The sequence below is a fragment of the Paenibacillus sp. FSL R10-2748 genome, from assembly GCF_038005565.1.
GTDB classification, from domain to species: domain Bacteria; phylum Bacillota; class Bacilli; order Paenibacillales; family Paenibacillaceae; genus Paenibacillus; species Paenibacillus polymyxa_B.
Genome location: NZ_JBBOTK010000002.1, coordinates 634,387 through 749,729, shown reverse-complemented (window position 1 = coordinate 749,729; position 115,343 = coordinate 634,387). Strand labels below are relative to the sequence as shown.

Annotated in this window: 69 protein-coding genes, 1 tRNA gene, 2 pseudogenes and 1 other annotated feature (2 of these 73 only partly in view); of the genes and pseudogenes, 50 read left to right on the top strand and 22 right to left on the bottom strand. The window is 46.4% G+C overall.

Annotation, left to right across the window (positions count from 1 at the left end; all coding sequences use genetic code 11):
• The 7 genes from NSS66_RS09870 to aspS form a co-directional block, all read left to right on the top strand.
• On the top strand, positions 1-7,733 hold part of the coding region annotated (locus NSS66_RS09870; RefSeq protein ID WP_340958857.1) for an SDR family NAD(P)-dependent oxidoreductase (this coding region is incomplete at its 5' end). Its footprint begins 5,123 nt before the window's first position; 7,733 of 12,856 annotated nt are visible.
• A 50-nt stretch (positions 7,734-7,783) separates the two neighbouring features.
• Positions 7,784-21,184, top strand: a complete 13,401-nt coding sequence (locus NSS66_RS09865; RefSeq protein WP_340958855.1) for an SDR family NAD(P)-dependent oxidoreductase — start codon at positions 7,784-7,786, stop codon at positions 21,182-21,184.
• Positions 21,185-21,215: 31 nt separating this feature from the next.
• Entirely contained in the window at positions 21,216-30,425 is a 9,210-nt protein-coding gene (locus NSS66_RS09860) for a type I polyketide synthase (protein ID WP_340958853.1), read from the top strand.
• A gap of 60 nt (positions 30,426-30,485) precedes the next feature.
• A complete protein-coding gene (locus tag NSS66_RS09855) occupies positions 30,486-31,361 on the top strand; it encodes an SDR family NAD(P)-dependent oxidoreductase (protein ID WP_025718361.1) in 876 nt (291 codons plus the stop codon).
• A gap of 60 nt (positions 31,362-31,421) precedes the next feature.
• Positions 31,422-32,375, top strand: a complete 954-nt coding sequence (locus tag NSS66_RS09850; RefSeq protein WP_340958851.1) for an acyltransferase domain-containing protein — start codon at positions 31,422-31,424, stop codon at positions 32,373-32,375.
• Positions 32,376-32,406: 31 nt separating this feature from the next.
• Positions 32,407-34,680: an ACP S-malonyltransferase gene (gene fabD, locus NSS66_RS09845; RefSeq protein WP_340958850.1), complete on the top strand. Its 2,274-nt coding sequence runs from the start codon at positions 32,407-32,409 to the stop codon at positions 34,678-34,680.
• A 64-nt stretch (positions 34,681-34,744) separates the two neighbouring features.
• Positions 34,745-36,514 (top strand): aspartate--tRNA ligase, encoded by a 1,770-nt coding sequence (gene aspS / locus NSS66_RS09840; RefSeq protein ID WP_340958849.1) that lies wholly within the window; start codon positions 34,745-34,747, stop codon positions 36,512-36,514.
• A gap of 184 nt (positions 36,515-36,698) precedes the next feature.
• On the opposite strand, the gene NSS66_RS09835 is transcribed toward aspS, so the two are convergent.
• On the bottom strand, positions 36,699-38,642 hold the full coding sequence (locus NSS66_RS09835; protein ID WP_053325745.1) for a serine hydrolase domain-containing protein: 1,944 nt from the start codon (positions 38,640-38,642) through the stop codon (positions 36,699-36,701).
• A gap of 257 nt (positions 38,643-38,899) precedes the next feature.
• Here NSS66_RS09835 and NSS66_RS09830 point away from each other — a divergent pair, with 257 nt between their 5' ends.
• The 3 genes and pseudogenes from NSS66_RS09830 to NSS66_RS09820 form a co-directional block, all read left to right on the top strand.
• A complete protein-coding gene (locus NSS66_RS09830) occupies positions 38,900-40,960 on the top strand; it encodes a glycosyl hydrolase 115 family protein (RefSeq protein ID WP_081326415.1) in 2,061 nt (686 codons plus the stop codon).
• A 149-nt stretch (positions 40,961-41,109) separates the two neighbouring features.
• Positions 41,110-42,254 (top strand): annotated as a pseudogene (locus NSS66_RS09825) (IS3 family transposase).
• Between the two features lie 49 nt (positions 42,255-42,303).
• Positions 42,304-42,591 (top strand): annotated as a pseudogene (locus NSS66_RS09820) (LysR substrate-binding domain-containing protein); the annotation flags it as partial.
• 86 nt (positions 42,592-42,677) lie between these two features.
• Here the strand turns inward: NSS66_RS09820 and glpK are convergent.
• From glpK to NSS66_RS09800, 4 genes are read right to left on the bottom strand one after another with little or no spacing between them, the layout of a single operon-like run.
• Positions 42,678-44,195 carry a glycerol kinase GlpK gene (gene glpK / locus NSS66_RS09815; protein WP_076295266.1) on the bottom strand — a complete coding sequence of 506 codons (1,518 nt, stop codon included), beginning with the start codon at positions 44,193-44,195 and terminating at the stop codon, positions 42,678-42,680.
• Between the two features lie 12 nt (positions 44,196-44,207).
• The gene (locus tag NSS66_RS09810; protein WP_023989377.1) at positions 44,208-45,143 is read right to left on the bottom strand and encodes a transketolase family protein; all 936 of its coding nucleotides are present in this window, start codon (positions 45,141-45,143) and stop codon (positions 44,208-44,210) included.
• 2 nt (positions 45,144-45,145) lie between these two features.
• Entirely contained in the window at positions 45,146-45,991 is an 846-nt protein-coding gene (locus tag NSS66_RS09805) for a transketolase (RefSeq protein WP_076295344.1), read from the bottom strand.
• Between the two features lie 54 nt (positions 45,992-46,045).
• On the bottom strand, positions 46,046-47,509 hold the full coding sequence (locus NSS66_RS09800) for an L-fucose/L-arabinose isomerase family protein (RefSeq protein ID WP_023989375.1): 1,464 nt from the start codon (positions 47,507-47,509) through the stop codon (positions 46,046-46,048).
• A 311-nt stretch (positions 47,510-47,820) separates the two neighbouring features.
• On the opposite strand from NSS66_RS09800, the gene NSS66_RS09795 reads away from it, so the two are divergent.
• From NSS66_RS09795 to NSS66_RS09745, 11 genes are all read left to right on the top strand, one after another.
• On the top strand, positions 47,821-48,891 hold the full coding sequence (locus NSS66_RS09795; RefSeq protein ID WP_076295267.1) for a LacI family DNA-binding transcriptional regulator: 1,071 nt from the start codon (positions 47,821-47,823) through the stop codon (positions 48,889-48,891).
• Between the two features lie 42 nt (positions 48,892-48,933).
• Positions 48,934-50,883, top strand: a complete 1,950-nt coding sequence (locus NSS66_RS09790; RefSeq protein ID WP_076295268.1) for a BglG family transcription antiterminator — start codon at positions 48,934-48,936, stop codon at positions 50,881-50,883.
• 178 nt (positions 50,884-51,061) lie between these two features.
• Complete coding sequence (locus NSS66_RS09785) at positions 51,062-51,421, top strand: PTS lactose/cellobiose transporter subunit IIA (RefSeq protein WP_023989372.1); 360 nt, start codon at positions 51,062-51,064, stop codon at positions 51,419-51,421.
• Positions 51,418-51,717 carry a PTS sugar transporter subunit IIB gene (locus NSS66_RS09780; protein ID WP_023989371.1) on the top strand — a complete coding sequence of 100 codons (300 nt, stop codon included), beginning with the start codon at positions 51,418-51,420 and terminating at the stop codon, positions 51,715-51,717. The genes NSS66_RS09785 and NSS66_RS09780 overlap by 4 nt, the downstream gene beginning before the upstream one ends.
• A gap of 44 nt (positions 51,718-51,761) precedes the next feature.
• On the top strand, positions 51,762-53,171 hold the full coding sequence (locus NSS66_RS09775; RefSeq protein ID WP_076159405.1) for a glycoside hydrolase family 1 protein: 1,410 nt from the start codon (positions 51,762-51,764) through the stop codon (positions 53,169-53,171).
• A gap of 45 nt (positions 53,172-53,216) precedes the next feature.
• Positions 53,217-54,521: a PTS sugar transporter subunit IIC gene (locus NSS66_RS09770; protein WP_053325740.1), complete on the top strand. Its 1,305-nt coding sequence runs from the start codon at positions 53,217-53,219 to the stop codon at positions 54,519-54,521.
• 71 nt (positions 54,522-54,592) lie between these two features.
• Positions 54,593-55,879: an apiosidase-like domain-containing protein gene (locus NSS66_RS09765; protein ID WP_071558502.1), complete on the top strand. Its 1,287-nt coding sequence runs from the start codon at positions 54,593-54,595 to the stop codon at positions 55,877-55,879.
• Positions 55,880-56,002: 123 nt separating this feature from the next.
• A complete protein-coding gene (locus tag NSS66_RS09760; RefSeq protein WP_340958843.1) occupies positions 56,003-56,665 on the top strand; it encodes an S-layer homology domain-containing protein in 663 nt (220 codons plus the stop codon).
• A 259-nt stretch (positions 56,666-56,924) separates the two neighbouring features.
• Entirely contained in the window at positions 56,925-57,593 is a 669-nt protein-coding gene (locus NSS66_RS09755) for a uracil-DNA glycosylase (protein ID WP_279832453.1), read from the top strand.
• Positions 57,594-57,609: 16 nt separating this feature from the next.
• Positions 57,610-58,032, top strand: a complete 423-nt coding sequence (locus NSS66_RS09750) for a hypothetical protein (protein ID WP_023989366.1) — start codon at positions 57,610-57,612, stop codon at positions 58,030-58,032.
• Between the two features lie 120 nt (positions 58,033-58,152).
• Positions 58,153-60,039 (top strand): Ig-like domain-containing protein, encoded by a 1,887-nt coding sequence (locus NSS66_RS09745; RefSeq protein ID WP_340958841.1) that lies wholly within the window; start codon positions 58,153-58,155, stop codon positions 60,037-60,039.
• 69 nt (positions 60,040-60,108) lie between these two features.
• Here NSS66_RS09745 and NSS66_RS09740 read toward each other — a convergent pair whose 3' ends face one another.
• Both NSS66_RS09740 and NSS66_RS09735 read right to left on the bottom strand, forming a co-directional pair.
• Positions 60,109-60,411 (bottom strand): hypothetical protein, encoded by a 303-nt coding sequence (locus tag NSS66_RS09740; RefSeq protein ID WP_013310964.1) that lies wholly within the window; start codon positions 60,409-60,411, stop codon positions 60,109-60,111.
• Between the two features lie 387 nt (positions 60,412-60,798).
• On the bottom strand, positions 60,799-60,993 hold the full coding sequence (locus NSS66_RS09735) for a hypothetical protein (RefSeq protein ID WP_013310963.1): 195 nt from the start codon (positions 60,991-60,993) through the stop codon (positions 60,799-60,801).
• 140 nt (positions 60,994-61,133) lie between these two features.
• On the opposite strand from NSS66_RS09735, the gene NSS66_RS09730 reads away from it, so the two are divergent.
• The gene (locus NSS66_RS09730) at positions 61,134-61,571 is read left to right on the top strand and encodes a NucA/NucB deoxyribonuclease domain-containing protein (protein WP_023989364.1); all 438 of its coding nucleotides are present in this window, start codon (positions 61,134-61,136) and stop codon (positions 61,569-61,571) included.
• A gap of 5 nt (positions 61,572-61,576) precedes the next feature.
• On the opposite strand, the gene NSS66_RS09725 is transcribed toward NSS66_RS09730, so the two are convergent.
• A complete protein-coding gene (locus NSS66_RS09725) occupies positions 61,577-61,729 on the bottom strand; it encodes a hypothetical protein (protein WP_023989363.1) in 153 nt (50 codons plus the stop codon).
• Positions 61,730-61,843: 114 nt separating this feature from the next.
• Here NSS66_RS09725 and NSS66_RS09720 point away from each other — a divergent pair, with 114 nt between their 5' ends.
• The 7 genes from NSS66_RS09720 to NSS66_RS09690 all read left to right on the top strand — a co-directional run bounded on the left by NSS66_RS09720 (position 61,844) and on the right by NSS66_RS09690 (position 72,379).
• Entirely contained in the window at positions 61,844-63,664 is a 1,821-nt protein-coding gene (locus NSS66_RS09720) for a sensor histidine kinase (protein ID WP_068941464.1), read from the top strand.
• Positions 63,639-65,264 (top strand): response regulator transcription factor, encoded by a 1,626-nt coding sequence (locus tag NSS66_RS09715; RefSeq protein WP_258296858.1) that lies wholly within the window; start codon positions 63,639-63,641, stop codon positions 65,262-65,264. Before NSS66_RS09720 ends, NSS66_RS09715 begins: the two co-directional genes overlap by 26 nt.
• Before the next feature lie 120 nt (positions 65,265-65,384).
• Positions 65,385-67,067 (top strand): extracellular solute-binding protein, encoded by a 1,683-nt coding sequence (locus NSS66_RS09710; protein WP_069080025.1) that lies wholly within the window; start codon positions 65,385-65,387, stop codon positions 67,065-67,067.
• Between the two features lie 244 nt (positions 67,068-67,311).
• Complete coding sequence (locus tag NSS66_RS09705) at positions 67,312-68,202, top strand: ABC transporter permease (RefSeq protein ID WP_025718416.1); 891 nt, start codon at positions 67,312-67,314, stop codon at positions 68,200-68,202.
• Positions 68,203-68,229: 27 nt separating this feature from the next.
• A complete protein-coding gene (locus tag NSS66_RS09700; protein WP_023989359.1) occupies positions 68,230-69,108 on the top strand; it encodes a carbohydrate ABC transporter permease in 879 nt (292 codons plus the stop codon).
• Positions 69,109-69,136: 28 nt separating this feature from the next.
• Positions 69,137-71,224 carry a beta-galactosidase gene (locus tag NSS66_RS09695; protein WP_340958836.1) on the top strand — a complete coding sequence of 696 codons (2,088 nt, stop codon included), beginning with the start codon at positions 69,137-69,139 and terminating at the stop codon, positions 71,222-71,224.
• A 102-nt stretch (positions 71,225-71,326) separates the two neighbouring features.
• Complete coding sequence (locus tag NSS66_RS09690) at positions 71,327-72,379, top strand: glycoside hydrolase family 53 protein (protein ID WP_053325732.1); 1,053 nt, start codon at positions 71,327-71,329, stop codon at positions 72,377-72,379.
• Positions 72,380-72,475: 96 nt separating this feature from the next.
• Here NSS66_RS09690 and NSS66_RS09685 read toward each other — a convergent pair whose 3' ends face one another.
• The 4 genes from NSS66_RS09685 to NSS66_RS09670 all read right to left on the bottom strand — a co-directional run bounded on the left by NSS66_RS09685 (position 72,476) and on the right by NSS66_RS09670 (position 78,962).
• The gene (locus NSS66_RS09685; RefSeq protein WP_023989356.1) at positions 72,476-74,239 is read right to left on the bottom strand and encodes a methyl-accepting chemotaxis protein; all 1,764 of its coding nucleotides are present in this window, start codon (positions 74,237-74,239) and stop codon (positions 72,476-72,478) included.
• A 325-nt stretch (positions 74,240-74,564) separates the two neighbouring features.
• Entirely contained in the window at positions 74,565-75,524 is a 960-nt protein-coding gene (locus NSS66_RS09680; protein ID WP_025718424.1) for an AEC family transporter, read from the bottom strand.
• Between the two features lie 98 nt (positions 75,525-75,622).
• Positions 75,623-77,341 (bottom strand): NAD-dependent malic enzyme, encoded by a 1,719-nt coding sequence (locus NSS66_RS09675; RefSeq protein ID WP_023989354.1) that lies wholly within the window; start codon positions 77,339-77,341, stop codon positions 75,623-75,625.
• Positions 77,342-77,720: 379 nt separating this feature from the next.
• Positions 77,721-78,962, bottom strand: a complete 1,242-nt coding sequence (locus NSS66_RS09670; RefSeq protein WP_053325731.1) for a nitrate/nitrite transporter — start codon at positions 78,960-78,962, stop codon at positions 77,721-77,723.
• A 419-nt stretch (positions 78,963-79,381) separates the two neighbouring features.
• On the opposite strand from NSS66_RS09670, the gene nirB (NSS66_RS09665) reads away from it, so the two are divergent.
• Positions 79,382-81,556, top strand: a complete 2,175-nt coding sequence (nirB, locus tag NSS66_RS09665) for a nitrite reductase large subunit NirB (protein WP_340958835.1) — start codon at positions 79,382-79,384, stop codon at positions 81,554-81,556.
• Positions 81,557-81,642: 86 nt separating this feature from the next.
• Positions 81,643-83,823, top strand: coding sequence for an assimilatory nitrate reductase catalytic subunit NasC (nasC, locus tag NSS66_RS09660; protein WP_340958833.1), 2,181 nt, complete (start codon positions 81,643-81,645; stop codon positions 83,821-83,823).
• 127 nt (positions 83,824-83,950) lie between these two features.
• Here nasC and NSS66_RS09655 read toward each other — a convergent pair whose 3' ends face one another.
• A complete protein-coding gene (locus NSS66_RS09655) occupies positions 83,951-85,024 on the bottom strand; it encodes an anthranilate phosphoribosyltransferase (RefSeq protein ID WP_340958831.1) in 1,074 nt (357 codons plus the stop codon).
• A gap of 19 nt (positions 85,025-85,043) precedes the next feature.
• Positions 85,044-85,646, bottom strand: a complete 603-nt coding sequence (locus tag NSS66_RS09650) for an ANTAR domain-containing response regulator (protein ID WP_023989349.1) — start codon at positions 85,644-85,646, stop codon at positions 85,044-85,046.
• A gap of 445 nt (positions 85,647-86,091) precedes the next feature.
• Here NSS66_RS09650 and nirB (NSS66_RS09645) point away from each other — a divergent pair, with 445 nt between their 5' ends.
• Together nirB (NSS66_RS09645) and nirD are read left to right on the top strand one after the other, a co-directional pair.
• Complete coding sequence (gene nirB / locus NSS66_RS09645; RefSeq protein ID WP_028540536.1) at positions 86,092-88,524, top strand: nitrite reductase large subunit NirB; 2,433 nt, start codon at positions 86,092-86,094, stop codon at positions 88,522-88,524.
• Between the two features lie 12 nt (positions 88,525-88,536).
• Positions 88,537-88,866: a nitrite reductase small subunit NirD gene (gene nirD / locus NSS66_RS09640; RefSeq protein WP_025724005.1), complete on the top strand. Its 330-nt coding sequence runs from the start codon at positions 88,537-88,539 to the stop codon at positions 88,864-88,866.
• Between the two features lie 290 nt (positions 88,867-89,156).
• On the opposite strand, the gene NSS66_RS09635 is transcribed toward nirD, so the two are convergent.
• A tRNA-Val gene (locus NSS66_RS09635) sits at positions 89,157-89,228 on the bottom strand.
• 141 nt (positions 89,229-89,369) lie between these two features.
• On the opposite strand from NSS66_RS09635, the gene NSS66_RS09630 reads away from it, so the two are divergent.
• On the top strand, positions 89,370-89,813 hold the full coding sequence (locus tag NSS66_RS09630) for a GNAT family N-acetyltransferase (RefSeq protein WP_023989346.1): 444 nt from the start codon (positions 89,370-89,372) through the stop codon (positions 89,811-89,813).
• Between the two features lie 90 nt (positions 89,814-89,903).
• A complete protein-coding gene (locus NSS66_RS09625; RefSeq protein ID WP_023989345.1) occupies positions 89,904-90,140 on the top strand; it encodes a DUF3892 domain-containing protein in 237 nt (78 codons plus the stop codon).
• Between the two features lie 122 nt (positions 90,141-90,262).
• Here the strand turns inward: NSS66_RS09625 and NSS66_RS09620 are convergent, their stop codons facing one another.
• Entirely contained in the window at positions 90,263-91,021 is a 759-nt protein-coding gene (locus NSS66_RS09620; protein ID WP_023989344.1) for an MBL fold metallo-hydrolase, read from the bottom strand.
• Positions 91,022-91,222: 201 nt separating this feature from the next.
• Here NSS66_RS09620 and NSS66_RS09615 point away from each other — a divergent pair, with 201 nt between their 5' ends.
• Together NSS66_RS09615 and NSS66_RS09610 are read left to right on the top strand one after the other, a co-directional pair.
• Positions 91,223-91,780 (top strand): hypothetical protein, encoded by a 558-nt coding sequence (locus tag NSS66_RS09615; RefSeq protein ID WP_023989343.1) that lies wholly within the window; start codon positions 91,223-91,225, stop codon positions 91,778-91,780.
• Positions 91,781-91,859: 79 nt separating this feature from the next.
• Positions 91,860-92,165, top strand: a complete 306-nt coding sequence (locus NSS66_RS09610; protein WP_007431055.1) for a DUF1292 domain-containing protein — start codon at positions 91,860-91,862, stop codon at positions 92,163-92,165.
• A 105-nt stretch (positions 92,166-92,270) separates the two neighbouring features.
• On the opposite strand, the gene NSS66_RS09605 is transcribed toward NSS66_RS09610, so the two are convergent.
• Positions 92,271-93,746, bottom strand: coding sequence for an aminotransferase class I/II-fold pyridoxal phosphate-dependent enzyme (locus tag NSS66_RS09605; protein WP_013310938.1), 1,476 nt, complete (start codon positions 93,744-93,746; stop codon positions 92,271-92,273).
• A gap of 187 nt (positions 93,747-93,933) precedes the next feature.
• Here NSS66_RS09605 and NSS66_RS09600 point away from each other — a divergent pair, with 187 nt between their 5' ends.
• Positions 93,934-95,217: an MFS transporter gene (locus tag NSS66_RS09600; RefSeq protein WP_340958830.1), complete on the top strand. Its 1,284-nt coding sequence runs from the start codon at positions 93,934-93,936 to the stop codon at positions 95,215-95,217.
• Positions 95,218-95,242: 25 nt separating this feature from the next.
• Here NSS66_RS09600 and NSS66_RS09595 read toward each other — a convergent pair whose 3' ends face one another.
• Positions 95,243-95,875, bottom strand: a complete 633-nt coding sequence (locus NSS66_RS09595) for a YktB family protein (RefSeq protein ID WP_025724011.1) — start codon at positions 95,873-95,875, stop codon at positions 95,243-95,245.
• A 279-nt stretch (positions 95,876-96,154) separates the two neighbouring features.
• Here NSS66_RS09595 and NSS66_RS09590 point away from each other — a divergent pair, with 279 nt between their 5' ends.
• Together NSS66_RS09590 and gndA are read left to right on the top strand one after the other, a co-directional pair.
• Positions 96,155-96,754, top strand: a complete 600-nt coding sequence (locus tag NSS66_RS09590; protein WP_165177417.1) for a hypothetical protein — start codon at positions 96,155-96,157, stop codon at positions 96,752-96,754.
• Positions 96,755-96,927: 173 nt separating this feature from the next.
• Complete coding sequence (gene gndA, locus NSS66_RS09585; RefSeq protein WP_013310934.1) at positions 96,928-98,334, top strand: NADP-dependent phosphogluconate dehydrogenase; 1,407 nt, start codon at positions 96,928-96,930, stop codon at positions 98,332-98,334.
• A gap of 245 nt (positions 98,335-98,579) precedes the next feature.
• Here the strand turns inward: gndA and NSS66_RS09580 are convergent, their stop codons facing one another.
• Entirely contained in the window at positions 98,580-98,885 is a 306-nt protein-coding gene (locus tag NSS66_RS09580; protein WP_010345522.1) for a rhodanese-like domain-containing protein, read from the bottom strand.
• 269 nt (positions 98,886-99,154) lie between these two features.
• Between NSS66_RS09580 and aroA the strand changes: the two genes are divergently transcribed.
• The 4 genes from aroA (at position 99,155) to ptsP (ending at position 104,841) form a co-directional block, all read left to right on the top strand.
• Positions 99,155-100,447: a 3-phosphoshikimate 1-carboxyvinyltransferase gene (gene aroA, locus NSS66_RS09575; RefSeq protein WP_340958828.1), complete on the top strand. Its 1,293-nt coding sequence runs from the start codon at positions 99,155-99,157 to the stop codon at positions 100,445-100,447.
• Between the two features lie 33 nt (positions 100,448-100,480).
• Positions 100,481-100,915: a CoA-binding protein gene (locus NSS66_RS09570; protein ID WP_013310932.1), complete on the top strand. Its 435-nt coding sequence runs from the start codon at positions 100,481-100,483 to the stop codon at positions 100,913-100,915.
• Positions 100,916-101,215: 300 nt separating this feature from the next.
• Positions 101,216-103,099: a glucose PTS transporter subunit IIA gene (locus tag NSS66_RS09565; protein ID WP_340958827.1), complete on the top strand. Its 1,884-nt coding sequence runs from the start codon at positions 101,216-101,218 to the stop codon at positions 103,097-103,099.
• Positions 103,096-104,841 (top strand): phosphoenolpyruvate--protein phosphotransferase, encoded by a 1,746-nt coding sequence (gene ptsP / locus NSS66_RS09560; RefSeq protein ID WP_023989336.1) that lies wholly within the window; start codon positions 103,096-103,098, stop codon positions 104,839-104,841. The genes NSS66_RS09565 and ptsP overlap by 4 nt, the downstream gene beginning before the upstream one ends.
• Positions 104,842-105,027: 186 nt before the next feature.
• On the opposite strand, the gene NSS66_RS09555 is transcribed toward ptsP, so the two are convergent.
• Positions 105,028-105,564 (bottom strand): type 1 glutamine amidotransferase domain-containing protein, encoded by a 537-nt coding sequence (locus NSS66_RS09555; protein ID WP_023989335.1) that lies wholly within the window; start codon positions 105,562-105,564, stop codon positions 105,028-105,030.
• A 338-nt stretch (positions 105,565-105,902) separates the two neighbouring features.
• Between NSS66_RS09555 and NSS66_RS09550 the strand changes: the two genes are divergently transcribed.
• The 4 genes from NSS66_RS09550 (at position 105,903) to NSS66_RS09535 (ending at position 108,720) form a co-directional block, all read left to right on the top strand.
• Positions 105,903-106,349 carry a hypothetical protein gene (locus NSS66_RS09550; RefSeq protein WP_023989334.1) on the top strand — a complete coding sequence of 149 codons (447 nt, stop codon included), beginning with the start codon at positions 105,903-105,905 and terminating at the stop codon, positions 106,347-106,349.
• Positions 106,350-106,450: 101 nt separating this feature from the next.
• Positions 106,451-106,792, top strand: a complete 342-nt coding sequence (gene ytxJ / locus NSS66_RS09545; protein WP_013310927.1) for a bacillithiol system redox-active protein YtxJ — start codon at positions 106,451-106,453, stop codon at positions 106,790-106,792.
• A 107-nt stretch (positions 106,793-106,899) separates the two neighbouring features.
• Positions 106,900-107,907: a catabolite control protein A gene (ccpA, locus tag NSS66_RS09540; protein WP_023989333.1), complete on the top strand. Its 1,008-nt coding sequence runs from the start codon at positions 106,900-106,902 to the stop codon at positions 107,905-107,907.
• A gap of 114 nt (positions 107,908-108,021) precedes the next feature.
• Positions 108,022-108,720: a 5'-methylthioadenosine/adenosylhomocysteine nucleosidase gene (locus NSS66_RS09535; protein ID WP_068941485.1), complete on the top strand. Its 699-nt coding sequence runs from the start codon at positions 108,022-108,024 to the stop codon at positions 108,718-108,720.
• Positions 108,721-108,732: 12 nt separating this feature from the next.
• Here the strand turns inward: NSS66_RS09535 and NSS66_RS09530 are convergent, their stop codons facing one another.
• Positions 108,733-109,365, bottom strand: coding sequence for a GNAT family N-acetyltransferase (locus NSS66_RS09530; RefSeq protein ID WP_023989332.1), 633 nt, complete (start codon positions 109,363-109,365; stop codon positions 108,733-108,735).
• Between the two features lie 246 nt (positions 109,366-109,611).
• Between NSS66_RS09530 and acsA the strand changes: the two genes are divergently transcribed.
• Complete coding sequence (gene acsA / locus NSS66_RS09525; protein ID WP_340958825.1) at positions 109,612-111,327, top strand: acetate--CoA ligase; 1,716 nt, start codon at positions 109,612-109,614, stop codon at positions 111,325-111,327.
• A gap of 118 nt (positions 111,328-111,445) precedes the next feature.
• Here acsA and NSS66_RS09520 read toward each other — a convergent pair whose 3' ends face one another.
• On the bottom strand, positions 111,446-114,469 hold the full coding sequence (locus NSS66_RS09520) for a penicillin-binding protein 1A (protein WP_069080013.1): 3,024 nt from the start codon (positions 114,467-114,469) through the stop codon (positions 111,446-111,448).
• Positions 114,470-114,604: 135 nt separating this feature from the next.
• Positions 114,605-114,871: a binding site (T-box leader), on the top strand.
• Positions 114,872-114,937: 66 nt separating this feature from the next.
• Here NSS66_RS09520 and tyrS point away from each other — a divergent pair.
• On the top strand, positions 114,938-115,343 hold the start of the coding sequence (tyrS, locus tag NSS66_RS09515) for a tyrosine--tRNA ligase (RefSeq protein ID WP_013310921.1). 848 nt of this gene lie beyond the right edge of the window; 406 of the gene's 1,254 nt are visible here — the first part of the coding sequence; it begins with the start codon at positions 114,938-114,940; its stop codon lies off the right edge, out of view.

Genomic DNA, 115,343 nt, shown 5'->3' with positions numbered 1-115,343 from the left:
AAGAGGGTGGGATGCGTATTGATGAGGAAACGGAGAAGCTGGTAAGGCAGCGTACAGGCATGAGCGGCATGTCAACCTCTTCCGGCGTTCAGGCCTTGTATCGTGGCATGATCGCGGGCGGTGATCAGGTTATGGTGATGGAAGGCAATCTCGCAAAAATGAAGAAAAGCATGGGTTTAATCACGACTCCAGAGATTAGGCAGCCTGAAAAGGTGACAGGAATTTCAGAAGCTTCCCCTAAAAGCAATGCCGTACCGGATCTGCTGGACAAGGTACAGGCCGCTATGATACAGGCCGTGTCAAAATTGCTGAAAGTCAAACTTGAAGATATTGATGAACATGTAGAACTGAGTGAGTATGGCTTCGATTCCATCCTGCTCACACAATTTACCAACAACATCAATCACTTATACCGACTTGAGCTGACGCCGGACATATTTTTTGAATACACAACGATTCATGACTTCACCAGGTATTTGGTGGACGAATATGATGCCGTGCTTGGCGAGCAGTTTGCCGTGCATGCCCGGATTGAGCCTGCTGTCCAGGCCGTGGAGGATGATAGGGAAGACAGTACCCACGTTAGACGGCAGCGTTTCCGGTTTGCAGGCGGGAATGTGTTGTCCATGCCGCAACAGACTCAGGCTGTTCCTGAACCTATTGCCATCGTGGGAATGAGCGGTGTATTTCCCATGGCTCGGGATGTGGATGAGTTTTGGAAAAATCTTGAGGAAGGCAGGGACTGTATCACTGAAATCCCTGAAGATCGGTGGGATTGGAAGACGTATTACGGTGACCCTGAGCAGGAGGCCAATAAAACAAACATCAAGTGGGGCGGGTTTATTGACGGGATCTATGAGTTTGACCCGCTATTCTTTGGAATTTCACCACGGGAAGCCGCACTCATGGACCCGCAGCAACGGCTGTTGATGACCTATATCTGGAAGGCGATTGAAGATGCAGGCATTCAGGCAGGGAGTCTGTCGGGAACCCGCACAGGAATCTTTGTAGGTACCGCGAACAGCGGCTACAGCGGTATGATCTATCAGGGAAATGTGGGTGTCGAGGCGTATTCCTCCAGCGGTATGGCACCGTCTGTTGGGCCCAATAGAATGAGCTATTTCCTTAATATTCATGGTCCGAGTGAGCCTATCGAAACGGCTTGCTCCAGTTCGCTGGTGGCCATTCACCGAGCCGTTAGAGCCATAGAGGATGGAAGCTGCGAGATGGCGATTGCAGGCGGTGTCAATGTGATTATCACGCCTGAACTCCATATCAGCTTCAACAAAGCAGGAATGCTGTGTGAGGACGGTCGGTGCAAAACCTTCTCCGATAAGGCCAATGGCTACGTGCGTGGTGAAGGGGCCGGCATGCTTTTCCTGAAAAAGCTGAAGGATGCAGAGAAGGACGGAGACCATATTTATGGTGTAATTCGGGGTACTGCCGTCAATCACGGAGGCCGGGCCAATTCCCTGACAGCTCCTAATCCGAGGGCTCAGGCGGATGTGTTGGTAAATGCATATACAAAGGCCGGAATCGATCCAAGGACTGTCTCTTACATTGAGGCCCACGGGACAGGCACCGAGCTGGGCGATCCGATTGAAATTAACGGACTGAAAGCAGCTTTCAAAGAGCTTTATGAGAATACAGAGGGACCCGGGATCACAGAATCCCATTGCGGATTGGGCTCGGTGAAGACCAATATCGGACATCTGGAACTGGCTTCTGGAATCGCGGGTGTCATAAAAGTACTGCTTCAGTTAAAGCATAAAAAGCTGGTCAAAAGCCTTCATTGCGAGGCAATTAATCCCTATATAAAACTTGAAGGTAGTCCGTTCTATATCGTTCAGGAGGCGCGGGAGTGGAAGCCACAGCGGGATACTCAAGGGAAAAATATTCCTCGAAGAGCGGGTGTTAGCTCCTTTGGATTCGGGGGTGCCAATGCCCATTTGATAATCGAAGAATACATTCTTGGAAAGCAGGAGCAGAATTCTATTACCCTTACCACCCCCAAATCGGCTATTGTGGTGCTGTCAGCCAAGAGTGAAGGACAACTGCTAGAGCAGGCGCAGCTATTACTAGCTGCAATCGGGGAGCATCCGTTCACAGACAGCAGTCTGGTAGATATAGCGTATACCCTTCAGGTGGGGCGCGAAGCAATGGAAGAACGTTTGGCTTTCGTTGTAGGCTCTCTCCGGGAGCTTGAAGAGAAATTGAAAGGATTTGTGGAAGGCCGGGATGGTATCCACGGCTTACACGTGGGACACGCCAAACGCCATAAAGAAGAAAATAGAGCTCGTGAAGACGGAGAGGGTGCAGGCACGACGATTGATGTTTTGGTTAGCGAAGGCAGCTATGGAAAAATCGCAGACCTTTGGGTAAAAGGAGTCGCAATTGACTGGGCCCTGTTGTACGGAGAGGCTAAACCAAACCGTATCAGTCTGCCAACCTATCCCTTTGCCAAAGAACGATATTGTATAACCGATATCAATAAACGGACGGGAGCAAGCGGTGTTGTGTTGGAACGGGAGACAGCAGTCGGCATTCATCCCTTACTTCAGCGTAATACGTCCGATATTTATGGACTGCAGTTCAGCTCCATTTTTACGGGGAAGGAATTTTTCCTGTCTGACCATGTGATAAGGGGGCAGAAGCTCTTGCCTGGAGTGGCCTACCTTGAAATGGCGCGGGCGGCAGTAGAGCAGGTCGCAGGATCTCCAGAAGACAAGTGGACGTCCATCCGGTTAAAAGATGTGGATTGGATCCGTCCAGTTGTGGTTGGGGAGGAGTCGGTTGATGTCAGTATCGGGCTCTATCCGCAAGATGGCGGGGAGATCGCCTATGAAATTTACAGCAAGTCTGGAGCAACGGAGCCCGAGCTGGTGGTGCATAGTGAAGGCAGGGCAGTAATTGTTCTGGTGGCAGAGGTCCCTGCTATAGATATTAAAACCTTGCTGGAGCAGTGCAGTCTGGGCTCCGTTTCATCCCGTCAGTGCTATGAGGCGTTTGCGGCGATGCAGATTTCCTATGGGCCGGGACATCAGGGAATTGAGAAAATATATGTCGGAGTGGGTCAAGCGCTTGCCAAGTTGTCCTTGCCTTCTTCCGTTTACCATACGATGGAGCATTATGTGATGCACCCCAGTTTGATGGACTCCGCTCTTCAGGCGACGATAGGCTTGATTATGAGTGCAGGTGATCGAAAAGCTTCCATTAAGCCAGCTTTACCATTTGCATTGGAAGAGTTAGAGGTATTTAACAGATGCACATCAGAGATGTGGGCCTGGATTCGTAATAGTGAAGACAACAGGCAGGATGGCCCGCTGCAAAAGTTAGATATCGATTTGTGTGACGAGCAGGGGAATGTTTGTGTGAGGATGAAGGGATTTTTATCACGAGTTGCTGAAGGAGGAACAGGGGCACCAGAGGAATGGACTGCACCTGAGACTTTGATGCTTGAGCCTGTGTGGGAAGAACAAGCGATTGCTCTGGAAGGAACAGCACCTGACTATCAACAGCATCTGGTAATTCTATGTGAACCGGGATATATTTCCGGGGAAATTATTGAATCGCAAATGAACGGGGTGCAGTGCCTCATTCTCCAATCCGAAGAGAAGAGCATTGATGCACGGTTTAGGACTTATGCGACACAGGTGTTTGAGGCAATTCAACATATTCTTAAAACGGAATCCAAAGGCAAAACATTGGTTCAGCTTGTCGTTCCGGTGCAGGATCACCAACAGGTATTCTCGGGGCTTTCCGGACTCTTAAAAACAGCATGGCTGGAGAATCCAGTACTGGTTGGCCAGCTGATAGAAATGGATGTGGAGCAGGATCCAGCAGGTCTGATAAATATCCTGCAAGAAAACAGTCGCAGCTATATAGAACCACATATCCGCTATCAATCGGGTAGACGACATGTTGCTGTATGGACGGAAATTAAAGATTCTCTGGAAGCGATCAGCATTCCGTGGAAGGACAGGGGAGTATATTTGATTACTGGCGGAACCGGAAGTCTTGGTTTAATTTTTGCCGAAGAAATTACACGACAGGCCAGAGATACTACTCTAATTCTTGTTGGACGCTCCCCGCTTCGTGGTGACACCAAAGCAAGGATTGAGGAGATAGAGGCTTTAGGTGCAAGAGTAGTATTCCGACAAGCCGATGTAGCCGATAAAAGGGCCGTTGAAGTTTTGATTCGGGATATTCAGGAAGAGTTTGGGAAGCTGGACGGAATTGTGCACAGCGCAGGAATGGTTAGCGATAATTTCATTATTAAAAAAACACGGGAGGAATTGCAAAACGTTTTGGCACCAAAGGTTACGGGATTGGTGAATCTGGATCAGGCTTGCAAGGAAATCGCGCTGGACTTCTTCATCCTTTTTTCATCCGTTGCAGGGAGCCTCGGGAATATAGGGCAGGCTGACTATGCTGCTGCCAATGCCTTTATGGACGCCTATGCCAAGTACCGTAATACGCTGGTAGAGCGAGAACAACGCCAGGGACGGACGATTTCAGTCAATTGGCCACTCTGGAAAGAAGGCGGAATGCGTATTGATGGGGAAACAGAAAAGATCATGGAAGGGATGGGGATATTTGCAATGGAGACTGGTGCAGGAATTCGGGCTTTGTATCAGAGCCTGGCTTCCGAAAAGAATCAAGTCATGGTGTTGGAAGGGCATGCCAGTCAGCTAAGAGAAATGCTCCTGCAGCAACCGTCCCTGAATCAGGCTGGAGATGCCTCCTCTATGATAAGGGAAAGCGAGATGGGTTCGGTCATCGGACAAGACCTGCTTGCCGAAAAAGCGGCAAATTATTTAAAGCAATTACTCGCTACATCCATCAGGCTGCCGGCAAGGCAGATTGAAACCGATGCCCCTATGGAGAAGTATGGCATTGATTCCATTATGATTAAACAGCTAACCCGTGAGTTGGAGAAAACGTTTGGAACACTGCCCAAAACTTTATTTTTTGAATACCAGAATATCCGGGAATTGACCCAATATTTCCTTAAAGTCCACCAGAAGCAGCTGATTAAATTGCTTGGAATCGAGACAGAGGTCAACCCTGCGAAAGAATTCAAGCCTTCTACGATGGAAAACGACCCGGGAAGGTCACTTTCTGATAGTCGGAAGCAATCGCGTTTCATGCCAGTTCAGGCAAGTTTCCAACCGCAACCGAAAAGAGCAGGCGAATCAGAGGAAATTGCCATTATCGGTTTGTCGGGCATGTATCCCGATGCAGAAAACATACGGGAATTCTGGAACAATCTGCGCGATGGGAAGGATTGCATTACGGAAATTCCCAAAGATCGCTGGGATCACAGCATGCACTTTGACGAGGACCAGAACCAGTCCGGAAAAGCTTACAGCAAGTGGGGAGGCTTTATCAAGGGTGTGGATCAGTTTGACCCCATGTTTTTCAATATCTCTCCTAGAGAAGCACAGATAATCGATCCTCAGGAGCGTCTATTCCTGAAATGCGTCTACGAAACGATAGAGGATGCAGGCTATACCCGGGAAGCGCTTGGACTGGAGCGGGGCCTTGGGCAGGATAGGAATGTGGGTGTTTTTGTCGGGGTCATGTATGAAGAATACCAGCTTTATGGGGCACAGGAACAAGCTAGGGGCAGAATGATTTCCGTTCCTGGCAATCCAGCTTCCATCGCAAACCGGGTATCTTATTTCTGTAACTTCCACGGTCCGAGCATGGCTGTGGACACCATGTGCTCTTCTTCATTGACGACCATTCATCTGGCCTGCCAAAGCTTGCAACAAGGCGAGTGTGAGCTTGCCATTGCTGGCGGCGTGAATGTATCCATTCATCCGAACAAATACCTGATGCTTGGGCAAGGCAGGTTTGTATCGAGTAAAGGACGGTGCGAAAGCTTTGGACAAGGCGGAGATGGATATGTGCCGGGAGAAGGCGTAGGAGCCGTACTGCTCAAACCACTGTCCAAAGCTATTGCAGATGGCGACCATATATATGGGGTCGTAAAGGGGACCTCGGTGAATCATGGAGGGAAGACAAACGGATTCTCAGTTCCTAATCCCAATGCGCAGGCCAGTGTAATTGGAAGGGCCTTTAAAAAAGCAGGAATTAACCCCAGAACCATTAGTTACATCGAAGCGCATGGCACCGGGACATCCTTAGGTGACCCCATTGAAATCGCCGGATTGCAAAAAGTTTTCCAGGAATATACGGAGGATAAGCAATTTTGCGCAATCGGATCGGCAAAATCAAATATTGGGCATTGTGAGAGCGCGGCAGGGATCGTCGGAGTTACAAAGGTGCTCCTTCAGCTCAAATACGGACAAATCGTGCCTTCATTGCATTCAAAAACACTAAACCCGAATATCGATTTTAGCGATAGTCCTTTTATAGTTCAGCAGGAGCTGGGAGAGTGGAAAAGACCCGTCGTCACAATGAATGGGAAGACAGTTGAATACCCAAGAATCGCAGGTATTTCCTCATTTGGCGCCGGAGGCTCCAACGCACATGTGCTCATTGAGGAATATATCCCTGAGGAGCAGGAGACTAGACAAGTTACCATTCCACTGCAAAATCCGGCAATGATCGTGCTGTCGGCGAGGAATAAAGATCGACTGGATGAACAGGTGCAAAGACTGCTTGCTGAACTCAAAGAGCCGGAATACTCGCAAACCAGCCTGGAGGATATAGCATTTACTCTGCAGGTGGGACGGGAAGCCATGGAAGAACGGTTAGCAGTCATAGTTAAGTCTACCCGTGAGCTTACAGAAAAGCTGGAGAGTTTTTTAGCGGGGAATGAGGATATTGACGGGCTGTATTTGGGTCAGGCAAAGAAGAATAAAGACATCCTAGCTGTTCTTGAGGCAGACGAAGACATGGCAAAAATGGTGGATAGTTGGATAAGCAAGGGGAAGTATACAAAGCTGGCGGAGCTTTGGGTGAAGGGGCTACTCTTCGATTGGACTAGACTTTATGAGAATACCAGCCCTCGTCGGATTAGTCTGCCAACTTATCCATTTGCCAAGGAGAGCTATTGGATCTTCGCGCGTGGGGGCGAATCCCGGGACGTCGAGGCGGAAACTCCTGTAGTCGATGTGTCGGTACAAGAGTTCGTTTCCAGCCCTCCTGCAGTTAACCATAGCAACGATAATGTGCAGAGACAGACTTTGGCGAAAGTACCTGAAAAACCGCAGGGCATTTTGCTAAGCTCCGTTTCCAACATCCAGATGGTAGCAGATAAGCCAGAAAAGTCAGCTGTGCTGGCAGAATCCAAGCCTGCCCCGCCGCAACCTGAGGCCAAGCCTTCTTCGCCGCCGCCCATTGTTGCCAGGGATGAGGCAAAGCGGTCGACATATGCGCCAACGGCTGTACGGATAGAAACATTGGAGAAGGAACTGGTAGAAAGTCTTGCGAAATCCTTGAGTATGAATGAAATGGATATTGGCCGGGATGATCAATTTATTGATATGGGACTGGACTCCATTATAGGTGTAGAGTGGGTGCAGGCTGTGAATAAACGCTTTGGAACAGCTATTCCGGCAACCAGAGTGTACGACTATCCTAACATTAAAGAATTCTCCAAATTTTTGGCAAAGGAATTGAACAAGTCGGCGGGAGATACAAATCAGGCTCCTACAGAGCCGAAGCCTAAGCAGCCCATGCAAGTCTTGTTACAGAAAGTACTGCAGGGTGAGTTAGATTTTGAACAGGCCGACCAGTTATTCAACCAATTACACTCGTAGACAGCCAACACGATATTTGTCCTATTTCATACAGCTAGGAGGACATGTTTATGGATTCAAAAGATATTTTTCGTGCGGTGCAAGCAGGGGAAATCAATTATGAAGATGCTGAAAAACAATTGCTTCAATTTATTGGCGAGCTCCCGGATGAATCATTGGAAGCCAGTCCACAGGAATTATCAGAAGGATGGGCTTTCACGTTGCAACCATTGGACAGCTTCCACACGTCGGAGGATGGGCAGGAGATAAGCGCCTCCCAAATGAAGGTACAGTCTGTGGTTGAATTGCAGGAATTTGAGCACGGGATTGTCTTGTTGAAAATGAAGGACACGGTGCACAAAAATACATTTTCCGATGAACTGATTATTGGCCTGAATCAGGCGTTTGAGACAGTGCAGGCTAACGAGAATTATAAAGTTGTGATTCTGACGGGATATGACACCTACTTTGCCACAGGAGGCACCCAAGAGGGGTTGCTGGCTATCCATGAGGGAAAGGCGAAATATAGCGATACCAATGTTTACAAGATTGCTTTGGATTGCAAGCTGCCCGTCATCGCTGCTATGCAGGGACATGGGATTGGTGCTGGCTGGTGCATGGGGATGTTTTGCGATTTTATCGTGATGAGTCGGGAAAGCATCTATACTACTAACTTTATGAAGTACGGCTTTACTCCCGGAGCGGGTTCGACCCTGATTTTCCCTGAGAAATTCGGGGTTAGTATGGCACAGGAAATTCTATTTACAGGTACTAGATATAGTGGTTCGGAACTGGAAACCAAAGGGGTTCCTTTTCCGGTTGTACCGAGGAATGAAGTGGTGCCGCACGCCATGCAGCTGGCAAGAAAACTGTCTGAGTCTCCCAGGGAGTCATTAATTGAGCTGAAAAACCATATGGCCCAATCGATAAGAGAAAAGCTGGCGGCTACTATTGAAAAAGAAATAAAAATGCAGGATAAAACGTTTGTGAATCAGCAAGAAGTTAAAGAACGGATTCAATTCGCCTATGGACAGCTGCCGAATAGCAATGATTCCCACAAAACGGTCAAGCATGCTGATTCTAAAAAAGCTATGCTAGATATGCCGCGCGGTCAGGAACATAAGGAGTCTATCGCAATTATTGGTATGGCAGGGCAATTCCCGGAATCAGGGACTTTGGCTGAATTTTGGGACAATCTGGCTCAGGGCAGGGATTGTATATCGGAAATCCCTTCAACGCGATGGTCAATCGATGAATATTACGATACCGATCCCAAGGCTCAGGGAAAAACCTATAGCAAATGGATGGGTGTTTTAGAGGATGTAGATAAATTTGACCCGTTGTTCTTTAATATATCCCCTGCAGAAGCAGAGATGATGGATCCTCAACAGCGCCTATTTCTTGAAAGCAGCTGGAAATGCATTGAAGATGCTGGATTAAATCCAGCCTCACTGTCGGAGAGCCGTTGCGGTGTTTTTGTAGGTTGTGCAGCCAGTGATTATGGGAGGTCCATGAGTGGGCAGGGGCTAAATGCGCAGGTTCTTATGGGAGGGTCGCCTTCAATTCTATCCGCTCGGATTTCGTATCTGCTAAATTTGAAAGGTCCTTCTTTGGCTATTGATACCGCATGCTCTTCCTCTCTGGTGGCTATTGCTGAAGCCTGCAACAGTCTCCTTTTAGAAACAAGTGACCTTGCTTTGGCAGGCGGAGTCATGATTATGGCTGGTCCGGGGATGCATGTTATGACTAGCAAGGCAGGAATGCTGTCCAAGGATGGACGGTGCTTTACCTTTGATGCCCGTGCAAACGGGTTTGTCCCCGGAGAAGGAGTTGGGGTCATTTTATTAAAACGGCTCTCTGATGCAGTCAGAGACAAGGACTCCATATATGGAGTTATTCGGGGATGGGGAATGAACCAGGATGGAAAAACCAACGGAATAACTGCCCCAAGTGTAAATTCACAAATCTCGCTGGAAAAAGACGTATATCGACGGTTTAACATTCATCCCGAAACCATCTCCATGATAGAGGCCCACGGAACAGGAACAAAGCTGGGTGATCCTATCGAGGTGGAGGGACTTACGGAATCATTCCGATCCTATACAAGCAAGAAGGGCTATTGCGCATTGGGGTCACTGAAAAGCAATATGGGTCATATGATGACTGCGGCCGGAGTGGCCAGTGTGATGAAAGTGCTGCTGGCCATGAAGCACCACCAATTGCCGCCTACCATTCATTTCGAATCCTTAAATGAGCATATTTCTCTGGAGGATAGTCCGTTCTATATTAACACCAGCCTGCAAAGCTGGGAGCCCGAACCGGGAGTACCCCGGCGTGCGGGCGTAAGTTCTTTCGGATTTAGCGGCACTAACGCTCATATGGTTATTGAAGAATATGTTCCTGTAGTCTCTGCGGTGAATCTACCCCCAGTGGGTAAAGACAACCCGGGACTATTTGTGCTGTCCGCTAAAAGTGAACAATCCTTGAAAACCTATGCAGCAGATATGATGAATTTTGTTAAGTTGCACGAAAGCGTTAATCTCACGGACCTGGCCTATACCTTGCAAGTGGGAAGAGAGGCCATGGACTGGCGTCTCGCGTTTTTGACGGATTCAAGAGAAAATCTGATAGATGAACTTGAACATTTTATTAACGGAAACTCGTCGGAAAAAGTGCTGATCGGCCGTGTGAACTATCCAGGTGGCGGAATCGAACTCTTGGATTCGGACGAAGACACCGGAACCCTGGTTCGGGCCTGGACTGAGAAGAAAAGACTTGATAAGGTAGCCAAATTGTGGGCCAATGGCGCAAGCATTGAATGGAACGCACTTTATGGAGATATCAAGCCCAGACGAATCAGTCTGCCGACCTATCCTTTTGAAAGGGCACGCTATTGGTTATCCGAAACAGACACTGGACAAGGCAGTGTAAATCTGGCTATGACTGCCCAAATTCATCCTTTATTGCATCAGAATATTTCCGATCTCTCCGGACAACGTTATAGCTCTACTTTTACAGGCCGGGAATTTTTCCTGTCAGACCACAGAATCAAGGGTCAACAAACATTACCCGGGGTGGCTTACCTCGAAATGGTGCGAGCAGCTGTAGAAGAGGCAGTGGGGGCCGTAGTAGAAGGCGGGACCCATATTCAGCTGAAAAATATCGTATGGGCTCGGCCTGTGGTTGTAGCAGACGGACCGGTCAGGGTACTCATCAGTCTATATCCCCAGGACAATGGAGAGATTGCGTTTGAAGTATGCAGCGGGATGGAAGGAACCGACGCTGAGGGCATTATACACAGTCAGGGAATGGCTGTGCTGGAGAGGGCTGGCGAGCTACAGTATCTGGACCTGAATGTCTTACGGGCAGACTGTACCCGCACACCACTTTCTTCAAGCCAATGCTATGAAGCTTTCAAAGCCATGGGGATAGACTATGGACCCGCACACCGTGGCATTGAGGCAATCTTTCGAGAAAAGGATTACGTGCTGGCCAAGCTGTCCCTACCATCCTCTGTACTCCATACTCAAACTGAATTTGTACTGCATCCAGCTTTGATGGATTCAACTTTGCAGGCCACAATCGGCTTGGTAATGGGTTCGGAAGAAAATTTGCCTGTAGGCAAGCCAGCGTTACCCTTTGCTTTGGAGGAACTGAAGATTTCCGAAAAATGCACTCCAGTGATGTGGGCCCGGATCTCTCACGATGGGAGTGAAGAGACGTCGAATGGATTAAGCAAGGTGGATATTGATCTGTGCGATGAGACCGGAAAGATTTGCGTGCAGCTCAAAGGACTTTTATCCAGAGCTTTGGAAGGAGATGTGGGGCAAGCCAGCATCACTGAGGATATGGGTACACTGATGCTTGAGCCTGTCTGGCAGGAGACACCTGTCACCACAGGGGTGAACGCTAACGAAGATATCCAGCATGTTGTGATCCTGTGTGAAGTGGATGGTATCTCCGGGGAGGATATTGAAGCCCACATGGATGGTACTCGCTGCCTTGTTTTACAGTCCTCCAGCATGGATATGGACAGTCGGTTTGAAGATTATACCATTCAGATATTTGAAGAATTGCAAAGCATCCTGCTAGACATCCCCAAACAGAAAGTTTTGATACAGCTTGCAAACCGCGCTCGGAAGGACCAACAGGTTTATTCAGGGCTCTTTGCAATGCTGAAAACCGCTCAAAAAGAAAATCCGAATGTCATGGGTCAGTTGCTTGAGCTTGATGTAGAGGATAATGTCGAAGGAATCATTGAGAAACTACAAGGGAACCGGAGTGGCCGGCATAACGAACGGATACGGTACCAAGGGGACAAACGACAGGCTTTAATGTGGCAAGAAATTGAAGCCTTACGTGAAGATGCAGACCTGCCGTGGAGAGATGGTGGGATCTATCTCATTACTGGTGGATTAGGCGGCCTGGGGCTTATTTTTGCCAGAGACATTGTGCGCAATGTGAAAAACTCCACCGTCGTATTGGTGGGTCGGTCATCACTTTCTGCGGACCAAAAGGCTCTGTTAAGCGAACTGAGAGCGCTGGGCGGTCATATAGAGTATCAACAGGCAGATGTGGGCCACAACGAATCGGTTACCGGGCTAATTCATGGCATCGTCGAGCAATTTGGCGGCCTTAACGGTATTTTGCACACAGCCGGAGTGATTCGGGACAACTTCATCATCAAGAAGACTAAAGAAGAGGTTAGAGAAGTGCTGATTCCGAAGGTCTCAGGGGTGATGAATCTGGACCAGGCCAGCAGAGACCTGCCTCTGGACTTCTTTATCTTATTTTCTTCTGGCGCAGGAAGCCTTGGCAATGTAGGGCAGGTTGACTACTCCGCTGCTAATGGCTTTATGGATGCGTATGCCTCCTATCGAAATGCTTTGGTGACAGTAAAGCAGCGCCAGGGGCAAACGCTGTCGATAAACTGGCCTCTGTGGAAGGATGGAGGCATGCATGTCGACCTGGAAACGGAAAGGGCGATGCAAGGCCTGGGCATGATTGCCATGCAAACGGAGAATGGAATCAAAGCTTTGTATCAAAGCCTGTCTTCCGGCAGAAGTCAGGTTATGGTGATCGAAGGGTATCCCCAAAGGATTAAAGCGGCAATTCTAGGCCAGCTCTCGGAAACTGATGTCTCAGGCCGATCTGTAATGGAAAGCGGGGGAGCATCGCTTATCGGAGAAGAATGGCTAAGGGAAAAAGCGGAGGGTTATTTGAAAACGGTACTTTCAACCGTGATCAAGCTGCCCGCTGAAAGTATAGATGTCAATGCACCAATGGACAGGTATGGGATTGACTCGATACTGGTTATGCAGCTTACCAATGAATTGGAAAAGACTTTCGGCTCACTACCGAAAACATTATTTTTTGAACACCAGAATCTCCGGTCATTGACGGGTTATTTCCTTGAATCGTATCGCGGTCGGCTGATTGATGCTGTAGAAGCGACAGAGAAGAATACGGCTCCTGATGCAGGCCCGAAAGTACCTATAAAAGCAACTATAGAGCCTTTAGCCTCGATATCGGCTAATCGTAGGCGTCCATGGCTTTTCCCGACAGGTATACAACCACATCAGGAGAAGAAGGCATTAGACATTGCAATTATCGGCGTGTCGGGGAGATATCCGGGAGCATTGGGTATCCGAGAGTTCTGGGACAACCTAAGGGATGGAAAGGATTGCATTACAGAGATTCCTAAAGAACGCTGGGATCACAGTCTGTACTTTAATGAAAACAGAGGCAAGCCCGGAAAAACCTACAGCAAGTGGGGAGGGTTCATCGATGGAGTGGACTGGTTTGACCCGTTGTTTTTCAATATTTCGCCAAGGGAAGCGGAAACGATGGACCCGCAGGAGCGCTTATTCCTGGAATGCGTTTATGAAACGATAGAGGATGCAGGTTATACGAGAGAAACCCTTTGTGCAGAGCGGGAGCTTGGCGGCATAGAAGGCAATGTCGGGGTTTACGTCGGAGTGATGTACCATGAGTATCAACTCTATGGAGCCCAGGAACAAGCCAAGGGAAGGATGATTGGACTTCTCGGTAATGCCTCGGCGGTTGCCAACCGGGTATCGTATTTTTGTAATTTTCAAGGGCCAAGTATCGCTGTAGATACCATGTGCTCCTCGTCACTGACATCAATTCATATGGCCTGTCATGGACTACAGCATGGAGAATGCGAACTGGCAGTAGCAGGAGGGGTCAACGTCTCCATCCATCCTAACAAATACCTATTGTTGGGACAGGGAAGTTTTGCATCAAGCAATGGGAGATGTGAAAGCTTCGGACAGGGAGACGGATATGTACCGGGAGAAGGAGTCGGGGCTTTGCTGCTCAAGCCATTAGCCAAGGCCATAGCAGACGGAGACCGGATATATGGAGTTATCAAAGGAACTGCAGTGAACCACGGGGGGAAAACCAACGGCTATACCGTACCTAACCCCAATGCACAGGCCCGTGTGATTGGTCAGGCAATTAAGGAGGCAGGAATCAACCCCAGAACCATCAGCTATATAGAAGCCCATGGAACAGGAACTCCACTGGGAGACCCGATTGAAATTGCAGGCTTACAGAAGGCCTTCCGGAAATATACCGGCGATAAGCAGTTCTGTTCAATCGGGTCGGCGAAGTCTAATATCGGGCATTGTGAGAGTGCTGCTGGTATCGCCGCGGTGACAAAGGTGCTTATGCAGTTGAAATATAAACAAATCGTGCCTTCGCTACATGCAAGTACCTTAAATCCCAATATCGACTTCAGCGATAGTCCCTTTAAAGTTCAGCAAGAATTAGAAGAGTGGAAAAGGCCTGTAGTTGCCATCAACGGTGAAACCAGAGAATACCCAAGGGCAGCAGGAGTATCGGCCTTTGGTGCTGGGGGCTCTAACGCTCATGTGGTTATCGAAGAATATATTCCAGAAGAAGCTAGTCAGCAGCAAGCTGCGCCTGTATCCCTGAATCCTGTCATAGTCGTGTTGTCGGCCAAAAATAAGGAAAGACTGGACGAGCAGGTGCAAAGATTGCTGTCTGCACTCAGAGAGCTGAATGACCCGCATACAAGTCTCTCAGATATCGCCTACACGCTGCAAATCGGGCGAGAAGCGATGGACGAACGTCTGGCGATCATTGCAAAATCCATCCAAGAGCTTGACTGGAAATTGGAAGGCTTCCTACAAAAAAAGGAAGGCGTAGAAGAACTGTATAGAGGACAGGTAAAGCGTAATAGAGGAGGGCTTGTCACTCAGGAAGTCGATGAAGATATGGCTAAAATGATTGATGCATGGGTGGACAAAGGGAAGTATGGAAAGCTCGCTGAACTTTGGGTTACGGGACTGATTTTGGATTGGAACAAGCTTTATGAGGATGTGAAGCCTCGCAGGATGAGTCTGCCAACCTATCCTTTTGCCAGAGAAAGCTATTGGATACCCGTACATGAGGAAAAGAGCGCCGCAATAACAGAAGCCGCTTCGTCCCAATCATCCTTTTTGACACCTTTACTGCATCAGAACACTTCAGACTTTCTGGAACAGCGGTTCAGTTCAACGTTTACAGGCGAGGAATTTTTCCTCAAGGATCATGTTGTGAAAGGTCAAAAGGTTCTGCCTGGCGTAGCCTATCTTGAGATGGTACGGGCGGCTGTAGAACGTTCCACAGGAGATATGGACAACAGCACAACAGGAATCCGTTTGAAAAATGTAAACTGGATTCGGCCCATTGTGGTGGACAACCAGCCAGTTCCTGTACACACCAGGCTCTCTCTGGAAGACACCGGAAAAATCAGCTTTGAAGTGTATAGCGGGCAAGTAGGAAGCGAAAGAGGGCATACCGTGCATAGCCAAGGTGATGCGGTGCAGGTTTGCGTAGAGCAAAAACCGACACTAAACCTTAAGGCGTTACAGGCAGATTTTGGTCAACACAGGTTTAACGGATCGCAATGTTATGAAATCTTCGAGGAAATGGGAATGGATTATGGCCCGGCATACAGATGTGTGGAGAAGGTATATACACATCCGGGCAGGGTACTAGCCAAGCTGGCATTGCCTTCCTTCATTTCTAATATGGCGGACAGCTTGGTTCTTCACCCCAGCTTGCTGGATTCGGCCTTGCATGCATCCATCGGGCTAATTATGGGCCAAGAAAACGGAGGGTTGCCGGGTAGCGCTGTACCAGCTACGCCTCATATGCCGTTTGCCCTCCAAGAGATTGAGATTTATGGGGCATGCACCCCGAACATGTGGTCGTTGATTCAATACAGCGAGGGCAGCAAGAAAGAAGACAAGGTACAGAAGCTTAATATTGACTTGTGTGATGAGGAAGGAACTATTTGCGTCAGAATAACAGGATTATCCACCCGGGCGCTGGAAGGAGAAGTCGGCATTGAAAATGCACAAGGCGCAGCGGCAGGAGAAAGTGCCGCCGACCCGCTTGTAGGATCCGTAATGCTCATCCCGAAATGGGACCCTGCTGCTGTAAAAAAAGATGTCGTTTCCCCGTCACCGACAGACCGATTGGTCATTGCAGGTGGTACTGACAAAGACAGACAGGCCATCCGGGAGTATTATCCTAGGGCGCATTTCTTGGAGCTTCAAGCGCACGATTCCATTGAAACAGTTGCCTCAAAGGTAGAAGAATATGGAGCCGTTGACCATATCCTGTGGATTGCACCCTGTGTTTCCGTCGAATCGGTGACTGCCGAGTCCTTGATCAAGGAACAGGAGCAGGGAGTCCTTCTCTTCTTTAGAATGGTCAAAGCGATGCTTTTATTGGGATACGGGACGAAAAAGCTAGGCTGGACAACGATAACCAATCAAGCTCAGCCGATGGATCAGAACGATACAGTCAACCCGACTCACGCAAGTCTTCATGGGCTGGTAGGCACCATGGCCAAAGAATATCCGAACTGGAAAATCCGTATCCTTGACCTGCAATCCGATGATGACTGGCCGCTATCCGATATGTTTACGCTGCCTTCGGACCGACAAGGAAGGATGTGGGTTTACAGAAATGGGCAGTGGTACCGGCAGCACTTGGTCCCATTCAAACAGACTTCAGGTTTAAAAGGACAGACGCTATACAAAACCGGAGGCGTCTATGTGGTCATCGGGGGTGCCGGCACTATCGGAGAGGCTTGGAGCAAGTATATGGCCTGTACCTACCAGGCCCAGATGGTGTGGCTAGGCAGAAGGCAAAAGGATGCCTCTATCCAGGCCAAACTGGACGGATTTGAAGGCCTGGGACCTGTTCCATGCTATATCACGGCGGATGTAGCAGACGAAAGGGAGCTGCAGCGGGCATATGAGGAAATAAAACAGCGGTACTCCAACATAAACGGAGTGGTCCACTCAGCCATTTCATTTTTGGAGAAGGGCTTGGAAGATTTGACGGAGGAAGAGCTCCGGTCAGGGCTTTCAGCAAAGGTTGATGTAAGTGTACGCATGGCTCAGGTCTTCCAAAATGAGCCGTTGGATTTCGTATTGTTCTTCTCTTCCATGATTACCTATGTAAAGAATCCGGGACAAAGTAGCTATGCTGCCGGAAGTACCTTTAAAGACGCGTTTGCGCATCGTCTTTCGCAGGAATGGCGTTGTCCAGTGAAGGTCATGAACTGGGGATACTGGGGGAGCGGCGAAAACAATGCCTCTCAAAATGGAGGGCAGGAGGTAGAAAATTACTCCAGACTGGCGCAAATAGGTGTTGGGCTCATTGACCCGCAGGAGGGGATGGAGGCGCTTGAGACGCTTCTTGCCTCACCGATAGACCAAATGGGGCTTATGAAAACAACAAGACATCTGGAGATGGAAGGGACTAATCCGACGGAAGAGATTGATCTCTACCCGCCTAATTCGGATCCGAATCTCAGGGATATTCAGGAAAATATTGCTACAGCAATACAATCAAGAAGCCATTTTATCGAAAACTATGCTGCAGACGATATGGGCGACCTCCAGGAAAGGGAGATGGAACATCTCCTAAGCAGGTTGTTGCGGGAGCAGCTCTTGTCCATGGGGTTATCAGGGACAGATCGTCAGTCTGTCGACGAGTTCAAAAATAAACTCGGACTACCTGAGCTATATGGCAAATGGCTGAAAGAGAGCATGGAGATTTTGGCACAGATGGATAACGACCTATCAGGTAGAAACTCCAGCTTGACGGATCGAGATGATGTCTGGCAGGAATGGGAAGAGCGCAAGCGTACATGGCTACAATATCCGCAGATGAGAGCAAGGGTTAATTTGGTTGAGACAACGCTACGGGCTTTACCGGAAGTGCTTACCGGAAAATCGCCTGCGACTGAAGTCATCTTTCCCAATTCCTCAATGGAACTAGTGGAAGGAATTTATAAGAACAATCTGGTGGTGGACTACTTTAATGAAGTACTTGCCGATACTACTGCCGCTTATATCCAGGAGAGGATTATGGCCGACGCCGCTGCGGAAATCAGAATTCTGGAAATCGGCGCGGGCACCGGAGGGACCAGTGCCACGCTATTCCTGAAATTGCGCCCATACCGCAAACACATTCAGGAATATTGCTATACCGATATTTCCAAAGCCTTTTTGATGCACGCGGAAAAAGAGTATGGGCCGCATAATCCGTATCTCAGCTACCAGATTTTTAATGTTGAAGAACCTATTGCTGGGCAAGGTGTTGAGACGGGTAAATATGATATTGTCATTGCCGCTAATGTACTTCATACCGCAAAAGACATCCGCCAGGCGTTACGTAATGCTAAAGCGGTTTTGAAAAGCAACGGCTTGCTCCTGCTCAATGAAATCACAGGTAGTAGCGTGTTTACCCACCTTACCTTCGGATTGCTAGATGGTTGGTGGGCGTATGAGGATCCGGAATGGCGTATTCCTGGATGTCCAGGGCTTCACCCTCAAATATGGGAAACCGTACTGGACAAAGAAGGTTTCCATGCAGCGTTCTTCCCGGCGCAAGAGGCGCATGATTGGGGCCAGCAGATTGTTGCAGCCCAAAGCGATGGCTTGGTTCGGCAAAAGCGACAGCACAAACGAAGATCAATATTGATAGAGAAAAGAACCGTAGAAACGGTATCAATGAAACAACGAACTCAACCCAAAATAGAGGTAGCACAAGCAGAGGTAGAACATGTGCTGCGTGAAAAAAGTACGGCGTATTTTAAACATTTGCTTGGTGAGACGCTAAAAATGGAACCGGGAAGTATCGACTCAACGGTTGCCCTGGAAGAGTATGGAATCGACTCGATATTGGTTGTGCAAATCACAAATGTTTTGCGTGAAGTCATTGAGGATTTTGCCAGCACGCTGTTTTTTGAGTACAACACCATAGATGATCTAGTAGCATACCTTCTTCAAACGCAAAAGGACTCGTTGAAGAAGCTGGTAGGGATAAAGGAACAGGAGTTGACCGAAGAGACTTCCAGAGTTGAAGAGGTCCCTGCTTTGCAATTACTCGCTACTGTCCCAATGAAGTTTGACCGGGGAGGGCGTTTCCTTAAGCCTTCTGACAGCACAAAGGAAAAGCCAACGACACGATCCTCCAATATCAGGGATGTTGCGATTGTTGGGATGTCAGGACGCTATCCGGGAGCTAGTAATATAGAGGAATATTGGAACAATCTAAGAGAAGGTAAAAATTGCATAACTGAAATTCCGAAAGACCGTTGGGATTGGAAGACCTACTTTGACCAAGAAAAAGGGAAAAGGGGCACAATCTATACGAAATCGGGCGGTTTTATCGAAGGCATTGATTTATTCGATCCGCTATTCTTTAAGATTTCTCCCGCAGAAGCCGAAACAATGGATCCGCAGGAAAGACTGTTCCTGGAAGCAGCATATGCAAGCATAGAGGATGCTGGGTATACCCCTGCCAATCTTTGTGAGAGTAGAAGAGTCGGTGTATTTGCAGGCGTTATGAACGGAAATTACGGTTTGGGACCTCAATATAATTCCATCTCAAACCGGGTTTCCTATCATTTGGATTTCCAAGGTCCGAGTATGTCCTTAGATACCGCTTGCTCTTCCTCATTGACGGCGATCCATTTGGCTTTGGAAAGCCTGTATAGCGGTACAAGCGAGTGTGCCATTGCCGGGGGAGTCAACTTGATTGTAGACCCTATCCACTATATCAAGCTGTCGGCTATGACGATGCTTTCTAAAACGGGTGAATGTAAGCCATTCGGAGATCAGGCAGATGGATTCGTCGACGGAGAAGGTGTCGGCGCGATCGTGTTGAAGCCGTTGGAGAAGGCCATTGCAGATGGCGACCATATTTATGGAGTAATCAAAGGGAGCATGCTTAATGCTTCAGGTAAAACCAGCGGTTATACAGTACCTAGCCCTCAAGCTCAATCCTGGTTGATTGAAGAAGCGCTCCAGCGTGCGGATGTCGATGCAAGGACAGTTAGTTATATTGAAGCCCACGGAACCGGTACAGCTCTGGGAGATCCTATTGAAATTGCAGGACTGTCAAGGGCTTTCGAAAAATTCACAAAGGATAAGCAGTTCTGCGCCATAGGGGCGGTCAAATCCAATATAGGCCATTGTGAGAGTGCAGCAGGCATTGCAGGAGTGACTAAAATATTGTTGCAGCTAAAGCACAGCCAGCTAGTACCATCCTTACATTCAAGGAAGTTGAACCCTGAAATTAATTTCAACAATACTCCATTTATCGTTCAGCAAAGCCTGGAGGAATGGAAGAGACCGGTAATTACAACCGATGGAATCACAAAAGAATATCCAAGACGGGCTGGAATATCGTCTTTTGGTGCAGGCGGGGCAAACGCCCATATCGTGATTGAAGAGTATATTCCCGAGTATCAGGAACAGTCTGGAGCAGAATCCGCTTCTCAGGGACCTGTCATGATCGTGTTGTCAGCCAAGAGCGAGGAGCAGCTTAAGGAAAAGGGACGGCAGCTGCTGAATGCTCTTCAGGAGCAGCTATTCTCCGCAAGCCTATCGGATATTGCTTACACGCTTCAGGTGGGGCGCGAAGCGATGGAGGAGCGTTTAGCCATACTTGTGGAATCTACCGCAGAGCTTGAGGAAAAATTAAAGAGTTTTGTGGATGGACGCCATAACATGCTCAACCTGTATAGAGGACAGGCTAAACGTAACAGAGAATCGTTGTCTATTTTTTCGGGGGACGAAGACTTGCAACAAATGATCGATCTTTGGATTTCCAAAAAGAAATATACCAAGCTTTTGGAGCTGTGGGCCAAAGGGATAAATTTGAATTGGAAAAAACTTTACACAGGGAAGATGCCTCACCGTATCAGCCTGCCTACCTACCCTTTTGCTAAAGAGCATTACTGGACTTCTGAAAGCAAGGATCAAGTAAAAGCCTATGTATTATTTTCGCAAGGTGAGAGCGATGTAGACTTTGATGATATATTGTGCGGCAGACTCTTGGATGAAATGATGAACGATACCCTGTCTGTTGATGAGGCTGCCAGTGAAATCCTCAATATATGTATACGTAAATGAGAAGTTTCTACGTGCTGGGAGGCAATAGAAGATGAAGGATTTTTTTCAATATATTCTAGGCGAGGTAAAAAGCGGACGGATACAGAAAGAGGATGCCATTGTAAAAATACGCCAATTTCAAGCTCAAATGGTTTCACATGAGGCCCCGCAAAGCGGAACAAGGACTGCGGGGTCCTTGGCGGATACGGGAGTCCTTATGCTTGAGCCTTTCTGGAAAGAGCAAGTTGCTCTCCAGAAAGTGGCACGCCCTGAATTTAGCCAGCATCTGGTGGTGCTTTGCGAACTGGATCATTTCGCGGAGCGAAGCATTGAATCGCTCATGAAAGGAACCCGTTGCATCAGGCTGCATGCCAGCCAAAGCAGCATGGATGAACGCTTTCAGGCGTATGCCCTCCAGCTGCTCACGGAAGTGCAAATGGTTCTCACAGAGGAATCCAAGGGTAGCGTACTGATACAGATTGCAGTTTCCGCACAAAGCGCACAGCAACCTTTCGCAGGACTATTGGGATTACTGCAGACAGCTGAGAAAGAAAACCCGAAAATCGTAGGACAATTCGTAGAATTGGAATCAGCAGGTCTGGAAGAAATGATTGAGAATTTAAAAGAGAACAGTCAATATCCAAAGGATAAAAGAATACGGTATGAGGATGGTAAACGTTTGGTTCTCGGTTGGAACGAGATGAAACCCACTGAGACAACGGGAAGAGTGCCCTGGAAGGATCGGGGGACTTATTTGATTACAGGTGGTGCAGGAGGTTTAGGACTTATTTTTGCGGAGGATATCGCCCAGCGAGTCAGGGAAGCCACGCTAGTTCTTGTAGGCCGTTCAAATCTAGACGAAGGCAAACAGGCCATATTGGAGAAGTTGAAGGCGCTGGGGACCCGCGTTGAGTACAGACAGGTAGATGTAGCACGGAAGGAAGAGGTCTCCAAATTGATCCTTGAGATCAGGGAAGAGTATGGAGGCCTTGATGGTATCCTTCATAGTGCTGGAGTAATACAGGATCGTTTTATTATGAATAAATCACAGGAAGAGTTCGCGGAAGTAATGGCACCAAAGGTTGCCGGACTGGTGAACTTAGATCAGGGGACCAAGGAGCTACATCTGGATTTCTTTATTCTCTTCTCCTCAATAGCTGGGATTATGGGCAACCCCGGTCAAGCCGACTATTCTGCCGCTAATGCCTTTATGGATGCCTATGCCGCGTATCGAAACAGCCTTGTATCCTCAAAGGGGCGCAAAGGGCAGACGCTATCTGTCAATTGGCCTCTTTGGAAGGATGGAGGGATGCATGTGGACGATGACACGGAGAGGGCTTGGCAAAGTATTGGCATGGTAGCCATGCAAGCTTCAAACGGTATCCAGGCTTTATATAACGGTCTGGCCGCTGGCCTGAATCAGTTATTAGTAATAGAAGGTGAGCAATCCAAATTGCAAAAGTATTTCCTGGCGTCCCAACCACAGGAGAAAGAATATGTTGAAGAGTCAGCTTCTTCAGAGGTGAATCTTGAACTGCTTCTAGAAAAAACCTTATATCAGCTAAAACTATTGTTTGGAGAAGTTACCAAGCTGAGCATTGACAAGATTGATGTCAGCGAGCCTTTAGAGAGCTATGGCATTGACTCCATCATGATTACAAGGCTTAATCAAAAGCTGCAGGGCATTTTTGGAGAAATATCAATGACCTTGTTTTATGAATATCAGACGTTGGAGGCAGTGGCCGAATATTTTATTGCTGATTATCACAAGGAATGCGTACGGTGGACAGGACTCGGAAGCCCGATAAAGACGGAAGAGAAATCCGTCTCCATTTCCGCAACCTTGCATGCTGCCAGCGAGTTTTCTTTGTCAACCCTGCCAAAGGAAGAAAACAATCGTATCCGCAACACGGATACTAACAGAGACCGTGTGAAACACGAGCAAATAGCGATTATTGGTATAAGCGGACGATATCCGCAGGCCAAAAATATGGAAGAGTACTGGAGTAATTTGGAACAGGGCAAAGACTGTATAACAGAAATTCCTGCGGAACGCTGGAAGAGGGAAGGTTTCTACTATTCTGACATCAAAGAAGCGGTTGAGAAGGGCAAAAGCTATAGTAAATATGGAGGATTCGTGGAGGATTTTGCAGATTTTGATCCTCTCTTCTTTAATATATCTCCCCGGGAAGCAATGAGTATGGATCCTCAGGAGCGAATATTCCTGGAAGAATGCTGGAAGGTTTTCGAGGATGCAGGATATAGCAGGGAACAGCTCGCCGAACAGTATAATGGCCGGATTGGCGTCTTTGCAGGAATTACGGGAACGGGGTTCAATCTATATGGACCAAAGCTGTGGGAACAAGGACAACCCGTATTTCCGCGAACCTCCTTCAGCTCGGTAGCCAACAGAATATCCTATTTCTTGAACTTAAAGGGGCCCAGTATCCCGGTTGATACCATGTGCTCTTCCTCATTAACTGCAATTCACGAGGCCTGTGAGCATATCTATAACGGTGAATGCGAGATGGCTGTTGCTGGAGGAGTCAACTTATATCTTCATCCTTCAAGCTATATCTTTCTCAGTACGATGAGAATGCTATCGCCTGAGGGGCGGTGTAAAAGCTTTGGGGAAGGCGGGAATGGATTTGTCCCTGGCGAAGGTGCAGGGGTTGTGCTGCTCAAACCTTTGTCACGAGCCATTGCAGACAAGGACCATATCTATGCGGTTATTCGGGGAACCCGTATCAACCATGGAGGAAAAACAAACGGGTATACCGTGCCTAACCCGGTAGCACAGGGTGAACTGATTAGAGAGGCTTTTGATAAAGCAGGCGTAAATGCCCGGGCAGTCAGTTATATTGAGGCCCACGGTACTGGAACGGAGCTCGGTGATCCTATTGAAGTCACCGGGCTTACCCAGGCATTTAAGAAAGATACGCAGGACACGGGGTTTTGTGCTATCGGCTCGGTAAAATCAAACATAGGCCATTTAGAGGCGGCCGCAGGGATTGCAGGCATCGCTAAAATCATCTTGCAAATGAAAAACCGGAAAATTGCCCCTAGCCTGCATTCCCAAAAACTGAACCCTAATATAAACTTTTCCAAAACGCCATTTGTAGTCCAACAGGGACTTTCTGAATGGGAGCGTCCGATAGTGGAGGAGGATGGCGAACAACGGGAATACCCGAGGATCGCCGGGATATCTTCCTTTGGAGCCGGTGGGGCTAATGCCCATATTGTCCTTGAGGAATACCTCCCTGCGGAACAGGATGACTTTCAAAATCCCTTTACTCCTCCAAGACCGGTCGTCATAGTTCTGTCGGCAAAAAGTGACGGAGCATTGAAGGAGCAGGTAAGCCAATTGGCTGCTGCAATGGATCGGAATGAGTTTTCCGATCACGATCTGGTGAATGTGGCTTATACCTTGCAAACAGGACGTGAGGCGATGGAAGAGCGCCTCGCTGTGGTCGTTGAGTCAGTGGAGGAACTTAAAAACAAGTTGCGGGACTTTATTGGAGGAAAACAGAGTATTGCACACCTTTACCGGGGACAGGCCAAGCGGGACAAGGAGAGCTTGAACATGGCCTCAGAGGAGAAAACGCTCGATGAAACGGTTGATTTACAGATTCTAGCGGAAAAGTACGGCAGAATCTCAGACTTGTGGGTCAAGGGTGTCCATATGGACTGGAGCAGACTTTACGATAATGTCCAGCCCCGCCGTATCCCTTTACCCACATATCCTTTTGCCAGAGAACGATATTGGATACATGTAGATGAAGAAAAGCCGTTCGCCAATGTGGCTGCACATCTACATCCATTACTGCATCAAAACACCTCCGTACTTTCTGAGCAAAGATTTAGTTCAACCTTTAGCGGCCAGGAGTTTTATCTGAAGGACTCCGTAGTTGACGGAAAGCTTGTCCTGTCAGAAGCGGCATGCCTTGAAATGGTGCGGGCAGCGGTGGAGCAGTCGTTAACAGTACAGGAGAAGGGTCAGGCAAACATCATTATTAAAGATATTGTATGGACACATGCTCCCGCTATAGGAGATCAGCCGTTAGAAATACATATAGGGCTCTTTCCGGGAGATCAAGGAGCGATTGGCTTCAAAATCTATAGCAGATTAACAGAAGCCGGGGACCCTGTCTTACACAGCCAGGGTAGTGCCGAACTGAAGATGTTAAATGAAGCGGAAACGTGGGATATACAGGCTTTGCAGATGGAGTGCTTTCAGCATGTTTCGCCTGGGATAGACGATGAAGCAGTGTGGGGCATGGGAGCCGACTACAGTCCGGAACATCAGGCCAATGAACAAGTGCATATAGGACAGGGGTTAGTGCTGACCAAGCTATCGTTGCCTTCCGGTATTAGGAATACTGAGGGCTTATTTGTTTTGCATCCCTTTATAATAAATGCTGCTTTGCAAATGCCGCTGGCATACTTGTTTTCGAATGATGAAAATATCATGCGGCCTTCAGGCATTGACCCTCTACAGAAAATACGGCCGACTGCCATTGAGAGACTCGAAATTTTTCGGGAATGTCCCTGTGAAATGTGGGCGTTGATCCGGTATAGCAGAGGAAGCGGGGCTGGTCATAATACGCAGAAGTATGACATTGATTTGTGTGATGAGGCAGGCCAAGTCTGCGTGCGTATAAAAGGATGCTCCTACAAGGTAGTGGGCGCATGTGAGAAAACACCTGGTGTAATGATGCTCCAACCCTTCTGGAAAGAACAGGCGGTTGCGGAGGACACGATGGTTCCCACTTACGAACGACATGTGGTAATGCTTTGCGAAACAGATACCATTGCTGCAGGAGATATCGAGTTCTCCTTGGCAGGAATGGAATGTATCGCTCTGCAATCCGGTATGGAAGAGGTTGATCGGCGCTTCGAAAAGTATGCCGTCCAGGTTTTTGAAAAAATAAAAAGTATCCTGAATGACAAACCCAAAGGCAAGGTGCTGGTGCAGATTGTAACGATGCCTCAGCATGAAAAGCTGCTCTTCGCTGGGCTGTGCGGCATACTCAAAACTGCGCAAAAGGAAAATCCAAAGATCTATGGTCAGTTAATTGAAGTTGAGGATACAGAAAAAATGGAAGGGCTCATCGAAATACTAAAGACGAACAGCCGACACCCTGCGGATAGCCGCATCCGGTTTGCAGAAGGCAAACGTTGGATTCCTGTCTGGAGTAAAGCAGAAATGCCGTCAGAGACACCGGATATTCCATGGAAAGACCGCGGGGTTTATTTGATTACTGGAGGAGCAAAGGGTTTAGGTCTTATTTTTGCTAAAGAGATTGCGCGTCAGGCCAAGGAAGTGACTTTGATTCTTACTGGACGTTCCCTACTGGATCAGGACAAGCAGACTTCATTGGAGGAATTGAAGGCATTGGGCGCCCGGGTAGAATACAAGCAGGCGGATGTCACGCGGAAGGAAGCTGTGGTTGGCTTAATTGAAGATATCAAACAGACATACGGCGGAATCAACGGCATCCTGCACAGTGCTGGAATAATCCAGGATAACTATATTATTAAAAAGACTAGCCTGGAATTCAGGGCAGTGCTGGCGCCCAAGGTTGCGGGACTGGTAAATCTGGACCAAGCCAGTAAGGACATTGCTCTTGACTTCTTTATCCTTTTTTCGTCAGGTTCGGGAGTGGGTGGTAATGCAGGTCAGTCTGACTATGCTGCCGCGAATGCTTTTATGGACGCATATGCCTGGTACCGCAATACCTTGGTAACCTCCATGGAGCGTACAGGCAAAACGCTGTCCATCAATTGGCCGTTATGGAAAGATGGCGGAATGCGGCCTGACCAGGAGACGGAGAAGGCCATGCAGAAGGTGGGTATGTATGCGATGAGGACAGAGACAGGAATGAGCGCCCTGTACCAAAGCATAGCCTGTATTTCGGATCAGGTCATGGTGATCGAAGGAGACGTAGATCTAATCAGCACAATGATGGTCATGGAGGGACAGCTTGAAGAAAGCGGTAAAGCATCTCGGGATCAGGCGCTCGGGTCAGAAGCTAACATCGTTCCCTTCACAGCAAACAAGACAGAGTCCGGCCAGGAAGAAGACCTGTTGCGTGAAAAGACGGTCCATTACTTGAAGACTCTGCTTTCATCGTCCATCGGCCTGCCCGTATATCGAATCGAAGAGGATACACCTTTTGAAAATTATGGGGTTGATTCTATAAAGTCTATGGAGTTGACCGATCAGCTGGAGAAAACGTTCGATCAGGTGTCGAGGACTCTATTTTTTGAATATCCGGATATCCGGAGTTTAACGGATTATTTTGTGGAAGCCTATCGAGACCAATTGATTGCTTTGTTTGGTATAGATCAGGTAGCGGTGGCAGGCGCGAAAGCTGACACAACTGTGGCAGCAAACAAGGAAGTGTCCGGCAGAGAAGCGGACCTGCTGCGTGAAAAGACGGTCCATTACTTGAAGACTCTGCTTTCATCGTCCATTGGCCTGCCAGTTTATCGAATCGAAGAGAATACACCTTTTGAGAATTATGGGGTTGACTCTATAAAGTCTATGGAGTTGACCGACCAGCTGGAGAAAACGTTCTATCAGGTGTCGAGGACTCTATTTTTTGAATATCCGGATATCCGGAGTTTAACGGAATATTTTGTGGAAGCCTATCGAGACCAATTGATTGCTTTGTTTGGCATAGATCAGGTAGCGGTGACAGGCGCGAAAGCTGACACAACTTTTGCAGCAAGCAAGGAAGTGTCCGGCAGAGAAGCGGACCTGCTGCGTGAAAAGACGGTCCATTACTTGAAGACCCTGCTTTCAACGTCCATCGAACTGCCCGTATATCGAATCGAAGAGAATACACCTTTTGAAAATTATGGGGTTGATTCTATAAAGTCTATGGAGTTGACCGACCAGCTTGAGAAAACGTTCTATCAGGTGTCGAGGACTCTATTTTTTGAATATCCAGATATTCGGAGTTTGACGGAATATTTTGTGGAAGCCTATCGAGACGAGTTGATCGCTTTGTTTGGCATAGGTCAGGCAGCAGCAGCGGGTGCAAAAGCCGACACAACTTCTATAACAAATAAGGTAGTGTCCAGCCAGGAAGAAGAGCTGCTGCGTGAAAAAATGACAAGTTACCTAAAGAGCCTGCTCTCTTCGTCCACTGGACTGCCGGAACATCGCATTGAAGAGGACAAAAATCTAGAAAACTATGGTGTTGACTCCATAAAGTCAATGGAATTAACCGATGAGCTGGAAAAAAACTTCGGCCCGCTATCGAGGACCTTACTTTTTGAATATCCGAATATCCAGAGTTTAATAGAATATTTTCTGGAATCGCATCGAGGCGAATTAATTGAATGGTTTGGTATGGAGCAGGTAAAAGCCCCTTCTCCGATATTCCGTCGTCCCCAATTTTCGGCAACCGAGGTAGAGCCTCAGGAGGAGAAGAAACAAGAAACAGGAGCGATGGACATTGCTGTCATCGGGGTGTCCGGGAAATATCCAGGGGCGGAAAATCTTCAGGAGTTCTGGAGCAATCTCCAAGATAGCAAGGACTGCATTACCGAAGTTCCAAAAGACCGTTGGGAGCACGATCTTTATTTTGACAAGGAGAGAAACAAGCCGGGAAAAACCTACTGCAAGTGGGGCGGTTTCATGGAACGAATAAGCTTGTCAGAGCCAGCATTCTTTCATCTCACCCCTTATGAGATCAGTTTAATGGACCCGATGGAGCAACTCTTCCTGGGGATAATATGGAATTTGCTTGAAAGTGCAGGATATACGCGAGAGGCAATACAGAAGAAACACCAGAATAAAGTTGGCGTCTATGTGGGCGCTACGTATCATAAATACTGCTCCTGTGATATCGAACCGGACTCTGCCCAACGGGTAACATCATTTGGGTCTGTTGCAGTCGCAAACCCCATGTCGCATTATTTCAATTTCCAGGGACCGAGCATATCCATTGATACGATGAGCTCTTCCTCAGCTGTAGCTGTCCATATGGCATGTGAAAGCCTGATCAGGGGAGAGTGTCAAATAGCGGTAGCTGGCGGGGGGAATCTATTGACCAGTCCCAAAAAGTATATTGAATCCAGTCAAAATCAGTTGATTGGAAGTCATGAAGATAGCAGAAGCTTTGCAGATGGGGATGGGTACCTTCCAGCGGAAGGAGTTGGAGCGGTACTCTTAAAACCGCTTCATAAGGCTGTACAGGATGGAGATTGCATTTTAGCGGTTATTAAATCCACGGCAACCAATCATGGGGGACATAGCAATGGATATACAATCCCTAACCCAAATGCGCAGGCGCAACTAGTCGAAGAAAACTTTTTGAAAGCCGGTATAGACCCCCGGACGATCAGTTATGTAGAGGCAGCCGCAAATGGTTCTACATTGGGAGACCCTATTGAACTTGCTGCTTTGAATAAAGCATTCCAGAAATTTACGACTGAGCAGCAATTTTGTGCCATTGGCTCAGTCAAATCCAATATAGGGCATGCAGAAGCGGCTTCGGGAATATCACAGCTAACCAAGGTCATATTGCAATTGTGGCATCGAAAACTGGTTCCTACCATTAAGGCCGAGAAGCTTAACCCTAATATTAATTTCAGTAATACTCCATTTTATTTGCAACGGGAGGTTCAGGAATGGGAGCGGCCTGTAATTGAGATTCAGGGAGAAGAACGGGAATTCCCGTTGCGGGCAACCGTAAGCTCCTTTGGTGCGGGAGGCTCTAATGTGCATTTCATTCTGGAAGAATATATCCCTTCAGAAAAAGACAACATTCATTTACGAGTGGCAGATCAGCCCCAAGTGGTGATTCTCTCGGACATAAATCGTGAGAGACTGATGGCGCTTGCCAATCAATTACTGGGATATCTGGAGCAGCAGAGCGATGATGCCTTACAAGATATTGCCTTTACACTTCAGACAGGCCGCGAAGCGATGACATGCCGGGCGGCAATCGTAGCGAATACGCGGCAGGATCTACTCACGGGTCTTAGGGAACTTCTCGAAATAGCCGATAGCGGCAACGGGCCCGAAGGGGCATCTATTCCTTTATTTATAGGAGAAAGTGCAGAAGACTCAAATACGAGTGCGCTTCTCTCAGGGAAAATAGGAGAGACCGTTTCTCAATTGCTGCTAGAGGAGAAAAATATGGAAAATATAGCGATGTATTGGAGCCAGGGGGGCAGGATTTCATGGGAGGCACTCCATGAGGATAAAGATGTTCGCAGAATCCCCCTACCGATAACCCTGTTTTAAACATAAACAGGGAACCGATCACTATCAGATGGAAAATACAAAATATTCTGGAGGTAAATCATGAGGGAATTTAAAGATAAGATAGCCGTAGTTACGGGAGCCGCCAGTGGGATTGGCCGTGCTATTGCGGATCGATGTGTAAATGAGGGCATGAAGGTCGTCCTCGCGGATATTGAGGAGGAGGCCCTTCTAAGGGCCGAAAAACAATTGAAAGACATGGGTGCAGAAACGTTATCCGTGGTGACGGATATTTCCAAAGAAGCTGATATACGTGCATTAGCGCAAAAAACGGTTCAGACATTTGGGGCTGTGCATCTTTTGTTCAACAATGCAGGGGTGGACGCCGGCACGGGCTGCTTATTATGGGAAAATACGGTGGCGGATTGGCAGTGGGTAATAAACGTAAACATATGGGGGATTCTCTTTGCAACTGAAATTTTTGTTCCTATTATGCTGAAACAGAAAACCGCATGTCATATTGTGAATACAGCTTCCATCGCCGGGCTATTGTCCGGCCCTGGTAATGGCATATATAGCGCGTCAAAACATGCCGTTTTAAGCTTGTCTGAAACGCTACACCAAGAACTCAGATTGATAGGTTCCAATGTAGGAGTTTCGGTTGTCTGCCCCGGGTTCGTACGCACCCAAATTATGGATGCGGAACGGAACCGACCGACGGAGCTGAGTAAGCAGACCGGACTAGGAAATCTTCCCCCGGAAAGACAAGTCATTAATCAATTGGCCCGCAAGGCTGTCCAGAATGGAATACTTCCAGAGGATGTAGCAAATCAGATGTTTGAGGGAATCAAAAAAGGGCAGCTATATATCATAACAGAGCCGAAATTCAAACCTGCAATAAGACAACATATGGAGAATGTCCTTAACGAAAGCAATCCCACACCTTCCCAAATGCAATTAGTTCGCAATTTACTGTGAAATATTTGTTTTAAATCGTTTTAATGGGATTTTATCAATGAGTGTGTTGTGGAGGTTAGAATGGACAGATCTGTGATTTTTATGTTTTCAGGCCAAGGCTCACAATACTACGGCATGGGAAGAGAATTATTTAAGTTAAATCCAGTTTTCCGAAAATGGATGACTAAGCTGGATGAGATTCATACGGATATTACAGGCAGGTCCGTATTAAAAATGCTGTACGACGACAACCGTGGGAGAGGAGACGTGTTTGATAACCTGTTATATACTCACCCTGCAATTTTCATGGTGGAGTATGCCCTCACACAGGTATTACTGGAACAGGGGATTTATCCTGATTACGTTTTGGGTTCCAGCCTCGGTGAGTTTGCATCTGTTGCTGTGGCTGGTTGTATGAGTTATGAAAATACTCTTCAATGCCTTGTCAAGCAAGCACAAATGGTAGAAACCTACTGTCCAAAGGGTGGCATGCTGGCCGTAATTGGCGACCTCAGTCTGTATGACCAAATATCCGTATTGAATGCCAACTCAGAGTTAGCATCAATCAACTATGACTCGCATTTTGTCATTTCTGGAAGCTATGAGGAACTGGAAGAAATTGAACGCTACTTGATAGCAAATGAGATTATATGTAAAAGATTACCGGTCCAGTTTGCTTTTCACTCTTCCTTAATGGACCCTATAGCCTTGGAATATACAGCGTATTTAAAGCTTAAGCCCCTAAGGAATCCGACTATAAATATGGTTTCATCTATGTACGGAGGAAAGGCGACATCCCTTGACAACCGTTTTCTTTGGGATGTCACTAGAAAACCTATCCGTTTTCGGAACGCTTTAAAATGTCTGGGAGACGGGGACGGGGTCATCTATATTGACCTTGGCCCCTCGGGCACTCTTGCTAATTTTGTGAAGTACAATTTTGGTAACAAGAAAATGGCAAGTATTTGTTCTATTCTTTCACCTTTTCAAAACGATATGAAAAATTTGGATCGTCTATTTGAAATATTCGACTAATATGCATTCACTAGCAAAAAGGAGGACACAAATGATCGCATATCTGTTCCCTGGACAAGGGGCTCAAGCCAAAGGCATGGGAGTAGGACTATTTGACGAATTTCAGGAATTGGTTGCAAAAGCGGATGCTATTCTTGGTTATTCTATTAAGAAACTGTGTCTTGAAGATCCTGCCAATCAACTAGGACAAACGGATTTTACCCAACCGGCGCTATTTGTCGTAAACGCTTTGAGTTATCTTAATAAATTAAAAGAGACTGGAAGAAAACCCGATTATGTTGCAGGACATAGCCTAGGTGAATACAATGCCTTATTTGCCGCAGAGGCATTTGACTTTGAAACGGGCTTGAAGCTGGTTAAAAAAAGAGGAGAACTGATGGTCAAGGCTGCCGGTGGTGGTATGGCAGCGGTCATAGGCTTGAACGAGGAAGTATTTAGAGAAGTTATCGAGAAAAATAATTTAAGGGAGATTGATGTTGCTAATTTTAATTCGCCAAGCCAGATTGTCATCTCAGGACCGAAGGACATGATTGAGCAGGCGCAGCCAATTTTTGAGGATGCAGGAGCCACAAACTATGTGATTTTAAATGTAAGTGGAGCATTTCACTCCAGGTATTTGGAAGATGCCAGACAGAGATTTGAGGCCTATGCGTCACAGTTCGAATTCTCAAAATTGAAAATACCAGTCATTTCAAATATCTATGCCAGACCCTACAGGCAGCAAGATGTAAGGAGTACGCTGATCAACCAGATCGTAAGTCCAGTCAAATGGTCGGAAAGTATAAGATATCTAATGGGTAAAAATGTAACCCAGTTCATACAGGTTGGGCCTGGAAAAGTCATAACAGGGTTGGTTAACGCAATACAACGAGACGCAGAACCGCTGATTGTGAGGGAGGATGAGGAACGTAGCGAGCAGGTACAGGAAGTAAAGTCGAAGAATAGTATATCCGGCCAACGATTTACGGCGGAGTCTCTTGGTCATAGCGAATTCAAACAATATTATGGACTTAAATACGCGTATCTTATGGGTTCGATGTATAAGGGAATATCTTCAAAAGAGATGGTCGTAAAAGCAGGTAAGGCAGGAATGATGGGATTCTTTGGGGCAGGGGGAGTCAAGATTGGGGCCCTTGAGGAAGCTATAAAGTATATTCAGCAAGAATTGAACCAAGGCGAAGCCTATGGAATGAATCTTATTCATGTTCCCGATCACCTGGAAATAGAAAATAACATCGTTGATTTGTACATAAAATACGGTGTTAGAACTATTGAAGCCTCTGCGTTCATGAGTATAACGCCTTCTTTGGTAAGGTACAGATTGAAGGGTTTGAAACGAAATGAAAAGGGGATCGTAACACCGCAGAACAGGATTATAGCGAAAGTATCAAGACCCGAGGTTGTGGAGGCATTCTTAAGTCCTGCGCCTCAGAATATCGTAAATAAACTGCTCGAGGAAAATAGGATAAGCCGGGATGAGGCCCGGATGGCGATGGAAATTCCTATGGTAGACGATCTGTGTGTCGAGGCTGATTCAGGCGGGCATACTGATCATGCTGTTGCATATGTACTGGTTCCGTTAATGCTTAAAATGAGGGATGAAGCGTTACTTAAGTATAAATACAATAAAAGTATAAGGGTAGGGGCAGCCGGGGGGATAGGGACTCCACAAGCTGCTGCGGCAGCGTTTATACTGGGTGCGGATTTTATCATGACAGGCTCAATCAACCAATGTACGGTTGAAGCAGGGACAAGTGATGATGTAAAGGATTTGCTCCAGCAGTTAAATATACAGGATACAGACTACGCTCCCGCAGGAGATATGTTTGAAATGGGAGCGAAGATTCAGGTTATGAAAAAAGGAGTTTTTTTCCCGGCCAGGGCGAATAAATTATATGATCTTTACCGTAATTATAACTCCATAGATGAAATTGATAGCGGAACCAAAAAATATATTGAAGAAAAGTATTTTAAGAAGAGTATTGAACAAGTATATGAAGATATTAAAGCTTATTACCCGGCTGAGATCATTGAAAAAGCTGAAAGAATTCCTAAACGTAAGATGGCGTTGATATTTAGATGGTACTTTACTTATTCTACACGACTTGCAATGAATGGAGACAAACACAGTAAGGTTGATTATCAAGTACACTGCGGACCAGCCCTCGGCGCTTTTAACCAATGGGTTAAGGGAACAGTCTTTGAGAATTGGAAGAACAGGCATGTTGACGAAATAGGACAAAAAATAATGGTTGAAACTGCGGAATATCTGAATGAAAGGTATAAAGCTTTAACGATAATGTGAGTATATGTGTGAAGAAAAATAGAAATCATTAAGATGATAGGGATAAAAGAAAGTGGGGTTTTTCATGCATAGTTATAGGACTCATAACTGTGGAGAATTGGATCAAAAACATGTCGGCGAAGTAGTGAGAATTGCAGGATGGATAAAAAATATACGTGACCATGGCGGGGTTGTTTTTATTGACCTTAGGGATCATTATGGAGTAACGCAGATTGTTGTTTCTGATAATAACGAATTGAAAGATTTTGTATCAAAGATCAGCAGAGAGTCAACTATTTCTGTTACAGGCACTGTATGTAACAGATCTGAAAATACGATTAGTCCCACTATGAAAACCGGACATATTGAGTTAGCTGCTAATGAGATAAAAGTTTTAGGGAAGGTAGTGAATCCATTACCTTTTGAAGTATCTTTAGCAAATGAAGCTCGGGAAGATTTAAGATTAAAGTATCGTTTCTTGGATCTACGGAATGAAAAAATACACAATAATATTATACTTCGTTCTAAAGTAATTCAAAGTATCAGAAGAAAGATGATCGATTTGAATTTTTTAGAGATCCAGACACCTATCCTGACAAGTTCATCTCCAGAGGGCGCCAGAGACTATTTAGTTCCTAGTAGAGTGCATCCAGGCCAATTTTATGCCTTGCCTCAAGCACCACAACAATTTAAACAATTATTAATGGTTTCGGGCTTTGATAAATATTTTCAAATTGCTCCGTGCTTTAGAGATGAGGATGCAAGGGCAGACAGATCACCCGGCGAGTTTTATCAGCTGGATTTGGAAATGGCTTTTGCAACACAGGAAGATGTCTTTAATGTAGTTGAAAATATGCTATATGAAGTTTTCTCTGAATTTACAAATTTTAAAATCTCAAAGCCTTTTACCAGGATTCCATATCAAGAAGCCATGCTCAAATACGGGAGCGATAAACCTGATTTAAGAAATCCATTAATTATCCATGATGTTACAGAGCTGTTTACAGAGACTGATTTTAAAGTATTTAAAAATAAAACGATAAGAGTTATTGCTGTTCCTGGTTGTGGAGCACAGCCAAGAAGCTTTTATGACGATATAGTAAACTTTGCTATTGAGTCTGGAGCGAAAGGCCTCTCATGGATTAAGTTCAACGATGATATGTCTCTTAGTGGCTCTATTGCAAAATTCATCTCTGAAGAGGTGAAAAACGAATTAATACATGTTACGCAAGCTAGTTCAGGATATGCACTGTTTTTTGCTGCTGATCAACTTGAAAATGTCGAAAAAATAGCCGGTGCTGTCAGAAATCAATTAGGAAAAAGACTAGATTTGCTGGAAAAGGATATATATAAATTTTGCTGGATAGTTGATTTTCCTATGTTTGAATTGGATCCTGATACTCATAAAATTGGGTTTAGCCATAATCCTTTTTCGATGCCACAAGGTGGTATGGATGCGCTGCTGAATATGAATCCTCTTGATATCCTAGCGTACCAATATGATATTGTATGTAATGGGATTGAACTGTCCTCGGGTGCTGTCCGTAACCATGATACGGAGATTATGGTAAAAGCCTTTGAGATTGCAGGTTATACATATGGAGATATCAAGAGTAAATTTCCTGCACTCTTTAATGCTTTTCAATTTGGGCCGCCGCCTCATGCAGGTATAGCACCTGGAATTGATAGGATTGTTATGATCATTGCAAATGAATCGAATATCCGAGAGGTTATTGCTTTTCCAATGAATAGCAAAGCGCAGGATCTATTAATGGGAGCACCTTCGGAGGTTACTGAGAAACAATTGAGAGATGTTCATATAAAATTGGTAAATACTCAGCCAGAAACAGAATAAACAGTTTCAACAACATACTGAAAGCAAAGGCTGAATTCGGCACGTATTTGAATCTCATTGAGTGTGTTAAAAACTCTCCCTGCTAGATGCAGAGGAGAGTTTTTTTATTTAGCTCAGATTGGGGTTGTTCATTTTGCAATCTTCATCGGTACACTGGAAGGTATGGCAGGCTTATCGAGTGGAGCTATGCCAAAAAGTAGAAATTATAGGAATACAGGAAAATCGAAATAGCTAGAAACGAAAGAATCAGCGTCGCGGTGTATACCTTTCTTAACAATGTTGTTTTGGTAACATTGCATCTTCTTACAGCAAGATAAGCGGCCGGTACAAAGGCAAGCCCAAGTACCCAGAAAAAGATAATATTCAAATTGAAATTGGACATAGGCTGAAAGGGGTCGCCTATCAATTGGATGCTGGAAGCAATGAGATTGACGATCACAAGCAGACCCAGCAATGGTATTACGGTTACACTGTCAGGGAAGGGAAGCCGCGAAGTACTCTTCTGCTTTCTTGCGTCCTTGAGCTTCCGCAGCCACCCTGTAATACCAAAAACAAACCCAAGCGCAAACCAAATGCCGCATGCCCCCACTAGAATATAACTGAAAATGGATGTTTGCAGGAAGGAGATCGGCAATTGGTCATCGATCACTCCATATGACAACTGCGTCACTTTACCATCGGCATTGGTTAAGAAAAAAAGACGACTGATGTTTAAGCCCGCGTAATCATAAGAAGTGCTCCCAGGAGTCACACGTTCAAAAAAATAGGGTTTGGTTTCTACATAATCAACATGAATATTCATGGATGGAATACTCAGAGTGATTCCGCCATTGCCGTTGGCTGTGACCACTTCTTCCGCATTAGATAATACGGGTATAAGCTTCAATATATCAGATGATACTGCACGAGCAGAGCGGTATTTTCCCGCCACATCCGCGCTATGCTTCAACGTGCTGTCCGCTTGCGGAGTAGCGTGGGAATCCCCGACAAACAGGTCAATGAGTTCGCTTCTCGCACCGGACATTTCATTTTCCACATTGGTCAGGATGCTGATCCCAAAGTTTTGATCCGGTACGATAGAGACCAGAGAGGAGAATGAATCTGTATTTCCACCGTGCTCGATAACACGATAATCTCCCGCAAACCGTTCCCAAAAGCCATGGGCATTCCCCGGAAGCTCGGGATAGTGGGTATATGAAGCCTCATGCATTTCTCGCAGGGTTTCATTCTTGTTGAATAGCGAATATTTTAAGGAATGCTCCATGTTCAGATGAGCAAGCATAAAATGAGCCATGTCCTCCGAAGTAATGTTTAACGCACCCGCCGGCACATCATTAAAGAAAACATTCGGCTTTGCCACCCAGTTTCCATCCTTCTTGGAGTAGCCTGTTGCTTTATGTTCGATAACCTCTGGGATAAGATCATATCGTTGTGTAAAGTAAGAATGTTTCATGTCTAGAGGCTCAAATATATGTTTCTGAATATAGGTTTCAAAAGGCATTCCGGATACACGTTCTATAATATAACCGGCCAGGTTGGTCCCATAGTTGGAATAAGCAATCACTGTTCCAGGCTCATAAATCTGTTCAGGCTGATTTCTGGGTGCGATATGCTCCTTGAGAGGCCTAAGATCAGCAGGATCATGAACCAAAAGTTTTTCCAGGTGCTCCTCAAAACCTGCCGTGTGGCTCATCAGTGATTTCAGGGTAATAGGCTTATCAAAAGAAGGCTTGAGAAAGCCGTCAGGCAAGTATGTGCGGATGTCCGTATTCAAATCCAGCTTTTCCTGCTCAACCAGTTGCATTACTGCCGTCCAGGTGAACAATTTCGATACTGAACCGGCCTCCATATAGGTTGTTTCCGTACTCATGGGTGTTTGTTTCTCGATGTTTGAGTATCCGTAACCTTTTGAAAAAACAATTTTCCCGTCCTTTACTATGGAAACCGCAGCACCAGGAATCGCTGTTCCTATATATTTTTTCATAATTTGATCTGTTCTGTTTTCGATTTCGGAAATCGGAATTCCAGAGGGCGTGGTTGGAACGGACCCAGAAGCATATGCCTGGACCGGGATAAATGCCATCAATGCCAACAGGAACAAAGAGGCAAATCGTTTTTTCAATTTCATATCAAGTCTCCTTTTTGCTGCACTTGAATCTTTAAGGGCAGTCTGTTTTTTGGAACATTTTTAGTGTAGCAATCAAGTCTTTCTTATTTCTCTCCTGTTCCTTACTTTTTTCTTTCTCGAATTAAGCTTCAACTCTCAAGTGATTTACCGAAAAAAAGCTATATTTACGTTGGAACAGCTTTATATGTATGTTGCCAACCTATAAAATAAAGACAAGAAGAATCCTCATAGTTGAAAAAAATAGGAGATGACAATAAATGAAAGCTTGTGAACCTCTAACTATTTCATCTGAAAGCGGATACAATCTTCAAACCGATGAAAGTGTGCCAATTGCTCACGCTTGGAACATGATTGCGCGAGATCATAAGCAAGTGTTTGGCCGCAAGCCATTGCAAACAGAAGTAGAGCCCTCGATCATTATCCGTTATGCGCAGGAAGGAGATAGCTGCCCGCATTGGCCAGAGGGCTATTGTCTGCGTTTTGTTGCTGGTAGCAAGGGAACGGTACTCCATATTATTGGCCGTGATGAATTAGGAATTATTTATGGACTGCTTCATTACAGCCGTTTCGCTCTGGGTGTGGAGCCGTTCTGGTTCTGGGCGGAGCTTCTCCCGCCTAAGCGGGATACCATCGTTTTGCCAAGTCAGAATGTTGACAGTATACCGTCCAAGGTCCGATATCGGGGATGGTTTGTCAATGATGAGGTATGCTTGATTGGCTGGAAGGAAGATTATCCACCAACGGAGCAGGTGTGGCAGCCCGTTTTTGAAGCGTTACTGCGGTGCGGTGGAAATATGGTGATTCCCGGAACCGATTTACCACGCACAGGTATCCATCATAAGCTTGCAGCAGACATGGGCTTATGGATCACACATCATCATGCCGAGCCGTTGGGGGCGGAAATGTTTTTGCGCGCCTTTCCGGGTAAACAAGCTAGCTACAGAGAGCATCCCGAGTTGTTTGAACAGCTGTGGCAGGAAGCGATTGAACGGCAGAAGGAAGAGAAAATTGTATGGGTATTGTCTTTTCGCGGGCAGGGTGACAAGCCTTTTTGGGAAGATGATCCTTCCTTTAATACGCCGGACAAACGCGGACAATTAATATCGTATGTGGTTCGCAAGCAGTACAATATGATCTGTGAATTTGTGGAGCAGCCCGTGTGCTGTATGGCGATGTATGGTGAGATTGCCGAGTTATACAAGCAGGGGCATATTGAAGTACCCGAAGGGGTGATCAAAATATGGGCAGACAATGGTTACGGTAAAATGGTATCTCGGCGCCATGGGAATCTCAATTATCGTGTACCAGCATTGCCCGAGGCGCTGGATGGGGGTAAGAATGGAGTATATTACCATGTGACCTTCCACGACTTGCAAGCGTCGAACCATCTTACCCAATTTCCTTCCTCAGCCAGCTTGATTGTAGAGGAATTGACAGCAGCGTTTACTACAGGGGCGGACGAGTACCTGCTGGTCAATTCAGGAAATATTTTGCCACATGTATATACGCTGGATTTAGTAGCAAATTTATGGACGAAGGGTAACGTGGATACCGAAGAGCAGCTTACTGATTTTATCGGGCGGCTGTACAGTAGTCAGCTTCAAGAGATTTCCCAATTATACCGGGATTATTCCCGTTGCACTATCGTTTATGGCCCGCATAAGGATGATCGAGCAGGGGAGGAATTCTATCACCATCCGGCTCGGCAAATTATGGGGTATTGGCTACAAGGCAAAGAAAGCAGTGATGAACGGCTGTACTGGGCTACTGGAGAAAGGCCTTTTCCTGAACAGGTACGCTGGTTCAAGGAAAAAGCCGAGTCGGCAATCCCGGATTGGGTTGAACTACGAGAGCGGTGTCTACGAATAATGAAGCAGTTGTCTGAAGATGAATGTCGCAGGCTGTATAATCAACTGCTTGTGCAGATTGAACTGCATCTGAGTGGTTCACGTGGACTGGCAAGCTTATGTAGCGCTTATGGGCTGTTCCTTGAAAAAGATTACCCAAGAGCATTTATACAAGCTTCTCATGCCGTTTGGAGCTACCGGATGGGTAAAGAAGCGTTATCGCTCGCAGGAACTGGAAGATGGGAGCATTTCTACCGGGCAGATTGGTTAACCAATCTAGATAACACTATTTCTCATGCGGACACTGTGCGGAGATTTCTTCGTCTTCAGGGAGACAGTCCGGATATGTTCCTGTGGTCCAAACAATATTTAATGCCAGAAACAGAGAAATATATCTACCTGGAGAATACGCATCGCAAGCCCCTTCCCGATGATGAGTTGGCACGCTGTCTGGAGAAGGTATTATATTAAAAGGATCTTAGAACTTGTATGACTTCTGATAAAAGAACCTTCCAATCCATGAAGGGGACTGACCCCATAACGGGAGACAAATCAAAACACCTTCAAGAGAATCGAACCATGTCGTAAGATATGGAGATAACCTTGTAGGTGTTTTTACGTTGGCAACGAGAGTGAGTTACCCCTTAGAAATAAAGATGAAAGCTATTGAAATGAGATTGGCAAGAGTCCCGGTAAGAGAGGTTATGGAGCAGTTGAGAATACGGAATAAAACACAGCTAAAAACATGGATGAGGTGGTATCGAAAAGGTGAAGTGCATCGTCTGGAACAGCCTGTGGGTAAACAATACAGCTACGGAAAAGGTCCGGAACACTCTTCGGAGCTCGAAAAAGTAAAAGCGGAGAACCGGTTCCTGAAGCAGCAATTGGACCTGCTAAAAAAGTACAAGGAACTGGAAAGGAGGTGGAACCAGAGGTCGCCGTTGCCTGGATCGAATCCATTCGAGACGAAGTGACGGTGTCTGAGGCTTGTACATGGCTCGGAATCGCAAGAGCGACCTACTACCGTTGGAAAGCAGCTGTGGGGACAGAGCATACAGATGCGACGGTGGAGAAAATCCCGGGGCTTTGCATCTGTCATAAATTTCGGTATGGTTACCGGAAAATCACCGCACTCCTTCGGGCAGAGCAAAGAATCAATCACAAACGAGTTCAGCGGATGATGCAACATGAGGGGTTACAGTGCCGCGTGAGGATGAAGAAACGAAAGGCCACTGGGCAGATCGCTCATCCAGCAGAAAATCTGCTGAAGCGGCAATTCCATGCAGAGGCGCCCCTGCAAAAGCTCGTCACGGACATCACCTATTTACCGTTTGGCGGAAAGATGTTGTACTTCTCCAGCATTCTAGACCTGTACAACGGGGAGATTGTGGCTTACAGTATAGCGGACAAGCAAGATACGTCCTTGGTTTTGGATACACTGAATCAACTTCCAAAACGGACAAGCATGCTGCTCCATAGCGACCAGGGAAGCGTATATACGTCACAGGCTTATCAAGCTGCAGTAAAGGGAAAAGGCATGACCATGAGCATGTCCAGTAAAGGAACGCCCGCTGATAATGCCCCCATCGAATCGTTTTATTCCACACTAAAGTCTGAAACGTTCTACCTCGAAGATCTCATCTGTACAACGACTGCAATCGTTGTACAGACCGTTTGAGACTACATCACCTACTATAACTCAATTCGGATTCAAGCGAAACTAAATAACCAGTCGCCGGTAAATTTCCGACGACTGGCTGCTTAAACTTGAAAGGTGTTTTGATCCCTGTCTCACAAACGGGGGTCAGTCCCGACATGAATCTGCTGTATTAAACACCTTGCATGAGCAGCAAATTCCTTTCCAGGAGAGTCTCACGGTCCAAACGGCTGAAACCTTAGTCCATATGGTCCAAAAAAAGTTGGGCATTGGCATTATATCGAAGTTTACGCTTTCCTCGGTGTCCCATACACTAATCGTTAAAGAGATCATTCCCCAAATTTCGCGGGATATCGGAATTATCGCGCATTCTTTTGATGAAGCGACCCCGGCAGCCCGTGAGTTTGTAAAAGCGTTGGGTCAGTTATATCGTTCGAGTGAGTAACTTAATAAAAGGGCCTTTGTAAAAGCAAGGGCCCTTTTTGTTTGGTTTGTATTGGGGAGATATGAGGAGTGGAGTACAGAGATTATTTATAAAACGGGAGATTCATGCTGTTGTTGCAATACAGACTGAACAGCCCGCTGCCAGCCAGTATAATATTTCTCTCTGGTAGCCTCATCCATCTTTGGTTCGTATGCTTCATACATTTTAAGATTGGATGCGATTTGCTCTGGATCGGACCAAAAGCCTGTGCCGAGCCCACCGAGATAGACCGAACCCATGGCCGACAGCTCGGCACATGTGGATCGGGTCACAAGGTTGCCCAGAATATCGGCCTGAAATTGCATCAGCCAAGTGTTGGAGGAAGCCCCGCCGTCCGTGCGCAGGCCGACCAACTCAATCCCGGACTGTTCCTGAATAAACTCTATAGCGTCCCGTACTTGGTAAGCGATGCTCTCCAGCGCAGCCCGGACGATGTGTCCTTTGCCAGTTCCACGGTTCATACCGATAATTGCCGCCCGGGCGTAGGGATTCCAATAGGGAGCGCCCATTCCGACAAAGGCAGGCACAAGATAGACGCCATCGTTTGCAGGAACGCTTTCGACTAAGCGCTGCATTTCCTCAAAGGTAGAGAACAGTCCTAAGTTGTCCTGCGTCCATTTGATGCTGTCGCCTGTTGTCCGGATGATGGCTTCAAGCGCATACGTAACAGTTCCGCCGGCCCCCCAGGCGATAGCGGTTACAAGTCCGTCACCGCCATCCACCGGATGATTCCCTACGTTCATTAATACAGAGGTACCCGTGCCAAAGGTTGCTTTGGCTGTTCCGGGCTTGAAACACAGATGCCCATACAATGCCCCTTGTGAATCCCCAATGACGCCCGAAATCGGTATTTTCTCATTGAAAAGGTCGCAATCTGCCGTATATCCGAAAATAGCGTCGGATGGTTTAACCTCAGGCAGCAGGGAAGAAGGAACGGAGAACAGCTGGGCAAGCTCTTCATCCCACTCCAGCGTGTGGATATTGAACAGCGATGTACGGCTGGCATTTGTAAAGTCGGTTGTATGGTTTTTACCGCCGGTAAGCTTCCAGACCAGCCAACTGTCCATGTTCCCTGCAAGTAGCCTCCCTTCAGCCAGCAGGTTGGCAGCTCCTTCCGCATGTTCAATGATCCATTTGAACTTGGCAGCGGAGAAATAAGGGTCAAGCATAAGCCCTGTTTTGGCGTGGATGGTTCTTTCGTGGCCAGCTTGCTTCAGCTCGGCGCACAGGTCCGCCGTACGTTGGCATTGCCAGACAACAGCATTATATATTGGCTGACCAGTCGTCTTATCCCACACCAATGCCGTTTCGCGTTGATTGGTGATTGTCAGCGCAGCTAGTGCGGACGGGTGGATGTAGGCTTGCTCCAATACGCTGCGGGCCGTTATTTTGACATTTTCATAAATTTCGAGCGGATCATGCTCTACCCAGCCGGGATGGGGGTAATATTGCTTATGCTCCATCCCGCTGCGGGCGATTACTGTACCCTGATGGTCTACAAGGAGTGCTTTGGTGCCTGAAGTACTCTGGTCGATGGCCAATATATATTGTTGATTGTGCTCCATATGCTTCGCCCTCTACTTATTAATCAATTCGAATGCAATTTGTTTGATATTGTCACCCGTAATGCCGTAGTGGTGGAAAACTTCCGCCGATTTACCGGCAATCGCCGGCTCATCCGGGATGCCGAGCACTCTCATAGGAACCGGGTGATTCTGCACAACAACTTCTGCCACGGCTGCGCCGAGACCGCCGTAAATGCTATGTTCCTCAACGGTAATGATGCGTCCAGTTTCACGTGCAGCGGTAATGATCGCCTCTTCATCCAGCGGCTTGATTGTATGCATGTTGATTACCCGGGCGGATATGCCTTCGTCGTTGAGTGCCTTGGCGGCATCGAGTGCGATTCGCACGGTTTCACCGACACCAATAATTGTAACGTCGTTGCCTTCTCTCACAGTTATAGCTTTGCCTATTTCGAATGGGTAATCATCGGTTTCGTAAACGTCCTCAACGGGATTACGCCCGATTCGCACGTATACGCCGCCGTCATATTTTACAAGCGCTTCGGTCAGTTTCTTCGTTTCGTGACGATCAGCAGGCAGGACAATCGCCAGTCCCGGAATTGCCCGAGCTACTGCGATATCTTGCACGGAGTGGTGTGACATGCCAAGCGCCCCGTAGCTGACGCCTCCGCTAATGCCGATGAGCTTCACATTTGTCCGCGAATAAGCAACGTCAACTTTGACTTGTTCAATACTGCGCATACTGAGGAAGCAGGCTGGTGAAGTCACAAACGGTTTTTTGCCGCTGTGGGCCAGGCCTGCAGACATGCCTACGATATTCTGTTCGGCAATGCCGACCTCGACGAACTGCTGCGGGAACGTATTGGCAAAGGGAGCCATTGCAGCAGAACCGCGCGAATCGCTGGCCAGTACCATGATATCACGGTCGTCTTTGGCCAACTCCAGCAGTGTGTCACAGATTACTTGGCGATTAGGAATTTTATTCATGCTTAATGCACCTGCCCTTTCTGCGTCAATTCTTCGATCGTTGCCTTTAGCTCTGTGAGAGCCAGCTCCAACTCTTTATCATTAGGCACATGGTGATGCCATGCCGGGACATTTTCGGCGAACGATACGCCTTTGCCCTTGGTGGTATTGGCCATAATTAACGTTGGCTTTCCGGCTACTTCAGGGGCGGACCTGAATGCCTTAAGCAATTCTTCCATTTTGTTGCCGTTGATAGAGACGACGTTCCAGCCGAAGGCAGTCCACTTCTCTTCCAGCGGCTCCAGTCCCATGACTTCTTCGGTAGCACCGCTGATCTGGAGTCGGTTGCGGTCGATAATGCCGATCAGGTTATCCAGCTTATAATGAGAGCCTGCCATAGCGGCTTCCCAGTTGGAGCCTTCGGCCTGTTCGCCGTCTCCCATTAAACAAAATACACGGTAAGGACGGTCATCCCGCTTGGCAGCTAGTGCCATGCCTACGGAAATGGGCAGGCCGTGGCCGAGGGCCCCGGTGTTCATTTCAATCCCTGGAACCTTGTTGTTCGGGTGGCCAATGAGTCGGGTGCCGAACTGGCTATAGGTCTCCAGCTCTTCTTTTGGGAAAAAGCCCCGGTCGGCCAGAATACACCATAGAGATTCTACGGAATGCCCTTTGCTGGCGATAAAGCGATCACGGTCATCCCATTTTGGATTAGCAGGATCAACGTTCATGATTTCATAATATAAAGCCGTTAAAATGTCTGTATTGCTCAGCGATCCCCCCGTATGTCCCGTTTTGGCGCGGTGAATGATGGTTAGCAGGTCCATGCGGATTTGTGCGGCTTTTACTTTCAGTTCCTGGATTTCCATAATGTCCTCCTCAAGATAGGTATTAAAGGGATGGGCTTTGTCGCTTTAGACGTCTCAAACGTGAAGGTTCGGGCGCTTATTACGGGCGAGATCGGATCCTCTAAGCCAGCTTTGAATTTCCTGTTCCGTGGGATCGACCGGATCAGGCGTCAGGCCGGGTATATAATTGCAGGCCTCATAAATGGCCGGGATCACATTGGCATGGATACCTACGGAATGATGGACGTAAGGCCCTTTTACGAGTTTTTCCTCCCACAGCGGCCAATCGTTTACTTCCACCCATACGTAGGAGCCGCGGGTATAAGGACCTTCAATACCCCGGGCACGCCCGAGGAACATGGAGTACTCACCGTGGTCGCCGTCAAATCGGGCAATGGTCATACCGCCACCGCGGATTTCGCCTTCATGAGTTCCGGGAGAATGGTCGTCGAAGAGAAAATGTTTGCGTAACTTCGGTTTGTTCTCTACGGAGAGCGAGACCGGGAAATTGCCACAGTGGAAAAGAAGTTCGCCGTTATCATTCTCAGGATGTCGAACAGTAATATCTGCGAAGAAGGTTGGCAATGTGTTCATGGAGGCAGCCTGCACCATAATGGAAGTAATGGCTCCATGGATATCTGTTTCACAAGTAACCGGAATTTGTTCGTCAGTCAGGATTGCATTGGCCAGACACGGCATAATAGATATGGCATCCTGCAAAGAGGACCAGCACTGAATTGCGATAGCGCTGCTTCCCGTCTCACGGGCGAAGGATTTCATGGCGACCTTTAAAGCGGCTATCCGTCTTACATCATCTTCGGTCACTTCACTGTAATCGAGTTTTTCTTTAATGTAATCCATCGTTTCCAGAAGCTCTGAGCTATTGCTGGAGGCGATTTTTTTGGTTCTAAGCTGAATGTCGACAATGGTAATGGGATGAATCTCAATGCCGAAGCGTTCCAGCAGTTCGCCTTCATTGCACATCATCGTCCAGAATGAAGCGGGGCGGGGGCCAATCTGGAGAATGCGTAAGCTCTTGAATTGGCGCACGACGTTGGCGGCCGCCACAAAGTTGGTAAAGCCTCTTTCGAAAACCGGATCATTCACCCAACTGTTCGTTACATAGGTGAAGGGAACGTTGAATCTTCGCAGCACTTTACCTGTGGCGAAAATACCGCATTGGGTGTCGCGAAGGCGCATGCCGTCCGCAAGCGGCGCTTCATCCCGCGGTCCCCACAGCAGGACAGGCTTGCCGAGCGCCTTGCCTACACGAGCTACAGTATCTTCTGTACCAAAGTTGCAATGTGGGAAAAAAACAGCGTCGACTTCTTCTTCTTTGAATCGCTTTGCAATTAAATCCGCGTTTATATGGTCGTCATACAGCAAGCCTTCCTCATTAAGGCCCTCCAGGTCTACAATGTCGATATCCATGCCAAAACTCTCAATTTTCTTGCGAATTTCCACTTTGTACTTAAAGGCATCGTCGGCGCTGAACGTAAATCGGCGCGTCGGAGCATAACCCAACTTTAATTTCTTCATGATCATGTCTCCTCTGTACTTGAATAAACAACATTTGCTGAACAAAATAGAATAAATAAACTAAACAAAATCAAATTAGTTTAGTTGTAAAAACTAAATTCAATGACTGTTTCTATGTCGAGGCCATAGTAACATCGAATTAAAACGGTGTCAATTAATTATTTAGTGATATTTAGTTATAAAAACTAAAAAAATAACTAAACAAATATAAATAAATTCAGCTAATTATTGCATCGCATCTCAAATCGGTGTAAACTTCATTTATTCACTTCACTGCTGTGTTCATCTTATTTAGAATGGAGAATTAGGGCATGAAAATGGAAGACATTGCCAAACTGGCCAACGTATCCAAATCAGCTGTTTCACTGGCCTTCAGCGGCAAGCCGGGTATTGGCCCGGATACGCGTGAACGTATTCTCCAGGTAGCCCACGAAGCAGGATACAGTCCCAAAAGCAAGACGATAACGGCTTCAAGAAGTGATAAGTCCTTGCTTTTTCTCGTGTGTACAAATTCGGGCATTGTCCTTGAGGAATACTATCAACAGCCATTTTTTAAAGAATTAATCCAGTTTATTGAGGAACGTTGCCGACAAAAAGGGTATTCGTTGATCTTCTCGACGGTCGACGTAGAATTTTTCCAGAGGGATATCCAGATGGTTGCAGAGGAGAAACGCAGTGCAGGCACCATTGTTCTGGGAACCAATCTGACCCGTGAGCAGATCAGTAATATTCATGGCAAGCTGCCGAATCTGATTGTGCTGGATACCTGCTTTGATACGCTTCCCGTACAATTTATCCAGATTAATAATGTTATGGGTGCTTATCAGGCAGGAGCTTATTTATGCGACATGGGTCATACCTCAATCGGTTATATTGCTTCAAATGTACGAATTCATAATTTTGAGGAACGTAAACGCGGATTTTTGGCGGCACTCATGGAACGGGGGCTGAAGATTCCGGAGGCACAAATGCTGGCTGTAGCGCCAACCATTCTTACTTCGCAGGAGGATCTGAATCGGCAGTTAACCGTTTATCTGGAGAGCGGGAAAACTTTGCCGACGGCCTGGTTCTGCGAATGCGACTATATTGCTATCAGCGCTATGAAGACCATGAGCGAGCTTGGCATCCGGGTGCCGCAGGATACTTCAATTATCGGCTTTGACAACATTACGGAATCGGTCATTGTTACGCCGGAGCTAACGACCATTCATGTAGAAAAAGAAAGAATGGCCGTTCTGGCTGTCGATCTCCTGACCGATACTATTGAGCAGGGAACGCAGGTTACAGCAAAAATCACAGTGGATACGAAATTTGTAGAGCGCAATTCCTGTGCTGCTCCTGCCACTTTCGTACCTAAAGGCGAGCTAACCGAGCAGGCCTGAGTAGAGGATAGATTTTGACAAAAGAACGGGGGGGCACCTTGAATGAATACGCGAATGGTTTCGATTCTACAGCATTTGCTGGCTGCGGACACTCCTGTCAACAGCGAGCATCTGGCAAAGTTGATCCAGGTTACTTCACGTACCGTACGTAGCGATATCAGAGAACTGGATGAATTTCTGGCCAAGCATGGAGCATCGATTCAGCCTGTTCGTTCAAGGGGGTATGAACTGAAAATCACGGACGACCGCAGCTTTCGTACGCTCCTACAGCAGTTGTTCCTGTATAACGAACCGGATGATCCCAATTCTCCTGAATACCGACAGCGCTATTTAATCTCGCGCCTCCTGCTTACAGAAAATTATTTGAAGCTCGAAGAGTTGGCGGATGAGTTATACATTAGCAAATCCACCGTACAAAATGATTTCAAAGAGGTTAAGCATATGCTACAGGCTTACGGAATCGGCATTGATAAGCGCCCGAATTACGGTGTCAAGCTGAGGGGCGACGAGGTTCGCTTACGTTTCTGCATGTCTGAATTCATCGTCAACCGTTCTGAAGAAGAAAGGACTGGGGGCGTGGAGGCCGCATCGAGAATGGTTACCCCTTGGGAAATGACACTCATTCGAGGTATTATTCTGGAGCAAATCCAGAACCACGGGGTCACTTTGTCGGATGTTGCCTTCAACAACCTGTCCATTCATATCGCTATAGCTTGCAAGCGTATTCGCGATGGGAACCGGGTCGCGATGCTTTCCGATGAAAGGGAAGATTTTCGGGCTACCGAGGAATTTCGAGCCGCTGAACATATTGTTAGCCACATTGAAAAGCAAATGGATTTGACCTTTCCGGAGGATGAGGTTGCTTATATCGCCATGCATCTGGCCGGGAACAAGTGGTTTGAGGGAATTACGGAGCAACAGACAGAAGAGACAGGGCCTCAGAAGCTCTTGGATCGGGGAATTTATGAGCTTGGCAGAGAAATGCTGGCTGAAATTGACAGGGGCTTTAACCTGAATATCAGCCGGGATCAAGAACTGTTAATGGGCATATGTCTTCATCTGAAATCGGCGCTAAACCGCGTAAAATATAGGATGAATATCCGTAATCCGATGCTGGATCATGTGAAGAATAATTATCCTTTGGCTTTTCAGGCGGGGGTCATAGGTGCCAAGTTAATCGAGAGCAAACTGAATTTGACCATACCAGAGACAGAAATGGGTTATTTGGCGATTCATATCGGGGCCGCCATGGAAAGGCAGCAGATGAACAACAGACCTAAACGCTGCCTTGTCGTATGCACTTCGGGTGTTGGAAGTGCCCGCTTGCTGTATTACAAGCTACGTAGCAAGTTCGGTGAAAGGCTTGAGGTTGCTGGCACGACCGAGTATTACAAGTTGCAGCAGGTTCCTTTGCATGGCATTGATTTTGTGGTAAGCACAGTTCCAATCCCGCAGACATTATCCGTTCCGGTCGTGGTAGTTCAGACTCTGCTTGGCGGCGGTGACATCGATAAGATTGAAGAGCTGCTGACGGATGAAAACGAATTTACTTTCCGCTACATTATGGAAGAGCTTGTATTTCTGAGACATAACTTTACTACAAAAGAAGAGGTTATTACTTTTTTGGGAGAAAGAATGCATGCTTCCGGATTGATCCGCTCTTCCGAGGGATTCATCGGATTGGTGATGGAAAGGGAAAATGCTGCTCCTACGGCTTACGGAAATCTGATAGCCATTCCTCATCCTATTATTCCGCAAAGCAACCGGACGGTATGGGCGGTCTGTACACTGAAATCTCCCATAGATTGGTCCGGCAAGCCCGTGCAGTTCGTCTGCCTGCTCAGTATTAACAAAAACGGCGACGAGCCTCCGGCGAAAATGTATAAGCATCTGATGGGACTACTCGACGACTCGGATATTATCCAGCAAATGCTGGAATGCAAAACCTACGGGGATTTTGCTCAAATTATTGTCAAACATAAACTGTATTAAAATAAAGCTCTGCACGACATCTGCTTGGATTTTGAACAAGCATCGTGCAGAGCTTCTCTATTTTTTTCCATTGTAAGCATTTCCGCTTCTAGTGGAAAAGGGTTGCGTTTAGAAGTCGGCAAGAATCGTATACACTGAATCTGTAAGCTAAAGAGATGAAATGCATGAGGTGAATTCAATGGATGAGTATCAGGAAATCATAATGGGACTTATAACAAATTCGGGTATTGCGAAGAGTAAAGCTATGGAAGCTATCAGCTTTGCCGAGAAGGGTAATGCGGAGCAGGCAGCAGAATGTCTTGAAGAATGCAAGAACGAGCTGGTCCAAGCGCATAAATCGCAGACGCGACTGATCCAGCAGGAAGCGGGTGGGACAGCTCATGAAGTGACACTGCTAATGGTGCATGCACAAGACCATCTCATGTCTGCCATTACGACCAAGGATCTGGCGAGACATATCGTGGAACTTTACAGCAGATTGAACCGTTACGAAGCAACAGTATCCATCACACCATTATCGGGGAGGAATAACCAATGAAACAAATTACGCTTGTATGCGCAGCAGGAATGTCTACAAGTATGTTGGTACAAAAGATGCAGAAGGCTGCACAGGCTCAAAATGTTGAGGTTGAAATCAGAGCTACTTCCGAAAGCTCTTTTAAAGAGTATGCGGACAAAACGGACGTATTGCTGATAGGACCGCAGGTTGGCTACTTGGAAGACGATTTTAAAACCAAATACGAGCCTAAAGGCATCAAGGTAAGCGTAATCGACAGAATGGATTATGGCATGATGAATGGTGAAAAAGTACTTGCCGAAGCCTTAAATCTATAATCGTCTGTACATATAGATCAACACTTTTTCATTGGAGGTGTTAAATGAAATATCATAAATTGAAAGCGTTTGATTCCAATTTTCTATGGGGTGGATCGACCTCGTCCTATCAGTTTGAAGGAGCATGGAACGAGGACGGAAAAGGGCCGTCTGTTATTGACACCCGTCCGCCCCGGGAAGAGATCACTGATTATAAGGTGGCAAGCGATCATTACCATCACTATAAGGAAGACATTGCCTTACTGGCGGAAATGGGCTTTAAGGCTTATCGCTTCTCGGTGGCCTGGACCCGCATTTATCCGCAGGGAACAGGGGAATTGAATCCGAAAGGCATACAGTTTTACAACCATTTAATTGATGAGTTATTAAAATACGGGATCGAACCGATCGTGACCATGTATCATTTTGATCTTCCGGCAGCTTTGGAAAAAGAAGGCGGATGGTCGAACCGTAGTACAATCAACGCATTTGAAACGTATGCGAAGACATTGTTCGAACACTTTGGGGACCGGGTGAAATATTGGTTAACTATTAACGAACAAAACATGATGATTTTGCACGGTTCCGCTTTGGGAACGTTGGACCCGAACCTGAAGAATCCGAAAAAGGAATTGTATCAGCAAAATCATCATATGCTTCTGGCTCAAGCCAGGGCGATGATTCTGTGCAAAGAAATGTTACCTGAAGCTAAAGTGGCACCGGCCCCTAACATCTCGTGCGTATATCCAGCGTCTTCGCGTCCGGAAGATGTGCTGGCGGCTGATAACTTCAACGCAATCCGCAATTGGTTATACCTTGATATGGCGGTGTTTGGCCGTTACAATACGCTGGTCTGGAGTTACTTCGAGGAAAAAGGCTATACGCCTGAGATTCAAGAAGGGGATATGAGCATTCTGGCCGCCGCGAAGCCAGACTTTATCGCTTTTAATTATTACAGCTCTGCAACGGTCAAAGCCAGTACCCAGAATTCGGTAGAAAAAGGCGGGATGGGAGATCAGCAAATCTCAGTTGGAGAAGTGGGTGTTTTTGCTGGGAGTGGAAATGAGTATCTGGAGCGAACGGAGTTCGGCTGGGGAATTGATCCGGCAGGCCTGCGTGTTACTCTTAGGAAGATCTATGACCGCTACCAGCTACCGCTGATCATTACCGAGAATGGACTGGGGGCTTTTGATTCCTTGGAAGAGGGCGATGTTGTAAGAGATGATTACCGCATCGATTACTTACGCAAGCATATCGAGCAATGCCAGCTGGCTATTACGGACGGGGTGAAGCTGTTTGGTTATTGTCCTTGGTCCGCAATTGATCTGGTCAGCACCCACCAGGGAGTAAGCAAACGTTACGGATTCGTCTATGTTGACCGGGATGAGTTCAACCTGAGACAATTGCGGCGGATTCGCAAGAACAGCTTCCATTGGTACAAAAATATGATTTTCTCAAATGGAAGCGCTCTCTAGATTATTGTTCAACAGATGAAACTCTAAAACAGGAGTTGAAGGAATATGGCTAACGAAAAAAAACTATCGCATAAATTGCAAAGATACGCTGGGAAAATTCAGCAAAATCGCTATATGAGCGCTATATCAAATGGACTGATGTCCACCCTTCCTTTTTTGATTATTGGAGCATTTTCGACGCTTTTCTCCGCACTTGCCTGGGAGCCTTACCAGAACCTCATCGCACCCATCAAGGGTATTATCGGATTAGGATCGACGATGACAACTGGCATCGTCGCCCTCTATGCAGTCTTCTTCATTGCCTACAGACTGGCGCAAGCTTTTGACAAGGACCCACTGGTTCCCGCAGCAACGGCACTGCTCTCGTTTCTTATTTTGACGCCGATCCAAACATTCGATAAAGTCCGGGCGCTTCCACTTCAGTGGCTCGGTGCGCAGGGTTTGTTTGTCGCCATGTTGGTTGGCTTGCTCGCTTCCCGATTGTATATCTGGATTGTCGATCGCAACTGGACCATTAAAATGCCCGAAGGAGTACCGCCTACCGTTGTCAAAACATTCTCAGGATTAATTCCGGCGATACTCGTAGCTATGGTATTCGTTATCGTTTCCGGTCTATTCATGCATACGTCATTCGGTACGGTCCATGAGTTTATTTATACCTATCTGCAAGTGCCACTGGAAGGACTGGGTGGATCACTGGGGGCTATGATTGTCGCCCTCATCATTATGCAGGTGCTCTGGATGTTCGGAATCCACGGTGCAATCGTAACGCTTGCCATCGTCAAACCGATCTGGATGAGCCTGGATCTTGCCAATCTCGACGCTTTCCAGGCGGGAGCTCCGCTACCGAACATTATCGGGCTGGCTTTCTGGTATATCTTCTCAAACTATGCGCCGATGCTGGGCTTCGCTCTCCTGCTGGTCTTCTTGGCCAAGAGCAAGCAATTACGCACGATTGGCAAGCTCGGCCTTCCGGGGACTTTCTTCTCGATTCACGAGCCACTCAATTTCGGAATTCCAGTTGTTTTGAATCCGCTCCTGGCTATTCCGTTTATCAGTTCTCCTATCGTCTGCGCCGTCCTCGGTTATTTTGCGACAACTGCGGGCTTGCTGCCTGCGCCCATCGGAATTTACCCGGCATTTGGCACTCCGATTTTTGCTCTGGGCTTTATTGAGGGGAGCTGGAGACTTGCAGTTGCACAGCTTTTGCTCATTCCCGTTTGTATGCTGATTTACTATCCGTTCTTTAGAACGCTTGATAAACAAGCGTTGAACAGGGAACGCGAAGCACAGGAGAAGTCAGAGCAGGAGGGAACGGCTGGAGCCCAAGCTAGTATCGTTACTTCATAAATGAGCAATAAAAGGGAAAGCGGCGAACTGTTCGCCGTTTTCTGTCATTACAGCAATAAGGGGGATGCCATATGATAAAGCTTGGCATAGCGGAGAATAAACGTTACTTTGTCAATGAAGGAGTTCCATTTTTCTATCTGGCGGATACCGTCTGGAGCGCATTTACCAACATCTCACTGGAGGAATGGGCTGATTATCTTGACTACAGAAGTAGCCAGGGGTTTAATGTTCTGCAAATCAATTTGCTGCGGCAGTGGGATGCCAGCGGCAGTGATTTGGATTACGAACCGTTCGAACGGATTGAGGACGGGAGCTACGATTTTTATTCGCTGAATCCAGACTATTTTGACAGGGCGGAGACAATGGTCGAGATGGCGGTGAGCAAGGGATTTGTACCCGCGCTTGTTTTGCTTTGGTGCAATTATATCCCGGATACATGGGCGGCCAAGCTTCGTGATGAGAAAAAGATGCCTCTGGAGGCGGTAGAACCGTATGTGCGTTACGCGGCAGACCGATTCTCAAAGTATCACCCTATCTATATTGTGAGCGGGGATACCGACTTCCCGTCAGAGCGAGCGAACGAGTATTACCGCACCACACTTCACGTTGTGAAGACACATAGTCCGGAGTGTTTGACTACTCTCCACATTCAGGGGAGACTGGCGGATCTGCCGGATGAGTTCATTAACGATCCTAATTTGGACTTTTACATGTACCAATCAGGTCACAATTCGCAGTTTCAGTCCAAGGCCTACACCTTGGCGTTGGACTTCTACAACAAGCGGGTAACACGGCCTGTGCTAAACTCGGAACCTTGCTACGAGATGATGGGATACAGCCGGAGAGAATACGGTCGTTTCGGCCGTGCCGACGTGCGTAAAGCTGCATGGCAAAGTCTTTTGTCCGGTGCGGAAGCCGGCGTAACCTACGGAGCACATGGAATATGGAGCTGGCACAAAAAAGGGAAACGCTTTGGAGTTACCGGGGAAGGTTTTGATAGCCCCTATGAATGGCAGGCTGCCCTTAAATTTGAGGGAGCGTGGGATTATGGATTCGCGAAGTGGCTGTTCCAGATGTACGGACTGGTAGATTTGCAGCCTTGGAACATAGTACTTAAAAACACGGAAGAGATTCGAGTTGCCTCAACCAGAGGCTTCGAAAAAATTGCTATTTATGTGCCGGTGAACACGGTCCTGAAGCTAGACGCCGATCTCAGAGAATATGACTTTACGATTATCGACCTGGAATACCGCCGATTTGCAGCAGCTTCGGTAGCGTTTCGGGGCAATGTAACGGTTATTGATATGCATAATTTTGAGGGGGATGTCATCGTGATTGGCGTTAAAGATAAGAATTGAGCGTTCGGGCAATCTTCATCCAAATCTCTGTTAGATTTCGCTTGCAACCTTTCCATCCTGAACTACGTCAAAGAGGTTGTTAATGGCCAGGCGGCCTAATTCAACTACAAGGTGGAACTTGACATGAACATGAGAAAAAGTGCATTTGCAGCCATTACAACTGTAGCCATTTTGTCCTTCTCCGTTGGAGGTCAAATGTCTGCGGCAGACCGTCAATTCAAGGATTTGGACAACGTAAGCGGCAAAGAAAAAATTATATCCCTTAAAGATCAGGGTCTGCTCAAAGGTGCCTCTGACACGCAGTTTCTCCCGTCATCTAAAGTCACCGCTGCCCAGGGCATTCAGTTGATCTCCGGCGGACTCCAGCTCAGTTTGGCCGCTATTGATTTTAATAAGGCGCCACAGGCCAGCGGACTGTTTACCCATGTTAAGGATACTGCATGGTATGCCGAAGCCTTTATCAACGCTCATTATAATGGTGTGGTTATTCCAAAGGATATCGTTCCTTCAAAAACCCTGACTAAGGAAGAGTTCACCCACATGCTGATTCAGGGCATGGAAAAAGCAGGCGCTCTTCCGATGATTAAAATCGCACCTGCGAATATTGCGGATGACAGCGAACTGGAGCCTTCTTACCAAGGTAGCATTCAACGCTCGCTAGTCTACAAGGTCAATACCTTGGATGCAAGTGAAAAGTTTCATCCAAAAAGCGAGATTACACGTGCCGAAGCTGCTGTTATGTTATATAATGCATTGGAATACCTGAATGCTCATACAAAATCGTAATAAATACAGCAATAAAGAGCTTTTCTTCTGAGGGAATTAAGCTTTCAGTTACTTGACATCATTATCGTTAATGTTATAATAAGGAAATCGAATTTAGACCTGCGGTAGCTGATTACCGTAAGGATATTTTCCTGGTCCTTCGGCATATAACACAGGTAACGAATAAATAAGCTGGCTCCGGATGAGGAGTTCAGCTTATTTTTTTGGATCAAAAAGCTTACCGTTTTCACAGATCTACATATTGAGAGGAGACAGGGGTATGTTTGGAAATGACTGGGATGATGTACTACGAGAAGAGGTCGAAAAGCCATACTTTAATGAATTAAGGTATACGTTAGCCCGAGAGTACAAGTTACATAAGGTATATCCTCCAAAAGAAGACTTGTTTTCCGCACTTAAATTAACGCCATTTCATCTGACCAAAGCGGTTATATTGGGACAGGACCCCTATCATGGAGAGGGACAAGCCCACGGCTTGAGCTTTTCCGTAAGACCAGGTGTGCGTACACCGCCGTCTCTGCAAAATATATATAAAGAGTTGCGTGATGATATTGGCACTCCTATTCCCAATCAAGGATACCTCGTTCCTTGGGCTGAGCAAGGTGTGCTGCTGCTAAACAACGTGTTAACCGTGCGTGAAGGACAACCGCAATCTCACCAGGGAATAGGTTGGGAACGTTTCACGGATGCTGTCATTGAAGCGATTAATGAACGTGAGCAGCCAGCAGTGTTTATTTTGTGGGGAAGCCATGCTCAGAAAAAAGCAAGCTTCGTGAATACCAGCAAGCATTTGGTGCTGAAATCCGTTCATCCAAGCCCATTGGCGGCTCACAGAGGCTTTTTTGGCAGCAAGCCTTTTTCGCGTACCAATGCATTTTTGCAGGAGCATGGAATGGAGCCTATTCGGTGGGAGATTCCTAACCGCTAGCACTGGAGGTGAGGACATGCGTCAGTGGAAGGGACGTCAGGTCATTTTATATCACGGCAACAACGGTCATACCCAGAAGGTGCGCGGCACGCTTGAAAAATGGGATGATATACGAAAGTGTGTTATTTTAGGCCCGAAAATGCTGGCTATTCCTTTTGAAAATATTACGCATATTACCATGCTTCCTCCGGGGCGTGAACGTAGAAGCCGCCATCCGGCGAAGCTGAACGCTATCGGTTATGTAATGAGCGTTCCGTTACAGTTTGATAATGCCATTCATTTTCAGTCGGCGGTGACGATTTGGAGAGAGGATCAGCTGATTGCTTATAATGTAAAGCTGGTTAGCCACTCGGCACACGATGTAATTCTTGAAGATGGACAAACCTTATCTAAAGAAGAGCATTTGTTTGTAGTAAGGTCACTACGTGGAGAACTTTAACTGTAATTATTCACCTTTTTTTGATGAAGGGTTCAATTTAGTTAGCTGCTAACCGATAAAAGTAATGGGATTGTTAATTATATCCTATTTTATAGAGATGAAACTAAGGGAGAGAAACGAATGGAGCGTATGAAACGTATGAGCAAACGGAGTACCTTCTTACTTGCTTTGCTGATGTTTGTATTTGCAGCATGGCCAGCGGGTTTGATCCGGGCTGAGGAGAGCACGACTTCCACGGTACAGTGGGACAGTCAAAATCCGACTACATTGAATCTGGGTGGAAGCCCCGCTCAATTAAAAGTGTGGTCATTGACAGAAAAGGGCAAAGAAGATGTTACACAAAAAGCAGAATGGATCTCTGGGGATTCAAGCATTTTAAAGGTAGATAAGGGACTCATTACTCCTGTGTCAAAAGGGCAGATTAAGATTGTTGCCACATATGAGCAGCAAACGGTAAGTACAACGATTACAGTAAAATCGCCTTACAGCAAGCTGCAATTAAATCCGTCTAGTCCCATTAATTTGACGATTGGTGGAGAATCAAAGCAATTGACTGCTCAAGGTGTACTTACTGGAGGTGGGACGGAAAATGTATCCGGTGTCGAATGGACTTCTTCGAATGCGGCTGTTGCTACCGTTGAAGATGGTCTGGTTCGTCCACTTGCCAAAGGCGTGACTTACATTAAAGCAAGCAAAGATGAACTCAAAGCACAAACGATTGTGTATGTGCGTTCTTCTTCTCAGGCGTTAGTATTGAGTGCAACTGGGGCCAAATCGGTCTTTCTGGGTAGCTCCCCAATTCAGGTTAGTGCAACCGATGTCAACCTGACTGGCGGCAAAACAGATGTAACCAACACGGCAGAATGGACTTCCTCCAATCCGCTGGTTGCCACAGTCGAGCAAGGTGAAATCACACCAATGGATGCAGGCAATTCGACGATTACAGCGTCCTATCACGGTTTGAGCAAGACTCTGAAGATTAATGTACTTCCAACGGTTGAAAAACTGGTTTCGAGCAAAGCCAGTCTGACTCTCGAAACAGGAGGCAAAACTTCTCTTCCGAGTATATCTGCTTATTTGGTCAATGGGGCTAAAAAAGCAGTTCAATCCGATGTAAAATGGAGCTTAAGCAGTGAAAGTGCAGTTAAAATAGCAAATGGTAAGCTGATTGCAGTGAACCCAGGCAGTGCAACATTGACAGCAACGGTAGGTGCACTCAAACTGGATATTCCAGTGACTGTGCAATACAAAGTGCTCAAGCTGACCGCTTCTGAGAAAAAATATGTATTGGTTGCAGGCCAAGAAGCAAGTATTCCGACAGTAAAAGCACACATGGCTGGTGGCGGAATCCTGGATGTTACCAGTCAGGTAAGCTGGGTAGGTACAACAGCCGCAGTTACAGTAACAAATGGTAAAGTAAAAGCGGTGAGTGGCGGTAACTCTGGAATCAAGGCTATGTATATGAACAAATATGTGAAAGTACCTGTCATTGTGGAAGGAGCCATTTCTACATTGACACCAAGCTTTTCGAGTGCTGATATGAATTTGAAAGGAAGTAAGTCCCTCAAAGTCATCGGCATATATACGGATGGTAAAAAAGCTACGCTGAGCAGTAAAGTGAAATGGACATCATCGAATGCTTCCGTAGCGATCGTAAAAGGCTCTTCCATTAAAGCCGTTGGAATTGGAACAGCAACGATTACGGGCACATATCAGGATAAGTCGTTTAACGTTGAGATCAAGGTCACACCTAAGCTGCTCAAACTGGTATTGAGCAATAAAAACCTGAAGCTGCCTAAAGGCTCCTCTCAAGTGCTTAGTGTGAATGCAGTTTATGATTCAGGCGCTACTACCAATGTGACAAGCTCAGCGGTATGGACATCTTCCAAACCGTCGATCGTACAGGTTACTGGCGGTCAGGTGAAGGCGATTGATACCGGAAGTTCCAGTATCAAAGTAGTCTATGGTGGTAAGACTGTAGCGACATCGGCCAGAGTGTTAAAATAGTCTACGTATATTGCCACATCCACTTATACAAAATAACCCCCGGTCCAAAGACCGGGGGTTATTTTCAGCTTATTCTACGCCGTCCTGATAATGATTTTTCCAGTGCTTATCGCCTTTGTGTGCGAAGTCTTCAACTGTCTTTTCCAAAGTAGCTACCAGTTGGGCTTTAATCTCAGAAATTGTGTCTCGGAACAGTCTTTCTTCCGTACCATTGATTTTTTCACCATATAGAGCCTGAGCGGCTATAAATTGACGATGTTGCTCCACAAAACTGTCAATCGAATGCAATGCATGCTCCACGTATTGGGAAATGCTATGATGCTCGTTAGGCAGTTGCAATTTTAATTCATGAACTCTGTTTAATAATGCCATGATGATCACCTCGTGCGTTTTGTTATGTCAATAATTATACATCATTTTCGGAAAACTTTCATTAAATTTTGATTAAAATGTGACTTTTATTATGTCATGATTGCATTTTCACTGGTGATCAGGCCTAATTTTCGGAATTATTTCATTCTTTCCTTTGTGTCGTGATTTTAAAATTTAATATATATGACACGAAGATGATATAAGAGCAAGCTGCGACAGCTGTCTTTCTGACATGTTATAATGGGGGAAAAGCCCAGTAGGAAAGGTTGTCAGTATGGTATGAAGCTTTTTAAAGGTTTATTTTGGGGGATTCTGATCAGTCTTCTCCTGTGGTGTGCCTTGTTTGGGCTTGTCCGCTGGATGTCTCATTAAGTCGCTTCCTGTATCTTATACAATAACTCTTGCGACTGTATCCACGTCATTAACGGAAATCGTATATACGTGTTCGTCATCATAGAGCTTGAATTGCTGAGTTTCTTGGTCAGATAGGAGCTTAGGCCAGCCAATTACGGTACTTCCATTCAGTAATCGGATTACAACGGCTTGCATTTGGCTCACGGCCAGTTTGATCTCATCGTTCATTCGTACAACCTCCTCTCTATACTATTTGTCGTCGAATATTCAACCTTTTTTTATAGTCAGTAAGGGGTTACAAAAAATAAAATCCAGGGATTACCTTAGTTGAAGGCATCTACTGGAATAGCTTGAAGGGAAGAGGGAAATTGAAGAAAAAATTGCTAAGTTTTATAGCTTTAGTGCTGCTAGCTTTGGGCGCGTACTGGTTTGAAGGAGGCAATCTTCTTACAAAAATGACAGGAGAGAACCCGCCTTCATCGGCTCAGGTTACGCTGCAATTCCCGTCAGGTCGTTACCCTGAAACGGCGCAGCATATTAAGGAAGCCATTCAGGCGGGAAAATCACCGGTATGCACAATTGACCGTGAAGGAGCCGAGCAAAATCGCAAGCATTCGCTTGCAGGTGTTCCCACTCGTAAAGGATACGATCGTGACGAATGGCCGATGGCTATGTGCTCAGAAGGTGGCAAAGGTGCAAATATCAAATACATAGCCCCTAAGGATAATCGTGGGGCAGGATCATGGGTCAGTCACCAATTGGATGAGTATGAGGATGGAACTCGTGTGAAATTTGTTGTGAAATAGTGCTATTACTTTTTATTACCTTGCGCTGTTTCCTGTCTGGCCTTAATCAACGCCAGAAAATCAAAAAAATCACCTAGTGTATTGAAGCCGGCACCTAAAATGGCCAAGTCTTCAGCGGATAGTTGGTTAAACCATTCCATTTGCTTAGCATCAAACATATTATCACCGCCAACCATTGATAATGTATAGTATGTACTGACGGCAACGAAGGTCAGGGCTCTGGCATACCATTTAAGTATGCTTGTTTTTTGTGCAGAGGATGTGTAGAACTCATGTTTAAATTTAATTTTTATACTAAAATCGTCTCCATCGTTATCGTATTGCTTATACCTATGCTGATCCTGTATGTCTATTCTAATCAGACAACGACAGGTGTATTACGTGAGGAGCTGAATCAATCTAATTATAATCAGCTGACTTTTTTTCAAAACCAGGTGAATACGAATATTGAAATGATTTCCTCCTGGCCGCATCTGCTGATTCATGATCCCGATGTAGCCAGTTTTCAAGCGATTTTTTTGAAGGACAAGGTTCTCAATCTGGATGGAATTAACCTTGTCAAACGGATCCAAACCAAGCTTGGGCTTCAGGAAAGCTCTTCTAATTGGAGAACCGGGCTGAGTATCTATTCTCCTTCGCTTGGACGGGTTGTATCGGAGAATGGAGCAGGTTTATATGACCAGAAAAAACTAAATCAGCTGATAAAGGACGGCTGGCAGGTATCCAAAAAAAGATCATACGGGAAAGACCAATTTATATTTTCATTGTATACATTATCCCCGTTTTCTTCACTTGGTAATCCAGAAACCGCTAACACGATTATTAAGGTTGAATTTGACAGCAGTAATATTCAGGACATGCTTGACCGTTTCAAAGGTGATGGTCGAAAGGAGCCTTTTTATTATAAGAAAGGCGTAGGAGTGATCTTTAATCGTACTGCAAATGAAGAGCTGTCTGGAAAGCTGATTTCTAAATTGGAAAAAATGGGACTCCATGAGGTTGATAATCTGACCGTGAAAATTGGAGAAGAAAGCTACCTGGTACATGCCGTTCTTTCGCAAACGACTGGTTGGTATTTGATTGATTACATGCCTTTGTCCGATATGATGTCTCCAATTTACTCATCGAATCGACTGTTTTATATAACTGTTGTTGGCTCGCTGCTGGTAGGCTTGATTGGCGCTTACTTGCTTCATTCACAGGTACAAGTGCCGATTCTTCAGCTTGTGCGGGCATTTCGGAGACTAAAGGATGGGGACTATGCTGTTCGATTAAGTCTAAGGGGGAGTCACGAGTTTGCTTTCCTGTCTAGTCAATTTAATCTGATGGTCGAACAGATTCAGGAGCTGTTTGAGAAGGTGTATGTTGAGCAGCTGCATGTCAAGGAAGCGCGACTAAAGCAACTCCAATCACAAATCAATCCGCATTTTTTTTATAATTGTTTTTCGTTTATTACAAGTATGGCAAAGCTGCGCAATCATGAGGCGGTTGTAGCCATGGCCCATAATTTATCCAGGTATTATCGGTATACGACAAGACAGGAGCGGGATTTGGTTCCATTGTCAGAGGAAGTCGAGTTTGTTCAATATTATTTGAACATACAGCAGATGCGTATGCCAAGGCTAACGTTCTTAATTCATGTTTCATCACAAGCCAGCAGTCTACTGATTCCGCCGCTTGTAGTGCAGCCACTGGTGGAAAATGCGGTGCTGCACGGGATAGAGCCTCAAGCGGAGGATGGTATAATTCATATTTTAACCGAGCGTGTTGGCTCGTATATGTACCTGATTGTGGATGATAACGGACTCGGTTTGAGTAGAGAGGCTATAACTGCCCTGACGTCAACGCTTGACAAGCCTGTGGAAGAGGATCATGGATACGGTTTGTGGAATGTGCATCAACGCATGCGATTACATTTTGGGGAAGATGCAGGACTGGAATTCTCTTTGTCTCCATTGGGAGGATTGCGTGCAGTTTTAAAATGGTCGATCTCAACAGAAGGAGAGCATGCGAATGGTTTAATTGAGCCTTCGCCAAATTCGAATATAGTTAAAACGGAGGGACCAGATGGTTCAGATATTACTAGTAGATGATGAGAGTTATGTAACAGAAAGTCTGGCAGCTACCATTCCGTGGGAGACGCTAGGCATCGAGAGGGTTCATCAAGCGGCTTCCGCATTAGCAGCGGTGGATGTGCTGGAAGCGTACGATATTGATATTCTGGTTACGGATATTCGTATGCCTGGCATGACGGGACTGGAGTTGATTGTTGAGGTAAACGAACGATGGCCACATATCCGAAGTTTGTTACTGACAGGCTATGCCGATTTTGAATATGCTAAAAAAGCGCTCCAGCTTAAGGCTTTTGATTACATTTTAAAGCCGGTGGATGATGAAGAGTTTATCAAATGTGTGTCAGCTGCCATGGATTCGCTAAAGGAAGAATGGGAAGCATTTGACAAGGTTCATCAATTACAATATAGCCGCAGAAACGATTTTGGTGTACTGCGGACCCATTTGATGCATGATTTGCTACTCGGGCGTGATTTGCCAGTACCAAAAATAGAGAGCAAAATGTCTGAGTACGAAATCAAGCTACGCACGGGACATCCTGCCAGTATGCTGCTTATTCAGCTAGGGAAGCATTTTTCTGATATGGACTATCATTCAGTCTCCTTAATTGAGTATGCGATTGGAAATATTGCCGAAGAAGTGTTCGCACCTGATTTTCACGTTTGGCATTGCAAAGCGCCGCATGACTGCTTAATTGTATTAATAGAAGGTAATTGGAATTCATTTCCTGAACGGAGCGCGGATGAGCAGAATCGTTTTTTGAGTGCGGCGATTGAGACCTTTCGAAAAAATGTGAGCAATTACTTGAAAGGGGAAATTTACGTTGCATTAACCGGATGGTTTAAGTTTCCAGAGGAACTGCCTAAGCTATATCAGACAGCAATTAGATCCTTATACTGGAACCATCAGGAGGAGACGGATACACTGCTATTCATAGAAGAACAGACAGAACAGCCACACAGCTCAGTTAAGTCACTGGAGGGGCTTTATATGCACCCTACGCTTACTCATCTGCTAGAGTCCAGGCAATGGGAAGAGGCCGAAGCGAAAGTGAACCGTGTATTTGGAAAAATGGAAGAGGTGGGATATACACGCGAACATTTATATGAGCTGTTTATTTCGGTGACGAGTGCCTTTATGTATACAGCGCACAAACAAGGACGTTTCATTACACAGATGGACCAAGTAGGCTTCGATCCGTTACATGCGCAGAAAATGGTTCATTCGTTTCCCCACCTCAAAGAGTGGATACTTTCCATGATGAACAAACTTAAATCTGAATGGTCCGCAAGCGAGCAAAGCGCTAAAAGCTATGTGGTCAAGCAAGTTCAGGAGCTCATCTCCCAGGATAAAGGTCAGGAGCTGTCTGTTAAGACGATTGCCGATCAGGTTTATCTTCATCCAGTCTATCTGTCTAAAATTTATAAAGCTGAAACCGGAGAAGGTTTGGGTGACTACATTATCCGAATGAGAATGGAGCGGGCTCTTTATTTGCTCAAATATTCCAACAAAAAAATATACGAAATTACGACGGAACTGGGCTATCAGAATCCCCAATATTTCAGTAAGATGTTCAAAAAGCATTACGGAATGACTCCGCATGAATTTCGGGACCAGTAAAATGAGATGAGTAAAGATCAGTTGGGAAAGGTGCAGAAATATTTATTTTGTGACATAGGCTGCGAAGAAAAGCCCTCTTATAATAAAAGAGTAGAAAATGATTTTTAGAGGGGGAACAATATGCGAGTTCATTCGAAAAAAAAGTTGTTGTCGTTGCTCGCCGCAACTATGGTATTAGGAGTTGGCCTTGTGGGCTGCTCAGGAGCAGGAAATGGTGGGAATGCGGACAGCACAGCTAAAACTGAAAACGTATACAAAGAAAAATACAATCCGGAAGTCACAATTTCCACGGTATGGGGTGTAGATCCCGCCTTAAAATTTAAAAATGGTGAATCTATCGAAAATAACATTGCGACAAAATGGGCTAAAGAGAAATTCGGTATTAATATCAAATCACTCTGGTCCGTCACAGATACGAATGGTGCATTTGCTACGAAGCTGCGATTGGCTATGTCCTCCGGTCAGGAGATGCCAGACGTGGTTGTATTGGGGACGGAGAATGAGCAACTGGCACAGGACATGATTGATTCCGGTATGTTTGCAGAGGCTGGTCCGTTGTTTGACAAGTACGCTTCGGATTCCTGGAAGCAGGCGATGAATCAGGATACGAACGTATGGAATCAGTATAGCCGAGATGGAAAAAAAATGGGCATTCCTGTGCTTGATTTTGCCTATAACCATGATTATGTATTGTGGGTACGACAAGATTGGTTGGATAAGCTGGGTATGAAGGCTCCAGAGACGATGGATGATCTGGAAAAAGTGATGGATGCCTTTAAAAATAAAAATCCGGACGGACTGGCACCAAACAAAGTGATTCCGCTCAGCATCGGTTTCAAAACATCCATGAACACTTGGATGGGTGACCCATCCTGGATTTTCGGGGCATATGGCACACTACCTCAGCAGTGGAACAAAGGCACGAATGGCAGTTTGGAATATGGCTCCGTGCAGCCTGGTATGAAGCCGGGTTTGCAAAAGCTGAGCGAGTGGCTCAAAAAGGGATATATTCCTCAGGAAGCAGCATTGTGGGATGAAAATAAAACGTCAGAACCTACAGTCGCAGGAACAGCCGGTATGATTCCTGGACCATATTGGATGAGCGGCTGGCCGCTTCAGGATACAGTCAAAAATGCGCCGGGTGCCGTGTGGAAGCCGATCAAGATTCCAGTGGGTCCTGACAACAAAGCCATGCGCCACGGAACGCAATATACCAATGGTGTTGTACTAATCAACAAACAAATGCAGCATCCTGAAGCTTTTTTCACTTATCAAAATTATTTGTTTGACCATTATGCTAATGCTAAACCGGACGGTGATTTGTCGAATGGGCTGTTTAAGGGCTACGATTATGATTTGGATGCGGGCGGAAAGCTAATGTCTATCGATAAAATACCAGGCGGTTATGTAAACTCTTTTCGTTATTTGCTGGTTCGTGATGGCGCGCGTATACCTGATGCCCAAATGAAGGCTTTGTTAAGTTTGGCTAACGGCGCAGAACCGAAGACCCGTCTGGAGAAAGATGTAATGGTGAATTACGGGAAAGATACTCCTGCAGCTGCCAAAGTGCTTATGGAACAGAAGGATATCTCCATGAAAGATCAGTTCACGGGCCCTACTACGCCAACCATGAAGGCTAAAAAGGACTATCTGGATAAGATTGAAAGTCAGACCTTCAATGAAATTATTTATGGCAAGCAGCCGATCTCTGCTTTTGATACCTTTGTACAGACGTGGAAAACAGCTGGTGGCGAACAAATTACAAATGAAGTAAACGAATGGTATAAAAGCGTCGAAAAGTAAAATCATGATGTTGTAATAGTTAGGAGGGCTGTCCCAAGGTGGACAGCCTTTTTACTACAGCTTTATCAGGATTGAGTAGAAATGAATGCGCTATTATGATGTGTGTGAAAAAAAATTTTCATTCGTTTGGCGAACTTAAAAAATGATTGCTTTTGTGCCATGTATGTTGGTTTTTTGAACTGTTGGGACAGCGAAAACGCTTTTATAATTGAAGTATACCATGAGAGTTACAGGAGGAACTGCAATGAGAAGTCTGCAACGTACGTGGCCATTTCATATCATGCTGCTGCCAGCCATCATTTTCTTAATTGTATTCAGCTACATTCCGATGGGCGGCATCGTGATGGCCTTTCAAAATTACAAACCTTGGCTAGGCATAACTGGTTCCGAGTGGGTTGGACTGGATAACTTCCGCTTTTTGTTTCAACGGGAGGACAGTCTTCAAGTCGTCTGGAATACACTAATTATTGCTGTGTTAAAGATGTTTTTCAATCTGGTGGTTCCGTTTGTTTTTGCTATACTGCTGAATGAAATTCGCAAGGTCGGCCTTCAGCGATCCATTCAGACACTGGTTTATCTGCCACACTTTCTTTCGTGGGTCATCTTGGGCGGAATTCTGATTGACCTGTTGGCTACAGATGGATTTATGAATCGTATTCTCGGTAGTTTCGGGATCCAGCCTATCTTTTTTCTGGGAGAAAATAACTGGTTTCGGTTTACTGTCATTGTATCGGATATATGGAAGGAGTTCGGATACAACACCATCGTATTTCTTGCTGCACTGGCGGGTATTAATCCTTCGTTGTATGAGGCTTCTGAAATGGATGGAGCGAGCCGCTGGAGACAGACGCTGCACATCACTGTACCTTCGTTAATTCCGATGGTAGTCGTTGTTGGAACGCTTGCACTTGGCAATGTACTGAATGCCGGTTTTGACCAGATTTTCAACCTTTATAATCCGCTGGTTTACCAAAAAGGCGATATTATTGATACATTCGTCTACCGGACAGCGTTAATCAATGGGGAAATGGGCTTTGCCACCGCAATCGGCTTGTTCAAATCCGTTATCAGTATGATTCTCATTCTGATATCTTATCGACTTGCTTACAAATGGGCAGGTTACCGCATATTTTGATTCCACGAGGCTGAAAGAGGGAGAGTCATGTATCATAAAACAACGCCATACCGCATCTTCAATGTGTTTAACATTTGCTTGCTTGTGATTTTGTCCATCATGTGTATCGTTCCGCTGATTCATGTGTTGGCGGTATCATTTAGTGCTAAATCAGCAGCAGATGCCAATCTGGTTGGACTGTGGCCGGTGCAATTTTCATTAGAAGCCTATAAGAAGACGATGAATAACCCAATTTTTCTGCACTCTATCTGGATTTCTGTCTGTCGGACTGTATTGGGAACCGGCTTAACATTGCTTATTACCTTTTTAGCTGCTTATCCACTTTCAAAGGAAACATCTGTGTTCCGTAGCAGAAACGTATATTCATGGTTGTTCGTATTCAGCATGATTTTTAACGGTGGTCTGGTTCCATTCTATATGGTTATTCAAAAGATCCATCTTATGGACAGCTTCTGGGTACTTGTTTTGCCGGGAGCGGTCAACACATTTTTGGTCATCCTTATGTTGAACTTTTTTAGAGGAATTCCTAAAGAGATGGAAGAGGCCGCATTGATCGACGGAGCAGGACATTTTCGGACATTGTTTAGTATCTTTTTACCGATATCCCTGCCTTCCATTGCCACGATTGCGCTGTTTAGTATGGTATTTCATTGGAACTCCTGGTTTGACGGTCTGCTCTATTTGAGCAATGCAAAGGACTATCCGCTGGCGACGTTCCTGCAAACTGTAATTATTCAGAAGGACATGAGTTCCATGAGTATGAGTCCCAAAGAGATGGAATTACTTTCTCAAACGACGGTTAATGCTGCGCAAATTTTCATTGGTGCAGCGCCTATTCTCATTGTATATCCATTTTTACAAAAGTATTTTGTTAAAGGTATGACGCTAGGTTCCGTCAAAGAGTAACAGAATTCATAGAAGGAGATGATTTGTAGTGACGAAGCAAAACATAATCAAGTACCCTCCCATTAGTGAGCGAGTTCCACGTATGCTGCATGGCGCGGACTATAACCCGGAGCAATGGCAGCATTACCCTGACGTGTTAGCGGAGGATATCCGTCTAATGAAACTAGCCAAATGCAACGTGATGTCTGTCGGCATTTTCTCATGGGTTTCATTGGAGCCTGAGGAAGGTGTATTTACGTTTGAGTGGATGGATCGTATTCTGGATTCGTTTGCTGAGAACGGAATCTATGCTTTTTTGGCCACTCCTAGTGGAGCAAGACCAGCCTGGATGTCACAAAAATATCCTGAGGTGCTGCGTGTGGAGGCTAACCGTGTCCGTAATCTGCACGGGTTTCGCCATAATCACTGTTCTACATCGCCTGTTTACCGGGAAAAAGTACGTATCATGAATACGAAGCTGGCCGAGCGTTATGCTAACCATCCGGCTGTGATTGGCTGGCATATTTCCAATGAATTTGGTGGAGATTGCCACTGTGATTATTGTCAGGAGGCATTTCGTGCTTGGGTCGAGGATAAATACGGTACGCTGGACAAGCTTAATCACGCATGGTGGACAACCTTTTGGAGTCATACGATTACAGATTGGAGCCAAGTTGAGTCCCCAGCACCTCACGGTGAAACACAGGTCCATGCCCTGAATTTGGACTGGAGACGGTTTGTGACCGATCAGACCGCAGATTTTATCAAACATGAGATTGTGCCGCTCAAGGCTGCAAATCCAGCAATTCCGGTCACAACCAATTTAATGGAGTTTTTTGAAGGATTGAATTACTGGAAGTTTGCTGATCTGCTCGATGTTATATCCTGGGATAGTTACCCAACGTGGCATGACCGTGAGGGAGATGATAGCCGTCAGGCTGCTAAAGTGGCCATGATGCACGATATTATTCGCTCAATTAAGGGAGGAAAGCCTTGGATGCTCATGGAGAGTACACCAAGTTTGACGAATTGGCAAGACGTTAGCAAGCTGAAGCGACCAGGAATGCATCTGCTATCGTCTTTACAGGCTGTGGCACACGGGTCAGACACCGTTCAATATTTTCAGTGGCGGAAAAGCCGCGGTTCGAGTGAAAAGCTGCATGGTGCGGTTGTCGATCATGTCGGACATGAGCACACTCGTGTATTTGGAGATGTGACAGAGGTCGGTAATGCGCTGGAAAAACTGGAGGAGGTTATCGGTACATCGGTACCGGCGGAGGCCGCAGTCATTTTTGACTGGGAGAACCGTTGGGGAATCAACGATTCACAGGGACCGCGGAACAAAGGTGTGAAATATGAGGAGACAGCTGAAGCGCATTATTTGGCACTTTGGGAACAGGGAGTGCCTGTAGATGTCATTCATATGGATGCAGATTTTTCCAAATACAAACTTTTGGTAGCTCCGATGTTGTATATGGTCCGCAGCGGTGTGGGGGAGCGTATACAGAAGTTTGTTGAAAACGGTGGCATTTTCGTAGCAACCTATTGGTCTGGTATTGTAGATGAACATGATTTGTGCTTCCTTGGAGGCTTTCCGGGCCCGCTTCGTAAGACGCTGGGGATCTGGTCGGAAGAGATTGACGGATTGCATGATCATGACCGTAATCACATTTTGCCGGTTGAAGGCAATGAGCTGGATCTGCAAGGGGAGTATGAAGCTGTAGAATTGTGTGATCTCATTCATACGGAGGGTGCAGAGGTACTGGCTGTGTACGGCTCAGACTTTTATGCAGGACGCCCGGCTTTGACGGTGAACCGTTTGGGAGAGGGAAAGGCTTATTACATCGCATCACGCAACACCGGACTGTTCCACAGTCATTTTTACAGAAGTTTAATTGATGATGCAGGAATCAGTAAAGCGCTCAATGTGAAGTTGCCTCATGGAGTGAATACGGCGATTCGTACCGATGGGGTTCATGATTATATTTTTATACTGAATTTCACGTATGAGCCGCAAAAGATTACGTTGGATGGACGAACTTATGTGGATATGCTTGAAAATCATGAGATAGAAGACGGCAGCGTTCAATTGGATGCCTACGCTGTTAAGGTTTTAAAGACAGAGCGCAATAAATAGAACATGATATTAAAGTGTGATCTCTGTCGTTTTCCCGAGTGAGGGAACTGGTAGATTGGTCAGAGGCAATGAGAAGTATACAATTCGGATGGGAGATGACTTATGAAAACAGGTAACCGCACGATGGTATTTGCGATGTTGATCTTGCTATCCAGCTTATTGTATCCGTTCGGCTCTGTAGGGTTGGGTGCGGCTTCGGCCGCCCCTGCTTTCGCCAAAGGAGCAGATATAAGCTGGGTAGCAGGAATGGAAGCGCAAGGTATGACTTGGAAGGATAAAAAGGGTGTTCGTCGAGATATACTGCAAATTTTGCGAGATGACTATCAGATTAACTCGGTACGTATCCGTGTGTGGGTAAATCCTGACATGAAAGATTATGCAAGCGGATACATGAATGCCGAAAAGGCAGCAGAACTAGCGCAGCGAGCTAAAAAATTGGGTATGAGCGTTATGCTGACTCTACATTATAGTGATTCCTGGGCAGATCCAGGGCAACAGAACAAACCTTATGCGTGGCGTAATTTTACATTTACACAACTCATGGATGCAGTCTGGTCTCATACGGTTTATGTTATGAACACGATGAAAAGCAAGGGGGTAACACCGGACTGGGTGCAGATCGGTAATGAGACGAACAATGGAATGCTCTGGGAAGACGGCAAAGCTTCGGTGAACATGAAAAACTATGCCTGGCTCGTCAATACAGGTAATAATGCTGTAAAATCGGTAAGCAGCAGTACCAAAACGATAGTACATTTAGCCAACGGGGATAACGGTTCCGTGTTGAACTGGAATATCGGCGGACTGATTGATAATGGAGCTCAGTTTGATCTCATCGGGCTGTCTCTGTATCCGTCTCCTTCTGACTGGCAGGGCAAGGTGGACCAGACGATTACCAATGCCAATAGCCTCATTGCCAAATACGGTAAAGGCATTGTCATCAGTGAAATCGGGATGGAATATAACGAACCTGCAGCTTCCAAGGCATTTATTTCTGCAATCAAAACGAAGGTTCGGAACATCGGAGGCGGCAAAGGTACAGGGGTATTTTATTGGGAGCCGGCTGCAACTCCAGGTTACAATCAGGGTTATAACAAAGGTGCTTGGCAGGCTGACGGTAAGCCAACCTCAGCTTTGGAAGGATTTATAAATTAAGAAGTATGTAAGAGTATATCAAAGAACCTCTAGTTCGCTTTCTATGCAGACTAGAGGTTCTTTATTGTTATCTTGAGTTACTTGGAAGTTATAAAATTAGGCTTCCCGGTTCACCTTGAAGAACGAAATGAGCTCTTCCAGCTCCCCGGACATCAATGTAAGCTTGTCAGAAGCTTGGACAATAGAAGCCATAGACTCAGCCTGTTCTCCAATGGTATGCTCGATTTGTTTGCTGCTGCCGACTGTTTTGCTAACTGTCGAAGACAGCTCGTCAGAGGTAGCTGACATTTCCTGCGTGCTGGCCGAGATCTGCTCCGTTGCGCTGGATACCTCCTGAATTTGTGACGACACTTTATTAGACGCATCTAAAATTTCAGAGAACATTTCGCCTGTCTGCTTCGTAACTTCCAGCCCAATGTGAACTTCTTTTGTACCAAGGCTGATGCCTTTTACAGTCTGCTCAATTTCTCTTTGGATTTCTTCAATGAGCTCTGCAATTTGTTTGGCAGACTCTTGAGACTGTTCAGCCAAATTACGCACTTCTCCCGCTACGACTGCAAAACCTTTGCCCTCTTCACCGACTCTGGCAGCTTCGATAGAAGCGTTCAATGCAAGCAGATTCGTTTGACTGGCAATGCCTGTAATGATGCTGACGATATTACTGATTTCGTTAGAACGGTTCTGCAGCGCATTAACGGAATCAGCTGTACTTTCCATTGTAGTGGAGATGGAGTCCATTTGAGCGGAAAGCTTCTGGGCTACCTGATTGCCTTCAACGGAGCGTTTTTCCATAGAATAAGCTTGATCCGCTACGGAAGAGGAGCTTTCGGCAATCGTTTGGATAACTGTCGACATTTCATTCATAGATCTGGAACTTTCAAGTGCTGCGTGATCCTGAGCTTCAAGTCCCTGGGTTATTTCCTGAATATTGCTGTTAATGACGTTCGTATTCGTACTGTTTTTCTCGCTAATGCTTAATAATTCCTGGGCAGATCCCGTAACCTCTTGTGTCGTATCCTGTACTTTCACCATTGTATCGTTAAGGCGTTTGATCATAGAATTGAATTTTTGATTGATAATGCCAAGGTCGTCCTCGCCTGTCTTGATTTTTACATTCAGATTACCCTCGCTGACTTCCTCAATTCCCTTCATCAAGCTACGAATCGGGGATAGGGTCCGTTTTACCAATAAATATTGGATCGTTAAGAAGATCGCAAGGAACAGAATGAGCAATGACACACCATATACAAGCAATTTATGAAGTCCGGTAGGTACAGAGCTCGCGTCTACGTCAAAGTATATCGCACTTGTGATTTTACCGCTTTCATCTGTAATTGGGTAAACAATGGTAGTCCATGTACCATATTCGTCCGAGTAAAAGCTGCTCAATGATGATTTATTGGATTGAAGCATTTTATTTACAGCTTGTGCATTTTCGTCAGGAAGAGTATACATATCCCCAATATCCAACTTCAAGTCTTGGAAAGCTTGGACTAAATTTGTGGGAACGCCAATAATGGAAGTTTGATTTCCTTCTGTTAGTTCTGTGCCAAATATGTAAGCTTGGGCAACATTAGGATAAAATGTGTGGATAGAATCTAGGAATTTGCGTAAATCCTGTTGAGCAGAACCGTTATAATCTTTTTCGCTTAATGCTTGTTGTACTTTTGTTTTGTCAACATCTTCTGCCCATTTTTTAGTCAATACTTTAACTTGGTCTTGCAGCTGCGTGGTGAGAATGTTCTTTTGAAGTATATAGCTGGATGTGATGAGAATAGCACCTATTAATACGATGTTAAGAAAAGAGATTAATAGATTTTTACCAAAAAAGGACATAGTTCTCCACTTCAAGTTTTTCACGTTTTCTTCTCCTTTGAATTAGCAATTTAGTTTCATATACAACCTACCCCATATATATTTCGACAATTTGCTTTCTAAATGTTAGGTATTTATTAAAAGGGAGAGAAGAAGGTTATTTAAAAAGAACGGCGGCCCCCTAGAGAATGAAACGATGGGACCGCCGCTTGTCGGCAAAACTGGATTTTATGTTGTTTTTCCGAATAATCTTACTAAATCATTTTATTGTTCAAACAATATTTAAAAAATAAGATAAATGAGAGCGAACGGGTATGCTTTATACCTATAAATACCTGGATTGCATTGAGGGTTCTTAAGTTTCTGTCCCTTATAAAAGAAGTGAAATGAGCAAGGGTAGTGAAATGAGCGATAAGACTGAGCTAATAACAAATGCAGATGCAGCTTCCGTTTCCAGTGTTTCATAACGGGTAGCAATCATAGCGGCGACAGCCGAGCCGGGAAAAGCGACAAGCAGTACGGCTTTGGTTACATCCTCATGGGATAGTCCTATCAGAACAGCAATACCGAGCATAACAATAGGCATCACGATGGCTTTCAGTACAGCGATGCTAAGTGCTTTTGGACTGAACGTAATCTTTTTGATACCAATGGTTACCCCGATGGCAAATAGGGCTGTACCAGCAGTAATATTGCCGATTTGATCAAACATGGATTGTAAAAGTTTCGGAGCGTGGAATCCACATAGAGTCAATACGACACCAAACAAGGGTACGCAGGCAAGCGGCTCGCTGAGTCCATGAAGGACTGATTTCATAGTGACTTTAAATAAGTTGCCTTTAGTGCCGTCGGATTCTGTTGTTTTGCGCTGACCGACCGTTCCCAAAATACTTGCAAGCGGATCAAGAATGGCATTAACGACGATCCCAGTAATCGCAATAGGGATGGCGACTGCCGCACTTCCGAACAAGCTTCCCAGAACCGGAATTCCCATGAATGCAAAAGAAGGCTGTGTTGAATTCAATGCGAACATGGAGGATTCAGTCAGGCCTTTTTTGGCAATTAAGCGATAAACAATGAGCAATACAATATAAAAGCCGATTACACCAAGTAGCAAAGCCACAAGAAAGGGCCACTTTTGAATCAATGTCTCTCTTGGTGTCGTCGTAATACCAATAAACAAGTGTGCAGGTAGAGCAAACTTCGTCACGAGTGTATTTAATCCCTTAGAAGAAGCAGGGTTAAAAGCCTTAAACAATCCTGCGAAATAACCAATTAAAATGACAAAGAAAATAGGAATTAAGATAATAAAAATATGACCTGTAGCCATGATGTCGCCTCCAATGAAGATGTCCGCCAAAAATGGCGGACATCAGTTAAATAATCACTTTGCATATGCAAGTACAAATTTGATGTTGTCGCTATTTTTTAAACCAGGACCGCTTCCTGACCATATTGTTTGATTGGTTTATATTTGCAGTCCCACATCGCATCTCGAACCGCTTGTGCGATATCGTCCGGTTGATGACGCGCTACTCCATCCTGAACTGCTGCCTTGGCCACAGCCACGGCTACCGCTTCAGATACTTCGCGTAATTCATTGATTTTTGGCAGCAGGGAAGCACCAGGCTGCGACAAATCAACCATTTGAGCTACTGCATGGGCAGCTGCTGCAAACATGCTATCTGTTATAATTTTGGATTTTACCACGATTGCGCCAAGACCAAGACCCGGGAACACGAAAGCATTGTTGGATTGCCCAATTTCAAACTTAATATTGTTATAGATCACCGGCTCAAAAGGACTTCCTGTTGCAATGAGGGCTTTTCCTTCGGTCCAGTGGATCAAATCTTGCGGAGTTGCTTCTGCCAGTGGAGTCGGGTTGGACATAGGCATAATAATAGGACGTTCTGTATGTTTGGCCATTTCTTTAACGATTTCCTCACTAAATGCCCCAGTAACACCAGAAGTACCGATCATAATCGTCGGTTTTACGCGGCGAATGACTTCAAGCAGTGGAATTTTGCCATCCTCAGCATGTTCCCAGTCGCGGCATTCTGCAACATCACGCACATAAGGGACTTGGAATGGAAAAAGTCCTTCTGTTTCGTTGGTAAGCAGGCCGCGGTAATCATAAGCCCAGAAGTTACGTCTTGCTTCTGCTTCTGACAGTCCTTCCAGCATCATGGCTGCGCTAATTTGGTCTGCATTGCCGATTCCAGCAGCTCCTGGGCCAAAGACTAGAACCCGATGCTTGCTCAGTGGGATTCCGGACAATTGAACACCGGACATTACACCTGCGAGCGTAACCGCTCCAGTACCTTGAATATCGTCATTAAAAGTCAAAATACTATTTCCGTATTTATTGATAATGTTCCGTGCGTTGACATTGCCCAGATCTTCCCAGTGCAGCAGGGCATTCGGGAAAAAGGAAAGTGCAGCTTGAACATAAGTGTCAATAAATTGGTCATATTGTTCTCCACGTACACGTTTATGACGATTCCCCATATATAAAGGATCTTCCAATAGCTTCTCGTTGTTTGTACCTGCATCAAGAACAACTGCCAGTACTCGGCTAGGATCTATACCAGCAGCAGCGGTATACACAGCAAGCTTACCAATAGAGATATTAATACCTCCGACTCCCCAGTCCCCGATTCCCAAAATACTCTCGGAATCTGTGGCTACGATCAGGTCGATATCATCAGGGTCTAGGTTCAAATTCTTAAAAGCCTCTCCAATACCCGCCAGATTATCAATAGATAAATACATACCACCAGGTTTGTGATATTCATGACTGTATTCCTGTATAGCCTGGCCTACTGTTGGTGTATAAACAATCGGGAGCATTTCGCTTAGGTGCTCAGAGAGCAAACGATAATAAAGGACCGTATTCCGGTTAAAAAGATCATTTAACGCAACATTTTTACGCAAATTATCCGGTTGGCTCTGAAATTGCTCGTAAACCCGTTGAACCTGCTCCTCAATAGTTAATATCGTAGGAGGAAGGAGACCGTCAAGTCCAAGCTGTTTCCGTTCTTCCAGGGTAAAAGCTACTCCTTTATTCAGCAGTGGGTTGGCAAGTAGATCTTTTCCGGTTAATTTAGTTTCGATAGATCCGTCTTCCGTAAAATGAAAAGCACGCATTTCCAATTCCTTCTTTCTAAAAAATTACATTTAATTAATCCTTGAACAATTCGTGAACAAGTATACGCCTTATTTTAAACCAAGTGAACAAGTATGTTGTGTGAAAAATGGTTATATAAGTGTTTACATAAGAAAAATTATGAAAATGAAAGCGATTTTCAATGTTTTTTGAATGAAAATTTCATTTAATTTTCATGATATTTTCGGAAAATCTTGATTGAATGTGATAATTATCATAGTTTTTTAGGTGTAGTTCGATTAAGCGTGCATGAAAAATAGCTTAACTTCATTTTATATAAACGAAGTTAAGCTATTTTTTGGCTATAGGGATGGTTGAGGGACAAAATTTAATGCTTCGCAGCTCTATGTTTAATGAACATCAGGCATTTAATTCTCCAATGCGATTGACGGCTTCATCAGTAACTGTAGCAGAGCGTTGCATCCAGCTGTTACGCCATTTCAATTGCATTATGATGACGAGGGTAAAGGCACAGAACGTGATTAGGCTCAGAGAGATGAAGCCTGGCATATATGAACCCGTTGATTTGTACAGATGACCCAGTATAAGGGGGAGGAAGTACCCGCCTATGCCACCAGCAGCGCCGACAATGCCGGTCATGAGCCCGATTTCGTTGCCGAACCGCTGCGGAACGAGCTGGAATACGGAGCCGTTGCCAGCGCCAAGGCACATCATGCCTACGAACAGCAGCACAACTACCACGGTAAGTGGCGGTAAAAACGCAATGCCGGCGAGCATAATCCCGGCTCCCGCATACAAGTACATTAACATGCGTGAACCACCAATCCGATCGGACAAAAAGCCGCCTACAGGACGAAAGAAGCTTCCGGCAATCACACAAACGGTCGCAAAATCGGCGGCATGTACCGCGGAGAGGCCATATTGGGTATTGAAGAAAATAGTCAAATAATTAGAAAGACCAACGAATCCGCCAAACGTCACGCAGTAAAAGGCACAGAATACCCAGGCATCCCTCTGTTTGAGCACCGAAGCATATTGCGACAGACTTTTTGGTGCCGGGCGGTGAGGGCTGTTGCGGGCAAAAATACTGAACAGAATGAAGACGGTTAAGATGGGGAGGATAGCCAATCCGAAAACGGCTTCCCAACTGCCAAAATGTTGAGCAATGCGGTTGGCGAACAAAGTCGCAAGGACGGTACCGCTATTACCAGCACCGGCAATTCCCATAGCCAAGCCTTGATGCTCTTTGGGGTACCATTGACTTGCCAACGGCAGCGCAGCTGCAAATGATGCTCCGGCTACGCCTAGGAGCAGGGCAACAACGTACAAGTGCTCCAGCGAATCAACCCACAGCCAGCCGAGCAAGAGAGGGATTATCGTAACAAGCATACCAATCTGTCCTGTGAGCTTCGGACCGATATAATCTGACATGAATCCGAGCACGAGCCGCAGCAGGGAACCACCGAGTATGGGTAGGGCGACAAGATTGGCTTTTTGTACAGGGTCCATTGGATAATCATTAGCAATTACAACGGCCAACGGTCCGATCATTCCCCATATCATAAAACTGATATCAAAATACAGAAAGGAGCCAAATAGGGTGGGCTTGTGTCCGCTTTTCCAGAAATTTTTTTTGTTCATTCTCCATCTCTCCTGTTCTAATTGTTGTTCTTTGTCTGCAAAATGTAATTTGAACATGAAAAAGCCGCAAATCGCCCCTACATGGTATCTAGGAAACGGTTTGCGGCTTCATTGCCGTGGTTGACACACCTCATTGTGAGTCGACTTGGTATGATCACGTTGGAGTGATTTTAATCAAATTATAAAAAAGAATCTGTTTTATGTCAATATACGTAACACGAAATCGCAAAAAAATTAAATATAAGGCGAAAAATATAGCATTCATGTATTAAATATTGACATGACATTCACGATTCAGTAATCTTAGATACATATCGGCACAACGATGTGCCGACATTTACGGCAACGGTGCCCTTTTCCATTGAATGGAGAAGGGCTTTTTCTGTCTTATTTTATTCGGAGAATGGGGCTGGTTTAATATGATGAAAAAACTGGTCGTCGTCGGCAACGGTATGGCAGGCATCAAATGTGTGGAGGAAATACTCGTTTTGGAGCCAGAGCGGTTCCAAATCACGATATTTGGTGCAGAGCCCCGTCCCGGGTACAACCGAGTGCTCCTGTCCAAAATGCTTCAGGAGGAGAGCTCATTTAAACATATCGTTACCCATGACTGGGACTGGTATGAAGAGAACGGGGTAAAGTTGTACGCGGGTGAACGCGTCTGTCGTATTGATGTTGCAGCCGGGATGGTGGAAACGGAATCCGGTATGAAAGAACCTTATGACATGCTCATATTGGCAACGGGCTCATTGCCTTTCATGCCGCCCATTCCCGGAGCTCGAAAACAGGGAGTAATCGCTTTTCGTGATGTGAATGATTGTGAAACCATGGCGAGATATGCCAAAACATACCGCAAGGCCACGGTTATCGGAGGGGGGCTGTTAGGACTTGAAGCCGCTCAAGGCCTACTGAATCTAGGGATGGAAACTGAGGTTGTTCATAATGCGCAGTGTCTTATGAACCGTCAGCTTGACCGGACGGCGGCTGTGCTTCTGCAGCGAAAGCTGGAGCAACAGGGCATGAGGTTTCATTTGGCGAAGGAAACGGTCAACATCATAGGCCGAAACAGGGCGCAAGGATTGATGTTTGCGGACGGGGACAGGTTGGAAACGGATTTGGTTGTGCTGGCGGTTGGTATCCGACCGAATATCGAATTAGCTCAGGACAGCGGTCTGACCGTAAACCGTGCCATTGTCGTGGATGATTATATGCGCACGAGTATTCCTGGTATTTATGCCGTCGGCGAATGTGCTGAGCACCGCGGGATTTCATACGGGATAGTGGCGCCGCTATATGAGCAGGGCAAAGTGCTGGCAAAAGTCATTTGTGGTCGTGAAACGGCTCCCTATGAAGGGACGGTTCCGTATGCGCAGCTCAAGGTAGCGGGAATCCATGTGTTTTCCGCAGGAGACATTCGTGATGAGGGAAACGAGACAGCAGTCATGGAATATAACGGGATGCTGAAGGTTTATAAAAAAGTGATGATGCACGGCGGTGCTGTCACTGGCGCCATTTTGTTCGGAGATACGGCGGAAAGCACCTCGCTGCTCGCAATGGTACGGCGCGGCGCACCCGCTACAGAGCTAACATCCCGGGATAACGGCGGAAGCAGAGCGGAGGATGCGGCAGCCGCACTGCCGGAAGAGGAAACGGTATGTGCGTGCAACGGCGTGAGTAAGGGGGCTATTTTGCGAGCGATCACTACGGATAAGCTGAAGACGGTGGAAGAGGTGAAGAGCCGGACCAAAGCATCCGGTTCCTGTGGGGGCTGTCGGCCGCTGGTGGCTGCACTGGTCAAAAATAGTTTGTCCCAATCGACAGTTTCCGGACCTGTAGTTACTCCGACCGCCCAAGAAGTAGTCCCTGTGTGTGGATGTACGCATTACGATCATGATTCGCTTAAAACAGCTATGGTGGACGCAGCCTGTCAGACTCCAGATGAAGTAGTGTCCCGTCTCGGTTGGACTAGACAGCAGGGGTGTGAATTGTGTCGGCCGGCTGTACTTTATTATTTGGAATCCCTTGGGTTGCGCGACAGATCTGCGACAAATCCATTAGGTGCTGGTGTTGTGGTTCAGGTCACACCGCAGTACGGAGGAGAAGCGCCCTCTGCGGGTCTGCGCTTTACGAACCTAAATGCCGAGAATCGGGCTTTTGTTGAGTCGGACCTGATGGATCAGGCATTTGTAGAAGTAGCCTGGCTCAGAGAGCGGTTGGTAACTTTATGGGGAAGTCTCGCATTGCCCGCGTTGGTTACAGTTGCTATTTGTCCTGGATCGGCGTATCCGGCAGGTGTACTTGTCCACGATATTGGAATATCCCGATCTCCAGTAGGCTGGGAGGTTTATGCCGGTGGCCATGCAGAGCATCCAGTTCGCCAGGGGCAGCTGCTTGGATTGGAGGAAGACCCGGCAGAAGCGGTCCTGATGGCTGTAGCCTGCTTGCAAATATACCGACATAGTGCCCGGTATGGGGAGAAAATGTGGGAGTGGATTGAAAGGACTGGCGTTCTGGCATTACGGGAAAGTGTGCTTGACGCTGCTCTTCGAAGTGGACTGGCGGGTAGCCTGCGGACCACAATGCTGACAGGATGATGTGATGGGTTGAGTTCAGTTGTGGCGATATTCTATCGTGTGCAGACAATAAAATTCCGAAAAATGGCGAAGGGGAGGTGACTTTGATGTGTCAGTCAGGAGAAGGCAAACCGGAAGCTGGGCTACATGTATCGTCAGTAATGGATACGCAGTGCCCGTTTTGCAGCGTGCAATGTAAGATGACCGTTAGTGCGGGTACGGAGACACTTGCGGGTATCATCCGTACAGTGTATAAGGCGGAAGGGAAGGCTAATGCAGCCTCGCAGGGTAGGCTGTGCATCAAGGGAATGAATGCGCATCAGCATGCGACTCATGCGGAAAGGCTGGTACAGCCCCTCATACGCAAAGAGGGCAAACTTGTTCCCGTCAAGTGGGAGGAGGCGTTGGATACTATAGCTAGCAGTTTCTCTACGCTACTGTCCACACAGGGTCCCGATGCAATCGGTATTTACGGTGGAGGTTCACTCTCCAATGAAACGGCTTATTTACTCGGTAAATTTGCCAGGGTGGCTGTAGGTACACGATATATCGATTATAACGGGCGCTTCTGCATGTCGGCAGCGGCATCCGCTGGCAGTAAAGTGTTTGGCGTTGATCGCGGACTGACCTGCAGACTGGCTGATATTCCGTTGGCTCGTTGTATTGTGCTTGCAGGTACGAATATCGCTGAATGCCAGCCGACCTTAATGCCTTATTTTCATCAGGCGAAGGAAAACGGCGCGTTTGTCATTGTAATTGACCCGCGCGCGACACCAACGGCGGCGGCTGCCGATTTGCACCTGCAAATCAAGCCAGGTATGGATGCTGTGCTGGCTAATGCCATGCTAAAGGTCATCGTGGACGAAGGATTTGCGAATGAAGAGTTTATCCGCAAGCGGACCAACGGCTATGATCAGCTGTTGACTCATTTGAAGGGTGTGGATCTGAGCGAATCGGCTGCGTTGTGCGGAATTGAGGTAGAAATGATCCAGCAGGCAGCACGTGCCTTTGGCAGTGTGGAGACCGGCATCGTTTTTACGGCCAGGGGTGTTGAACAGCAGACAGATGGACATATGGCGGTGCGTGCATTTCTTAATCTGGTGCTGGCCACTGGCAAGATTGGAAGGGAAGGGTGCGGTTATGGAGCTATTACAGGTCAGGGAAACGGGCAAGGGGGGCGAGAGCACGGCCAAAAGGCTGACCAGCTTCCTGGTTACAGATCAATTGAGGATGAAGAAGATCGAGCCTATGTGGCGTCCGTGTGGGGAGTAAAACCAAGCAGTTTACCGGGTAAGGGAGTGTCCGCCTATGAAATGATGGAGCTTGTCCATCAGAGAGAAATCCAAGCTTTGTTCGTGATGGGCTCTAATCCTGTTGTATCTAACCCGAATGTCCGGCTGGTGGAGGAAGCCCTCAAAAAGCTGAATCTGCTGGTTGTGGCGGATATGTTTCTCACTGAAACCGCGCGGATGGCCGACGTTGTTTTGCCTGTGACGTCTTATTTGGAGAATACGGGGACGATGACCAATCTGGAGGGCCGCGTTCTGCTACGGGAAGCGGCGAGGTCCGCACCAGGCGAGGCTAGAGATGACTGGAACATTTTGTGTCAGGTAGCTGCAAAGCTAAACAAGGGCAGCTATTTCTCGTACAGGGATGCTGAGCATATCTTTGAAGAACTGCGGCTTGCCAGCCGGGGCGGTCCTGCCGATTATTATGGGATCACATATGACAGGTTGCGTCGTGAAGAAGGGGTATATTGGCCATGCCCGTCTACGGACAGAGCCGGTATGGATACGATGTTTCGGGAAACCTTTGCCCATTCCGATCAAAAGGCTGTTTTTACGGTGGTTGAAAGCTGTGGAGCAGGAGAGGAGATATCCGAGGAGTACCCGCTTATTTTGACGAACGGCCGCGTGCTGGCTCACTATTTGACCGGTGCACAAACGCGCAGAAGTCCGTCGCTGGCCGCACGAGAGATTGAGAATTATGTGGAAATTCATCCGCGGACAGCGCGACGCTGGCATATCAGGGACGGGGGGTGGGTAGAAATAGCATCACAGCGCGGCAGCTTCACTGTCCGCGGCCGGATCAAACCACATATCCGCGAAGATACGCTCTTCGTGCCCATGCATTGGGGTGGGATACAAAATGTAAATCGGGCGACCCGACCCGATCTTGATCCGTTCTGCCGGATGCCTGGCTTCAAAACGGCTGCTGTACGCATCCGTCCCCTTCACCTGGCCGTAGCCGCGACCAGTGCAGATAATGGGGAATGGTCTGAGTTCTAGAGCAGGACTGAGTAAGTGACTTTTTCTTTGCATAAAAGGCCAGCCCCCTTTGTATGAGTGAGGGAGCTGGCCTTTTTGGGTTGGACAGTTTAGGGCCCGCAATCCCTAGACTGCGTGACGCCAATAATTAAAAATGCATTCGGGTTTCGGATCTGCTTGCTCCTGTTTTTATTTCTTTTCTGAGCATAGCTTCCCGCCAGTGACAATACAAACCCCAGGCGTCCCCGTTTTCTAGCAGCGGTTTGCAGGTATACAAACCTTCCTCTATGGAGTCGACTCGCCCTGCAACGAACAGTCGGACCGCACTGTTGAGTAACACTTGATTCGAAAAGGCTATAGAAGCTGTGCCTTGCAGCACTTCCTCCGTAATGCGCAGCTGTTCAGCGGGGGTCCAGTTATGCTCGGGTACCACCGAATCCAGCCCGTACATTTCCGGATCAATAACCTGTAGTGATACCTCGCCGTTAGCAAGCAGGTAAGTCCGGGTCGGCCGATCGATGAACAGATCCTCCGATCCTTCGCTCCCCTGGACGATCAGAGCCCTGCGGTAATTCAGATTTTGCATGAGTTTCGCCGTCTTCTCGAGCACAGTATTGTGGAAAACGCCGAATACAATATACGGGGAAGAACCGTAATCAACCAGTTTCTCGGCAGTATTCAGCACTGTGCGAAGCCCCAGCTCTTCGCGAATGGGCCGCATATCTCGCAGGGGCGCGCACCACTGTTCGGAGGCAACGAACAGTACACCAGTCAGCTTCGCGGCATGAATGGCGGTTTCACGTGTCATGTTCCGGGACGTTACCCCCATTTCCTGCAGCAAAAGCGGGAGCGTAACACCCCATTTGGGAGGGAGAGGTGCACTGCCATGCATCGTTACAGGAATTCCGCATGAGGCGAGTAGAAAGGCCGTTGCGAAGGTGGCGATAAATGAAGACTTTCTGCCATCGTACGGACCGGCGAAATCAATCCCTTCCTGCATCGGAAAGCGATGGGTATATTTACGGCAGATTTTTACAAATGCTTCCAACTCGGCAACACTCTCCATTTTAATGCGCTCCGCGGCAAAGAAAGCTCCGATTTGAGCAGGGGTTGCTGACTGGGTCATAATAAGTTCGGCAGCAGCTTCGGCTTCGGCGTAATTCAGATCCCGGGCGCCCCTTTTGCCGCGACCAACTTCTTTTAATATTTCAATGATATTCATGTTCGGGCCCCTTTCAGATTTATGCTTTTAGCATTTGCTGTGCTTTGACGATGGAGATGGCCACATCAACGATACGTTTGCGTTCGTTCATTGCTTTTTTGCGTAGCACATCATATGCTTCCGCTTCCGGGATACCGTTTACTTCCCCAAGTATTCCTTTCGCCATATCAATCCATTTGCGTTCTTCCAGCCGAGCGGTCAGTTGCTTGCGTTCACTTTGCCAGTGCTGGCGTTCAAAAAAGCGTTTGGCGCTAAAATGAAGAGCCCAATTCAGCTCATGGGCTGCCATAGAAGGGGTTAGAATGCCATCGACAGTGACATCAGCTTCACAGGCCTCTGTCGATGATAGCGCTGATTCTGCGCTGCACCACCAGAGCAATGGGATCGCTTTGGCTTGCTCCAGCCTGCCACTCCATATGCTGATAGTGCCGACAGGTATGTTTAGTACCGCCGCGTCTGCATTAAGAATTAGCTGTTTGATTTCAGATTCATTGCGGCAGGGCAGGGTTAGGTATCCGTTGGACTCTAAAAGGTGCTCAGGTCCTGCCTGCCATGAGGAAACGGCGTGTGTCTGCTCAGATACATAGTCAGAATGTAAGTGAATTACCAACAAGGAACGCAAGCGGGCTCCTCCTCTCTGTAACATGAAGGGTAGTTAGCGATGGGGATAGTAATCATTGATAACAAATATGACATAAGATTTTGTCTGCCTGCTTATTTTTTTCATCATCATCAAGCTAAAACGGACTTTTAAACCATTTTGGCGTGTTTTGGACTGAAAATCAATCCTAATTTTGTAGGGGAGTGATATTTTATACGTCATAGATATGTTACATGGTGATAAAATATAATTTTTATAAGTTTATGCGTAAGGAATGTTGACATATCATTTGAAGCATTATATATTAGCTACAATACTTTTTAATTCCATACTCTGATGGATACAACGGCGTATTCGATGAAACGGCAATGGAGCCTGTTTTCTCATGTGGAGGGATATTTTGAATCCCCATATGTGAAGCAGGCTTTTTATGTTTTGAGGATACAAATGGAAGGGAAGTGACCTGATGAACGATATCCAAAAGTTAGTGTTGATCGGCAACGGAATGGCGGGGATACGCACTCTCGAACATTTGCTGAAGCTTGCACCAGGTAGCTATGAGATTACGGTATTCGGGGCCGAGCCCCATCCAAACTATAACCGGATCATGCTGTCCTCCGTTCTGGCGGGAGGGGCTGGTTTGCAGGATATTGTCATTAACGACTGGAGTTGGTATGAAGACAACAATATTCGATTGTATACCGATGATCCTGTCACAGCCATCAATACGGAAAAGCAGCAGGTGACGTCGCGCTCCGGCGTATGCATCTCTTATGATTTGTTGTTGTTGGCAACAGGTTCTAAAGCCTTTATTCTGCCGCTTCCAGGGGCCGACAAGGAGGGTGTTATCGGTTTTAGGGATATTCGTGACTGTGAAACGATGATGGAGACGGCAAAGACGCACAAAAAAGCAGCTGTTATCGGCGGCGGATTGCTTGGGCTAGAGGCAGCTAGGGGGCTGCTTAACTTGGGGATGGACGTCACAGTTATTCATATTAACGGATATATTATGGATCGGCAGCTGGATGAGGCTGCTTCCCTTATGCTCCGGCGCGAGCTGGAGGAGCAGGGAATGACTTTTCTGGTCAATAAGCGAACGGCGGCTATTACGGGCCGTCGTCGCGTGGAAGGATTGAAATTTGCCGATGGCAGTGAGCTGGAAGCAGACTTGATCGTTATGGCGGTAGGCATCAGACCAGACATTGAACTGGCGGTGTCGGCGGGAATTCCTGTAAACCGTGGCATCATCGTAAATGATTACATGGAAACGAATGTCCCTGGCATATACGCCGTTGGCGAATGTGCAGAACACCAGGGAATCACTTACGGACTGGTAGCTCCATTATATGAGCAGGGTGGTGTGCTGGCTCAGCGGCTCGCGGGAATGGAGACTCCCGGCTACAGTGGTTCCGTCACTTCTACAAGGTTGAAGGTATCGGGTGTCGACGTGTTTTCAGCAGGGCATTACAAGGATGAACCGGGAACACGTTCCCTGCGGTATCAGGATGATATTGGCGGCGTCTACAAAAAAATCGTGATCAAGGACGAAAAACTGATCGGAGCCGTTCTGTTTGGGGATACGTCTGACGGAGCCATGCTGTTTTCTTTGATCAAAAGTGGCGGGTCGGTGGTTGGCCGAGAGAAAGAGTTATTACTTGGCTTCAATCCCGGTCAACCTGAAGCTAGTGGCGCCATGATGCTGGAGCAGATGCCTGATGACGAAATTGTATGCGGATGTAATGGTGTATCCAAGGGTGACATTGGAGAGGCGGTTGCGGCTGGCTGCCGGAGTGTCGGGGAGATTAAGGCATGTACGAAGGCATCGGCATCATGTGGCGGCTGCAAGCCATTAGTGGAGGGACTCTTACAGCTATACGCAGGCGCAGAAGCCGGAGAAACGCTGAAAGAGGGGATTTGTAGTTGTACGACGCTTGACCGGGAAGCGATCATTGATGGCATTCGGGAGATGGGATTGAAGAGCGTCAAAGAAGTGATGAATGTGCTGGGATGGAACGAACCGGAAGGTTGCACGAAATGTCGGCCGGCCCTCAATTATTATCTAGGTATGGTATGGCCGATGGATTATGAGGATGAGAAGGAATCCAGATTCACGAATGAACGGTACCATGCCAATATACAGAAAGATGGCACCTATTCTGTCGTGCCCCGCATTTATGGAGGAGTTACTTCACCTGCCGATCTGAAGAAAATTGCTGCTGTCGCAGAAAAATACAATGTGCCTCTGGTTAAATTTACGGGTGGCCAACGTCTTGACCTGCTTGGTGTGAAAAAGGAGGATTTGCCGGGGATCTGGGCCGAGTTGGATATGCCGTCTGGATATGCCTATGGAAAGACGCTGCGAACGGTTAAGACGTGCGTAGGTAACACCTTTTGCCGCTTTGGCACTCAGGATGCTATGGGTATGGGCATTCGGTTGGAAAAGGCATTTGAACGGCTGAATGCGCCATCCAAAGTCAAACTGGCTGTATCTGGTTGCCCGCGTAACTGCGCTGAAGCGACGATAAAGGATTTAGGCGTCGTTGCTATTGACGGTGGCTGGGGGATCTACGTTGGAGGTAACGGCGGTATTAAGGTTCGGGCAGCTGAACTGCTTTGTACCGTTAAAACCGAGGATGAAGTAATGGAATGGACCGGTGCCTATCTGCAGTATTATCGCGAGCAGGCCAATTGGAACGAACGCACAGCCCATTGGGTGGAACGGGTCGGAGTTGAATCCGTCAAACAGGCACTCGCGAATGCAGAGACGAGGAAACAACTGGTGACCAGAATTGAAGAGACGTTAAGCACGACGACTGATCCGTGGCACGAAATTATTCACAACGAAGAGCTGCGCAAAAATTTTGTACAGTTGCCGGAACTTAAGGCAGTAACGGAATAGGGGGCTGACAAAATGGAGACCAATACGACAACCAACAGAGTCAGAATAGCTGATCTGAACGAAATTGACCGACGTGGAGCAAGGACAGTTCGCATTCATAATACAGAGATAGCTGTATTCCGTCTGAGCGATGGCAGCGTGCATGCGCTTGAGAATCGTTGTCCGCACAAAGGGGGGCGGTTATCCGAAGGAATGATATGTGGCTCAGCGGTCCATTGTCCGCTCCATGACTGGAAAGTTGACCTTTCCACTGGCCGGGTGCAAGAGCCGGATACTGGATGTGTGACTGCTTACCCCACGGAGATTGATAGTGAGAGCGGGGCGGTTTATATCGTAATCTAAGAGTTCTATACGTATTGTGCTGATGGTTCTGCTTTTTTTCTTCTATATAATAGAAGGATCAAGGTGAAAGGCTTTGTTGAAGAAGTGGTGTTGTTAAAGTGCAATGATCTGAGTATACAGAAAAGTCGACCCTATTTTTTCGGGCGGCTTTTTTATCTTATATGTATGATTTAAATTAAAAAATAGGTTATTGCTAAATCTTAGTCAATGACCTATCTTCTTTTCTTAGGATAACTCGCTTTATCTCTAGACAAATAAAAAAAGCCTTGAGAATCAAGGCTTTTGACGAATAGGACGGATGGGGATCGAACCCATGACCCTTACCCTGTCAAGATAATGCTCTCCCGCTGAGCTACCGTCCTGCGGTTACTAGATAATATCATGTATTAACCATATATGTAAAGTGAAAAAATAGAAGTCAGCCTGTACTTCATGATCATTTATATATATAATTCGAATTTAGCGAGTTTGCAATTTGGAATTAATGATAGGGGGAACAGATGATGGCCGCAGAAATTATAAGTGTAACAACAGAGGAACAGCTACAAGAGGCAATATCGATCCGTACCAAAGTGTTTGTCGAAGAGCAAAAGGTTCCTCTTGATTTAGAAATTGACCATTATGACAAGCTGGGAGATACGGCCCATCATTTGCTAATTTGTGAACATGGTGAAATGGTGGCCACTGGTCGATTGACATACTATGAGGAAGATACAGCTAAAATGCAACGTATTGCCGTTCTCAAGGAGCATCGTGCCGCAGGCTATGGACGTGTATTACTGCTAGCACTGGAGGAACGTGCACGTGAATTGGGGTTAAGATACTCGCTGCTAGATGCCCAATGCCAAGCCGAGAGGTTTTACGAAAAGCTCGGTTATGAGACGATCTCCGATGAACCTTTTGACGATGCGGGAATACCGCATGTACGTATGCGCAAAAAGTTGTAGTCGACAGCGTAAGGTGCATACAAATCTGTACAATGTGCATGCTAGTAAAAGTTCCTCCACTATAATACTATGGATAAGGAGCGATACAGTATGGCTGATACAGAACGAGAGCAAATTACAGCAGTACGTAAAGACGGGGATGGCGACCTTACGTCTTTTCAGACATCTACCGGTCGGGTTTTAGATTATAACCAAGCATTGAACGAGATTGAAGCAGGCTCAATTGCAGGCGTTAACGTTTTCAAGGCCAAGGATGGAAGCAAACGAATTCGTGGAGATGCCGATGGAGATCCATCTAATAACCTGGATCAACTGCCATTGTTCTGACCTTAACTCGCAACATTAGAATACAAGTTCATCATTATATTCAAGAACAGCAAGCCGCCTGGCTATCCTTTGTAGGAAAGCCAGGCGGCTTTTTGTTAATTGTTCAAACTGTATTTAGCATGCTACTCTGCACGTTCCAACTCTGTAAGTTGATATACTCGTTGCTGCTCCAGAAAGGACATGACTCCTGCTTTCTCCCTGAATTGTTCCATATCATCACTATAGTGCATCAGATGAATCCGCTCTTGAAGAGATGGCGCCAAGCTTAGCAGCTCGTCCAACGTCGTATGGACTTCTCCAGCGCCTTGTAATTGAACCTCGTGCAGAATACTCCGACATCCTCGTTCATGCACCAGATGATGAAGCAAATCAGGGTCAAAAACCATATCTGCACTATAAAAAAGGCGGTCATTAATGAATATTGAATAACTGTTTTTACCCGGAATATGCCTTGTAGGGATTAGCTCCACCTGGATACCCGATACTAATGTAGTGGGTACACCAGGCGTTATTACGTTTACCTCGAATACATCTTCAAGCTTGTCAATCATACCTTGCTGTGACATTCCGCCCTTGAGCGTATGTTCCCACAAAGGGTGGATTAGTGGTTCGGCGATATAAAGTAGAGGCTTGCGACGATGGAGAATGTTCATTTGAAAACCGAATTCCTCCAAACCTCCGACATGATCTGCGTGAATATGTGTGATTAAAATTGCGCCAATATCAGGCAAAGGGACGCCCATTTGGTGTAATGCTAAAGAAGCGGTTGTACCGCAATCGATCAGCAGTTTGCCTTCTCCGCTGTCCAGCAGCGCGTTGTTGTTGTAATAATGCTTGGCAAAGGCACTGCCTGTGCCAAGCATTTGTATCGTTAGGCTCATTATGGATTATCCCTCCGGACTTTGTGTACTAGGACATTCTACAGTCGTATTTTATCACCTATGCTGCTGGAACTAAAGATTTGGCTCCTTATGTAAAAACTTTGGACAATTTGTGAAACACAGCGCAACTTGTGCGGCTGAGCTAGGTATAAATGTACGACAGAAGGTTTTAAACAGATAACGATGGAGGGATTAGTAGTGATGAAATGGAGAAAAGTGATGGCCCTAGTGATGGCCTTTTCAATAATGGGAGGGACCGCCATTTCGGCGGAATCCGCCAAGGACCAAGTGCAGTTGATTATTAATGGAGAAGTGTCAAAAGATGGCGCAGTTGTCATTGATGGGAAAACCTATGTGCCCATCCGTGATTTTAACGGACTTGTAAATTTTGATCCATCCGGTGGAAAAGTTGTTTTCGACCAGCCTAACGTGCATATGTTCCTGTTCAAGGGAGATACGGTGTTTGGTAACGTGAATAAAGGCAATAAAGTGAAATTTAATGTATTCAGTCAAATTGATACCTTGAAAACAGATATCTCTGGAGTGAAGGTAGCGATCACCGACCCTTCAGGCAACGTGAAGGATATTCAGTCCCAAGATATCAAAGGAGCGCAAAAGGATAACTTCTGGTTCCGTACGAACGACTTTACGTATGATTTCAAAACAGCAGGGAATTACCGGGTTGGTTTCTACATTAAAGAGAGCAAAGACGGCAGCTATACCCTGGTGTCCGAAAAAGTCATTACAGCGATAAATTAGGCATACCACAAATTGACCTGCACCCTTGATCATGTTACGATACGGGGGAAAATAAAACAATTTGAAGGTAGGTATTTCCATGAGTGATCACAAACATGAACACGGTGAAGCCTGCAACCACGATCATGACCACGAACATGAAGAAATGGTTCTTACGCTAACTGATGAAAATGGTAAAGATGTAGAAATGGTGCTGGTAGAGACCTTTGACGTAGAAGATCACGTTTATGCTCTTCTGCTTGAGCGAGGCAATCCCGAAGCGGATGGCATTATTCTTCGTATGGAAGAAGAAAACGAAGAAATGGTGCTTTACAATATTGAGGACGAAGATGAGTGGAAACGTGTAGAAGCCGCATATAGCGAGCTTGTTGCCCAATACGAATAGAATTGGATGTAGCAGCTGCATAGCTCTTTAAGAAAAAGCCCCCAAATGGGGGCTTTTTTTGTTGGCTATCAACATATTTTGTAAGCATGTGTTGACAGTTCAATATTATGAAATAGCGTCAGTCTCGACGATAACCTTCACCTGATGTACTGTTCGGTCCTCAGGTCCTTTAACAGGCAGGCCTACTTCTACATGATCAACAATATAATCAATATTGTCCTGCGAAATAACTTCTCCTGGCAGTAAGATCGGAATACCAGGTGGATACACATAAATGAATTCTGCAATAATGCGGCCAGCAGATTCCTTGAAAGGCACGATTTCCGTATCTCCATAAAAAGCGTCTCTTGGAATAAGGGAGAGCTGAGGAATATCCGGTATCTTTACAACCAGTTCATGCTCCTGACCTGTGGAATAGTGCAGAGAAGCCAGCTCACGCAGAGCTTTCAACAAAATTTCAATTTCCTCTTTGGTATCACCAGGGGTCACCAAACAGAGAATATTGTACATATCGCTAAGCTCAACCTCGATATTGTAGTGATCTCTCAGCCAATTTTCGACATCGTATCCGGTAAGACCTAAATGACGGATATGAACCGTAATTTTGGTTGGATCATAATCGTAGGTAGCTTCCGTGCCGAGAATTTCACTACCAAAGCAATATAGTCCTTCAATCTTGTTAACCTCTGAGCGGCAATATTCAGCCAAATCAAGGGCTCGTTGTGCTATTTCATGACCGTTAAGTGCTAGGTTGCGTCGGGATGTGTCCAAGGAAGCCAACAGGAGATACGAAGTGGATGTCGTTGTCAGCATACTGAAAATCGTTTGTACACGTTGTGGGTTAACGTATCCGTTTTTCGTATTTACATTCAAGATCGAGCTTTGTGTCAAGGAACCGCCCAGCTTGTGGACACTTGTAGCTGACATGTCTGCTCCCGCCTCCATGGCGGACATCGGTAGATCAGGATGAAAATGAATTAGTACCCCGTGAGCCTCATCGACCAGGACCGGCACATTATAGCTGTGAGCGAGATCTACAATTTCTTTTAAGTCGGCGCACACACCGTAATATGTCGGGTTGATAACAAGGACGCCCTTGGCGTCAGGGTGGCGTTCCAATGCCCGGCGTACGGACTTGGTTGTAACCCCGTGGTGAATACCGAGATTTTCATCACTGACTGGAGAAATGAATACTGGTTTTGCACCAGCAAAGATAATGGCAGACATTATAGATTTGTGTACGTTTCTGGGTACAATAATTTTATCACCTGGCAAGCAAATGGACATAATCATGGTGATGATGGCTCCGCTTGTCCCCTGTACACTGTAGTAAGTATAATCTGCTCCGAAGGCATCTGCTGCAAGCTTTTGGGCTTCTTCGATGACACCTGTTGGTTGATGCAGATCGTCCAATGGAGCGATGTTGATCATATCTATGGAAAAGGCATTATCCCCCATAAATTCGCGAAATTCCGGATCTGCTCCGACTCCCTTTTTATGACCTGGGATGTGAAATTGAACCGGGTTGCTCTGAGCGTGCTTCTTCAAAGCAGTAAAAAGCGGGGTGTTGCTTTGATTCATTAGTGTTGTCACAACCTTTCGTGCAGGATTTCGACAATCCTGTGCAAGTGATAATAGAACAAAATTGAGTATAGCAGTTTGAAGTAGGAATGCAAGCGATTGAGGGCGCATTTATTTGCGAAAGAGTGGAGTAGGCGGAGAACCCGGTCTTTATAGCCAAAAAACGAAGGTGGAGGATGTGGATTAGATGTGGCAAAAAGGACGAAAAGAAGCTCCGCAGCGGCTGTGGACTCCTTTTTTTAGCAAATTGTGGGTTTTGGTATTTCTAGTCGAATTTATGAAAGGATCTCTTCTGGTATCCATCCTTCCGGTATATATGGGAGAAACGCTTGGTTTGTCAGCCGGGATTATTGGTTTAGCCTTTTCACTTCAATATTTTGGAGACAATGCGTTCCGGGCACCGGCGGGCTGGATGGCTGAACGGCTTGGTTACCGTGGAACGATGTCGACCGCACTGTTGTTTACGCTTGTAGCTATTATTATGCTGAGCGTACTGACAGAGCCCGTGTGGCTCGTCGTCGCGTGTCTACTGCTCGGTCTGGGTACTTCTCCGCTCTGGCCTTGTGTTATGACCGGAACGACCGAAATGTCCGGGCCTAATAACAGCAATGGCGCGGCGATGGGCACACTGGAAATTGCGTCTATGGGCGGAACGGGATTGGGTCCGCTCATTATGAACTTCGCCATATCCCACTATGGGCATTCTTACGGCATGGTGTTCATGATTTTGATAGGATGCAGTGTTGTATTGTTGTTGGTTGCTCTCATGCTGCCAGGACCGAAAAGGTCTGCTGACAAAGGTGACCTCGAACAGAGCGCTCTAGTGTCGTCTGATGGGCACATAAAGCAGAAGCGGGGAGTTCTGAAAGGAATCCAGGAGACGATTGGCGTGCTCAAAACAAAGCTTAACGTCAATCCGTTAATTTACCCGGCGCTGTTTTTGCAGTCTTTTGTTATCGGTTTAATCAGCCCGGTACTGACGCTATACGCTCGGACGGACCTCGGGATTTCACCAAACCTGTACAGCGTCCTCCTGATTGCAGGCGGTGGGGTGACTGTGCTGGCACTGATCCCTTGCGGCAAGTTGGTCGACCGACTTGGAACGGAGTATTTTCTACATGTTGGTTTTTTGCTAGCCGGAATTACACTGTTTCTCTTTTCAATCGTTCGATCTATTCCGCTGGTGTTTGTATCCGTAGCGCTTATTGGTTTGGGATATGCGCTCATTTTGCCTGCATGGAACACATTTCTTGCCCGACTGATTCCGGAAAGCGAGCGAGCAACGGTATGGGGCTTTTTTTTAACACTTCAAGGCTCCGGCATGGTTATAGGCCCGCTCGTTTCAGGAGTGCTATGGGACCGTGCCGGACACACAGCACCATTTATCATCAGTGGGGTCGTGATGCTGCTCATGTTTGGCTGCCACCTGGCTCTGGCGCGTAATCCACGCAGGAAGAGTGTGGAGGCCTGAACAGCACCTTGAAAAGCGGCGAGAGCTACTCTTTCGAGAAAGACATTCGGTACAGCGGCAGCAAATGCTCAAAGGTAGAACGCACAGCCTGTAATAATGCAGCCCCGTCGCTGGCGAGTGGATCTTCTCGGTCAATACGGATTCCACACATGACCTCCGCTTTTTTTACCTGTTGCAGCTTGTGGATGATCGTTTGAAAATCTTCATTATCCATGTGTTGTTGTTCTGTGCCTTCTGGAGCCATATGATCCATGGACCAGTAAAAATGATCCGGTAGGTTAGAACGTACATCACTCAGGTTGGCTTCGAGCGCCTGGGCAAATGTAGCTTTGTTCGGGCTTTCATAAATAATTGCGAAGATGACGAAAAGATGGGAAGCGAACATGCCTACCTCAAAATGCGGCAGCGCCTTGTATCCACGCTTGTTTGCCGCCCAGGCAACCCAAGTATCTTTGGGGGGATTGACTTTGCGTCGTGCATGCTTGGCAACGTGAACGTGCATAGGCTCCCCACATAAGTCTGTCAGGAACGGCGCCAATTCCTCGCCAATTGCCTCCAGCTTGGGCCGAACCTGCTGAATCAGCACTTCCATACGAGGCTCCAACCCCGGTATTTCAAAAACATCGAAGTCCTTTGCAGTAAATCCACTAAATGTCATTCCTTTTCCTCCTGTAACTGGGTTAAGCCATGTCGTGTGGCGTAATATGTCCGATTATAGCATAATGCCGCCGGGCTTGGCCGACTTTAGACCAGGTTTGAAACAAGCATATAAGGCAAAAGTAGGATTGTGCGCTGTTACTCATAAAAATAGGTCAAATAACCAAGTACCCTTACATAAAATGAAGTATAAAATAGAGCAAGGGAAGATCAAGCGGGAAAGCCGCAGGCTTGCTGTAGCCGGACTTCTTGAATCGGACTTGAAAAAGGAGGGAATGCCGTGAACAAGGGCTGTGAGGTAGAATATTGCAATCTAGAGCTCCGGTTTAGCCGTCGGCATATCCATAATCTGATCAAGGATTTGATATCGGAAGGGTATTCGCTGTACTGGAGCGAGGATGAGTCGTACCTGGTTTTGTCGGTGAGAACCGGCCGCAAGCTGGTGAAGCTCCGTTTTCAACAGCTGCGTACAGGACACTACAAGTTGGCTGGAGATTATGTAATCCGCGATGCCAAGCTGGCTGAGTGGTTGGAGAAGCTGATTGGAAGCACCCGAGGTCATGCCATTGTCAAAAGAGTTAAGGATCATCATATTTTAGTAGAAAATATTTTGTTCGGTGAGGTTATTCGTCTGGTCGAGGTTACAGGCTTTAAGCAGCGTGTCATTTATCAGAAAGGACCGGTGCTGTCCGCACAGGAAATGGAGGATATGTACGCTTCCAATGAAGGGGAAACCCGGCTGCTGCTGCTCAAAATGGAAGTAGACGATGAATTGGAGAAGCTGTTCATAGCGATGACAGACGGAGATAAGGCTAAAATCGGGAATTGCCATGAACGCCTGCAAACGCTATCCCACCAACTGTTGATGATGGAAGCGTAGTACATCTGAACACCTCATGAAAATGAGGTGTTTTGATCTGTAAATAGACAGGGGTTCACTTCTTACACCAAAAACGTTAAAATAGAAGTGCACGTGTTCCGATTCACATAAAGTGTAATGCGGTAAAGCGGCGATATAGAAGACAAAATATGTTGCAAAGGATGAGGAACCAGATGGCAAAACAGCAAATTGGTGTGATCGGCCTGGCGGTAATGGGTAAGAATTTAGCCCTTAATATTGAGAGCAGAGGCTTCACCGTCTCGGTTTTTAATCGCTCTCCAGAAAAAACGCACGATCTTATCAAAGAAGCAGAAGGTAAAAAACTGACGGGTACTTTCTCTATTGAAGAATTTGTGAACTCATTGGAGTCACCCCGTAAAATCCTGATCATGGTTCAAGCTGGTAAAGCTACAGATGCCACGATTGAACAGCTTGTGCCTCATCTGGACAAGGGCGACATTATTATAGACGGAGGCAATGCCTACTTCCCTGATACACAGCGCCGCAGCAAAGAGCTGGAGGAAAAAGGACTTCGCTTTATTGGTACAGGCGTATCCGGTGGTGAAGAAGGTGCCTTGAATGGTCCTGCTATTATGCCAGGTGGACAAGAAAGTGCCTATAAACTGGTAGAGCCGATTCTGACGGCAATCTCTGCCAAAGTGGAAGGCGACCCATGCTGTACATATATCGGTCCCGACGGTGCTGGTCACTATGTAAAAATGGTGCATAACGGTATCGAGTACGGCGACATGCAATTGATCGGTGAAGCTTATCACCTGTTAAAATCAGTCCTGAACGTGAATGCGGAAGAGCTTCATGAAATCTTCACGGAATGGAATAAAGGGGAACTGGACAGCTACCTGATCGAAATTACAGCTGACATTTTCTCCCAATACGATGCTGAAACAGGCAAGCCAATGGTAGACGTTATCTTGGATGCTGCTGGTCAAAAAGGTACAGGTAAATGGACAAGCCAAAGCGCTTTGGATCTGGGTGTGCCATTGTCCATGATTACCGAATCCGTATTCTCCCGCTTCTTGTCTGCTATGAAAGACGAGCGCATTGCGGCAAGCAAAGTGCTGAGCGGTCCTAATGCTGAGTCCTTCAGCGGCGACAAAAAAGAATTTATCGAGAGCGTACGTAAAGCACTGTTTGCAAGTAAAATTGTGTCCTATGCTCAAGGTTTCGCTCAAATGCGTGCAGCTTCCGATGAATATGATTGGGATTTGAAATACGGAAAAATCGCTATGATCTTCCGCGGCGGTTGCATTATCCGCTCGCAATTCCTGCAAAACATCAAGGATGCATATGACCGCGACCCTGCCTTGAAAAACCTGTTACTGGATTCTTACTTCAAAAATGTAGTTGAAACGTATCAAGATGCATGGCGTCAAGTGATTTCCGTGGCTGTATCTCAAGGTATTCCAGTGCCTGGCTTCTCCAGCGCGCTTGCATACTATGACAGCTACCGCACTGAGCGTTTGCCAGCAAATCTGCTGCAAGCACAACGTGACTACTTCGGTGCCCATACGTTCAAACGTGTGGACAAAGAAGGCGTATTCCATCATCAATGGTTCTAATGACGGACGGATATGCATGAATAGCATTATGTAATACAACGGAAGCTTTTTTGCCCTATGGGTAGAAGAAGCTTCCGTTTTTTAATTTTTAATTATGGATATCATTCTAGGGTAGTAGAGGATTGTGTAATCTTTTGAGGCTATGGTATGATAGGGACAGAACGTTTTAATGCATTACCGCGTCTAAGCTTTGAGTTAAAACAAAAGAGACGGGAAGTTCCCGTCTCTTTTGTTAAGTAGGTTTTCTATTGCTCCTGTGACCATTGCAGCATGCCGCCGGTCATGTTAGTACAGCCTTCATAACCTAGCTGCTGTAGATATTCGCAGGCTCGTTCACTGCGATAACCGCTCCGGCAAATAAATATAATTTCACCGGTGCGTTCAATTTCTTCAAGACGACCCGGAAGTTGTCCGAGCGGAATGTGCTTGGCACCTTCAATCATGCCTTCCGCTACTTCTTCCGCTTCGCGGACGTCGATTAATTGCAATTGCTCTCCTGCTTGCAGACGTGCGCGCAACTCAGAAGGTTCAATCAGGGCGATTTGCGTCATGGCCGGACCTCTTTTCTGATAAATAATGGGTGCTACGTATGTTTTTGACGTGTGCAAAATGTCACACACACTCTATGTATGATAGCTAAGCTATCTCTAGGCTGTCAATCGGCTTAATCCTAAAGGCAGGTATAGATTAATTAGCCGACGGGATTCACTCGGGCGACCTAGATTAATATTTCTTATTTTTTGGGTGGAGAAATGAATGCTACAACTTGTATAATTAACGTAAAATAGGATGGTTTGAACCGAAAAGGAGCATGTACATTATGGATGTTATCGTTAGACCTACCCCTTCCTTGCAAGGAGAGATTGGGGCCCTGTCCTCCAAAAACTACACTACTCGTTATCTGCTCACTGCGGCACTTGCTGAGGAACAAAGTACCATTTATTATCCAGCCCATAGTGAAGACAGTGATGCTATGCGTCGTTGTATCGCCGATCTGGGCGCAGTACTGGAAGAGGATGATGAAAAAATAGTTATTACAGGTTTTGGTAGCCATCCTCAAGCTGTGAAGGAATTGAATGTGGGAAACGCAGGAGCGGTGCTCCGTTTTTTGATGGGTATTGCATCTCTATGTCCGGATGTTACATTTGTTAATACATATCCCGACTCATTGGGTAAGAGACCACATGATGATCTAATCGATGCACTGGGGCAACTGGGTGTGAAAGTAGATCATCGTGAAGGTAAGTTGCCAATTCGTATTCAGGGTGGTCAGGCGAAAGGCGGTAAAATTCAGGTGTCCGGCTCGGTTAGCTCACAATATTTGAGCGCCTTGCTATTCCTTACGCCTTTACTAGAGGAAGACAGTGAAATCGAAGTGCTGCATGATTTGAAATCCAAGGTGGTCATTGGGCAGACCCTGGAGGTATTGCAAGAGGCTGGTATTATCATTCATGCAAGCGATGATTACATGTCTTTCCGTGTCCCGGGGCGGCAATCCTATCAGCCACGTACGTATACTGTACAGGGAGACTATCCAGGGAGTGCAGCGGTGCTAGCGGCTGCTGCAGTAACGAATTCTGATGTTACCATTCATCGTCTTAAAGAGCAGAGCAAACAGGGAGAACGCGCTATCGTAGATGTGCTGCGTATGATGGAAGTGCCACTGACACATGAGAACGATACCGTTGTCGTGAAGGGCAATGGCCGATTGAAAGCTGTCGAGTTTGACGGTGATGCTGCAACAGACGCTGTGCTTGCTATGGTGGCTGCGGCTGTATTTGCTGAAGGCACGTCCCGCTTTTATAACGTGGAGAATTTACGGTATAAGGAATGCGACCGCATTACCGATTATTTGAATGAGCTGACCAAGGCTGGAGCTCGGGTAGAAGAACGCCAAGCGGAAATTATCGTACATGGCAGACCGGAGGGTGTCGAAGGTGGCGTGGAAATTAACGCGCATTTTGATCACCGTGTTATTATGGCCTTGACGATTGTAGGTTTGCGTTCACAGAAGCCGTTAGTGATCAAGGATGCACATCATGTCGCCAAATCGTATCCGCAGTATTTTGATCATCTAACGACGCTTGGTGCTTCTGTAGAATGGGTAAAATAAAAGCAAACGAAGATGCGAATAGGAGGGAACAGGATGGCTTTTGAAAATCCGTCGAGAGAAGAGATTAAAACCATTTTGGAACAAGTAGGCAATATTGCGGTTGTTGGTTTGTCTGATAAATCAGATCGAACCTCTTATATGGTTTCTTATGCCATGCAGAAGCGGGGATACCGGATTATTCCGGTTAACCCTGCGGCGGCAGGGCAAACGATTCTTGGGGAGACTTGTTATGCCAGTCTTGCTGAAGTACCTGAGCCTGTGGAGCTGGTCAATGTATTCCGCCGCAGTGAATACTGTGCAGAGGTTGCGCGTGAAGCAGCAGCTATTGGAGCTAAGATTTTGTGGCTTCAACAGGGGATTATAAGCCAGGAAGCCGCTGACATTGCGCAGGAGCATGGAATGACGGTTATTATGGATCGTTGCATTAAGGTGGAGGACTCAGTGACCCAGGCTGTACGTAAAGGATAAACAAGGATCAGTGACCCGTGCTATACGCACATGAAAACCTTCTTCCCTTGCTTCACAGGGTTGAAGGTTTTTGGTGCGAAATGAGGAATATGGTAAAGTATATTATACTTTTAGCAATCCATATAATGTATGTATGCCTGATGATGAAAATGGTCTAGACGGATTCATAGTGTTATCTGTTGTGGTGATAAAGTTTTTTGACCTGTAGAAGCGTAAATAAATATTTTGGCAGATGGAATCATTGCTTTGACAAAAGTATTTATTCGGCTTACCATCAGGGATAGAAAGGAGAGGAATGCCATGAATTGGCTCGGATCCTTACAACAGCTCGGTCGTGCTGTCATGCTCCCGACGATGGTGCTACCAGCCGCTGCAATATTGCTAAGTCTCGGCAGCCTTCCTTGGTCCACATGGGGATTCCCTATAGTGTCTGATATGGCAAATGCGGCGGGACATGGGATTTTTTATTTTTTGCCATATTTATTTGCGGTTGGTGTTGCACTGGGGATGTCGAATCAGGCAGGTCAGGCGGGACTGGCAGCATTAGCTGGTATGGCTATATATGATCAGGTCACATTGAGATTTGGAAACGGACTCATTCAACCGGCGACGCTCATTGGTATCATTTTGGGGGTCATTTCAGGGGTGGCTTATAATCGCTTCAAAAGCATCAAATTGCCCGAGGTGCTTCAGTTTTTTGGGGGTACCCGATTTGTTCTGCTGCTTATTGGCCTCTTCTCGGCTGTGTTTGCAGGACTCATGCTAATTATTGCCCCACTCATACAGAGAGGGCTGCAATTTATAGTAGGTCTGGAATCGAGCTTGGGCGGCTTTGGACTGTTTATCTACGGTATTCTATACCGGTTGCTGGCGGCCTTTGGTCTGCACCATCTGCTTAATAATATTTTTTGGTTCCAACTGGGTACATATAAAACGCCGTCTGGCAACGTTGTGCAGGGAGATTTACCCCGGTTTTTTGCTGGCGATCCGACAGCGGGCTATTTCATGTCCGGGTTGTTCCCCATTATGATGTTTGCGATCCCTGCCATTGCGCTGGCGATCATTCAGGAAGCACGTGAAGATTTGAAGCCAAAGGTGCAAAAAACATTTTTGACGGCTGCGCTTGTCTGCTTTTTTACCGGAGTGTCGGAACAGATCGAGTTCGCCTTTTTGTTTGCAGCACCTTATTTGTTCCTCGTTCATGCGGTTATGTCTGGGCTGGCCATGTGGCTTACCTTTGAGCTGGATATTCATCACGGATTTTCCTATTCGGCGGGTTTTATAGATTATGTCCTTAATTTTCATCTCTCACATAACGCCTGGTTGTTAATTCCAGTGGGAGTGGCGTATGGGCTTGTGTATTATGTACTGTTTCGATGGGCTATCCGGCGGTTCCGTATTCCAACTCCTGGGCGCGAGGAAGGTTCGGTTCTGGAGGATTGGGCCGGCAATATTCCTTATAGTGCTCCGCTTATTTTGGAAGCACTTGGCGGGAAGGAAAATATTGTGCAGGTGGAGGCCTGCATCACACGTTTGCGGCTGACCGTCCACAATGACAGACTGATCGATACCGGAGCGATGAAGGCTTTGGGATCGGCCGGGCTTATCAATCTGGGTGGAGGTAATTTGCAGGTTGTATTCGGAACGTATTCAGAACTGATTCGTGAGGAAATCGCGAAGCTGATGGAGCGTGATCTCCCTCAAATTTTGTTCAACGCTCCTGTACATGGAAAAATGCTCCCGATTCATGAAGTGCCTGACAAAATTTTTGCGACGAAGCTGGTCGGGGACGGTGTTGCTTTTGTTCCTGAACGTGGTGAACTTGTGTCTCCAGTGTATGGTACTGTGATGCACTTGTATCCGACTATGCACGCTTTAGGCATCTCCACACGAGAGGGACTTGAGGTTCTGCTCCACATAGGGATTGATACTTCACAGCTAAAAGGAAATTTTACTGCTATGGTAGAAGCAGGCGATACGGTGGAACCGGGGCAATTGCTGATCAAATTTGATTTGCAGGCGCTGCGCGAGCAAGCTCCATCGCTGGTGACTCCTATGGTCATCACGAATCCGGATCGCGTCAAGTCGTGGAGCTTTGCTCCGTTTAAAACAGTGAAAAAAGGTCAGGCCTCGGTAATGTCCGTTGTGCTGCATGACAGGAATGTTGGAGGGGTAGAAACATGATAGAAGGCATCGGCGCCGCAGCAGGTGTGGCAATCGGGAAGGCATTTGTCCTGCCGAGCTGGGAGTGGGATTTACCTGATCAAAAAATGGATGCGGTAGATCTTGCAAAGGAATTTGAACGGTTGTATGAAGGGATACGCACATCCAAAAGTGAGATCCAGTTTATTAAGGATGAGTTTCGAGAGATGGTGGGGCCGGAGGAATCCAGCATTTTTGATGCTCATCTTGCGATATTGGAAGATCCAGAATTCATGAATGAAATTCGCGGAATTATTGAGCGTCAGTATAAGGCGGCCGAGGTGGCCGTGAAGGAAGCCATTGATCATTTTGTAACAATGTTTGATTTACTGGATGATGAATATATGAAGGAGCGGGCAATTGATATCAAAGATGTGGGAAACCGGCTGCTCAAGCATTTGCTGGGTGCACCGGAAGTGACTCTTCCCAAGGATACACAGCCCTATATTCTGGTAGCCAAGGAGCTCTCACCCTCCCAATCGGCACACTTGAATCCTAGCTATGTTTTAGGGATTGTAACTATGAATGGTGGTAAAACATCACATTCTGCGATCATGGCCCGCGCACTTGGTATTCCACTCGTTTCAGGACTGGAGAGCAATCTGAATTTGCCCGTTCAAACGGGAGATATGATGGTTGTGGACGGAGACCTGGGCAAAGTTTATGTGAATCCGGAAAAAACGGTAACTGATCATTATAAAATTTTGCGTGACGAGCAGCGACGCAGAAAAGAGCAGCTTCAGGTACTTGCTTCTGTAGATGCCGTGACCAAGGATGGAACCACCCTGAGGCTGGCGGCCAATATTAGTTCGATTAAAGAGCTGGAGGCAGCTTTGAAGCATGGCGCTCAAGGTGTGGGACTGTTCCGCACGGAGTTTTTATACATGGATCGCAAATCTGCTCCAGATGAAGAGGAGCAGTATGAAGTATATCGGCTGATAGCGGAAAAGGCAGGAAACCACTCTGTAGTCATCCGTACATTGGATATCGGTGGAGATAAGCCGTTGGACTATCTTCAACTACCAGAGGAAGAAAATCCTTTTCTAGGTTACCGTGCTATACGGATCAGTCTGGATTGGAAGGAATTGTTTAAAACCCAGTTGACTGCAATTTTAAGAGCCAGTGCAACGGGAAATATCAAGGTAATGTATCCGATGATCTCATCCGTGGAGGAGGTCCGCCAGGCAGATGCTCTTTTGAAGGAGGCTATGGCGGATTTGGATGCAAGAGGGCTTGCCTATAATCCGAACATTCAGCGAGGAATTATGATTGAGGTACCGGCTGCAGCGATGATCGCTGATCTATTGGCAGCTGAAACAGATTTTTTTAGTATCGGAACGAATGATCTGGTTCAGTATGTGCTGGCTGTAGACCGTATGAATGAGCAGATTGCACATATGTACCATCCATACCATCCAGCTGTACTTCGAATGCTGCGCATGACTGCACAAGCGGCACATCAAGCAGGAATTGATGTGAGTGTATGTGGTGAGATGGCTGGAGATGAACGTTCCGTTCCTCTTTGGCTGGAACTGGGGATACATCAACTCAGCATGTCTCCCCAATCTTTGTTGCGGGTCAAGCATCGTGTGCTGAATACGACTGCATCTGAGGCAACGACAGTCGCTCAGGTTTGCTTTGGCATGTCCACTGGTGCAGCGATCGAAGACAAGCTGACTGCAGCTAATGTCAGCTGCACTCCGGCCGGGCCTGGACGGCAGTAATATATAATGTCCGCAAAGCTTTGCACAGCCAACACCCCGTACTGTTGAGCTTGTCGTAGCAAACCTTAAGGCGTAGCACGGCTTGGACGAAAAAGAACCTTCAAAACCACTTATTCATGGTTTTGAAGGTTCTTTTTTTCATCTTGTTGACAGCCTCTTGAGATTACGGAAAATTAACTTAATCTCTTATTTCCGGGTGTTATCTGCTAACAAATCGCAGAACGCTTTTCCGTAAGGTGGAAGATCAGGCGGCCGACGAGCAGATACAATATGTCCGTCCGTCACAACTGCCTCATCCTTCCAAATAGCTCCTGCATTCTCCATATCATCACGAATACCTGGTGTGGAGGTTACCGTAACACCATCCAAAATTTTAGCAGAGATCAGTACCCAGCCTGCATGGCAGATTTGTCCAATCGGCTTATGAGCAGCATGAAACTCCTGTACGAGTTGAATTACCTTGGGATAGCGGCGCAGTTTATCAGGTGCCCAACCGCCAGGGACGAGAATCCCGTCATAATCACTGCTATTCAGTTCCTCAAAGGCATATTCCGCTTCAGCAGGTACGCCATATTTTCCAATATATTTTTTCCCCTTTTCCGCACCGGCTAAATGCACTTCTGCGCCTTCTTCACGAACACGGTAAATCGGATACCACAGCTCCAGATCCTCGAATTCCTCATCCACCAGGGCGATAACCTTTTTTCCGGCAAGTCTTGACATCCAACCATCCTTTCGTGCGTCACATGATGACACCTCTGTTTTGTAATCTGTACTTTTACATCTTAAGAAAAAGAACGCTCGAAGTCCATTCCTTCGCAGATTCTTATGTTAGTAGTCTGCTCTTTGACAGCAATTGTCGTCATTTTCTGACCCGCCAAAGCTTTGGTAATTTGTTCATAGCTGCAATCTGTGGAAGGATTTGAGGTCCCAAAGTCGAAATAAAACAAGGTATGATAGATTTAATGGAGTTAACAATTATTTATTAGACTAGTAGATAGATATATTTGGATTCTTATGAGATCCTCGTATAGTTTGATCCTACGTAATGAGGTGGTTAAATGCAGAAGCAATGTCAATGTGGCAAACCGATGGGACTGGAACTGCGAAAGGTAATCTATGCGGGCAAGGTTGAAATTTTGCACGTCCCTGTATTCTCATGCTCGTCATGCTTTTCCAGTGAGGTTTTGCAGCATGTGACGAAGGACATTAAGGCACTATTACAAAGTCTAGGGAGCAAACCTACGGCACGGAGAATATCTTTTGCTCGCAACAATGAACTGGCAGAAATAATTCGCAAGCTTGTATTGGAGGAAGCGGACAATCCCAATGTGGATTGGCAATCTGCTTTGGAGGAGCGCATGGAGCTTCGAATTAATCTCTTACTGGATCTTTATCGCTATGCGAGAAGTCTGGGAGACGAAGATTGGATGAATGATGTAGAGAAAAAATTGGTTCAATTATCCGGTTTTACCAGTGAATCGGTATTTACGAATACAAAAAACTAAAAAATATGAAAATTTTCATGGTCACCATTGGATTTTACATGTTCTTTTTGTTACGATGTGAATAGGCCATACGACAAGACACAGAAAGGAATGTATATCCAATGGCGACGATGACAAAAATGACTACTGTTCAACAATTAAATACGGCTCTGGAAGCGTCATCAGACAAGCCGTTGCTTCTCTTTAAACATAGCACACGTTGTCCGATAAGTGCAGGCGCATATCAGGAAGTGGAGTCCTATTTGCATGGCGCTCCCAACGAAAATATTGAATACGGTATCATTTATGTAGTAGAAGATCGGCCGGTGTCCAATGAAACCGCGGACAGGCTTCAGGTGAAGCATGAATCCCCGCAGGCCATTTTAATCAAGGGCGGAGAGGCTGTTTGGCATACATCCCATTCGAATATTACAGCCCGTGCACTCCACGATCATCTCACATAGATAGAATGTGTGCTGTCGTTGCATAAAGTAGTATTTTGTCGTATCATGGTTCTAATTAGTTGATCTAGGATTCGGTTGAAAATTTATTGGCAATGGAGAGAAGGAATGTGACGGTAACGATCTATGATGTAGCTCGCGAAGCTGGTGTCTCAATGGCCACAGTGTCCCGCGTAGTTAACAATAATCCTAATGTGAAACCTCAGACCCGCAAGAAGGTGTACGAAGCGATTGAACAATTGGGATATCGCCCAAATGCGGTCGCTAGAGGTCTGGCCAGCAAGAAGACAACGACCGTCGGCGTGGTTATACCGGATATATCGAACTCAATTTTTGCAGAAATTGCGCGCGGTATTGAGGATATAGCGAATATGTATCACTATAATATTATTTTGTGTAATGCCGACAAGCGAAAAGAAAAAGAGATTCGTGTCATCAACACATTGCTTGAAAAGCAAGTGGATGGTCTTCTGTTCATGGGTGGTACAGTAACGGACGAGCATATTCAGGCGTTCCATACAGCTGCGGTCCCTATTGTTCTATGTGCAACGAGTGATGAAAAAGGAAGCTATCCTTCGGTCGATATCGACCATGAAGCCGCTGCTTTTGATGCAGTAAACACGTTGATCCGCCATGGACACCGTCAAATCGCAATGATCAGTGGTACGCTTCAAGACCCTGCAAACGGCTATGCACGTTTCCAAGGTTACAAGAGAGCACTGGAAACAGCCGGAATTGATTATCAGGAGGATCTCGTGCGAATCGGGAACTACCGTTATGAATCCGGTGTCGAAGCAATGAAATATTTTCTCGGCCTGAAGAAGAAGCCAAGTGCGATTTTTGCTGCTACGGATGAAATGGCAATTGGTGCGATCCACAGTATTCAGGATGAGGGATTGAAAGTTCCTGATGATTTCTCGGTAATCAGTGTTGACAATATTCGTATGGCCTCTATGGTTCGTCCTCAGCTGACAACTGTTGCGCAACCGATGTACGATTTGGGTGCGGTAGCGATGCGTTTGCTGACCAAGCTGATGAAAAAGGAAAACGTGGAGAACCCTCGCGTTATTTTGCCGCATGAAACTATTTTGCGGTTGTCAGTTAATTATTTAGACTAGACGCAGTGCTGAATAGGATATACCTTCGATGAAAGCTCCTTTGATGGAGCTTTTTTCGCGGATATAAAGCTTCTTATGGACATCATCATCAAACCAAGAATAGAGGGATGCGTAATGAGCCGACTTTATGGATTAATGGGTGCTATGGATGAAGAAATTGAATTGCTGCTGGCAGCGATGACGGAAGCGAGCAAGACGGTCAAGGCTGGAATCACGTACACTACAGGAATCATTCACGGGCAAAGAGTCGTTGTCTGCAAATCCGGTGTAGGCAAGGTTAATGCTGCGGTAACAACACAAATCCTGATTGATCATTTTGGTGTAGAACAGATTATATTTACGGGAGTGGCAGGGGCAGTTCATCCCGATTTAAACATTGGGGATATTGTCATCTCATCAACATGTATGCAGCATGATATGGATGTAACGCCTTTGGGTTATGCCAGAGGGGTCATTCCTTATCAGGACACCTCAGAGTTTGTGGCTGATCCCGAGCTTGCAAGTCTAGCTGAGCAAGCCTGCAAATCGTTTGGCGATCGGTATATTGTCGGCAAGGTACTTTCTGGCGATCAATTTGTTGCAAATCGTGAGTTAGTGACTGCATTGCATCAGGAAATGGACGGTGCTTGTACCGAAATGGAGGGTGCAGCTGTGGCTCAGACAGCTCATATGAACGCTGTGCCTTATGTTGTCCTACGATCTATGTCAGATAAGGCTGATGGATCGGCTCACGTTAATTATGCTGAATTTACGGTAGAAGCTTCACATCGTTCGCATCGTATTGTGGAGTTCATGCTCAAGCATTTGGGATAAGGGTATAATTTTTTAATACATGAATCTTCGGACAAACCGGATATGGTCAAACTGCTCCTGTGATGCGAGGGGCACATCCTTTCCCATTCGTACCATCAGACAGTTAGCAGGATGTGAGCATATTTCAGGATCATCCGTGGCGTACCAGACCATATCTACAGTTTTCATCAGACGTTCCATCATGCGGCGGTATTCCCATACGGAGAGACCGCTGCCTTTTAAATCCCAATGCCAATAGTATTCGGTGGTAAAAATAATATAGGATTCAAGTTGTCTGTCCTCAAAGGCAATCCGAATCATTCGGCTACCCAGGCCCAGACCACGATAGTCATCGGCTACCTCAACAGCTCCAAGTTCCAGTAAATCCTTCATGCCAGCTTCCGACCAGCGCTCCATCTCATCTGGGTAATGAAAAGTAACATATCCCAGAAGGGTTTCCCCGTTGTGGGCAATGATAATTCTGCCTTCTGGCAGTTCTGAAATATCCACCAACGCGTCGAACTGTTCCTTTGGTTTGCGAAAGGCATCTAATTGCTTGTGCATTTGAAATGAACGCAGTTGATCCGCGGATACGGGGCCTTCTACATAGATTGTTTGTCCGTTATGATCCAGCGTGTCCAAGTGGTACAGTTTTAAATGCTGCATGTGTACGCCCTCCTTGTTCGCCATGAGCTCGTTCCTCATATCCCCTACTTATAGCAAAAAAACAATTAAATGAAAAGGATGGTCGTCACATCCTGACCTATGATATACTGTTTTAGACATAAAATGTTCACAATTAAGTGCTTAAATCAACCAGTACACCAAAGGACTTCATCTGCTTTATTGATTTTGTAAGCGTTATCTTGTTCTGTGTGATTCTCATTAATCCATTGTGAGGAGGCTTAACGCATGAAGATTGAAGAACTCCAGACTGTAGTTCCCACATCCAACATGGGCCCGTATGAACAAGCTTACAACAACTTTCAGTGGGAGGATGCAGAGCGTCATTTTACGTGGTATGAAACAGGCAAGGTCAATATGGCACATGAAGCCATTGATCGACATGTACAGGAAGGACGAGGTGAGAAAGCGGCACTATTGTATTGTGACGCAAACCGTCACGAAACCTACACCTTCTCTCAGCTTCGTGCTAGTTCTAACAGGTTCGGAAATGTGCTGCGGAAATACGGTATTGGTAAAGGGGAGCGGGTGTTTATTTTCATGCCACGTTCACCCGAGCTGGTTATTAGTTTACTTGGTGTTCTAAAGGTTGGAGCTGTTGTCGGTCCATTATTTGAGGCGTTTATGGAAACTGCGGTTAAGGATCGATTGGAGGATAGTGGGGCGGTGGCATTAGTGACCACACCTGCGCTTCTGTCACGGGTAAAACGTGAGGAGCTTCCTGAGCTGCGACATATTTTTGTGGTTGGTGATATGGATGCACGCGAGCAGGGAATTATCGATTTCGAGACAGAAATGCTTATGTCCTCAGAGGAACTTGAGCCAGAATGGTTGAATCGTGAAGATGGATTAATTATTCACTATACATCAGGCTCAACAGGCAAGCCCAAAGGCGTGTATCATGTGCAAAATGCGATGATTCAGCATTACTATACTGGCAAAATGGTGCTGGATTTGCGGGAAGATGATGTGTATTGGTGTACTGCTGATCCTGGCTGGGTCACGGGAACATCATACGGTATTTTTGCTCCATGGCTAAATGGAGCGACGAATGTCATTCGTGGGGGGCGTTTCAGCCCGGAAGACTGGTACCGCACGATTGAGCGTCACGAAGTGACCATATGGTATAGTGCTCCTACAGCGTTTCGGATGCTGATGAGCGCAGGGGAGCAGGTTGTTTCCAAATATGATCTTAGCAGTCTGCGGCATGTATTATCCGTTGGGGAACCGTTGAATCCAGAAGTGGTGCGATGGGGATGGCAAGTGTATACACAGCGCATTCATGATACTTGGTGGATGACGGAAACAGGAGCACAGTTGATCTGTAATTACCCTGAGCTGCCAATTAAGCCGGGTTCGATGGGAAAGCCACTCCCAGGTATTCAGGCTGTTATTTTGGACGACAGAGGGCAGGTGTTGCCTCCTGACCGGATGGGCCACTTGGCGATCCGTACACCATGGCCATCCATGATGAATCGTATATGGAACAATCCGAACAAGTTTCAGGAATATTTCCGCTTTCCCGGTTGGTATGTATCGGGTGATTCAGCTTACATGGATGAGGACGGATATTTCTGGTTTCAGGGTAGGATTGATGATGTCATTAACTCCTCCGGGGAGCGAATTGGCCCTTTTGAGGTGGAGAGCAAGCTTCTGGAGCATCCTGCAGTAGCGGAAGCCGGAGTCATTGGAAAACCAGATACCGTGCGGGGAGAGATTATCAAGGCTTTTGTTGCACTGCGTGAAGGCTATGCACCGTCTGAAGCTTTACAGCAGGACATCTATCGCTTCGTTAAGGAAGGGCTGTCTGCTCATGCTGCTCCACGCGAAATTGAGTTTAAGGAAAAGCTACCCAAAACCCGTTCCGGTAAAATTATGAGACGCGTGTTGAAAGCCTGGGAGCTTAACCTTCCTACAGGTGACTTATCTACCATAGAGGATTGAAGTGCTGTGCATATTAGAATTAAAAAAGGGAGTCTCCAAAGCCTTAATGGCTAAGGGGACTCCCTTTTTGATAGGGTGAATCTCATATTCACCCTATCACTTTCTGCTTTGTCTTCTGTTATGGACGGACGGCTCCGGAAGGAGCCGATTCCCCCATGGCATTCATGGAAGTGACACGAAACCAGCCTTTTGGCTTTTTCCCCGACTTATATTCAAAGCTGGGAGATGCGGTAGAGCCTATGTTTGTAAAAGGCTCCGCACCGCTTTCGCTGTAATACACGTTATAGCCTGTAATAGCGTCCGCAGACTTACCTGCGCTCCATTGGAGCGCTACGGATGAGCCAGCGGCTTTAGCTTGAGGCTGTCCAGGGGCAGTAGGAACCTCTGTAGGCTGTGCACCTGTTCCATCTCCCTCGCCCGGAACGTCTGGAGACTCAGAATCTGCAGGTGGCACCACAGGTGCTGCGCTTGCTTTCGTGCTTGGCCCAGACTCATGGCCGCCTACATCAACGGCGGTCACGTAGTAGCTGGAGCTGCTGCCCCCAGGGCTGTCAGAGAACACCTTGGAGCCGTCAGCCATAACAACCTTGCCAAGCCGTTGGAAGCTGCCCCCATCTGTAGAACGATACAGACGGTATCCTACGACGTCGCTGTTTCCGCTTGGGCTAAAGCTGATTATGGCTTTGCCGTCACTATAGCTTACGTTGACGCTAGATGGAGCGTTAGGGGCTGCTCCATCGTCCTTGCGTGGATCAATCTGAGTAGGAGCTTCCTTATCTGCATCCTGAGGCAGATAGTAGGACAACGAATTATGTCGTCTCATCACCTTGAAGGCTTGCTGAAGCTCTTTAATCAATTCTGAGATGGGCTTTTCCCGTTTTCTAACGGTCCGTTCATATAACATATCATCCGGTGTACCATCGCGTGGAATATAATTCACACCTTGGTAGGTAATATATTTCGCACGGCTCACACCATTTTCACTGTTTTTAGGTGGATACTTACTGTTATAAATGTCCGAACCATACGCGGATGCTGTGCGGCTTACAATGCCGTCAGGTCTCTTGAAGCTGTCCGTTTGGAACAGCTGGGCATCTTTAGCTGTTACTTCATTCATGATTAGAGCCCATAAGCGACGAGCCCGCTCTTTTTGGACTTTCGTTTCAAGCTTATTGACAGGTTGCTTGTAACCAACCCATACACCCAGCGTGACGTCAGGCGTAAAGCCCTCGAACCAAACATCAGTGTAGGATTGCGTAGTGCCTGTCTTGCCGGCAATCGGAATCTTGCCGGATTGATCAAAGTTCCGCTTCACCAGTCTGCCTGTGCCTTCCGACACGGCTGTACGCAACATATCCGTCATCAGGTAGGCGGTTTGCGGTGAGAAGGCCTGCACAGGATTAGCCTGATGCTTATATACAATATTGCCTTGCGAATCCACAATCTTTTCGATCATATAGGCGTCATTAAACACACCGCCATTTGGAATGGCTCCATATGCATTCGTGAGTTCCTCGACAGTCACCCCATGGGCCAAGCCGCCAAGTACACCCGTTTGAGCGTTGTTATCACTGGATTCCAAGGTGGTGATACCCAGTTTTTTAGCAAAAGCCCAAGCGTTGCTAATCCCTACTTTTTCGTTAAACAGCTTGAGTGCTATCGTATTTAGCGATTGATTCAGTGCATAACGCGCCGTAACCAATCCTTGATAGCGGTTGTTAGCATTTTTCGGAATGTGATATCCATTACTGCCATCTTTCAAAATAATAGGGGCATCATCCACGATACTACCAGGCTGCACAAGACCGCTGTCCAATGCAGGGAGATAGGCAGCAATCGGTTTCATTGCCGAACCTGGCTGACGTACCATCTGCGTGGCATAATTCATCTGCTCCTTTTGGAAGTCCCGACCTTCCATCATTCCAAGAATGGCGCCTGTTTTATGCTGAATCAGAATAGCCGCTGCTTGTTCGTCACCCTTGGTTTTACTAGTGGCAGAGAAGTTGTTTTTATTTTCTGCAATTTGACGCATAGATTTGTAGACGCTCTTATCAATGGTGGTGTACACCATATAACCGCCTGTGCGAAGCTGCTGTTCAGCTTCTTTGAGTAAATCGTTATCGTCCTTGGTCTTGGCATCTGCACTGGCATTAGCTGCTTGACCCGGATTGGTGACAGACATGAGTGCCTGCGCAGCCTGTCGTTCTGTTTCCATCATAAGGTATGGATAGGTGTTATAAGCTTTAACAGTGCGTGGTGCGAGAGATTTTTTGATATCAAAAGCCATCGCTTCATCATACTGTGCTTTATTGATTTTGTTCTCCTCCAGCATTCGACTGAGCACCAGGTGCTGGCGGTTGATGGCTCTTTTAAAGCCAGCTTCATTAAACTCGCCCTTACCGTTGTAAGCAGAATAAGAAGAAGGAAGCTGTGGCAAACCTGCCAGATAGGCGGCCTGGGCTACATTAATCTCGTTCAGATCATTCTCATTAAAAATACCTTTGGCCGCTGCTTTAATGCCAAAGACGTTGTAACCGCTTGAACCGTTACCAAAAGGTACTTTATTGAGATAGGCCGTAATAATTTGCTGCTTGCTCAGGAAGCGCTCAAGGCGCAGAGACAGCAAAATTTCTTTGACCTTGCGGTCATCCGTGCGATCGAGATTTAGAAAGACACGACGCGCAAGCTGCTGGGTGAGGGTACTCCCCCCGGTTTGTACGGATTCATGCAGCGCCTTTTGCTTCACAGCACGCAGCGTTCCCGACAAATCGACACCTTTATGCTCATAAAAATGATTATCTTCAATGGCAATGACTGCGTCAATGACGAGTTGTGGAATCTCCTTAAACGTGACAGGTCTTCGATCTTCTTCTGTCCGAAGTTGTCCGATGGGAGAGCCATCATTGAAATAAGCGAAGCCTGTAATTGCATTCTTATCTACTTCCTGTAGGATCATGGATCTGGAACGCACGGGTTCGCTTTTTACAATAGAAGCAACATAGCCAGCGGCGGCCCCCCCTGCAAATAGTGCCCCCATAAAACCGATGATGATGACCCACTTTATGACACGGCCGAGCCTTCGCATGGTTGTCCTCAAGCGGGAAGGCTTTGGCGCTGATACATTGTTTTTTTCTTCAACCATTAAGTCTTCCTCCTTTATAACAGCCATTATTATAGCATAAAATTACAAAATGAACCCATATGCTAAAAAGCCTGTCTTTTGGTGTCGTTGACTACATAAAAGCAGTGTGTTATAAATAGGTCAAAGTAAATATCGTGAAAAGCAGAGAAAGACTTCAGTAGAAGGCGGATTCACGTTGTACAGAGAGCCGATGGGTGGTGTGAATCGGTAGCGTCCCTCCTTTGAATTACCGTCTGGAGCTGTCTGGATGAATGGAAAGCATTTGCAGGTTTGCGAAGCTACCATAGTAATCCAGTACCGGGTGTAGGCCCGTTATATGAATGAAGTGAAAGAAATGTATGTCTTTGACATGCGTTTCTTTAATTAGGGTGGTAACGCGAGTAGCTCCTTCTCGTCCCTTGGGATGAAAGGGGCTTTTTGGTTTGTCTAATATGTAATATTTTGGATGAAAAATAGGAGGTATACAGGATGAAGTGGGAAGAATTGAAGCCGGAGCAACAGGTAGAGGTCGAGCGACAGCTAGAGGTGATACAGCGGGGTGTGGCGGAAATTGTACCGGAGGATGAGCTGAAGCGTAAGGTAATCAAATCGGTCGTTAGCGGCGAGCCGCTTAAAATTAAGCTGGGTCTTGATCCATCTGCGCCCGACATTCACATCGGACATACGGTTGTTATGCACAAACTGCGCCAGTTCCAGGAATTAGGCCATCAAGTGCAACTGATTATCGGAGATTTTACAGGCAGAATTGGTGATCCGACAGGTAAATCGGAGACTCGTAAGCAACTGACTGAGGAAGATGTACAGCGTAATGCACAAACGTACAAGGAACAAATTTTTAAAATTCTCGATCCTGAAAAAACAAAGGTATTCTACA

Bases quoted from the DNA above. Each gene is read 5' to 3' on its own strand.
- NSS66_RS09580 (WP_010345522.1), bottom strand. From the start codon at position 98,885: ATGACGCAAATCGCCCTGATTGAACCTTCTGAGTTGCGCGCACGTCTG.
- ytxJ (WP_013310927.1), top strand. From the start codon at position 106,451: ATGGCGACGATGACAAAAATGACTACTGTTCAACAATTAAATACGGCT.
- NSS66_RS09600 (WP_340958830.1), top strand. From the start codon at position 93,934: ATGTGGCAAAAAGGACGAAAAGAAGCTCCGCAGCGGCTGTGGACTCCT.
- NSS66_RS09520 (WP_069080013.1), bottom strand. From the start codon at position 114,469: ATGGTTGAAGAAAAAAACAATGTATCAGCGCCAAAGCCTTCCCGCTTG.
- aroA (WP_340958828.1), top strand. From the start codon at position 99,155: ATGGATGTTATCGTTAGACCTACCCCTTCCTTGCAAGGAGAGATTGGG.
- NSS66_RS09780 (WP_023989371.1), top strand. From the start codon at position 51,418: ATGAAACAAATTACGCTTGTATGCGCAGCAGGAATGTCTACAAGTATG.
- NSS66_RS09770 (WP_053325740.1), top strand. From the start codon at position 53,217: ATGGCTAACGAAAAAAAACTATCGCATAAATTGCAAAGATACGCTGGG.
- NSS66_RS09530 (WP_023989332.1), bottom strand. From the start codon at position 109,365: ATGCAGCATTTAAAACTGTACCACTTGGACACGCTGGATCATAACGGA.
- NSS66_RS09855 (WP_025718361.1), top strand. From the start codon at position 30,486: ATGAGGGAATTTAAAGATAAGATAGCCGTAGTTACGGGAGCCGCCAGT.
- NSS66_RS09785 (WP_023989372.1), top strand. From the start codon at position 51,062: ATGGATGAGTATCAGGAAATCATAATGGGACTTATAACAAATTCGGGT.
- acsA (WP_340958825.1), top strand. From the start codon at position 109,612: ATGAAGATTGAAGAACTCCAGACTGTAGTTCCCACATCCAACATGGGC.
- NSS66_RS09615 (WP_023989343.1), top strand. From the start codon at position 91,223: ATGAAATGGAGAAAAGTGATGGCCCTAGTGATGGCCTTTTCAATAATG.
- NSS66_RS09810 (WP_023989377.1), bottom strand. From the start codon at position 45,143: ATGAATAAAATTCCTAATCGCCAAGTAATCTGTGACACACTGCTGGAG.
- NSS66_RS09680 (WP_025718424.1), bottom strand. From the start codon at position 75,524: ATGGCTACAGGTCATATTTTTATTATCTTAATTCCTATTTTCTTTGTC.
- NSS66_RS09705 (WP_025718416.1), top strand. From the start codon at position 67,312: ATGAGAAGTCTGCAACGTACGTGGCCATTTCATATCATGCTGCTGCCA.
- NSS66_RS09755 (WP_279832453.1), top strand. From the start codon at position 56,925: ATGTTTGGAAATGACTGGGATGATGTACTACGAGAAGAGGTCGAAAAG.
- gndA (WP_013310934.1), top strand. From the start codon at position 96,928: ATGGCAAAACAGCAAATTGGTGTGATCGGCCTGGCGGTAATGGGTAAG.
- nasC (WP_340958833.1), top strand. From the start codon at position 81,643: ATGTGTCAGTCAGGAGAAGGCAAACCGGAAGCTGGGCTACATGTATCG.
- NSS66_RS09860 (WP_340958853.1), top strand. From the start codon at position 21,216: ATGAAGGATTTTTTTCAATATATTCTAGGCGAGGTAAAAAGCGGACGG.
- NSS66_RS09620 (WP_023989344.1), bottom strand. From the start codon at position 91,021: ATGAGCCTAACGATACAAATGCTTGGCACAGGCAGTGCCTTTGCCAAG.
- NSS66_RS09630 (WP_023989346.1), top strand. From the start codon at position 89,370: ATGGCCGCAGAAATTATAAGTGTAACAACAGAGGAACAGCTACAAGAG.
- NSS66_RS09570 (WP_013310932.1), top strand. From the start codon at position 100,481: ATGGCTTTTGAAAATCCGTCGAGAGAAGAGATTAAAACCATTTTGGAA.
- NSS66_RS09790 (WP_076295268.1), top strand. From the start codon at position 48,934: ATGAATACGCGAATGGTTTCGATTCTACAGCATTTGCTGGCTGCGGAC.
- NSS66_RS09625 (WP_023989345.1), top strand. From the start codon at position 89,904: ATGGCTGATACAGAACGAGAGCAAATTACAGCAGTACGTAAAGACGGG.
- NSS66_RS09700 (WP_023989359.1), top strand. From the start codon at position 68,230: ATGTATCATAAAACAACGCCATACCGCATCTTCAATGTGTTTAACATT.
- NSS66_RS09795 (WP_076295267.1), top strand. From the start codon at position 47,821: ATGAAAATGGAAGACATTGCCAAACTGGCCAACGTATCCAAATCAGCT.
- NSS66_RS09750 (WP_023989366.1), top strand. From the start codon at position 57,610: ATGCGTCAGTGGAAGGGACGTCAGGTCATTTTATATCACGGCAACAAC.
- aspS (WP_340958849.1), top strand. From the start codon at position 34,745: ATGCATAGTTATAGGACTCATAACTGTGGAGAATTGGATCAAAAACAT.
- NSS66_RS09595 (WP_025724011.1), bottom strand. From the start codon at position 95,875: ATGACATTTAGTGGATTTACTGCAAAGGACTTCGATGTTTTTGAAATA.
- NSS66_RS09775 (WP_076159405.1), top strand. From the start codon at position 51,762: ATGAAATATCATAAATTGAAAGCGTTTGATTCCAATTTTCTATGGGGT.
- fabD (WP_340958850.1), top strand. From the start codon at position 32,407: ATGATCGCATATCTGTTCCCTGGACAAGGGGCTCAAGCCAAAGGCATG.
- NSS66_RS09555 (WP_023989335.1), bottom strand. From the start codon at position 105,564: ATGTCAAGACTTGCCGGAAAAAAGGTTATCGCCCTGGTGGATGAGGAA.
- NSS66_RS09565 (WP_340958827.1), top strand. From the start codon at position 101,216: ATGAATTGGCTCGGATCCTTACAACAGCTCGGTCGTGCTGTCATGCTC.
- NSS66_RS09745 (WP_340958841.1), top strand. From the start codon at position 58,153: ATGGAGCGTATGAAACGTATGAGCAAACGGAGTACCTTCTTACTTGCT.
- NSS66_RS09535 (WP_068941485.1), top strand. From the start codon at position 108,022: ATGAGCCGACTTTATGGATTAATGGGTGCTATGGATGAAGAAATTGAA.
- NSS66_RS09835 (WP_053325745.1), bottom strand. From the start codon at position 38,642: ATGAAATTGAAAAAACGATTTGCCTCTTTGTTCCTGTTGGCATTGATG.
- glpK (WP_076295266.1), bottom strand. From the start codon at position 44,195: ATGGAGCACAATCAACAATATATATTGGCCATCGACCAGAGTACTTCA.
- NSS66_RS09740 (WP_013310964.1), bottom strand. From the start codon at position 60,411: ATGGCATTATTAAACAGAGTTCATGAATTAAAATTGCAACTGCCTAAC.
- NSS66_RS09670 (WP_053325731.1), bottom strand. From the start codon at position 78,962: ATGAACAAAAAAAATTTCTGGAAAAGCGGACACAAGCCCACCCTATTT.
- nirD (WP_025724005.1), top strand. From the start codon at position 88,537: ATGGAGACCAATACGACAACCAACAGAGTCAGAATAGCTGATCTGAAC.
- nirB (WP_028540536.1), top strand. From the start codon at position 86,092: ATGAACGATATCCAAAAGTTAGTGTTGATCGGCAACGGAATGGCGGGG.
- ptsP (WP_023989336.1), top strand. From the start codon at position 103,096: ATGATAGAAGGCATCGGCGCCGCAGCAGGTGTGGCAATCGGGAAGGCA.
- NSS66_RS09850 (WP_340958851.1), top strand. From the start codon at position 31,422: ATGGACAGATCTGTGATTTTTATGTTTTCAGGCCAAGGCTCACAATAC.
- NSS66_RS09690 (WP_053325732.1), top strand. From the start codon at position 71,327: ATGAAAACAGGTAACCGCACGATGGTATTTGCGATGTTGATCTTGCTA.
- NSS66_RS09800 (WP_023989375.1), bottom strand. From the start codon at position 47,509: ATGAAGAAATTAAAGTTGGGTTATGCTCCGACGCGCCGATTTACGTTC.
- NSS66_RS09675 (WP_023989354.1), bottom strand. From the start codon at position 77,341: ATGCGTGCTTTTCATTTTACGGAAGACGGATCTATCGAAACTAAATTA.
- NSS66_RS09605 (WP_013310938.1), bottom strand. From the start codon at position 93,746: ATGAATCAAAGCAACACCCCGCTTTTTACTGCTTTGAAGAAGCACGCT.
- NSS66_RS09760 (WP_340958843.1), top strand. From the start codon at position 56,003: ATGAACATGAGAAAAAGTGCATTTGCAGCCATTACAACTGTAGCCATT.
- NSS66_RS09735 (WP_013310963.1), bottom strand. From the start codon at position 60,993: ATGAACGATGAGATCAAACTGGCCGTGAGCCAAATGCAAGCCGTTGTA.
- NSS66_RS09765 (WP_071558502.1), top strand. From the start codon at position 54,593: ATGATAAAGCTTGGCATAGCGGAGAATAAACGTTACTTTGTCAATGAA.
- NSS66_RS09655 (WP_340958831.1), bottom strand. From the start codon at position 85,024: ATGAATATCATTGAAATATTAAAAGAAGTTGGTCGCGGCAAAAGGGGC.
- NSS66_RS09715 (WP_258296858.1), top strand. From the start codon at position 63,639: ATGGTTCAGATATTACTAGTAGATGATGAGAGTTATGTAACAGAAAGT.
- NSS66_RS09550 (WP_023989334.1), top strand. From the start codon at position 105,903: ATGCAGAAGCAATGTCAATGTGGCAAACCGATGGGACTGGAACTGCGA.
- NSS66_RS09720 (WP_068941464.1), top strand. From the start codon at position 61,844: ATGTTTAAATTTAATTTTTATACTAAAATCGTCTCCATCGTTATCGTA.
- NSS66_RS09805 (WP_076295344.1), bottom strand. From the start codon at position 45,991: ATGGAAATCCAGGAACTGAAAGTAAAAGCCGCACAAATCCGCATGGAC.
- NSS66_RS09830 (WP_081326415.1), top strand. From the start codon at position 38,900: ATGAAAGCTTGTGAACCTCTAACTATTTCATCTGAAAGCGGATACAAT.
- nirB (WP_340958835.1), top strand. From the start codon at position 79,382: ATGATGAAAAAACTGGTCGTCGTCGGCAACGGTATGGCAGGCATCAAA.
- NSS66_RS09610 (WP_007431055.1), top strand. From the start codon at position 91,860: ATGAGTGATCACAAACATGAACACGGTGAAGCCTGCAACCACGATCAT.
- NSS66_RS09710 (WP_069080025.1), top strand. From the start codon at position 65,385: ATGCGAGTTCATTCGAAAAAAAAGTTGTTGTCGTTGCTCGCCGCAACT.
- NSS66_RS09725 (WP_023989363.1), bottom strand. From the start codon at position 61,729: ATGTTTGATGCTAAGCAAATGGAATGGTTTAACCAACTATCCGCTGAA.
- NSS66_RS09865 (WP_340958855.1), top strand. From the start codon at position 7,784: ATGGATTCAAAAGATATTTTTCGTGCGGTGCAAGCAGGGGAAATCAAT.